Here is a 115,343-nt window from a genome sequence, read left to right on the forward strand (position 1 = left end):
ATTGAAGCTGCCAAAAAAGAAGTACGTGAAGCGATAGAGAAAAGTAAAAAAGGTGAAATTGCTGCAGCTGCAGTTACAAAAACGAAAGAGTATGATCTTATGAAAGTGATTGATCCTGAAAAAATTAAAAAAACATATAGTACCTTTGCCGAAATTAATAAACTAACAGCAGAGCAACGAGCGCATTTAGATGATCTAGAGAAACAAAATCAAAAATTATATGACTTAACAACTAAATTAACAGTAGCAGATTTACAAAAATCAATGATTCTTTTCATGCAAAATGATTTGCATACATTTGCTAATCAAGTAGATGGAGAAATTGAGCTAATGAAACGTTATAAAGAGGATTTGAATCTAATAAATAATAGTATTACAAAATTATTGACTGAAGTTGATACTAATAACACTCAGTCTCAAAAAGATACATTAAGACGACTAAAAAATGTAACAAATCAGCTCGAAGAACAAGTTAATAAATTTTAATATTAAGAAATAAGGTTTAATGAAAAAATTATAACGCAACTGAAAATAAGGAGGAGAATCAAAAAATGAAATTTCCATTTAAGGTCATAACTTTGGCCGCTTTAGCAACGGTTATAACTGCTACGAATGGTAGTACTATTCACGCACTTGCACAAGAACAGACAGCACAAGAACAGAAAATAGAAAATTATACGTTAGGACCTGAAGGATTAAAGAAAGTGTTGGCTGAAACAGGCTCTCATATTCTTGTAATGGATTTGTACGCAAAAACAATGATTAAGCAACCGAATGTAAATTTATCCAACATTGATTTAGGTTCAGGAGGGGGAGAATTAATCAAAAACATTCACCTGAATCAGGAACTGTCACGAATCAATGCAAATTACTGGCTAGATACAGCGAAGCCAAACATTCAAAAGACAGCACGTAATATTGTAAATTATGATGAACAATTTCAAAATTATTACGACACACTAGTAGATACTGTAAAAAAGAAAGATAAGGCGGGCCTCAAAGAAGGAATAGGGGATTTAATCGGTACAATTCATACAAATTCAAATGAAGTTACGGAAGTTATTAAGATGTTAGAAGCTTTCAAAACAAAGTTGTATACAAATACTGTAGATTTTAAAAATAATGTTGGAGGTCCAGATGGACAAGGGGGATTAACGGCTATATTAGCGGGAAAACAAGCACTAGTCCCACAACTTCAGGCCGAAATTGAGAATTTACGTTCTACGCAGAAAGCACATTTTGATAATGTATTAGCCTGGTCAATTGGTGGTGGATTAGGAGCAGCTATTTTAGTTATTGGAACGATTGCAGGAGCGGTAGTAATTGTTGTGACCGGTGGCACAGCGACACCAGCTGTTGTTGGTGGTCTAACAGCTCTAGGGGCAGCTGGTATCGGTTTAGGAACAGCAGCTGGTGTTGCGGCATCTAATCATATGAACTCCTATAACGAAATTTCTAATAAAATTGGAGAATTAAGTATGAAAGCCGATCTTGCTAACCAAGCAGTTATTTCACTTACTAATACAAAAGACACATTGACATATTTGTATCAGACAGTGGATCAAGCAATCATGTCTCTAACGAATATTCAGCAACAATGGAATACGATGGGAGCGAATTATAAAGATTTATATGATAATATCGACCAAATGCAAGAACATAAACTTTCTTTAATACCTGATGATTTAAAAGCTGCTAAACAAAGTTGGAATGATATTCATAAGGATGCAGAATTCATTTCAAAAGACATTGCTTTTAAACAAGAAAAAACAAATTAAAAATCAATATATATGTATAGGAGGAATTAAAATGAATAAAAACTTTCCTTATAAACTACTTGCTGTATCGACGTTTTTAACTCTGACAACAACTACTGTAGTTTCTCCAGTGGCAGCCTTCGCAAGTGAAAGTAAAATGGAACAAACTAGTACCGAAGATATATCTCTTTCTGTAAACAGCGAAAAGATGAAAAAAGCTTTGCAAGATGCTGGGGTATTTGCAAAATCCATGAATGATTACTCTTATTTGTTAATTAAAAACCCAGATGTTAACTTTGAAGGAATTGACATTAAAGGATATACAAATCTACCTAGTCAAATTCTACAAGATCAAAAGAATGCAAGAGAGCATGCTACTAAATGGGATACGCACATAAAAAGACAACTTTTAGATACGTTGACGGGTATTGTGGAGTATGATACCAAGTTTGACAATTATTACGATACACTAGTAGAAGCCATTGATGAAGGAGATGGAGATACATTAAAAGAAGGAATTACAGATTTACAAGAAGAGATTCAACAAAACCAAGCGTATACACAGAATTTAATACAAGAATTAGCTAAGTTAAGAGATAGTATTGGAGAAGATGTCCGAGCATTTGCAGGTCATAAAGATATTTTGCATTCGATTCTGAAAAACCAAGCATCTGGAATTGATGAAGATGAAAAGCGCCTAAATGAAGTTTTAGAGCAAGTAAGACATTTTAAACAAGTAGAATCAGATGGAATAATAACTGTATCAATTCCCTCAATTCCTACGTGGATTGCTGGTGGTGTAATGATAGGGGTAGCAAGAAATAATTTAGGTACGTTAGAGCCGTTGTTAGCACAATTACGTCAGACTATAGATTATAAAGTAACATTAAATCGTGTAGTCGGTGTTGCGTATAATAACATTAATGAAATGCACAATGCAATTGGGTCGGCTATTAATGCTCTTACTTATATGTCTGCACAATGGCATGATTTAGATTCTCAATATTCAGGAGTACTTAGTCATATTGACAAAGCGTCCCAAAAAGCGGATCAAAATAAATTCAAATTCCTAAAACCTAATTTGAATGCAGCGAAAGATAGTTGGAAAACATTGAGCGCGGATGCGTTTACATTAAAAGAAGGGATAAAAACATTAAAAATGGATCCTGTTTCTTCAAAAAAATAGCGGAATACAGTATTTGTTGCAAGGGCATTTATACAGCTATAAAATGATTTTTTGTTCTTTATAAATTGAAAAGACGGAGGTATAATCAGGCCTCTGTCTTTTATTTTATTGAAATATTTTTATAATTCCATCCTATATGTAGAAAGTAGTTATACAAGTTTGAATTTTTAAGGTGAATGATTTTTATGAATTTTTCCGCAAAACCTAATCTATGATTAGTGAGCTTTATATTCTTATTTTCCTAATTGAATACTTTTATACAATTAGATGGAAGTTAACAATACTAAATCAAAACATAATAGGTTGTTATTGATGAGTTTATCGCAAAGTTGTTATTTTATGTGTCATCAAATAACATTTATAAACAATTAGAAATAAAGAAAAGGAGATTGTTATGAGAAAAAATAGAGTATTAGATACAACATAAATAGCGTAAATGATTTTCGGTGTAAAAACATAATAAATAAAATAATAATCCTTACATGCACTAAGGAAAAATGAGGGAGATAATATGGGGAATAATTCAAAATATAAAACTAGAAAAATACTTGCAGCTACTGCTACAGTAACTATGCTTACGACTGGAATGGTTTCTTCATCAGATGTTTTTGCAGAGGAAACAAAGCAGCAAAAAAAAATATCGACATCACTGCAAGGAGAAAAGTCAGTTAAATCAGAAAACAGAATATATACAGTCCCAGGAAAAGGGGATGTTGAGGTACTGAAACAACAGGAAAGAAAAAGTATGGCATTTAGTCCATATGAACCCACTGGTTTATATGCAAAGCCAAATGAACAAATAACGATTAATGTAGAAGGAAATCAAAATATTCAAGCATACATTGGAACGTATTCGTATGATGCTTCTTGGAGAGAAGATTCTAAAATAAAATCATTTACATTAAAACCTGGTATAAACACAATCCAATCTCCAAATGGGGGGATGATTTATTTTTATAATAAACAACAAGGTGGTACCATTCGAACAACAGTCACAACAGGTGGAACGACTACTCCTTTTTTTGAACTAGGAAAGCATACGAAACAAGATTTAATAAACATGCTGGACCAATATCCCAATGCACATGCAGTGGAGTTAAAAGGAGAACGTGTATTAATTACGGCCAGCCCTGCACGTGTTAAGAAATATTTGTTAGGTTCTAATACAGATCCTGTACAACTCTTAAAAAAGATGGATGAAGCTACTCGAATTCAAGACAAAGTAGCTGGTTTATCCGAGGAACAAGTAGATAAACATTATATTCATTACGTAGAAGAAAATCATTCTCCCGATTATTATATGTATGCAACTTCTTATCGAACCGCATATGTAGGAGATGCAATCCAATACGTGTTAGATATTAATAAATTTATAAAAGATGGCTGGGGTCCTTGGCATGAGGCAGGGCATTTGAGACAGCAATCACCTTGGAAGTTTTATAATATGACAGAAGTACAAAATAATATTTACAGCCTTTCTGTAGAAAAAGCATTTACATCTAATCAATCTTTTAGATTGCAACAGGAGGGCGCTTATACTAAGGCATTTCAATACTTAGAACAACCTAATAAAAATTATGACGAAGTTAGTGATGTTTTTGTTAAGCTTGTTATGCTTTGGCAACTACAGTTAGCATATGGAGAGGACTTCTATCCTAAATTGCATCAATTGTATAGAGACATGTCTTCAAGTGAACTTCCACAAACTGATGAAAATAAAAAACAATTATTTATGATTTCGGCATCAAAAGTAGCCAAACAAAATTTGATACCTTTCTTTGAGAAGTGGGGATTGCGTCCAAATAACGATACCATTCAAAAAGTGGCTGCATTAGGATATCCAATTTTAACAGCAGAGATTTGGAAGGGTACGGATTCTAATCCAATTAAACCAGATGTGCCTAATGAAAATAATATTTTAGAAGGAAGCCAATTTGCATGGTCACTAAAAGGGATTAGTGATTTCGAATTTGCTAAAATCAATTTCAATAAGTCGACAGAAGAAATGAAAATTGACTTAAAAGCAGGCATACCACATCATTATTTTAATGAAACGTATGCGAGTATTAAAGTACAAAATGCATCAGGAAAAGTAGTATACAATAAAGACATTTATGGAAACAAGCAACAAAATGCTGAATCGCAAAAAGTTCCAGTTAAAGTAGGAGATTATATTGAGTTAACACATCTAGAAGGTGTGCATAGAGCTACTTTCACAAATGTAGATAACAGTAAACAAGAAAGCTTTGGAAAAAAAGCAATGTACGAAGTTACAAAAGAAGGCTTGAAGAAAGTAGAAAAAATGCCAGAAGCAACAATTTTAGATGGAAATCAATTTGGCTGGTCACTAAAAGGAATTAGTGATTTCGAGTTTGCTAAAATCAATTTCAATAAGTCGGCAGAAGAAATGCAAGTGGACTTAAAAGCAGGTGTACCGCATCATTATTTTAATGAAACATATGCGAGTATTAAAGTACAAAATGCATCAGGAAAAGTAGTATACAATAAAGACATCTATGGAAACAAACAACAAAATGCTGAATCGCAAAAAGTTCCAGTTAAAGTAGGGGATTATATTGAGTTAACACATCTAGAAGGTGTGCATAGAGCTACTTTCACAAATGTAGATAATAGTAAACAAGAAAGCTTTGGAAAAAAAGCAATGTACGAAGTTACAAAAGAAGGTCTGAAGAAAGTAGAAAAAATGCCAGAAACAACGGTTTTAGACGGAAATCAATTTGGTTGGTCTTTAAAAGGATATAGTGATAGAGAAATTGCAAAAGTAAATTATAATAGGGTAACAGAGAAAATACAGGTGAATTTAGAAGCAGGCGTACCACATTCTTATTTTAATAATACGTATGCAAGTATCAAAGTACAGAATTCATCCGGTAGTGTTGTGTACAATAAGGAAATAGTGGGAAATAGACAGCAAACTGCTGAAAGACAAACTGTGCCAGTCAAAGTGGGAGATTATATCGAGTTTACCCATATAGAAGGGGAAGCAGTAAAGGAAAAGACACGGGCTACACTTATTAACCTTGAGAATAGTAAACAGGAATATATAGGTAAGAAAAGAACCTATCAAGTTACTTCAACAGGTTTACACAAAATAGATTAACAAGAAGAACATTCAAATTATTAGTAAGATTCTAAATAGTCGTTCATTATGAACGGCTATTTGGCTTTTATTTATATAAAAGTGAAATATAATCCAATGTTTAATGATTTATCAGAAGTAAAAAGGTAGGTATTATATAAAAGAAAATGAATAATTTATGCAGAGCTTGTAAATGGTGTTATTATTTAACTATTCTAAAATCATTTGATGAAAACGCTGGAATGTTTTTTAGAAAACAACTGACTCCATAGGTGGAATTTGGAAGATTGATTCTATTTTGGAGTTTATTTTTATAAGGAAATTCACATACGTGGATTAGTATTAAGATTCAAAATATAAAATATCTAAAGACCTAAGTACAAGCACACATTTTAAATAAAAAAAGTGAGAAGAATGAATAACATTCTTCTCACTTTTAGCAATTAGGGTCGGCATATACATAAATATGCGTTTGAGTGGAATTTTGGATGAAAAATCCACATGCATAGTATACCAAAATATTTAAGGCCCTTCGTATGCAATATTGCATACGAAGAGTAGGTGGATATAATAGTTAACTTACTTCTATTAAAAGTAAAATGTGTTTATATTAAAAAAGTTAAAATCCAATTGAAGCTGGTTAAGATCTTAATTCTTCATAGCTACCTAATTAATCAATTCTAGCTACTGAGTAGGAAAGAGTTAATTAATTTGAAAATGATTTGAGTAGGTAAATTCTCCGTTATACTTAATTACTGCAATATATGTCCCTTTAGTATATACATTTGTAATTGGTGTTCTCCAAATTTCTAACCCTTTAGGCGTAGTAATAAATTCTGGTTCAATTGTAATAAAGCGTTGTAAAGTACCGTCAGGGTGAACCTTGAAAATCTTCATTTTGGCACCAAAATGCGCTCTACCAAAACGTTGAGTTAAGTAGAAAGTATCTCCTGTTATGAGGTGTTCAATATTCCAGTCGGGTTGGTATGTACTATTTTAAAGGCTACGGGAAATATGGTAATAGCAATTCTCACATTATTGAGGGACTGGAAAAACAACAAAGACGTTCTCAAATGCATGTATAGATATTTATAACAAAGATTCAAAAAAGAATAGGTAATATAGCTATTGGAATAAGATTGTTTTTGTCTATCTCCTGAAAAGGAGGATGGACAAACCATACCAAAGAAACTTGCATTTCATTATCTATAGAAGTGTAATGTCATTAAAGTGAGATAGGATACAGGCTAATATTGAGAAATGTAAAGTTTGTAGAGTTTGAAACAAATTAAAGAAGTAACATAAGGGATTTACGCATATAGTAATGTCGACGGATAAAGTTAACGGAATATTCGTTTTAATAAGATAAAATAATAGTATTTTTATCTTATAATATTGTTACTACGATGAAATAAGGCTAATAATTAGTTAACTTAAAAATTAAATTCAGATAGGAAGAGGATAATGAAGACCAGAGATAATTATAAAATTATTGTGATTGGCGCTGGGACTGCAGGACTATCTTCTACTGCACATTTGTTACGAAATGTATCCCTATTGAAAGAAAGTATAGCTATTATCGATTCATCTAAAAAACATTACTTCCAACCACTATGGAGTTTAGTTGGGGGAGGAATTGTTTCAAAGGAATGTACGATGCGTGATCAAGAATCACTTATTCCAAAAGGAGCAACGTGGATTCCTAAAAGTGTTGTTAAGTTGTTTCCAGATCAAAATAAGATACTTTTAGATGATGGAATGCTACTTGAATATGAGATTCTTATTGTAGCAGCCGGTATACAAATAAATTGGGGTGGTATTAAAGGCTTAAAGGAGTCTATTGGGACTAATGGGGTTTGTAGCAATTATTCTTATAAATATGTTGATTCTACTTGGAGAGAAATTGAAAAATTCAAAGGAGGAAATGCGATTTTTACCCACCCCAATACTCCTATTAAATGTGGTGGCGCCCCACAAAAAATTATGTATTTAGCAGAAGAGTATTTTTGTAATGGCGGTTTGAAAAACAGAAGTGAAGTAATGTTTTATTCTGCGAACGCTAACATATTTCAGGTACCGCGTTATGCTGAAACATTAGAACAAGTACTAGAAAGAAAGCAAATTATAACGAACTATAATAAAAACTTAGTAGAAATTATCGCTGAAAAGAGAGAAGCAATTTTTGAAGATACGCAAACACTGAAGCGAGAAACAGTACCATATAGTATGATACATGTTGTTCCACCAATGGGGCCACCTAACTTTATTAAAGAAAGTGAGATAAGTGATCATCAGGGGTGGGTAGATATAAGTCCTTATACTTTGCAGCATGTAAAATATAAGAATATTTTTGGACTTGGAGATTGTACCAATTTACCTACATCTAAAACTGGAGCGGCAATTCGAAAACAAATACCTGTCTTAAAACAAAATATTTTGGACGTACTTAATGGAAGAGACTTGCAGGCTAATTATGATGGGTATACATCCTGTCCGATTGTTACAGGATATAAAAGTCTTATACTCGCTGAATTTAACTATGAACATGAGCCTCAAGAAACGTTTCCGTTTAATCAAGCGAAAGAACGGTATAGTATGTTTTTACTTAAAAGGTATATGTTGCCCTATATGTATTGGAATTTGATGTTGAAAGGGATTCTATAAGGAAAGATAGAGAGTTGTTGTAACAACCGAGAAGTAATTTGAAATAAGCATTTGGAGGGAATAGCTATGCTTTTAAAATATTTTTATGATGAAAAATTAGCTCATGCTTCCTATTTAGTTGGTTGTCAGAAGGAAGGCGTAGCAATTGTTATTGATCCCAGCCGCTATATAGAACAATATATAGAATTTGCTAAGAAAGAGGGAATGGAAGTAATTGCTGCGGCTGAGACTCATATTCATGCAGATTTTCTATCTGGGTCTAGAGAACTTTCCCTTCTTTTTAATGCAAATTTATATGTATCAGATGAAGGAGATAGTGATTGGAAATATCAAAATCTTAACGAGGGCCGATACAATTTGGTTAGAGAGGGAACAGAGTTTAAGGTTGGTCATATAAAATTCAATGTCATTCATACCCCAGGGCATACGCCTGAAAGTATTTCCTTTTTAGTAACCGATACAAGTCAAAATAATTATATGAATGATAAACCGATAGGAATATTCACAGGTGATTTTATATTTGTAGGAGATATAGGTAGACCCGATTTATTAGAAATTGCTGTTGGTATTAAAGATACCGCAAAAATAGGAGCGAAACAATTATTTGATTCTATACAAAAAATAAAAATACTCCCCGATTATTTGCAAATATGGCCATCACATGGTGCAGGAAGTGCATGTGGAAAAGCATTAGGAGCAATTCCAACTTCCACATTAGGTTATGAAAAGATGTTTAATTGGGCGTTTCAATGTAATGATGAAGATAATTTTATATCGAATTTATTGACGGGACAGCCAGAGCCTCCAAAGTATTTTCCATTAATGAAGCATTTAAATAAGTATGGTCCACCAACTCGTAAGAAGAGAGAGATTACTGCTATTTATATAATAGAAGAACTTCAAGAAGTGATGAGGGGTGTTCAGCAAATAGTTGATATAAGGGATGTAGAGTGTTTTGCTGCTGGCCACATCGAGAAGTCAATTAACATACCTTATAACAATTCTTTCACAACTTGGTGTGGGGAGATATTAGATTATAAAAAAGAAACTTTAATAATTTTAGATGCGGAAAATGTTAAAGTGGAGGAAGTTATTAGAGACTTTGAGTCCATTGGCTTAGATAATATTATTGCTTTTGCACCTTCAAAGGTAATTCAAAGATTCCATAGTTTAGAGATTTATAAGGAAAAAACATCAAATGAATTATATCCGTTAATAAAAGATGGAAGTGTAAAGGTTATCGATGTGCGTAGTAAAAAAGAGTGGGATGAAGGACATCTTCATGATGCAATACATATCACTTTAGGTAATCTACTTGAACGGCTAGATGATGTACCGAAAAATTGTCCAATAGTTTTACAATGTCGAACGGGGTTACGTTCCGCTATAGCAGCTAGCATTTTACAAAAAGCTGATATAAAGAAAGTAGTTAATTTAAAGGGGGGATTTCTTACGTGGAAAAAAGAAGGGCTCCCCTATACAACATGTAATCAAGAAATTTGAAATATATCAAAAGAGTCAAATGGAAAGAAAATAGAATCATTTGAAATAATCTAAGGGGATAAATAATAAAATTCAATTGCTATCAGTATGGGATATATAAACTAAAAATGATTTATTAAAGCCGCATTAAACGATAAAATTAAGCACAAATATGCTGATGTGTATCTATTCTATCAAAGTACATAAAACTAAGACTAAGATATTCGAACGAACTCAAAAAGCTGAAACCCCTTAACTTAGGAATTTCGGCTTTGATAATGGTATCTGGCATGTTTACTGCAATAGAGTTATAAGTTCTTAAATTCCTTAAATTAGAAACTTGTACTTGATTACCGTAGTTAAATTGTTGCCCTTTTAAAAGAACTGGTTAGAGAAAAAAGAAAAATCTATTGGTTAGCATTTAACCGAAAGATTTTTCTTTGAATTAGCGTCTTTTACATCATAATTATTGAGGAAGGGAAATTCGACTGAGAAATGCTGTCAAATAAAAGAATAGGCTAATCTAATTTCTAATGGTCCCAGTATCTTTTATTTTGACGTGTGTTTTTACAGTTATTTTAGCCTCTGCTAACGCTTGCAACCAATCTCCTTTTAGTTTTTTCCACTCGTTATATTGAAAAGCTCTAGCATATAACGATAATCCGATAGGATCAATTTTATTCTTTTGTAATTCATACAACATATTTTGTAATTTCTTATTAATTTCTTTTTGAACCTCATTTTCTAAATTATGTATGTTTTTTTTATTATCATAATGCTCCTTAATTAAATGTGCGTTAGTTTTTTCTATTACAGCTACATTAGCGTTTATATCGAAATTAAATACAAACTTTCCTTTTTGAAAATTAACATCTATTTTCCTAGTCGCATTCTGTATTAATATAGAAGTGTTTGGTTTTTGGCTGGATTTTTTAGGTGGAAGCGCAAGGTGTAGTATCATCCGGCCTTTATTTTTGGGCTTATTTAAAAGATTGAAGAACTTAACATTTTTTTTAGGGATACGGCTTAAATATTTACCTTGTCGATCTAAAAGTGCAATTCCTACCGTGTCGATTTCATTCTTTGTTTTTTTTATAACTGGAACAGCTTGTGTCATTCCTTCTTCATTTTTTTCTCTCATTAATTGTTGAATCGTGGAAGAAACGGATTGATTATTTTGAATGGAGGATTCGATTACACTACTTATGTAAGATGGTAGTGATGGTTTATCGGGCTTATTAATTGTGGAAATTTCTTCTACAGGTCCATCAACAAGTATTACTTTAGCATTAATGGTAGCGTAAGGATCACGGTAAGAAGAATCAAGCTCCTGCATCCAATTTGCTTCTTGGGCCAATTTTTTCCCAATTAAAATAATTTCAGCTTTTGAGGCGGTCATATAGCCCGTTAACTTCGTATCTATTTTACTGAATCCATTATATACAGTGGATGCCCGCGCCCATTGCTCTATAGTACTTCTTTGCTGTTTATGATGAAAGAGTGGTATGCTTGTGCCCACTTTTATGTCTCCATTAGAAGTTCTATCTAAGGCGATTAACAGGATTAATGAAACCTGTTCAAGAGGGATTTTTTGACTACAACCGATTAAACATACACAACAAGTTACAATCCATATCCATTTTCGAATCAAAGTTGTTTCCTCCTAGTTAACCAAGTGAAAAGAATGCTGTATGCGAAAAAAAAGATTGGTAATAGAATAAAAAAAATGATATTTAAGATATCCATAAGAGAATATATAAACAAATATTGATCCACGTCGGGATTTAGAAAAATAAATAAGCCGACTATTAAAAACATAAAACTAACGAGCACCCAATTGCGAGCATTTTTTTGAAGTGAAATGGTCACAGATTCAAAACTGAAAAATAAATACGGATATATTGTAGTAGAAAATACAATCAAATAGTAAGCGATATATATAATTTCTAATCGTTCTATGAATGAAAAACGAACCCCTTTTAACAAATGAAATACTGGCCAAATTACGTCTTTTATCCCCTCCGGACTAAAGTATATATAAGAAAGAATAGTCACATATAGATAGAAAAACATGGTTCCAGTATTCGCTATTAGTATTCCTTTTATGGCTTTTTGTTTTTTTTGTAAGAACGGATAAATAAAATATGCAATTTCTAAGCCAGCATAAGGGGTAATTGTTTCTTTTGTTGCCTTTACAATAGGGGATATGCCATCTTTAAAAATAGGTAGTAGGTGTAAAGGATTGTAGTTACTCTTTAATGAAAAAAGAAGAAATAGTGGCATCCAAGCAGTGAAGAAGAAAACAAGCATAGAATAACTAGTAAGAGCCCTTATCCCACTCAATGATAAAATAATAAAAGGCAATAGTAATAATATGGCGATTTGATAAGCAGGAGTGGAAGGGAATATCCACACTTTTATAATGTCAGTTGCCTTTAATAAAGTATTAAAACCAGCAAAAAATAGATAAAAGGCATATAAAAGAAGAAAAATTGTTCCTAGCCATTTACCAAAGTATGTTTTYAAAATTTGTGAGAAATTTTTGCTAGGACTTTTTTGTAACATTAATACAATAAATACGCCAATTATAGAAGTAACCATCCATCCCAGAATGATAGAAATCCAGCCATCTGTGCCAGCGGTAGTAGCAAGTGGGCTTGGCATAATTAACATACCTGATGCAAGTTGCAGTGAATGGATGAAAACAATAAATTCAAATAAAGTTATGTTTTGAAATTTAAGATTCCCCATGCGAACCACCTTCTTTTTTCTTTTTTTGTTCCGGCTGTCCTGTACTCGAGCGGGTGGTGATCATGGAAATAGGAAATCTTACAAAAGAATCTTTTAACTCTTGGAGACGAAATGGTGCAATTGGCAATCCATATGGTGAACCATAGGAAGTTAATGAAACAAAATGAGCAAATAAGAGCATTAATCCACTAACAATACCTACAATCCCATAAAAATAGGCTAATAACATCATTGGAAAACGAATAAGCCGAATACAACTTGATAAATCATAATTAGAAACAATAAATGATGCAATGGCGGTAATAGATACGATAATAACCATAACGTTACTGACAAGACCAGCTTGAACAGCCGCCTGCCCAATTACAATCCCTCCAACAATTCCAATTGTTTGTCCAATTGGTTGTGGTAAGCGAATACCAGCTTCACGTAGCATTTCTAGTGTGATTTCCATTATAAAAGCTTCCAATAAAGGAGAGAAAGGGACTTTAACTCTTGACGTTGCAATAGAAGTGTATAGATCTAAAGGAATGATTTCAAAGTGAAAAGAGACTATAGCAATATAAATTGCGGGTAAAAAAATAGCTATAATAAATCCTGCAAATCGTAATAAGCGAAAAAATGATGCAATGAGCCAATGTATATTATAATCATCTGGAGTCTGAAAAAATCCAATTAAATTCATTGGGACAATCATCGCACCAGGAGATCTATCAATTAACACTGCTACTTTTCCATCAAGTATATGATTAGAAATGGCATCTGGGCGTTCACTTAAATAAGCCTGTGGAAAAGGAGTCCAATTTTGATCCTTTGTAAAATTAGATAGTTCTCCAATGCTCAATACCGCATCCGTTTTAATTTTACAGATTCTAGTTTCTATTTCTTGGACCACATCTTCGTTTGCTACATCCCCTAAGTAAATTAAATAGACTAAAGAAGTGGCGCGTTCTCCAATTGTCATTTTTTTAATTTTCAATTCAGTAGAAGGAATATATCGACGAATTAAGCCTATGTTTTTTGTGGCATTCTCAATAAACCCATCATGTGAGCCTTTAATAGTAACTTCTGAAATGGGTTCTTGAATCGCTCTTTCTGCCCAGCCTTTTGTATTTATTAGAAGGGACCTCTTTTCTCCTTCCATAAACAGTACACATTGTCCCTCAAGTAATCCTTCTTTAATTTCATTCCACGTATATACTATTTTGGTATGAGTAGCAATAATATTAGAATTAAATATTTGACTGTCTTCATTTACTTCTTGTAATAATGGTGTAACAACATTTCCTTTTAATGCAACACCATCTGTAAGGCCTTCAAAATAATATAGTAAAATATTCGTGTTTGTTTTTAATTGCAAAGGATGTTCAATCAAATCTGCACTAATATCAAAGATGTTATCTAATGTATTTTTAAGTTCTTTTAAGTTACTTGTTTGGATTTTTTCAATGGTTTTATCTGTCTTTGTTTCTAGGGTCTTTTCATTTAAGGACAAAATTGACACCTCTTTAATATATAACGATTAGTTGTAGTTATTATTTTTATATGTTTGAATTTTATTCACTAATTTAAACGGATTGAGATCAAGAATAACTAAAATTGAAGTACTATATTATAAATTCAATAATTGAGAGTAAAAAAGTAGATGTAATTTGTGTAGAAATCTAAGTATCAAGATAGAAGTGAAATTTGAATGATTATAATAAAAAAGAACCCTTGATAGGTTCTTTTTAATAGTTGGTAAATATGTTGTCAACAATAGATGGCGATAAAGGTAGTAATTTAGATGTCTTTATGTTACTCAGCTGAATTTTGTAGGAAGAATTATTTTTTCATACCTCAATGCTCAATAAAAAAGGACATTTCATTTATTTGGGTGTTTTAGTGTATTTGAATTTTGCACGCTAACAAATTTTGTTTAGGGACAAAATGTGAAGTTTTATTCTGAAATAACAGAAAGTTAATGCGGCAAAATTCCTATTGGTAATTTGGATAGGTATCAAATATTTCTTTGGCCTTATTTTCTTGATATGACCGTACGTTTATATGTTTCTAAGGGAAAGAAATATTTTCATTTTTATTACCATCTATTGTTTGATTAAGATGGTAACATGAAAATAAAACGTTTACAACCAGAAAATAAAGAAAAAATATTAAAATACGACTTTTTTCGACAAATATTCCTATAAAACGTTTTGTAGGAATTAGTAATAATAGCTTAATATATTAAAGTGAAATTCAATGAATAAGAGTCCAAAGGCATGAATTTAAATGATAAAGTTATAATTTTCTTTTTTGAACTGTAAGTGTTTTACAAGTATAGTTAAACTTTAATCCAACTAGCATTTCTTCCTTTTGTCACTAGCTTAATATGGCCAAACAATTGCAAGGAATTTAAAGCCTTACTGATTGTACTCTCTGCTATGTCTGGATATGTGTTACGAATACACTCCTTAGTAAAGGGTTGTTTTTGTTTAAGGATAAAATCCTGAATTCTCTCCACTTTAGTATGCTTACATATAGAATCTAGAACTGTATTATGAAGATCTTTGTACGCCTCTAATATAATAGTTAAAAACGTTTTTAACCAAAAGCTACTATTATGTTCCTCGCAGTACCAATTTACCGAAGATTTATAAATCGAATTGTAATATTCAGATTCATTTTTCTTAATGTATTTATCCAGACATACATATTTTACAAATGTATTTCCACTCTTAATTAATAGCAATTGCATTAACATAAGTGCCAATCTGCCGTTACCCTGATTAAAAGGGACTATGCAATAAAAATTAAATATAAAACGAGCTATTAATAAAAGTGAATGATGGCCCTTACTAGAATTTAATGAGTTATATTGATCACATAATTGTTCCATTACTTGTGGAATAAGCTCATGTGGAAGAATGCGGTAACTATTTAAGTGCATTCCGTTTTCAGGAATACCTGGAATAGTAAACGGTTTTTCGCGCCATTTGGCACTGTCAGAGGTAATGTAATGTATTAATTGAAAATGTAATTCCTGTATAGTCTCTGGATTGATTAATAAATCACAGGAATTCTTATGTACAAAAGTAAGTGTTTGATAAAAACAAAAGATAGCATCTTCCGAAATATTTTTAGGTACTATATCATCTAAAATAAGTTCTTTTAATCTTTTATTTGGGACTTTTATATCTTCATAGGTAGTAGTAAAGTTTTTTATGTAATGAAGTGGTATGGTTTTTTCTAAGCTAGTAAATATATCAGGATTTTGTTCCTGATAAGCAGCTAATTTTCCTTTTAATTCACTAATTTCACTGATTATATTTAATAGTCTCCTTTTTAATTCAATATTTTTATACTTGTCATCGAAAAAATTTCTCATTTTTATTCCCCCTGTAACCCCTTAACATGCTGTTACATAAATCTTTCCATTCTAAAGATAGTTTACAACATTATTTTAAAATAACAATATATTTATTTTGATTTTGAACTTATTTTAGAATCAAAATTGTTATTTAAATTTGATTAACGAGTTAGAACTTATGATTAATCATGTTTGAATAAAAAATGAATATACACAGATAGAAAATATAGTTTGACTTAAATTCCCTTTTATGAATTTACGAGATGAAAATATAATTTTAGAATTATTATTAGTGTAGTTTGCTGTATTATTGCTGGGAATTTACTAGAAAGTAACTAATTTTCACAAATAAAATAAAGAAATCTTAAAGAGGAATCAATAGGATCTAATTTGAATAGGCATAATCCTAACATTAAATGTGCAAATGTACAATAATTAAATGAAAAAAATATGAAAATATCGACTTTTTTCGACAAAATAAATTAAATAGAAAAACAATCTAATGTAAGAAAATTGTTGCTTTAGATGGTCTCTGCATTTCATAAATTAATATTGAAGGAATTATCAAATGATTTTTACGAGTAATAAAAGAGTAGATATATAAATTAAATTGTGACAATTATAAAGTTAGTATTCTCCATTTTCATTATTTAATTTAACAAATTTAATAATAGTAAGGTAACTTTTCTATATTTAATATAAGTATTTGATGGGGTATGCTCATGAAAAGTGTCATTTTCTATATATCCATGTAGCATTTAGCACTTGTATTGCGAAATATTTTGACATAAGTTAATTTAAATATTAGGCACAGAAACATTTTAAGGAAAAGAGTCAGTATGAAAGTACCCTGAAAAACGTTTCACCCTAAAAACGTTTTTCCTCAAGAGATTTTCAGGAGCACTAAAGTTTTTTAATTTGTTTCTGTGCCTTATTAGATAAAAATAATATAATAAGTTGTTTAGAAAAGGTGAAAAATTCCCCCATTATAAAATGAATTCATATCACTTAACGTCCGTATGTTCTAGTTAAAGTAGGAATTTAAAGAAAAGGAAAGGGCTAGCTCTAGTTATAATTAGTGCAATAAATAGGGGGTACTCAAATTTTTTTGTTTGATTTGGTAGGGGTAATATTTACGTTTGTTGGACTAGGTGTATTAAAGTGCATACCCTTTTTGATTCAACCGATGAGGCGCTAATCAAGGATTTAATCATCTAGAATTTAAAAAGGTTAAATGTGGAACTGAATTTTCTGCTAAATTAGTAGAGACTAAAACAATCCCCTTAAATTGAACTATTCACTACTTAACGTCCTGATAGATTGTTTGAAGTGTTAGTAGGCAAATCTAAAAATAAAAAAGGATATTCTACTCTTCTATTATGTATATAAAACAAAGTGTAAGGTAAGTTCCAGATCCAAAGTGTTTTATTTAATATTCATTCAATCTCATGCGTACTACTTTTATTTTCTTAAGAGCATGTATTTGCGTGGATGCTCTTAAGAGAATAAAATGCCTAAAAAAATAAGTATAAGCATACATTTTAAAAATTGATATATCGTATATTATAAAAAACTCCTTGTTCTTCAAATAACGAACAATACAATGTGAATGAAACTCTCAGAAGAATTTACATATAGAATTCACCTTAACTCAAAAAAACACATTTTATGCAAAATTATATTTGCTGCTATAGAAGGGTGGGGGTTAACATGACCAAAACTTGGTGTAGGTTCGTATTCCTTGTAAAATAAGTGATTCTTGACTGTTTTCTCTAGTTGTATCTATTAATGATTCATCAGGTTTCCTTCCAGTGGAAGGGACATAAGTTGTTACTACCCTTGGAAATATATTAATAAACACCCATTCAAATTTGTCGATATTTCTATTTCCAAATTCTAATGTTTCAATTGGCTTAATTGTATTTTCTCTATCAAAAAATTTTATTATATAAAACCTTTTTGAGAGGTCACTACTATGTTCAATAGTCCAAATTAAATTTTCCATTTTCTTGATTTGCAACAAGTCCATTTCCGAAAATCCTTTCATACATAAATATAGCGAATGTTCCTATTCTATACTATATATTTTGAAATTTAAATAGTTATCTTATACGATGTGGTAAAAAGAAGTTAATACTCTAAAATTTATCTTAGAAAAGGACACACCTACGCATACATATGCTATAGGTGTGTCCTTTTTTAGTTGTTTATAAGTTTCCTACAGAGTTATTGAAGTAAAGTTTCAACAGTGTCTCCATAGTGAAGTGAGATTCATTTAAACCGTATATTAAGTTCATATGAATCGCATATTGGAATTTTACAATATGTGTGTAAGGCGTTTCTGGAATTATATTATTTTGAAAATATAAACTTCAATATACCAAAAAGTAAGAATATTAAACCGTAATAATTTTAGAATATACTTCTAATTAAAAGACGTGCGGAAATGCACGGATAATAAAGGAGAATTCCTTATGACAATGTATAAAAGTGAAATGAAAAAGAGTGTAATAACTGAAGAGGATGTAGATATGTTAAAAATAATGGCACATCCAATTCGATTGCAAATTATAAACGAGTTAATTCAGTATAAAAAATGTAATGTTACACAATTGACGGAGCTTTTAAAAATTCCACAATCTACTGTTTCCCAACATTTATCGAAAATGAGAGGCAAGGTGCTAAAGGCTGAAAGAAAAGGCTTAGAGATGTACAATTATATTACTAATTTAAAGGCGAGTCAGATTGTAGGGATTTTAGGTTTGTAAATAAACAAAACTTCACACATATCATTATAAGTAAAGCACAGAATAATGCCCCCACAAATAAGTGGGGGATTTCTTTTATGACAAAATATCAGTTTTTTTGAGGAGTGTCACGATAGTCACCATGTTCTAATGTGTTAGTATATGAAAAATTTTGAAAGTGCTAAAATGCTTGATATTATTCACTAGAAGTTATGTCGCAAAAATCTTTTAATTTCATCAAAAGCTAAGTGACGATGACCAGCCTGACAATGTTGTTCACCACCAGTTTTCTTAGTGAAAACTACAGAAGTGATGGAGGCTGCATTACATAGCTCCGATTCGATTTGCGGTAATCGGCTAATTGGAACGTACTGATCGTCTTCACCAGCCAGGAGTAATACTTCTTGATTTATGAACTGACCGATTCCTGCCATCGTATGTTTTTCAAAGTTTTTAAGTAAGTTAAATGGCGTTTTTTCACCTGTATTTTCCATACCTTTTTTAACTTTCCAGTTCAGGTCGATGCTGGTGGCCATCATTTGTTTAAACATGGTATTAATTTTGTCAGCTTCATTAGTAGCCAGAAGCGTGGTCAATTTATTCCAGATATTATCCGGCATGCGCATCTTGAGTGCATCAAGGCCACTATAAAAAATATTAAAGGCGATGACTTTGTCGATTCGTTTTTCAAAAGCGGCGGCACGCATTGCCAAGTAGCCGCCCCAAGAAGCTCCGAGAATACTAACACGGTCAAGTTTGAAATAGTCAATGACTGTGGAAACGGGCTTCTCCCAGTTGTGGATGAATTTTAAGCCGTTTTTCAGTGCTGTTCCTTGTCCAGGTCCATCAAAAACTATAATATTATAATTGATTCCTATGAGGTAGTTCATCATCTTCATCATTTCCTCCATGTAGGAATCGTAGCCTCCAAAGAAAAGTAGTGTATTACATGCGCCTGGTGTCATGAATTTGATTGCAGGAAGATAGGAATCTTCATAAGGAATTTGATAGGTTTCATACTCAAAGTCATGAAAGCCCTTATAAAAAGTTTCACGGTATTTTTGGTACACTTTTTCTTTTTTTGGATCGGATGATTCCATATAAAACTCGGCAGCCTGATAATAAACTGAAGCCAGATCGAAGTCTTTCTGATGCTCCCGCATTGCTGCATATTCTATCCAAGTGTTATACCAGCTGTCCGTGTCTGTAAGTCTTGGGATGATGTCTTGCAAATCCTGATTTGCCCGCTCATCGTCTTGATAGAAATCGTTGAAAAAACGGTTAATTTGCAAATTGAACTGTTCGTTGTTTACATACTGTTTAAACATAAAATCCCTCCTTATATTTGACTACAAGGTAAGGATAAGAGAAATATATTAAAGAAACAACAAGCAGGAAAGGGTAAGAAGTACGAAATCGAACCATAAGGATATAAATGGTTTGATAAGCAACTTTGGGAAGGAGATTGATTATTAATGGGAGAGGATGTTCGCGTTTATAAAACGAAGAAAAATATTTCTAATACACTTATTACCCTCTTGAACGAAAAAGAGTTTGGGCGAATTACAACTAAAGATATTTGCATACATGCTATGGTGAGTAAGTCCACATTTTACAGCCATTTTGCAGATAAATATGATCTTTTGGAAAAATTAGTGCAAAATTATGTCTGCTGGTTCAAGGAAGAAATTGAATTTCGTTTCGCATTAATAGAGAATGGAAATGTGGCTCAAGCTATTAATATGATAACCGATAAGATCTCAGCGCGAAAAAAAGAGATTGCAACTTTACTCCATGTACGTGTTCCCTCAGCGGATTTACGTTTAGAATTAGAATCCATTTTATATAATGCCTGCTATTCCTATTTGAAAGAGCAGCAGGTTGAAGTAAGTGTGCCGATTGACTTTGTAGCTCAGTTGTATACAGCAAACGCAATGGTGTCAATCAATTGGTCGCTGAGCAACGATAAAAATCCAGATGTGGTTGAACTAATCGATAATATGCAGGGATATGTTTTTGATCTGATTTTGTCAGGTGGCGAGAGAATGTAATAAATCATGAAACCTGCTTAATAATGTAGTTATCGTGTGGGGTGTGGTTGTAAAAAATTAAGTAATCGATATTTGGATTTTTTGTGAATCTTTATTGGTTTTTTTATAAACTCTTTACTACATAATGTTACAAAATAGAATTAATTTGCTTAATTTAGCCCCATATCAGGTTAATAAATAAACTAAATGTGTTTATGTTATTGAACTATTAATATATTAGTAGGTGATTTGTTCGTTTATCCCTATATTGCTATTATATTAGCATAAACAATATATTGGGGGGACAAGTATGAATTTGAAATTAACATCTAAGTTAGAAAGATTAAGAAAAACTAAAAAAGGAATTGGTGCTTGTGTTTTAGCTGTAGGGGTGACGGCAATTACAATGATTCCTCAAAGTGCATATGCACATGGGTTTGTTGAAAAGCCGAGTAGTCGTGCTGCTTTATGTAGTCAGAATTATGGAGCATTAAATTTAAATTGTGGAAATGTAATGTACGAACCTCAAAGTCTAGAAGCACCTAAAGGATTCCCCGATGGTGGACCGATTGATGGGAAAATCGCTTCGGCAGGAGGACTGTTTGGAGGGATTCTTGACCAACAAACATCAAATCGCTGGTTCAAAAACACAATAAAGGGGGGAGCAAATAAATTTACATGGAAATACACAGCGGCACATTCTACAAGTAAATGGCATTATTACATTACCAAAAAGGGATGGGATCCTAATAAACCATTAACACGTGCTGAATTAGAACCAATTGGAACTGTGAAACATGACGGTTCGGCAGCATCAAATAATTTAACACATACAATTAATGTACCAACTGATCGCAATGGTTATCATGTTATTTTAGCTGTATGGGATGTAGCAGATACGTCAAATGCGTTTTATAATGTAATTGATGTAAATCTAGTAAATAATGAAGCTCCCGATACAGTAGCTCCAAGTCAACCAACTGGATTAAATGCRTCTAAAGTTTCTGCCAATAGTGTTGAACTAATATGGAAGGCCTCAAATGATAATATAGGCGTAAAAGAATATCAAGTGTTACGTAATGGAGAAGTAATTGGTACGGTACCAGGTACAACTTTTACTGATAAAAAACTAAAAGCAAATACGGAATATACCTATACAATAAAGGCATTAGACGCTGCTGGAAACATATCAAAAGAAAGTGAAAAACTAAAGGTTAAGACAACAAATGAAACTCCAGATAAAGAGGCTCCGACTCAACCAAAAGGATTACATAGTATGGGTACAACAGCGACAACTGTTGATTTGATGTGGAGTGCGTCTGAAGATAATGTAGGTGTTGATCATTATGTTGTATATAGAGAAAGCACTGGGGTTATGAATAAAATTGGGACAGCGGATAATACATCCTTTATGGATAAAGATTTAAAAACTAATACATCGTATAAATATGTAGTGACGGCGGTTGATTTAGCTGGAAATGAGTCTAGTAGAAGTGATGTTTTAACTGTAGCAACAAAACTAGAGGACTCTACTTATGAAAAATGGGATGCAAGAAAAGCATACAATAAAGGTGATAAAGTAGTACATGAGGGAAAAGTGTATGAAGCGATTCAAAGTTATCAAGGGAACGGCGATCCAAATTGGATTTTTGCACTATCGCTTTGGAAGCCAGTTTTAAATAAATGATAAGTGGAAAAGGGTAGTTATCACTTATTCTATGTGCAATACCGGAACAGGGGTGCAATTTTTACTCTTCATCCCAATATATACGAAATGAAATTATTAAAGAACCCCAATGGTATTCCATCAAAAAGGAATTCCATTGGGATTCTTTATTTTTTAATTTGTAATAGCGTATATTTTCACTGTAAATTTGTTAGTGGCACCAAGTGGGCTTGCAATATAATATTTAGTATTCGTATAAGCTTCAGTCCTAGATCCATGTGAAATATTTTTCCAACGAGTAGAATCTGTACCTAGGGAAACGTCAATCATTACATTGAAAGAGATAGAAGAAGGATGATCTTTTTCTGAAGGCTCAATAATCCATTTTAATTCCTTAGTACCTACAGGTAAACTATCAATTTTAAAGTTTTGACTGGATCGATTTTGTTGTCCGGATAAAGGGCGAGATTCGGATGAAATTTGCGAAATTAATATTTCTTTTTCATTCGAATGTATACCATTTAATTTAATGATACTATCAATTAAACCTGGACCAGGAAAATCAGCTGCGATAATACCAGAATGTTTAATTCCACCTTGTTGCAAGAGTTCGGTCCCAAGTGTATTCATTCCACCATAAAATACTTGACCATTTATATCACGAGGGAAATCTTCCCACGCATTAGTTGTAGCTTTTTGAATCATCTTGGGGTTACTATCAGTATTTCTGCTCTCTTTACCACTTGCAACAAACCAAGGATAAACATTATTTAATAATGCAGCAGCACCACCTGTGCCACTAAAATGGTTAAGATAGATTTTATCATTGTTAAAATTATTATTTGCATTTTGAAGGTGGGTTCTCACCGCATTCCATTTTTCATACATTCCGTCTGGTCCGTTTTCAATTTCAAATGTATCTTGTATATTTAAGCTATCGTAATTAATACCATATTGCTGAGAGGCTGTAAAGTTTTGTAAGATTACAATTTTCCCTCGGATGTCTCCTAGAGTAGGGTTATTTCTTTTTGAAGTTGGTACAGAACTCGGATCCCAAAAATAGGAAGAATTAAGGTCTTTGTATTTATTAAGTATTTCCTCGAATGATAGTGAGCCACTTTCAGGAGTAGTTTCTTCTTTTAAGCGCATTAAAATTGTTTCTGTAGGATGATCTTTTAAAAATTGAATTGCCTCTTTTAATACATCTTCAAACATTGCTTTTTGATTTACAATCCCATGGTACATTGCAAAAGAATCTTTTACACGTTTAACACGCATATCTACATATCGAATTCCGGAATTTAATTGTTGTGGTAGACTCATAGTTTGATTTCTTGTCAAATTTTCATCAAGAAAACTTGCTCCATGTAAAGCCATTGTACCGTGAGTCCCTGGAATAGATATTTCACTCAATTTTGTTGAATCTGCTACTTTCGACATCCATGCTGGGTTTTGATAGCCTATATTGGATTCATAGGAATAACCTGGATGACTATCAGCAAAAATAGTAGATGGTGTACTTAAACTTGCTAGTGTGAAACAAGTAAGGATACTAATTTTAAAAAAATTCCTCATTTTTATTTTGTTCATTTTATCTCTCCTGACTTTTAAACAATAGATATAATAAAACAAGATGATTTTTACTACATCTATTGTTTTCATTCTTAAAGTAATGAATTTTTGTGTTTGAAAAAATCAAAATAGGGTAGGAAGTTATTTGAGATTTTAATAGTTTGTTGTAATAAATTGTATCTAATAGTCAAACGGATTTTTAAAGAATTGAAGCATAGATAGGTAAAAAACAAGCTTTCCGCTGTACTGTATACAAACAAAACAGAAGTCTTAAAAAAGACTTCTATTTTGTGACATATAATGAATGATAAGGTGGTTAACAAATCAAGATAATGTGACTGAGTGGTAAAAATCTATTTATAGCTGTTTCAGAATTTTTTATAACAAGGTTACTTATGAAAAATGGGACTCTGTTAGGCTAACAAAAATTAAGAAATTTTACTCATTAAAACTTAAACTAACTACAGTTGCGATAGATTGGGCTGCATGTTCCCAGCTTCCATCTATCACTTTTCCAATCTGTTGACCAAGTGCATTTAAATCATTTGGATTAACTGGAATCCCATTATACGCAGCAAGAATTGATAAAAGTGGAGCAGCAAATGGTGTCCAACCACCTCTATCAATATTAAATACAGGCTTATCTATTACCTTTCCATCTTGCACTGTAAACTCATAATAAAATTGATCATCTGGACGAAAACTTAAATGATGAGAAATTTGTCCCTTAACATATGTTTTACCGCCACCTAAATTTACTACTTCAATTGGTTTTACATTAAATTCATGCTCAAATACTTTAATTTTTTTAACTTCTGGACCATTTAAGGCAGCTTTAACTGCTGTTTCCAAATTATTTTGTGCGAATGGTTGAATACTCATCTGTGTCTCTTCTTGTTGGATAGGAGCCTCTTTTTCAGCAGCAAACACCGATGTACTTGGTAGTGCACCTGTAGCCAATGTAGCTGCAAGTGCTGTCGTCATCATGATTTTTCTTTTCATCTTCATAGTTTTCTTCCTCCCTTAAAGTTATGATATATAATTTTTTAAAGACTGACATGGGGCAATATTTTATTTCATAATGCACGCAAAAAAATAGTTTAAGAATTATGTGAAATTATGTCAGAAAATTAAAGTTAATTATATATGCACTTACAATGATAGCTATCTACACATGTTTTTTCAATTTTCTAACAAATGATACAGTAATACCTTTTCATAAGGCAATTTAGTGTTTCAATTCTCTCTTTGTACGTTTTAAACAAATTAAAATCGTAGTGGTAATAATATATTTGTAATCAAATGTCGTATATACTTCGAGAAAAGTACACAATATTTCTATAAAAAACTATAGGAAATATCATGATATAGTTATCAAACTAAGTAAGATAAATGTTAATATTATGAAGAGATTCCAGTGATCTGCTATAAAATTACTGAAAAATGAGCATGACATCATACACGCATGCGATTGAAAAATTTTATAAGTGGCGTATAAAACTATAACAAATACTACAAATCAATTAAAAAATTTCAGTTATTCTGAATGCGAAGGGCACGTAATATTTATTGTGAACTGTAGTACTGATTAAGATTTTAGGAGGAAGTATGAACAAGAAGACTAAAAGAATCATATTAATTATTGGTATATTAGTAGGCATTAGTATCTTTTTATATTTACAAAACAATTTAATAAGTATAACTGAGGTTAAAATAACCTCTAGTAAAATTCCCTCTTCTTTTAAAGGATATAAAATACTACAAATTTCAGATTTACATAATAAAAAATTTGGTGATAATCAAGATGTTTTAATTCAAAAAGTAAAAAGCATAAATCCAGATATTATTGCTATTACGGGTGATTTAATAGACAGTAAATCGTACGATGCAGAAATGAGTATGCAAGTAATACGAGAACTTGTGAAGGAATATCCAGTATATTTTGTGACAGGAAATCATGAAAAATGGTCAGGAAAATATAACAGTTTAGAAAAAAAATTAAAGAAACAGCATGTCACTGTTTTAAGAAATGAACATGTAATAATACAAAAGGGAGGACACGAAATAAACTTGTTAGGAATTGATGATCCGGAATTTAATACTGGAGATATTGATGAAGGAAGTATTGTAAAAGATGCAATTGTAAAAGCAAAAATTGAAACGCAGCCAGATAGGTATAATGTATTATTATCCCATAGGCCTGAATTTCTAGAAGAGTATGCTGAGGAGAAAGTAGATTTAGTGTTATCGGGTCATGCACATGGGGGACAAGTTCGGTTACCTTTTATCGGGGGATTAGTTGCTCCTAATCAAGGAATACTGCCCAAATATACAGCGGGTTTATATGAACAACAAAATACGTCTATGATAGTTAGTAGAGGATTAGGCAATAGTATCATTCCGCAAAGAGTTTTTAATAGACCTGAGATTGTAGTCGTGCAGTTAAATTAATCTGTATGGCTTTTTTGTTCAGGAGAATAATTTAAAGGTAGTTTTTCTTGAGTACAAGTTTCCATTACAATTTTGTTAAAATTTTTCAACGTTACATAAAGTAACAAAATTTGACCTATTGAGTTTGTTATAGTGTAAATAATCAAAAAACTTAAAAATTAGTCGAGTTAAAATAGTTATTATTAAGCAATATTAAAAATATAAAGGGGTGTACAAATGCATAAAGAATTTGAAATTGAAGAATATACGGCGATTGAGGAGCAAATTCATTATTATAGTACGTCTTTATTAGTAAGTCATCCTGAGCAAATTGTAAAGTATTTAGAAAAACGGTTGGAAAAGTATGCAGAAACGTTACAATATGCACATTTATATCCGGAAACGGTTATATTACCAATACAGCAAATAGTTATCGAATATTCTTTAGATGTTGCTAGAATTAGAAGGTATTTAAATTTAAAAACATAACAAAAATCGAATAATTTACAATGAAACAGAGTCGACTTTAAGAAAAGATATTCTAATGTCGACTCTGTTTCATTGATTTAGTAAATAACAGAAAAAAATATATGTTTGAAAAGTTTGACATATAATAATTCGAGAGTAAAATAAAAGTGATTACTCACTCATTTTAAAGAAAAGGGGGATTTTTAGTGCAGCAACCTTCAATTATTTTACGAGATGTATCAAAAAGTTTTGGGAAAAAAGAAGTTTTGCATAACCTTTCGCTGCAAGTAGAAAAAGCAGAAATTTTTGGCTTGGTTGGACCTTCCGGATCAGGGAAAACAACACTCATTAAAATGATTGCAGGTATTAATGAGTCAACTACAGGGGATGTAATTGTTTTTAATACAAACATGCCTAATCTAAATGAAATGAAAAGAATTGGTTATATGGCTCAGGCTGATGCATTATACGAAGAACTATCGGCATATGAAAATGCAGATTTTATTGCAACGATGTATGGGTTAAAAGGTAAGCGTAAGAAAGAGAGAATCGTAGAAGTTTTTGAACTTGTGCAATTATCAGAGCATATGAAAAAGCAAGTACAGCATTTTTCAGGTGGAATGAAAAAACGTTTATCATTGGCGATAGCACTCCTTCATGAACCAGAAATATTAATTTTAGATGAGCCAACAGTTGGGATAGATCCTCTACTTCGAAAATCGATTTGGGAGAAGTTTTATGACCTTAAAAAGAAAGGAACAACTATTATTGTAACAACGCACATTATGGATGAAGCTGAATTTTGCGAACGTCTAGGGCTAATTAGAGAAGGGAATTTAGTTGCGATTGGCACACCGGAGGAATTGAAAAAACAAACATCTTCTGGACGAATTGAAGATGTCTTTATGTTAGAAGGAGTGATTGAATCATGAGAGTTAATGGTGTAGTCATCCGTATCATTCGTCAATTTTTTCGAGATAAGCGTTCTTTATCAATGATGTTTGGGGCACCAATGTTATTACTTTGGTTATTGTCGCTAGTATTTACACAAAAAGACTATATACCGCATATTGCTGTAGTCGATGTACCTGCTCCTATAGTAAAAGCAATGAAAAATCAAGAAGCATCAATTTATGAATATAGTAAAGACAAAGCAATTTCGGAATTAGAAAAGCAAAAGGTAGATGCAGTAATTCATTTAGAAAATGGAAAAATGAATCTTCTATTAGAAGGCAGTGATTCATCAAAAAACCGTGCGGTACTTCAAGTATTGCAAAAGAGTACAGAGAAGAATGATGTATCAATGATGAAGCCTGAAGTGGATTATTTACATGGCTCTAAAGACATTACGATGTTCGATGGGCTTGGTCCCGTATTAATTGGTTTCTTTACATTTTTCTTTGTATTTATATTGTCCGGAGTATCTTTTGTAAGAGAACGTTTAAGTGGTACATTAGAGAGGTTATTGTCCACACCAGTGAGAAGATGGGAAATAGTTTTAGGATATATTATTGGTTTTGGAATCTTTGCATTTATACAATCTATTATAATTGTAAGTTTTTCAGTTTATATTTTAGATTTATATGTAGCTGGCTCAATATGGCTAACGCTACTTATAACATGTATGCTTTCTTTAACTGCACTAACATTAGGCACATTTTTATCGGCATACGCAAATAATGAATTTCAAATGATTCAATTTATACCGCTTGTTATCGTGCCACAAGTCTTCTTTTCTGGGTTGTTTCCAATGGAATCCATGAATACATGGTTACAAATGTTAGGTAAATTATTTCCACTCACATATGGTGCTGACGCTATGAGACAAGTAATGATTCGGAATCAAGGGTTTACAGAGATTGCATTAGATCTTACTGTATTACTACTTTTTTCACTATTATTTGCAGTAGGAAATGTATTTGCATTAAAGAAACATCGCAAAATATAATGATGATAAAAAGGAGCACAATAAATGAAGAAGGATTGGCTGGAAGAATTAGTTGCCGCAACGAATACTGATAAACGTAATGAACGTCAAATGCGTATATTAGAGGCAGCTGTTGATATGTTTGGAGAAAAAGGGTACGCCTCAACTTCAACGAGTGAAATTGCAAAGCGAGCTGGTGTAGCGGAAGGAACAATCTTCCGCTACTATAAAACGAAAAAAGATTTATTGTTTGCAGTCGTGATGCCGACCTTAACAAAGTTTGCTGCACCATTTTTCGTACAAGCCTTTGCAAAAGAAATATTTAAAACAGAGTATGAATCGTATGAAGTGCTTTTAAGAGTAATAATTCAAAATAGATTTGAATTTGCTAAAAAGCACTTTCCAATGATAAAAATATTAATTCAAGAAGTACCATTTCAGCCGGAACTAAAAAGTGAAATACAACAATTAATAGAAACAGAACTGCTTGTACATTTTAAAAAGCTGATTGCAAAGTTTCAAGAAGAAGGGGAAATTATTGAACTTCCGCCATCTTCCGTATTACGTCTTACTTTATCAGCTGTATTAGGGTTGCTCTTAACGAGGTTTTTATTATTACCGGAAGAGAAATGGGACGATGAAGTGGAAATTGAAAATACGATTCAATTTATATTGTATGGACTAACGCCACGGAGGTAATGTGATGCGACAATTTGCTAAACCGATAATTGTTGTAAGTAAATGTTTAGAATTTGATGCCTGTCGTTATAATGGAGAGATGGTTCCAGATTTAACAATTCGAAACTTGCAGCCATTTGTTACATTTATACCTGTATGTCCTGAAGTAGAAATTGGTTTAGGGACTCCTCGTGAAACGATACGTATTGTAGAAAAAAATGGTGCGAATATGCTTGTACAACCGTCAATACGAGAAGATGTAACTGAAAAAATGAATGAATTTTCAAATGCGTTTTTACAAACATTACCTGAAGTTGACGGTTTTATTTTGAAGAATCGTTCGCCAAGTTGCGGAACTCGTGATGTGAAAATCTATTCTGGTTTTGAAAAAGGGCCAGTAAAAGGAAAAGGAACTGGATTATTTGGCGGAGCAGTAATAAAAAAATTTTCGCATCTTCCAATTGAAGAAGAAGGTAGATTGTCGAATTTTATTATTAGAGAGCATTTCTTTACAAGATTGTTTACAATCGCGCATTACAAAATGATTAAACATACTAAAAACATAAAAGAACTCGTAGCGTTTCAATCAGATTATAAGTATTTATTTATGGCATATAATCAGGTGAAACAAAAAGAATTAGGGCGTATTATTGCAAATCAAAAAAATGAAACAATTGAAGTCGTATTTGATAACTATGAGAAGACTTTATATGAATTATTTATTCGCGCGCCTCGCTATACATCGAATGTAAATGTATGTGAGCACATTTTCGGATATTTTAAAACAAAGCTAAAAAAACAAGAAAAAGATCATTTTCTAGAACTGATACAAAAATATGCAGAAAAGAAAATACCACTTAGTAGTTTGCTTACAATTTTAAAATCATGGGCCATTCGATTTGATGAAAAGTATTTATTAAGACAAACATATTTTGAGCCATACCCTGAAGGGTTAGTAGAAATTTCTGATTCAGGAAAAGGTAGAGATTATTAAACAATAAATTACATAATTCGACACAAAACCTCCTATGTTGTTGTAGAACAATGTAGGAATTTTTTTGTGCATTGGTACAGAATCTGTTTTAAAATTAAGTTATGACAGAATTATAGCAATTATCTAACTAATATTCGTGTCTTTTAAGAAGTAATGTTTGTAGTAGAAACTCGCACGCTGTCGAAACTCAATATTCGATAAGGGGTGTGTAGCGGAATGGAATTTACTCTAACTCGCGAAAAACAAATGATTAAAGAAATGGTACGTGATTTTGCTGAAAAGGAAATCGCACCGAAAGCTGTATATTATGACAAAACTGCGGAATTTCCATATGAAACATTTCAAAAAATGGGCGAACTAGGATTATTAGGTATCCCATTCCCGGAAGAGTATGGAGGTTCAGGTGGCGATACGTTATCGTACGCGTTAGCTGTTGAAGAGATTGGTCGTGCTTGTGGTGGAACAGGTTTAAGCTATGCTGCAACAATTTCATTAGGTGCTTCTCCAATTTATTATTTCGGTACAGAAGAACAAAAACAGAAATTTTTAGTTCCAATGGCGTCAGGTAAAACGTTAGGTGCTTTCGGATTAACGGAGCCAAATGCTGGATCTGATGCAGGGGGCACACAAACGAAAGCGATTTTAGATGGCGATGAATATGTTATTAGTGGTGAAAAGTGCTGGATTACAAACGCAGAGTATGCAAACACAATTATTGTAACCGCTATCAACGGTTTTGAAGACAATGGTAAAAAACGTATTTCTGCATTTATCGTACCGACTACTAGTGAAGGATTAACGATTTCAAGCCCTTACGATAAGATGGGTGTTCGTGCTTCTAATACTTGTGAAATCGTACTTGATGGTGTACGTGTACCGAAAGAAAATATTCTTGGTGATGTAAATAAAGGATTTAAACAATTCTTATATACACTTGATGGAGGACGTATTTCAATTGCAGCATTAGCAGTAGGTATTGCACAATCTGCATTTGAACGTGCATTACAATATGCGAAAGAACGTCAACAATTTGGAAAACCGATTTCTAATTTCCAAGCGATTCAATTTAAATTGGCTGATATGGCGACTGAAGTAGAATTAGCGCGTAATTTAGTACATAAAGCAGCTTGGTTAAAAGATAACGATAAACCTTTCGGTAAAGAAGCGGCTATGGCAAAGTTGTTTGCATCTGAAGCTGCAAGTCGTATAGCAAATCAGGCAGTACAAATTCATGGTGGATATGGCTATATGCGCGAATATGAAGTTGAACGATATATTCGTGATGCAAAACTTTTAGAAATTGGTGAAGGAACTTCTGAAATTCAACGTCTCGTAATTGCAAGACATTTAGGATGTAGATAAAAAGGAGGAGTCACTATGTTTCAAAAAATATTAATTGCTAATCGCGGGGAAATCGCAGTTCGCATTATGAAAACTTGTCAAAAACTTGGCATTCGTACCGTTGCTATTTATTCTGAGGCTGATGAAAATGCCCTTCATGTAAAATTGGCAAATGAAGCTTACTTAGTAGGCGGTCCACGTGTCCAAGAAAGCTATTTAAACCTTGAAAAAATTATTGAAATAGCTAAGAAGACAAATGCTGAAGCAATCCATCCGGGGTACGGATTATTATCAGAGAATCCATCTTTTCCGATTCGCTGTAAAGAAGAAGGAATCGTATTTATCGGTCCTTCAGAAGAAATCATTACTAAGATGGGAAGTAAAATTGAGTCACGTATAGCGATGCAAGCAGCAGATGTGCCAGTAGTTCCAGGCATTACTACAAATATTGAAACTGCTGAAAAAGCAATTGAAATTGCGAAACAAATTGGTTATCCATTAATGCTTAAGGCATCCGCGGGCGGCGGAGGCATTGGAATGCAGTTGATGGAAACTGAGCAAACGCTCACCAAAGCATTTGAAAGTAATAAAACAAGAGCGCAAAATTTCTTTGGTAACGGAGAAATGTATTTAGAGCGCTATATAGCAGATGCACATCATATTGAAATTCAGCTTTTAGCAGATACACATGGTAATACAGTGTATTTATGGGAACGCGAATGTTCAGTGCAGCGCCGAAATCAAAAAGTAATTGAAGAAGCACCTTCACCATTTTTAGATGAGGGTACACGAAAGGCTATGGGAGAAGTTGCTGTACAAGCTGCTAAAGCACTTGGTTATACAAATGCAGGTACAGTTGAGTTTCTTGTAGATGATCAAAAGAACTTTTATTTCTTAGAAATGAATACGAGATTACAAGTAGAACATCCAGTTACAGAAGAAATTACTGGGTTAGACCTAGTTGAACAACAATTACTTATCGCATATGGTGAGAAGCTATCATTTACACAGGATGATGTAAAACGTAGTGGTCATGCCATTGAGGCTCGTATTTATGCAGAAGATCCGAAAACATTCTTCCCATCACCTGGGAAAATTACAGATTTAACGTTACCAACAAATATACGTATTGATCACTTTTTGGAGAATCAAGTAACGATTACACCTTTCTATGATCCAATGATTGCGAAAGTAATCGCTCATGGTGAAACTCGTGAAGAAGCGATTTCAAAATTAAAAATTGCTCTAGAAGAGTTAAAAGTAGAAGGTATTAAAACAAACACACCAATGTTACTGCAAGTACTCGGAGACGATGTGTTCAAAAGTGGTATTTATACAACAGGTTTTGTAACGAAACAACTTGTTAAAAAATAAGAGTTATGAATATTAAGGGGGAAAAAATGATGACGAAAGTATATGCATCGATGGCAGGAAATGTTTGGAAAATTGTTGTAGGAGTAGGAGATACAGTAGAGGAAGAGCAGGATGTCGTCATTTTGGAATCTATGAAAATGGAAATTCCAATCGTTTCAGAAGAAGCCGGAACTGTTATGAAAATTAACGTACAAGAAGGCGATTTTGTAAATGAAGGAGATGTATTACTAGAAATTGAATAGGGAGATATAGGGGGAAGCGAATTGAAACTACCTAATTTTGCTGTCATTAAAGAAGTCGGGCCGCGTGATGGCTTACAGAATGAAAAAAAGATTGTTGGCACAAAAGATAAAGTAAAATGGATTCAACTACTTACAGAAGCGGGATTGTCGTACGTTGAAGTTTCCTCATTCGTTCACCCTAAATGGGTTCCTGCATTAGCAGATGCAAGTGATGTATTTTCTGAGCTAAAAAGGGATCCAAATGTTACATATGCAGCGCTTGTTCCGAATCAAAATGGTTTGGAACGAGCTTTTTTGCAAAATGTAGATGAGGTGAATGTTTTTTTATCAGCAAGTGAATCTCACAATAAAAGTAATATTAATAAATCTATTAAAGAAGCATTAGCTGTAATTGAAGATATAACAAAACAGGCAACGTTCGAAGGTAAAAAGGTAAGAGGCTATGTTTCTACTGTATTTGGATGTCCTTATGAAGGGGATATAAGTGCCACAGCAGTTGACGAAATATGTAATCAACTATTTTCATACGGCATTTATGAAGTTTCTCTCGGTGACACGATTGGTGTAGCGAATCCATTACAAGTAGAACAAGTATTAGAACATCTATTAAAGAAGTATGATGCTTCGCAGTTTGCAATGCATTTTCATAATACGTATGGAATGGCTCTGGCGAATGTAGTTAAGTCTTTAGAATATGGTATTACAACGTTTGATAGTTCTTGTGGTGGACTCGGAGGATGTCCTTATGCACCAGGAGCATCGGGTAATGTTGCTACTGATGACTTAGTGCATATGCTCCATAAGCTGGGAGTCCAAACTAATATTGATGAAGAAAAGTTATTGAGAGCTAGTCAGTTTATTCAAAGTAAGTTAAATATCCAATTACCGAGTCATGTGTATAGAGCGCTCCAACATAAAACGATAAGTAGGTGAGAAGATGCTACAATTACAAAACATTTCAGTTGACTATGTTACACCGCACGTTGTAAAGATTTCGTTAAATCGTGAAAGACAAGCAAACTCATTATCTTTGGCATTATTAGAAGAATTACAAACTATATTAACTCAAATAAACGAAGAATCAAATACGCGCGTTGTTATTTTAACAGGGGATGGCGAAAAAGCATTTTGCGCTGGTGCTGATCTAAAAGAGCGTGCCAACATGAGTGAAGAACAAGTTCGCCATGCTGTGGGTATGATTCGTTCTACTATGGAGATGGTTGAACAATTACCACAACCAGTTATTGCTGCTATTAACGGAATCGCACTTGGTGGAGGTACTGAATTAAGCTTAGCTTGTGATTTTAGAATTGCTTCTGACACTGCAAGTCTAGGTCTCACTGAAACTTCCCTTGCAATTATACCTGGGGCGGGTGGTACTCAGCGCTTGCCTAGATTAATTGGAGTTGGTAGAGCGAAAGAATTAATTTATACAGGAAGACGTATTTCGGCGCAAGAAGCGAAAGAGTATGGTTTAGTAGAATTCGTAGTACCAGCTGATTTACTAGAAGAGAAAGCAATTGAAATTGCAGATCGAATTGCTAATAATGGTCCAATTGCCGTTCGATTAGCAAAAGAAGCAATTTCAAATGGTATTCAAGTAGATTTACATACCGGCTTACAAATGGAAAAACAGGCGTATGAGGGCGTAATCGATACGAAAGATAGATTAGAAGGATTACAGGCATTCAAGGAAAAACGCAAACCAATGTATAAGGGGGAGTAAATATGTTAGATCAAAAACAACAATCTAATTCATTTGAAGAACGGGTTGAAACAATTAARCAAGGCGGGGCACCGAAATATCATGAACAAAACAAAGCAAAAGGGAAACTTTTTGTTCGAGATCGTTTAGCTCTTTTATTCGATAATGGTGAATATGTGGAAGATGCATTATTTGCAAATTGTGAACAAACTGGATTACCAGCTGATGGTGTTGTAACTGCGACTGGTAAAATACATGGTCGTACTGCGTGCGTAATGGCAAATGATTCGACTGTAAAAGCTGGATCATGGGGAGCACGTACAGTTGAAAAGATTTTACGTATTCAAGAAACGGCTGAGAAATTACGTGTACCGTTATTTTATTTAGTTGACTCTGCTGGGGCACGTATTACAGATCAAGTTGAAATGTTCCCTGGACGCCGCGGTGCAGGAAGGATCTTTTATAACCAAGTGAAATTATCTGGTAAAGTGCCACAAATTTGTTTATTATTTGGACCTTCAGCGGCTGGTGGTGCGTATATTCCAGCATTTTGTGACGTTGTTATGATGGTTGAAGGAAATGCTTCTATGTATTTAGGGTCTCCGCGTATGGCTGAAATGGTTATCGGTGAGAAGGTAACTTTAGAAGAAATGGGCGGAGCACGTATGCATTGCTCAGTATCAGGATGCGGAGATGTTTTATGTAAAACAGAAGAAGATGCAATTACGCAAGCAAGACAATATATTTCTTATTTTCCAAGTAACTATTTAGAAAAGACTCCTTTGATTACACCTCAAGAACCGAAACAGTTCGATAAAACGTTAGAAGGAATCATTCCAGAAAATCAAAATGCTCCTTTCAATATGAAAGATCTCATTAACAGAATTATTGATGAAAGTTCTTTCTTTGAAGTGAAAAAATTATTTGCTCAAGAACTAATTACAGGTTTAGCGCGTATTGATGGTAAGCCAATTGGCATTATTGCAAATCAGCCGCGTATGAAGGGCGGCGTTTTATTCCACGATTCAGCTGATAAAGCAGCGAAGTTTATAAATTTATGCGATGCATACCATATCCCATTATTATTCCTTGCAGATGTACCTGGATTTATGATTGGTACAAAAGTAGAACGTGCCGGAATTATTCGTCATGGTGCAAAAATGATCTCTGCAATGAGTGAAGCAACTGTACCGAAAATTTCTATCGTCGTTCGAAAAGCATATGGAGCTGGCTTATATGCAATGGCAGGTCCAGCGTTTGAACCAGATTGCTGCTTAGCATTACCGACAGCTTCTATTGCAGTAATGGGTCCAGAAGCAGCAGTCAATGCTGTATATGCAAATAAAATTGCAGCTTTACCAGAAGAAGAGCGTGCAAGCTTTATTGCTGAAAAACGAGAAGAGTATAAGAAAGATATTGATATTTACCGTTTAGCATCAGAGATGGTGATTGATGGTATTGTTCATCCAAATAATTTACGTGAAGAGTTAAAAGGACGATTCGAAATGTATATGAGTAAATATCAAGTATTCACGGATCGTAAACATCCTGTATATCCAGTTTAAAAGCCCTATTTAGGGCTTTCTTGCTCAAAAAGTCAAGGAGGGGAAAACATTGAAACAAGCAGTTTGGTTTCCAACAGAAGAATATAAAGAAAAAACGCGTTTATTTGGTTGGATGAAATCATTAGGCTATGAAGATTACGAAGCTTTTTATAATAAGTCAATTGAAGAAACAGCTTGGTTTTGGGGAGAAGCTGAGAGAGCAGTTGGCTATCAGTGGATGAAACCATATACAGAAGTGTTAGATTTAGAAAATGGTACACCGTTTGCACAGTGGTATACTGAGGGAACCTGTAACGTTGTAGAATCTGCTTTATCTCGCTGGCTTGCAGACGATAAAACGAAAACACAAGCAGCACTTATGTATGAAGGGGAAAACGGAACTTCGAAATCATTTACATATGAAGAGCTTGATAGCTGGGTAAGCCGTGTTGCCAACGGTTTGAAACATGCTGGTATTGAAAAAGGTGATCGTGTAACAATTTACATGCCAATGATTCCTGAAACAGTTGTTGCTATGTTAGCAGTAATGAAAATTGGAGCGATTATTTCACCAATATTCTCAGGTTTTGCTGCGGATGCAGTAATGACACGTGTACAAGCAGCGGGTTCAAAAATGATTATTACCGCAGATGGCTTTTCACGCCGTGGGAAAATTGTTTCATTAAAAGATGAAGTAGATAAAGCTTGTGAACATTGTCCAACTGTTGAAAAGGTGGTAATTGTTCGTCATGCAGGAAATGATTTTACACCGCATAATTATGATTTTTCATGGAGTACGTTAGAAAAAGAAAAACCATTTATACATGCTGAAGAAATGAACAGTGATGATCCATTAATGCTTATATATACATCAGGAACGACTGGTAAGCCGAAGGGGACAGTACACACACATGCTGGTTTCCCGCTAAAATCTGCATTTGATGCAGGATTTGGAATGAATATAAAACAAGGCGACCGCGTATTATGGGTAACTGATATGGGCTGGATGATGGGACCATTTTTACTATTCGGCTCTTTAATTAATGGCGCAACGATGGTTATGTACGAAGGTGTACCAGACTTCCCAGAAGCAGATCGCTTATGGGAGACAGTTGATAAATATGAAATTACTCATCTCGGTATTTCGCCAACGTTAATCCGTGCATTAATGGCAAAAGGTGATGAGTATGTAAATAAACATTCTTTAAAGAGTTTAGAAGTATTCGCATCAACAGGAGAACCTTGGAATCCAGACCCATGGATGTGGTTATTTAATACAGTTGGTAAAGGTAAAGTACCAATTTGTAACTATTCAGGTGGAACTGAAATTTCAGGTGGGATTTTCGGGAATGTCCTAATTAAGCCGATCGCACCGATTAGTTTTAACGCATCTTTACCAGGAATGGCAGCGGTTGTACTTGATGATCGAGGTAAACCAATTCGAGATGAAGTCGGAGAATTATGTTTAGAAAAACCTTGGGTAGGTATGACGAAAAGTTTCTGGGAAGATGATGAACGTTATGTAAACACATATTGGTCACGCTTTGAAAATAAATGGGTTCATGGTGACTGGGTCATTTATGACGGTGAACAATATATCATTACAGGCCGTTCAGATGATACGTTAAACATTGCTGGAAAACGTATTGGACCTGCTGAATATGAATCTATTCTTGTGAAACATAATAATGTAATAGAAGCAGCTGCAATTGGTGTACCTGACGATGTTAAAGGTGAGGTTTGTCATTGCTTTGTAGTATTACGAGACGGTGTAATATTTACAGCAGAATTAAAGAAAGAATTAATGAGTTTAGTAAATTCTCATATCGGAAAAGCATTATGTCCAAAAGATATTCATGTTGTAGAAGATTTACCAAAAACACGTAATTCTAAAGTAATGCGACGTGTTATTAAAGCAGCTTACTTAGGAAAAGAGTTAGGCGATTTATCGTCACTAGTAAATCCTGAAGTAGTACCCTTTATTCAAGGACTACAGTCTAGCAAACTATAACATTACGAATGAGCTCTATGTAAATAGAGCTCATTTTTAATGTTCACAAAAAGATACGAGAGAAAAAGTAAATTTGAAGTTAAAAAATCTACTATTAGTGGTAAGTATGTCTGTTTGTTTTTAGTTTTTATCAAAATAGGATACTGAGACTGTCTATTCAATGGAGTGATTGAATTTTGTTAAGAATGAAAATTTAGTGAAGAAAAAGTAATGAATAAAAGGAGAAATCCCTGGGGGACAGGGATTCGATAAGGGAGATAATATTGTCGTTCAATGTCGAAATTTGGCGTATCCGACAAATTAATATTATCACGAATTTTCAGGAGATTGTGATAGTGGATGTGTCAAAAATGTGTACGTGTTTCATATAAAAATATTATTTAAATAGGAAAAGGGAAAAGAATTAAGTTCACTCGTTCTTAAGATTTTTCCCTTTTAAATTTACTGTTTGTTCGTTGTTCTATATACATCAGAAATTGGTAAATCTTCGCCATGTAAAGCTTGAGTACTGTCCTTTTTATTTGAATCATGTGCCTCCTGAGATGCTTCTTGCATTTGCTCTTGGGCTTTACTAGGAGTATTCAGCGCATCCGATGACACATAATCAAGTTGTTGACTTAATAGATTTTTCTTATCCATGTTATGTAGCTCCTTTTTGAACTTAGATATAAAAACGATGTTTTTTTAAATAGTTACGTGGGTATTATGTATCTTTGAATGGAATTATATACACAAACTATATTGAGAATTTAACTAATAATAAAAAGTACTTGTGATGACAAGCTTAAGAAATATAAAGATCATTAGTCCTTAATAAAAGCGTTATTTTAGTAGGGTGTTACGAAATTTCATTTGAAAGGAACATCCCAATGATAAAAAAGAGCACTGTAAATCAGTGCTCTTTTTATTAGATATTGCTTAGTCCTTAAAAATAAAACCGTTACGGACAATTCACAATGGTAATAGTGACGCTAGCCATTGTTCCAGGAGAATCAAGAAGTGAAGCAGTAACGGTTACTGTTCCAGGCCCATTAGCGGCTAGAAATACAGCGGTAAAGTTACCTGAAGCATTGGTAATGACCGCAAGAGGAACCATGAAAGCAAGAGAAGGGTTACTAAATGAAAAACTGACCACTACTCCTGGAGTAGGACTACCGTTTACTAATACTTGACCCGAAAAAAATAAAGTATTATTTCCTTGAGTGGATACACATGCTGTGGTTTCGTTAGAAGTCAAGGTAATAGATGCAGGCCCAGCAGGAAGATTAAATCCGGTTGGTCCAGTTGATCCGGTTGGTCCAGTTGGTCCGGTTGGTCCGGTTGATCCAGTAGAACCAGTAGAACCAGTAGGACCGGTAGGGAATTGAAAGGGTGGAACAGGTGGAAGTGTAGGTCCAATAGAACCCGGATTAAGTGCAGCAAAAGATAAAAACTCGTCCATTATATATCACCTCTAAAAATCGTATTACTAATAGTAAATGTAATGATATAGCAAAGTGAAATGGACAAGCGGTTGTATTTTAATAAATTAAACAAAATAGTTATTTGATAGAAAAAGAAATTAGTATGATTACTTTAGAAATTAAATATAAAAAGGCGATTATCTTCATATCGCCTTTTGGATAATACAGTGTAATTTTATTCAGTTATTTGAAATATAGTTTCATTCGGTTTGGAAAATCCATACAGCTTCCTTGCGAATTTTAAAACTTCTTCTTCACTACCTGTTAAAACTTTAACATCATTTTTAAGGGTATGACCATCCTTCTTTAAAGTAGATAATTTTTGTTGCTCCGTATTAACCGTGATTTGTTTTTCTTTAATCATTTCTTGCTGGTTATTAAGAGAATATTGAAGGACAAAAATTATAGGTAATATAAAAACTAAAGTAGTTATAATACGGCGTCTTGTTTTTTTATTATTACCTTGTTTGGTGTTAGCGTTCACTTGCTGTGAGGGTATCTTAGGATTTGATTGTTGTGATGATATTTTTGGGATGTTTCCCATTAAAATGCCTCCATTACTGATTGTAGAATTTAAATCGTTTAAAAGTATTATAAATGTTCAATGGGAATTTTAGAAGATATTTTAATATAGGTGAGTTTTGTAAAGTTTAAACAAAATCCTTATTTAAATAAAAGGAACCCCGATTGTCTGCGGGGCTCCTAAGGGTAATCGTCAAGTAATGACGTACTCGACTAGTTAACGATATCATGAATTTTTTGGTAAATATACTGGTAAATGCGTCCAAATTAATAAGAGCATCATTTGAAACAAAAACGCTATTTTAATAGGGTCGGGAATAATGATGATTCCATGGGACAAACGAGTAAACGTTTTATCAAGGTGATTATTTTATTAAAGAGGGGACAGTTTTAGAGGTTAGTGAAAGGGTGAATAAATCATTAGGTTGGCTTCGGTGCATGTTAGCTCCAAACTATGAAAAAGTGTACGGTGATAGTACATAGCGACTGCGGTCGATTCGGGTAGATGATAATGAAGAATGATATAAAAATTTCATTTCGTAGAGAAATATGTTGATTAAGGATGGGCATTGAATATGCCATGTTTGTATGAATAAAGAGCAGAATTTGGCCTATATAAAGGTGCTGGAATTGTTCTAAAGGGGATCTACATAATTGCATATCCTGAATCCTCCAAGAAAACAGACTTTGAATTAAGGGTTCTATCTACACGTATAGCGCTCGCTATCATTTGTGCCTTGGCTTTATGGATGCTTATAGTAATCTATATAAAATAATTCTTTTCTAATAAGAAATATACTAAAATATGAGAAAATGCTGTAATAATAATTATACATTTAGTCCTACTGGAAGAACCAGTGCACATCAAACTAAAAAGGGCGTTGTTATATTGCTCTGTAGTTTGGTGTCCGTTTTTTTATTTTTTATTAACAAAATAGATTAGTGGTGTTTTTATAAATGACGCAATTTCGTTTTTAGTATATAAAAAGAAGGTTTAGTACAAGTGTTTGTTTTTTTGTTTTTATGCTTTCGTCTCGTACACTTTTAAGCTATTGGACATACTTTACTAATAGAAAGGATTAGGGGGTGAGGTTTTGGGTTCTCGATTTAATAATTGTAAAAAGAAGTGTACATGTAAACAGGATGATTGTTTGGAAATATTCGAAGAGTGTAAAAAAGAAAAGCATGAGAAATGTGATAATTCTTGTGTACAAGGAATTAGAGATGAGCTTAAGAAATTAATTAATCAAACAGTTCAAATTAATACAGAGGGACGTACTTATGTAGGTACTGTTTTGTCTGTAAGTTGTGATGTTGTTAAGCTTGCAGCTATTCCTGGATCTGTTGGAGTAATTATCTCCATTTGCAAAATTGAAGCAATTTTCCCTCCTGTTACAACGGTTACCGCTGAGTTTGATTTTAATGGTGTTGACGTAGCAAACAAAGCATAATTATGCTGTTTTTTTGTAAAGCCATTCTTATGAATGGCTTTATTTTAATTTCGTATAAAAGGAGAATATATTCTTTATATAGAAATAGGTTTGAGGCTATAAAGAGTGATGTACGAAAGGAGAATGAGAGTGATTAAATTAGTGCCCTTTAAAAAATCTGATTTCAAACAATTAATAAATTGGATTAATTCCGAAGAATTTTTAATACAATGGTCGGGAAATGCATTCACATATCCTTTAAATGAACAGCAATTAGAGAAATATACAGAATGTGCAAACACACTGGCATTCAAAATAATGGATGAAGAGACTAAAGTAGTTATTGGTCATATTTCTCTTGGACAAATAGATAATATAAATAAGTCTGCTAGAATTGGAAAAGTGCTAGTTGGTAATACGAAAATGAGAGGACGTTCTATAGGGAAACATATGATGAAAGCCCTACTTCGTATTGCTTTTGAAGAATTAAAACTACATAGAGTCACTCTTGGTGTTTATGACTTTAATAAGTCAGCTATTTCTTGTTACGAAAAAATAGGTTTTGTAAAAGAAGGTTTATTAAGAGAGTCAAAAAAAGTAGGAGAAACGTATTGGAATTTATGGGAAATGAGTATGTTAGAATATGAATGGAAACAATAAAGAGTATAAATATTTTTTAAGATGCCAATCGTTCCTTTTTTTACGATTACAAAATACAGAGAAAAGAAACTGGAGGACTTAGCAGCAAAGTACGATGTATTTATGAAGGTGTATGTAATAGAAGCAATATAAAAAGTACTAACACCTATACGGAATAGATATAAAATATCGCTGATATGCCATTCATAAAAATAGACTTTTTTTAGCAGAAATCACTAATTATAAATACTTATAAAATTAGCTCTGATATAGCAGATATTGAAGCGAAGAAAAATAAAGATGGGAGTGCATATTGGAAATACGAAGATGACCAAACAAAATTATGGAATATACGACTATAGAACTAGAAAATGATGACATAAATCTAAATGATATTGTTTAAATTCATATTTTATAATTTCCATTTATAAAAATGAGCCCATAGTAAAAATAACCTAAAAATAGGCATATGAACAAGGTGCATCATCTAGTGATGGATCATATTTTGTTGGTGTACGTATTGAACTTAGTTTATAGTGCTATTTCTACTTAGATTTAACTAACAGAAATATAGGAAAGTATCGATGGGGTTGTAGTTTATAAACGGAGGTCATGAAGATGAATAAGTTTCAACAAGAACTACAAGCGTTAAGCCTTAATGATTATCAGTATGGAAATATTGTGTATTGGGACCAGCAAAACCAATATCCATATTACTATATTAAAGACGATGCTCGTCGCTGTGGCGGTTGCGGTCGTTGTGGCGGTTGTGGCGGTGGTCGTTGTGGCGGTGGTCGTTGTGGTGGATTTCGTTGTTTTGGTTGCTTCGGTTGCTTTAGTTGTTTTGGTTGTGGTGGTTGCTCTAATTGCTCTAATTGTTTTGATGGTTTTAATGGTACTACTGTAACATTTGAATATTGATAAGAGACAAAAGGAATCCATTTTGAAAAAAGATTGATCAAAACGGATTCCTACTTTGTAAAGCATTATACAGTTTTTATAAAAAAGTGCTAACAAGTTTGCAAACGAACTTGCTAACACCTATACGGAATAGACATAAAATATCGTTGATATGTCATCTTTAAAAATAGCCGTAATCAATTAAATCCAACTAATACGGAATACCTATAAAAATAATTATGATATAGACTATATTCTTGTAGATTATCCGTTTGCTTACTTAAATAGTAGCATGCGGGATTTAATTGATGTATCTATTTATGTTGACACTCCTTTAGATATTGCGATGGCTAGACGGATTATAAGGGATTTTAAAGATAAATCAATTATTGAACTGCATAAAGATTTGAATCATTATATAACACATGCGAGAAAGCTTATGTAGAGGCAAGTAAGAGATGATTGGTTTAAATGTTGTGAACAACTTACAGAGGAAGAATTGCTTCACAAACGTGTTGGAGGTGCTGGGAGTATTTTAGAAACACTTTTCCATATTRTAGACGTTGAGTATAGCTGGATTAGTGCGCTTCAAGAAAAAGAGGATAACGAACCACAGTTTAAAGATTATCAATCAAAAAAGTGAAAGCGTTATCTGATTTATATAGACGAGAATTAGAAAGCTTTTTGCAGTTATGGTCTGGCGACTTCGAATCAAAAATATTGAAAGCTTCATGGACAGATAAAACATATAAATACGGTGAAGTTTTAAGGCATGTAATTGTACATGAAATTCATCATATTGGTCAGATATCTATATGGGCAAGAGAATTAAATCTTCAGCCCGTTTCAGCGAATTTAATTGGAAGAGGATTGTAGATTTAGAAACCGACTTGCAGTGTAAACGCAAGTCGGTTTTTATATATAAGAAGATTTCTTAATTAAAATCCTCGGCTTTTTTTTGACGTATATATAAAAACATTAAGATTGTAATGATGAAAAAGATCATAATCGTTTGTATGATTAAATTTTTAAACTGAAACAATATTGTCCAAGATGTAACAGCATCTTTAAAAGCTTGGAGTGCAGAGTACGAGGAAGGATCAAAACCGTACTGAAGTAACTTTTTTGTTTCAATAAAAGTACTGTTTTCATCACCGGCGTCTAATATTACTGAAATAAGTCTAGTATCTCCTCGTGTGGCTGTACTGACAAAACTATAATTACCATTAGTTGAAAAACTAGTTTGTAAGCCGTCAACACCTTGGAGTTTAATGTTTTTATTAAGGGAATATATCATTTTATTTGTATTGAAAACTTTTGAATCTTTGAAGGTAAATTGGTAAGAGGTTAGTTTCGTAACATTCAATACATCTGGAAAGTCTTTTACTAATTGTGTTGCTAGTTTAGCGACGTCTATCGATGTTGTAGTTGATTGTTTATTCGTATCGTTATTAATTCCAGTAGCATTTAGAAACGGGGATGGTTGTGATAACTTTAGTTGTTTTGCTTTGTCATTCATTAAAAGTGTAAAGTTATCTTCGTTTCCAGCAATATGTTCTGCAAGGGCAAGTGCGGAACGATTATTCCCTGTCAAAAACAATGCATGAAGTAAATCACGAACCGTCGTTTTATCTTTCGAAGTTACTTGTATAGGACTCGTTTCTGCTCGGAAAACTTCGTTACTTATTTTTACTAATTCATCTAACTGTATTTTTCCTTCATTCAGTTGTTCCAGTGCGATATACTCCGTCATTAATTTAGATAAAGTAGCTGATTGTATAGGATTTTCTTCATTTTTTTATAAACAATCTCACCAGAATTAGTATCTATTAAAATAGCTGATTTAGCTTGAATAATTGGACCATTTACATAAAGATAAAAATATAAAACGATAAGTGCAGTAATAAGAAAAGATAATAATAAAATTGTTATTTTTTTCAAGAATTGCATTAGCGATCCTCCTACTATTACATCAATAATAGTATTGTAAAAAGGAATGCTTAATTAGGAAGAAAGAAAAGGTAAAGAATTTCTAAAGAATTTTAAGGAATTCTTTAATTTTGGATATTGATGGAATATAAAAGGTTCAATTTCTTATATAACAAAAAATTGAACCTATAAATATGTGGTATTAAGCTTTATAAGGGAGTAATTTTACAGTGAAAGTTGTTTTTTTATCATCGCTATATACTTCAATTGTTCCTTTATGCAATTCAACAATACTTTTTGCAATTGCTAATCCGAGCCCAGATCCACCAGTGTTTGTTGAACGTGATTTTTCAACACGATAAAAACGTTCAAAAATATGAGGTAAATCAGTACTAGGGATAGGTTGTCCGTAATTTGTTATATCAATTGTAATCATGTTATTGCTTTCGTAAGCGGTAATATCAATATGATCTCCATCATTTCCATAAGTAATAGCGTTTATGATTAGATTTTCAAACACACGTACTAATTTATCCCCATCAGCTAGTACCATTAGCTTTTGAGATGGGAAAGAAGGGCGACATTCAATATTAGCTTCTTGAAGCTGTATCCGAAATTGGACAGTTAATTGTCCAAGCAATTCTACAATATCAATAGGAACAGAATATAAACTTAACTCTTTATTTTGAACGCGTGTATATTCAAACAAGTCATTCATTAATGCATTAAGACGAGTTACTTTATCGTAAATGACTTGAATATAGTATCGTAATTCTACTTCATCTCTATAATTATCATGATGGATTAAATTTACGTATCCAACTATAGATGTAAGAGGGGTTCGTAAGTCATGTGATACATTTGTAATAAGTTCGCTTTTTGCTTGTTCTGCCTGTCTTTCTTCATCAATTGATACTTTTAATTGCTCAATAATTTGATTGACCCCAGTTGCCAGTTCTTCTAAATAATTATGGTGTACGATGGAAACTTTATGATTAAAGTTTCCACTTGCAATATACCGAATCTCTTCAATCATTTTTTTTATACAAGTTTCATAGTAAACCTTTCTTTCATGACGATAAAAAATGTATAAATAGGATGAGAAAATAGAAAATAAAAACAAATAAGATACAATCATCATCCATAAAGACTCTTTTAATCCAATATATTTTTCATGGCCAAAAATTCTAATGAATTCTTTTCCTAGTTCGCTTAGAGTAAGTGAACTCTCAATTACACTCGTTACGAGGCGAAATATAATTAATTCGGTAATTGGTGTAAGAGTGATAGCTAATAAAAGCCAAAAAATAAGCTTCCACTTTGGTATATCTTTTAATATATCAAATGCTTCATTTCTCAATTTTATATCCTACTCCCCAAACCGTATGAATTAGTTTTTCACCATTCATTACGGTTTCAAGTTTATCGCGTAAATTACTAATATGGACCATTACCGTTTTATTAGAACCATAACCGTCTTCATTCCAAACTCGTTCGAATATCTCTTCAGAGCTAAATACTCTTCCAGTATTACTCGCTAGTAAATATAAAATATCAAATTCGATAGAGGTGAGCTTAATATATTCACCATTTACTTTAACCGTATGATTATGTTTATGAATTTCAACTGTACGAATGCGAATAATACCATCTTCATTCTTTGGTGTGGCAGCGTTTTGGAAAGATGATCTACGTAACAATGCTTTCACTCTAGCAACTAATTCTAGTGGATTAAACGGTTTAATCATATAATCATCTGCACCGGTCATAAGTCCTAATATTTTATCCATATCTTCAGCTTTTGCACTAAGCATAAGGATAGGTACAGTATTATTTTCACGCACTTCTTGACAAACTTCTAATCCATTTCGTTTTGGCATCATAATATCCAAAAGCATAAGATCAACTTCATATGTACATATCATTTGTAATGCTTCATCACCATCATAAGCTTTATAAATGTTATAACCTTCATTTCGCAAATAAACAGCGAGTAATTCTACAATATCTTTATCATCATCAATAATTAATATGTTTTTATTCATCATATAGTTCCTTTCCTTGCGAATCATCAATATTACTATAATATCAAACATTTATGTATTTTGTAGTAATGTTTCTACATTAAATTTCACGTAACGTATTAAAAAGGAATTAATACAATTATAACGAATACAAAATAAGAAGGAGATTTAAATTTCACATTATATTGAAAGTTAGTTATAAGGGGGACTTGCTATGTTATATAATGATATATATTCATTTACTCCAACTGGAAAAATAGAAAATGATATTAAAGCTTTTCTATTAAAATACAATAAAGAATTTACATATAAACATTCAATTCGTGTGGCAAATGAGGCAAGAAAAATTGCGGGAATATTTTATGAAGATGAAGAAAAAGCAGCGATTGCAGGATGTTTACATGATATTAGTGCAATCTTTCCGAACGAGGAGCGGATTGCAGTTGCTGAAAAATTTGGAATAGAAATATTACAAGAAGAAAGAGAATTTCCAATGATTATTCATCAAAAATTATCGAGAGTAATTGCAAAAGAGATATTTAAAATAGAGGATGAAGAAGTTTTAAATGCTATCTGTTGCCACACTACTTTGCGTAAACATGCTACAAAGATGGATTTAGTACTATTTGTTGCTGATAAATTAGAATGGGATCAAATAGGGACACCTCCATATTTAATAAATGTAAAAAAAGCTTTAGGAAACTCTTTAGAACATGCTGCTTTTGTATATATTTCATATTTGTGGGAAAGAAAAGATACATTAAAAGTCATACACCCGTGGTTAGAAGAAGCATATTGGTATTTAAAAGAAATTGTAGAGTAGAAAGGGTATAAAAATGCAATTAAAAGAATATATGAATCAAACATTCCCAGGAGTTACATTAGTACCGTCCATATACTTTCAGTGGGAAAATCATCTTCATTTTGATTTTGGGAAAGATAAATATCAATTCAAAGAAGATGGTAACACGTATAATATGGAATATTTCACACAACTATATAGGTATAATAAAAGTCTATTTAAAGATATATTTTCAAAAGAAGATACCGTCTTTTTAGTCACAAATGTTTATCGATTTAAACAGGAAAATATAAAAAATGCGCAGAAAATAAATGTATACAATAGGTTTATTAAAAAGAGGGATTTAAAGTTTCATATAAGACAAGAAACATTCCCTTTTCTATTTGAAGATGAAGAAGCTGACTTATATTGTACATATCAATTTTCTTTACAATGTTTTGCAGAAGATATTAAATATGAACCGCTTATTGAAGCTGTTAATCATGAAGATTTCCCTGACCTACGTACACGTCTAGGGCGAAAAAAAGAAATTTCATATCCAGATGTATTTTTTATAAATGTAACAAAGGATATTATCATGTTTATTTATGAAGATAGAGGATGTGAAGTAATTGCGAAGAATAAAGAAAAGATACGGGATTTATATGAGAAGTATAAAGAGTGGATACCAGAATATGAACGAGAGAGTATAGATGACTTATTTACATGAAAATAGGAGGAAGTGAAGTGTGTAATGAAAAGGATCGCAATTGTATCTGCATGGGAACCAGAGCTTACGTATTTGCATCAACATTATCCAAGTGAGCGTGTAGAAAAAATAGCAGCTTGGGAATTTCATTTTCATTCTATTAATGAATTAGAAGTTATTTCAGTCGTAACTGGTGTCGGTAAAGTAAGTTGTGCTAGTTGTGTACAACTATTAATAAGTGAATTCCAGCCAGACCAGTTATTTATGACAGGGATTTGCGGGAGTTTATCAGATAAGGTGAAAAATGGACACATCGTTGTAGCTCTTAATACTTTACAGCATGATGTTACAGCAGCTGGCTCAGGAGAAGATAGTTTTAATCTATATGATGGTAGAACAGCACCTATTGAAACAACTAAATCACTCGTAAAACGAATGAAGAAATTGCGTTCGTATGACCCGGTCCATTTTGGTACATTTCTATCTGGAGATCAACGTATTCGAAGTTCAGAAATGAGGTATTTACTTCATACTGTATACGGTGCTTTAGCCGTTGATCAAGAAGTGGCAGCATTTGCTTATGTATGTCGTGTAAATAACAAACCATTTCTATGTTTAAAAGCTGCCTCAGATCAAGCGAATGACAAAACGAAAGAAGAACAAAAGGTTTTTAAAATGTTAGCATGTGAACGAGCGTGTGAGCATTTAATTACTTTTTTACGTGTTTATGAGATTGCTGTAGTAAATAATGGATAGTAAGAGGGTTCTAATAATGGAAAATACAAATAAAATAGCGATTCTTGGTGCGAATGAAAAAGTCGGAAAATTCCTAGTAAATCAAGCGTTAGAAAAGGGCTATCAAGTACGAATATTAACGAGAAATTCTAAAAATATGACGATAACCAATAAAAATATAGAGCCTATCAGTGGGGATGCCCGTGATTTGTCAGCCATACAGGAATTACTTCAAGGGTGTAAAGCTGTGATTAATGCGGTAGGTCAGCCGAAAAATGAATCCTATATTTTTAGTACAGTTACGGAGCATATTTTAAAAGTAATGAAGGAATATGAAATGAAGCGCTATATTCTTATTTCTGGAGGATCCTTAAATGTAAAAGGGGATCAGAAGAGAATTACAAATAAAGTAGGGGCTAATTTGTTTCAATTATTTCTTCCAAAGATGATGCAGGATAAATATAAAGAATTGCAAATTATACAAAGTAGTGAAGTAGATTGGACAATTGTTAGATTACCCTTTGTTATAGAAGGAAATGGTACTGGTGATATTAAAGAGAGTTTAGTAGATATGCCAGGAATCAAAATTCAAAATGGGGATATTGCACCGTTTGTTATAAAACAAATAAATAGTGAGACATATGTAGGAAAATGTCCACTCATTTCAAATTAAGAGGTGAATTATAATTGCATACGTATTATGGAGAACTTTGTACAAAGATATATGAAAGTGATAAATCAATTGCGAGTGGAAAAGAATTGGATTTTTATCTTTCTTTTGCAAAAGACAAAAACATGAAAGTGTTAGAACCAATGTGCGGAAATGGTAGAATGTTAATTCCTTTTATGCAAAATGGTATGAATATAGAAGGATTCGATATTTCGAATGATATGCTTAAAGTTTGTAAAGATAAAGCAGAAAAATTAAACTTAAAACCGGTTGTGTCACAAAGGAAAATAGAAGAATACTTTAGTGATAAAAAATATGATCTTATTATGATCCCTATAGGTTCATTTTCACTTTTACCAAATAATTTAGTAGGCATTAGTCTTAAAAATATGAAAAATAACTTAAAGGAAAATGGAAAATTACTTCTTACAGTTGTACAAGGTGGAAGTGAGACAGAACAAATTTTAGATTGGATAGAGACAAATAGAAAAGAAATTAACAATGAATTAATTGTTGAATATAGAAAAGTTTCATACGATAAGGCGCAAAAACTTCTAAATATTATACTGAAATATGAAATCATTCATGATGAGAAAATAAAAGAAACTGAGATTATGGATTTTCCTATAAGACTATATGATTTAAAAGAATTTGAAAATATACTTATTATTAATGGGTTTAGTCAAATTGTTGTTCATGAAATAAAAGATGGATATGGTGAAGGTAATTCATTTCATGTATTTGAATGCAGTTTATAACGAGTCAAAGCGGGGGATTATACTTATATGATTCAATACAAAAAATGTAGTGAAGTAAGTATAGATTTAGTGTATAAAGCTTTTAAGGATGGATTTTCAGATTATATTATTAAAATGGAAGTTTCAAAAGAAGATTTTATTAAAAGATTTTTTGGACCAGAAGGGAATATGCTAGAACACTCCTTTCTTGCTTTAGACGGTGACAAATGTGTTGGTGTAATACTTGGTGGTATTAAGGTATATGAAAGTATAAAAACAATGCGCTGCGGAACATTAGCTGTTCATCCAGAATTTCGAGGCATTGGTGTAAGTCAAAAGTTATTTGAGTTACATAAAGAAGAAGCGACACAAAATAAATGTAAGCAGCTTTTTCTTGAAGTTATTGTAGGAAACGATCGGGCGATTCATTTTTATAACAAATTAGGTTATGAAAAAGTATATGATCTTTCTTATTATAATTTAAATGATTTAACTAAAATAATGAATAAAGGTAATAAAAATATTGAAGTAAAACAATTAGAATTTCCAACATTTAAAGTTGAGATTCAGAAATGGCTAAACTTCCATATAAATTGGCAAAATGATATTGATTATATCGAAAAAACAAATCATACATTTTACGGTGCATATGTTGATAGTGATATAAAAGGTTCTGTATGTGTAAATGAACAAGGAAAAATTAGTTTTATTTTCATAGACAAAGACTATAGAAATATTGGTGTTGGGACGAAATTATTACAGGTAGCAAGTGAAGAATTAAAGTTATCAAGTTTATCAATTGGGTTTCCAAACAACAATTTACTGGAAGGGTTTTTAAAGAAATCTGGATTTGAAAAGAATTCTTTAGCACAATATGAAATGTATGTATTGCTATAAAAGCGGAAGGAATTATTCTTTTCGCTTTTTATTTTGCACTATAAACGTTTTTGCTGTATGTGGGAGGATAAGTAAAAACAACAGAAGTTTTGTCACCTATCTTATTGAGCTAACTGGCACTTTAGTTGAAAAAGGAAAATATATAGTAAACATAGAATATATTAATACATTAAAAGATTTATGGGGTGAAAGTGATGGCAATTAAGCAAGACGAAATTAAAGTAGTAGTCGGAGCTGGAGTGTTTAATAATAATCCAGGTTGGGTTCAAACTCAAGAAGATGAACTTAATTTACTAGACAATACCACTTGGGAAGAAAGATTTGAATACAATTCCATTTCAGCTATTTTAGCTGAGCATGTATGGGAACACCTTACGTTTGAAGAAGGTGTAAAAGCAGCTGAAATTTGTTATAAATTTTTAAAGCCAGCAGGGCATATTCGGTGTGGTGTTCCTGATGCGTTTTTCCGAGATGAAGCATATCAAAATATAGTTCAAATAGGCGGACCTGGTCCGAAAGATCACCCAGCAGCAAGTCATAAAATTGTTCATAATTATAAAACATTAACGAAAATGTTTGAAATTGCTGAATTTGAGGTAGTTTTACTTGAATATTGTGATGAAAATGGTCAATTTTATTACACAGAATGGGATGCGAATGACGGCGTTATTTTCCGTTCAAAAAGGTATGATTCTAGAAATCAAGGAGATAAACTAGGATTTCCATCTTTAATTGTTGATGCAATTAAACGTTAAGTCATTCAACTAAAGCAGGTGATAGTTATATCAGTTCATTAGTCGCAAATGCGGCTTTTTATATTTGTGCTGTAATCCTAAGTTTAACATCGAAGCAAACATACATAATAAGTGATTTTGAACATTACATAACTTGATTTGAATACTATATTAGCTCTTATTAACACCATTTATCTTAAAGGAAATTGCTTTTAAATATTTAATGGAAATATCATATAAAATAAATAAATCAGCGTTTTCTCATGTTGAATTTTTTTGTGGAAATGTTGAGGTACGCCTATTGTAATAAACATATGGAGAGAATATATAATAAATCAATGTTCAAATTACCAATCACACATTAAATTAATATTTCATTGCCATAGAGATTTCTTTTATACATAAATTCGTGTAAAATAAAATAAGAACATACATTCTATATACGAGTAGGAGGCAATAAATATGTTGGCTGAAATAGAGAAACAAACTGACGGCTATATTGTGAAATTTGAACGCCAATTTTCTTATACAATAGAAGAAGTTTGGTCTGTTTTAACTGAAAACAGCAAGCTTAAAAAATGGATGTCTAATTTACAGATTGAAAACCTTAAAACAGGTGGAATTATAAAGTTCGACATGATGGATGGTTCATTTTTAAGTATTGATATTTTGGAGTGCCAACTAAATTCAGTACTTGAATTCACATGGGATAAAGATCGTGTCCGATTTGAAATACATAAAGAGGAAAATGGTTCTCTTTTACTACTTAAAGAATACATTCATGAATTAACTGACCATACACCGAAAGATATAGCTGGTTGGCATATTTGTCTTGACCTTTTTTCTTCAGTTTTAGAAGGAGAAGAGGAGGTGTTTTCAAAAGATGAGTGGGAATATTGGTTTGATAATTATAAGGTTAAGGTTGATGAATTGAAAGATTAGGGATTAAATTCATGGTATTTATTATATAATTATTATATTATAAAAATGATTTTGTGGAAAAATAAGAATAGAGGTCAATATGAAAGTAAATCAATTAATTGCTAATAACATAAATAAACTTGATACTGTTATTCCGTTTAATAAATCACTTGGTATTGCTGGTTTATCTGGATCTGGAAAAACAACTCTTTGTCAAACAATTGGTGAAGAATCAAAGAAGCGTCTAGTTTCCTTATTGCCAAAGGCTGAATATCAATATTTATTTCCTAATATTATGGAAACTAATTTTAGTGCCATTAAGATGGAGGAAATGCCTTTAGTACTTTTTTTAGGAAAATCATCAATTTCTACCAATCCGCGTTCGACGATTGGTACTCATACAGGTGTTTTTAAAGAGATTCGTGAAAAACTAGCGGAAGAATTGAATCTTTCTCCTGAAGTCTTTTCATTTAATAATCAATTAGGTTGGTGTGCTGGCTGTAAAGGGCGTGGTACTACTAAAAATATTGAGTGTAAAAAATGTAAGGGGAAACGTTATAGTGAAGAAGTTGAACAACGTACTATCGAGTTATTTGCTAAATCACATACAATTTCGGATATTAACGATTTAAGTGTTGAATCTATTCTTTCATTAGCAGAAGAATTAAATATTAGTGAAGCAAAACAACATATATTGCAAAATATTATCAATATGAACATTGGTTATTTAACATTAAATCGAATTATGGGTACGTTGTCAGGTGGAGAATTAACACGACTTTACTTAGCTGAGTTCATGGCAGTTAGTGAAAATACTGTAATTATTATTGATGAGATTTCAGTTGGACTTGATAATGAAACATTGTTACAAATATTAGAAGAGATCAAGCAATTAGGGTGTAAAAATCAAATCTGGCTCATTGATCATTCAGATACAGTACTGGATACAACAGATGAGCAATTGTTCTTCGGACCTGGTAGCGGAAAATATGGTGGACAAATCGTGAAAGAATCACCAAGACCAAAACCAATACTATCGGAACGAAATTACAAAATGCCAACAGAATATTATACATTCCATGAATTATATTGCCGAAATATCCAAATGACTGAGTTTCAGATTCCTAAAAATAGACTTGTAACTGTTACAGGAGAGTCTGGATGCGGGAAATCTACACTTGTCAATGAGTGTTTAGCTATAGATTTCTTGAAACGATATCCAAAAGATAAACTAGTTATGGTAGGGCAAGATCGAAACCAATCGATTACAAGTCGATCAACTGTAGCAACTTTCTTAGATATTAAAAAGAAACTGACAAAGTATAGTGAAGAAATTGATGATATTTTTGAGCGCTCAATTGAGGATATTATTGATGAAATTCCAAATGAAGATATTGCGTATAAACGCTTGAGCCTACTAATCAAATTAGGACTGGGATATTTAACATTAGAACGAAAAACACAAACATTATCAACGGGTGAGTTTCAATGTGTTCATTTAGTTTCTGAGTTATTTGCAAAAACAAGAAATCCACATACATTGTTTATTTTTGATGAGCCTTCAAAAGGTTTATCGCAAAATATTTTAAATCAATTTATAGATAGTGTTAGAGGGATATTGCAAGATGAATCAGTCTCTATCATTATGATTGAGCATAACAGTTACATGCTAGAAAGCTCTGATTATATTGTTGATTTTGGAAAAAGACAGGTTGAATCTATAGAGCATCTTGATGTAGTAAGTCATGAGGATTATTATCGTCAAAAAAGCAGTGTGAATAATGCTGAACAAATACACATTTCTTCAACGCTTAAGCGTAAAGAAGGAGTTCACTATTTAAAAGAAAATCATATTAACTATTTTAAAAATGCTGAAAACGTTTATAAGGGCGGTATTTTAAAAAGCTTATCATCAATGGCCCGATTAATTTATGGTGAATATGAATCTGATACAATGGCACCAGTTGTTGCTATTGATCTCGAAAGACATTTGTATAGTCAATATAGTTTCTTATATGAAATTGGTGGATTGATCAATCATATTGTAACTGCTCATCCGACTAATAAAGATACGAGAAGTTTCGATTTCTATTCTCAGGATAATCATTGTCCATCTTGTTCTGGACGTCTTCAAATTGAAGTTTTTGATAAAGAAATTACAATTCAAGATAAAAACGTTCCATTTTGGGATGGTCTATTCGATCCGGAAATCATGAAAGTATTAAAATTTTATCAATATGAAAAAATTGAATTTCTATTTGAAGAAATTAAAAATGAGCTTGGTCATGATTTGACGAAAAGCTATAATGATATGTCTGAGGAAGAGAAACATACATTTTGGCACGGCTATTTTGATAAGTCCTTTTATGATAAGAAAGGAAAGACACGTAGAACATGGGTAGGATTTAATACGATTATTGGCGGGTATATTGTTATTTCAAAAGCAGCTATTAAAGAAGATATTAAGACTTCTAAAGAAATGATGACATGTCCAATTTGTAAGGGGACTTTATTAAATCACCATAAACCACTTAATTTTGGAGATACAGATATTCGTGAAATTATTAATCAGCCGCTTAGCGAAGTATTGAAAATTGTAGGAGATTTGCCTGTACTCGTCAAATTGAAATCTATCGTAGGTGACGATATGATTATGACAGAAGATGTTTCTTTATTACCTAGAAATATACAAGTCGCACTGAAAATGTTTGAATTAGAACAAGCAAGCTTTTCAAATTATGAAATGGTGTTACAAAATGTTTTACCATTCTGGGACGAAATAAAAGGAAATATAGAATCCATTTGCTTCAACAATCAAGTAACTATTTGTGATTTTCCTAATGTTTATGAAACAAGAGAAACAATTATAGATAAGTATTTCACAAATGGTAAATATAAAAAACTAACATATGTATACGAAGCATTTGGTTACAAAAAATTAGTTACCCAAATTAATAAAATTAAAAAAAGCAACCCGTGTCCATTCTGTAACGGAAAGAAAGTTATAACCGAAGATAATCTACATGATGGTGTGTTTAAATTAACAATTCCATGTATAACTTGTAATGCAAGTGGTATTAACGATGAAGGACTTAAAGAAATCGTTGATGGAATAGATGTGCAAACATGGTTAACTGGAAAAGTTAGTGATGTTGTGGATGAAAGCTTACGAACTGAAGATGTTGCAGACATTCTAATATTTAATCGAATTCGTGAGTTGAATAAGCGAGAAATGATGGCAGTTTATGAATGTCTTGAGAAAAATGATTAAATTAAGAAGAATAAAAAATAGTGGTCAGTTAGGGATTAAAAACTCATTTGCAATAATCTGCAAATGAGTTTTTATGTTGAAGAAGAGTTTCTTTAACATAATATAGGGGTACCTAAAACCTCAAAAGCGTCTAATTTTTCCTCCTTCGCTTATTTATAATTTCTAAATCTCGTTTGGAAAAAGCGTAGTAGGTTCATAGCACCCACTCATCTTCAGAAATTTGTATAAAGGCTTGTCGCTGTTCCGGTGTAAGTAATTCGCTACCTCTCGCCATTTTCATACAGTATCATCTCATTTCTGTAATTATTCAGTTAATTAGTTCGATTATGTATCAATAGAGTGTAGAAGACTGATAAAATCATAGTTAAGAGCGTCTCATAAGACTTGTCTCAAAAACGAGGTGATATTTTGCGGAAAATCGGTTATATACGTGTCAGTTCAACTAGCCAGAATCCTTCAAGGCAATTTCAGCAACTGAATGAAATCGGAATGGATATTATTTTTAAAGAAAAAGTTTCCGGAACAACAAAAGATCGTGAGCAACTTCAAAAAATGTTAGAGGATATACAAGAAGGTGACATCATTTATGTTACGGACTTAACTTGGATTACTCGTAGTACACAAGATTTATTTGAATTAATCGATAACATATGGAGTAAAAAGGCAAATTTAAAATCCTTAAAAGATACATGGCTAGATTTATCAGAAGATAATCCCTACAGCCAATTCTTAATTACGGTTATGGCGGGTGTAAACCAATTAGAACGTAATCTTATCCGTATGCGGCAGCGTGAAGGGATTGAACTGGCTAAGAAAGAAGGAAAATTTAAAGGTCGGTTAAAGAAGTACCATAAAAATCATGCAGGAATGAATTATGCAGTAAAGCTTTATAAAGAGGGAGATATGACTGTAAATCACATTTGTGAAATTACAAATGTGTCTAGGGCCTCATTATATAGAAAGCTATCGGAAAGGAACAGCTGATGAGTTATACCAAAAATCAGAAATATATAATAGAAAATAAATTCCATATAGAGGTGGAAGTATATGCCTAAAATTGACAATATGTTAGCAATTCTATGGATGCTTCGCTCAGGTAAAAAAATTACTGCAAAACAAATTTCAGAAAAGTTAGAGATGAATATAAGGACTGTGTATCGTTATATTGATACAATTTCAACAAGTGGCGTACCTATAATTTCAGAACCAGGATATAACGGTGGATACACTTTATTGAACAATTTTATTGAGGCTCCTCTTTTTTTTGATTTTGAGGAGCAAACTTCACTATTTCACGCTGCTGTTTTTGCGGAAGAAGCCGGATATTATGGAGGTGAAGCACTAAATAGGGCCATTTCAAAACTAAGTAAATACTCAAATCAAGAGCAGGAAGCAAAGATAAACCAACATTTAACTAGTCTAGAAGTAATAAGTCGATTAAGTTCACTCTCTATGGAACCTTTTTTGAAGGAGTTGGAGCAGGCCGTAGCTGACGGGTGCTCAGTAAAAATTCTTTACTATAAAAGTGGCGAAAAGCAATTAAATTATAGATTGGTCGATCCGTACAGAATTATCTATTGGAATCATAAGTGGTATGTAATTGGATTTTGTCATCTTAGGAATGATATCCGTAGTTTTAGAGTAGATCGAATTGAAAGTCTAATGCTAACCGAAAATAAGTTTAACCGGCCAGAAAATTTTTCAGCACGTGACTTTTTTATGAAAAATCTTCTTCCAACTATAGAAGATAAGGAAGGGATTATTTCTTTGGTTATTAATGGGGATAAAAGTGTATTGGCTGATATTTGCCAACATTGGTTTTTAGGACATTATTTACAAGAACGGACTTCAAATCAAGCAGTTTTTCTTCTTGAAAAAGATATAATACATACATATGTACCTTATTTACTTTTACAGTACAATAAATCTATTAAAGTTATTGAGCCAATAAGTCTTAAGAAAAGACTTATTGAAATTCTGTCGGAATTAATAAAATTTCATCAAGTAATATAACTTCCCTGACGTTAACTGTCAGGGAAGTTATATTATAATAGCTATATCAATTGTGATTGGAGTGTTATTGGATGCAAACAAAAAAAGTTTTTCTATATGTATTTAATACAATGTCGGACTGGGAATATGGATATTTAATTGCTGAACTAAACTCAGGAAGATATTTCAAAAAAGATTTAGTACCTTTAAAAGTAATTACAGTAGGAGCTAATAAAGAAATGATTACTACTATGGGAGGGCTGAGCATAAAACCAGATATTTCCCTTGATGAATGTACTCTTGAGAGTAAAGATCTTTTAATTTTACCAGGAGGGACTACTTGGAGTGAAGAAATTCATCAACCTATCTTGGAAAGAATTGGCCAAGCTTTAAAGCTTGGCACTATTGTTGCTGCAATTTGTGGTGCAACTGAGGCCCTTGCGAATATGGGATACTTAGATACTAGAAAGCATACAAGTAATAATTTAGAATACACTAAAATGGTATGTCCTAACTATAAAGGAGAAAAGTTCTATGAGTTGAGATCCGCGGTATCTGCTGCGAATTTAGTTACTGCATCAGGAATAGCTCCTCTGGAATTTGCGATGGAAGTACTGAAAAAATTAGATGTATTTGCACCCGATACATTACATTCATGGTATAACCTAAATAAGACTCATAAACCTGAATACTTCTTCCAGTTAATGAATTCAATAAATAGCTGAGCTAAAAAATCAACTTAGCAGTTTTATATTAGTTCAAATAAAAATAATGAAGTAACTGAAAAGCTCACTTTCTCTATTTTGTTTTGCAGAGAAGTTGGGCTTTTTAATTTGGAATTTCCTTAACGTTGTAAATCCGCATTATCCTGACGCTACCCCATATAGCAAGAAAAATCTATTTGTAATACTAATATAAATTATTCTTAAATTTTAAACTGAAAGGTATTACAGGTTGGCATTTATGTTTAAGTTTTGTTAGTCTTTCTAAGATATAAATACATTTATCTGCGAGAGTTATTTTTAAATCGTTAATTATGATCATTTATTATGTAATTATTGACGTATAAAAATGTTCTTTTGGGGATGATAATTTAGGTTATTTGGATAATAACAAAAAGAATATGCTTCTTTTTTAGTGATTGTATAATTATTAGAATTTTTAAATTTAACAGAAATATATACTTGAATGAAGTATATATTTCTGTTAAATTTATCCTATGGACAAAACAAGTTTAATTAAAGGTCATTTAGAAATGTGTGTGTTATCTATTTTGTCGAAAAAGAAAAGTTATGGTTATGAAATTATGAAAGAACTTGAAGTATACAATTTAAAATTGAAAGGAGTAGGAAGTATTTACCCTATTTTAACTAAGTTAAAAAATCAAGAGTGGGTAAATACTTATCAAGAAGTAACAGACAGTGGTAAAGTTAGAATCTATTATGAAATTAATGAAAACGGGAAAATACGTCTTGAGAAGAAAATTAATGAATGGTTAGAATTGCAATCTGATATTCAAATATTATTAAAAAGCGGTTTGAAAGGGGACCTTCTGAAATGAGGAATGAATTAAACGGTAAAGAAAAGCAATTTTTAACTGACGTACTTAAGGAATTAGAGCAATACGATATCAGCTTAGAAGAAAGGGAAAATATTAAGCAACAAATATTAGAGCATGTTCAAGAATGTCGTGAAAATGGGGAGGATAGTATAAATGATCTAGGTACGCCTCAATTATTTGTTCAAGATTTTTTAGAAATAAATGAAATTGACCTACAAGCTAAAATGAGACAACTTCAAAATGAAAAGGGAAATTCGAGCACATTTATCTTAGGTGGCATATTCATCGCAGTTATTACTTACCTCATCTCACAAACTACACTTTCACTATTTTTAACCGAATCATTTAACGGAGCTAATAGCAAAAATACATTTAATTTTAATCTTTTATATCGTATAGCAGAGAATCAATGGTGGAACTATATATTAATAATGTTTAGTTTTACGCTCTCTATATTAGTATTTATTAGCCTAGTAAGTTATAAAAAAAGAAAGCTATCTAAAGTATAATGAAGAAAACTATCTATAAACTATTTCAAATTTGTATTCTTTGTAATGTATTAATATTATGTATCGTACATCCAAAAGTTTATGCTGAGCAAAATATTAAAGTTACTTTAGATAAGTACATTGAAAAATTTATAAAGGAGCAGAAGATTCCAGGAGCTTCTGTTGCAATTGTACATCATAAAGATGTATTCTTCGCAAAATCGTGGGGAATTACTGGAGAGTCTGAAAAAAAGGTAACAAGTAAAACGCCGTTTGCAATCGGTTCAATAAGTAAATCTTTAACAGCTTTAGCTATAGTCAAGTTAATAGAAGATAAAAAAATAAAATTAGAGGATCCAGTTCAACAACATCTTCCTTCGTTTAAACTAAAAGATACACAATCAACTTCAAATATAACAATCCAACATCTACTAACTCATACAAGTGGAATAAATACATATGAAGGCTTAGCATTATCAGATAAACAATTAAAGAGTTCTAAAGCATTAAAAGAAAATGTAACGAAACTTTCAAAAGTAAAATTAAATGCCCCACCAGGGGAAAAGTATCAATATAGTAATGCAAATTATATGATACTTGGTGCCCTTATTGAGGCAGTCACAAATGAAACATATTCTTCATATATAGAAAAGCATGTTTTTCAGCCTTTAAAAATGAATGGCGCAGCGGCAAATAAAGATAGTGCATATGAAAAAGGCTATTTAACAGGTTATCAGTCGTGGTTTGGTATACCAAGAAAAAGTGTAGTGTCTTATGATAATGCTGGAGCACCGTATGGTTATATTACCGCGAATTTGGAAGATATGATTCAATTTATAATGTTTTTGAATCACCAAGAGTACACTCAATTTTTAAAGAAAGAAAGCATGGATCTTTATCTATCACCGCTTTATAAAATAAATTCAGAAAAAAGTTATGGGTTTGGATTAAGAACAACAAATATAAATGATGGCGAAACGATGGTTTGGCATTCAGGATCAACGCCCGATGCTCGTGCAGAAATGTTTATTTTAAATAAAAGCGGCTGGGCTGGTGTGATTTTAACGAATAAAAATCATGTATTAGAAGAAACAGCACTAACGGTATTGAAAAAGGGGATTATTAGTATTTTGAACGGGGAAAAACCTGGTGATATCCCTAAAAACATACCATTCACACAAATTGTTATGTCGATAGTCACACTCTCACTCATTATTACATCAATTATGTTAGTGAAAAAGTATAAACGTAAGAAAACTTGTAAAAAAATAACTAGGCTGTTCGTTGGGAGTATATTTCTACTATTATCTATTATTTTGATCCCACTTCTTATTTATTGCACAAATTCACCGTGGCATACGACTAAATTGTTTGCAGCGGATGTAGCTTTACTCGCTAGTATTACAGTAATTTTATTAGCTGTGAACGGACTGATATCAATATTTATAGCCTTGAGGAGTAAGAAAGTATAAGGGTAAATAATTGAAGAAATATAATTTAAGTTGTTAAAAATAGTTGACTCTCACATAATGTCATTGTTTAAGCTAAAGTTGAGCTTCAAAGTAGATAGAATTTTTAGGAGGAAGCCATGTTTAAAATTGGAGATTTTTCAAAACTATCTTCCATTAGTATACGTATGTTGAGACATTACGATAAAGTGGAGCTATTACAGCCAGTAAAAGTTGATGAGCAAAGTGGTTATCGATATTATTCAGCAGCTCAATTAAAGAAAGTAAATCGAATCCAAACGTTAAAAGATATGGGGTTTAATATCGCTACCATTAAAGAAATAATAGAATGCGATAATATAGATAGTATAAAGGAGCAATTTCTAAATCGTAGTACTCAAATTAAAGAAGACATGAATAACCTCCAAAAACAATTACGTCTCCTCGAAGACTCAATGAAAACGATGAGAGAGGATGTTGTTGAGATGAACTATCATATTTCAATAAAGGAAATTCCAGAAAGAAATGTAGCTAGTGTTAGAAAGGTTATTCCATCTTATAATCACGAAGGGGATTTATGGGGTATATTAATGCAAGAAATACAAATGAAAAATATTAATATTGCCCATCCGAGTTATAGTATTGCGGTTTTCCATGATCGTGAATACAAAGAAAATGATGTAGATGTAGAAATACAGCTAAGTATTTTAGGTAAGCATGAAAATACAAAAGATGTTACATTTAAAAATATAGAATCAACTCATGTAGCTTCTATAACGGTTAATGGAAGTTATGAACAAATGACAGCTGTAAATGAGGCTGCAGCAAAATGGATTGAGACAGAAGGTTACGAATTAGCAGGCCCGATGTTTAATATTTATCATGTGAGCCCAGCGATGGAATCGGATCCTAATAAGTGGGTTACAGAGGTTTGTTATCCAATTAACAAATAAGTAAAAAAAGGCATATTTTATGCCTTTTTTTATTTTATTGTGCTCAAAAATGTATAGCTAAAGGGCTTGTCGGTTTGATTCATCAACTAAATTACAAAAATATGTGGAGGAAGTTAAAAAATTTTATACCTACTGGAAATTGTGTTTAAATAAAAACCTTCAAGATAATTTACAGTTGAATCTTAAATTAATGATATGTGTATCCTCCATCAGGAAACAATACATTGCCTGTAGTAAAGCCATTTTGCATTAAATACAGGACAGTATGTGCAATTTCATCATTATGCCCAGGTCTCTGTACAAGAGAAAGAGATTTATAAGCTTCATAAGCAGCTAGTCTATTTTCGTTTTGTTCATTTTTCCTTTGTATCGTTCCAGGAGAAACAACATTAACTCTAATTGGAGCTAGTTCAACAGCTAAAGCTTTTCCTAAACTTTCAATAGCGCCATTACAAGCTCCGTAAGCAGGCGCTCCTTTAAGTGGCCTTTGACTAAATGCACCGGACATTAATACGATAGATCCAGAGTTTGAGAGAAAAGGAATTGCATATTTTACGGCATAATATTGTGGCCAAAACTTTCCGATAAAACTGCTTTCGGCGATATCGTCCGTAGCAGTTATTGGTCCAAGTGTGTAAGAGGCCCCTGGTGTGAATAAATGATCAAAATTCCCAACTTTCTTGAAAAAATCTTGTAATTGGTTTTTATCTTGGTTATCCAATACATAGGTTTGAAGATGGTTGTTATTTATTACTTCTCGAGCAATCATTAATTTTTCTTCTGAACGGCCTGTAATAATAACATGTGCGCCTTGTTCAATTGCTTGTTTTGCTGTTGCTAATCCAATACCAGAACTCCCGCCAATGATAACGATATGTTTATCTTTTAACACAGTAATAGACATGATTAAACATCTCCCTTAATATAAGATTTAAAATAAGTTGTGTTAATTTTATTATTCGTTAAAAAATGACTACTGAAAAGTACGCGCTTTATATGTACTTAGTCGCGAATTTCGTACTAATCGCTTGTTGTATGGATACATAATATAAAAAATTACTGGGGGGAGTGGTGAGGAAAATGAATTTAGAGGATCCGAAATTAAAAGGGGTAATAGCAACATTACAAATAATCGGAGGTAAATGGAAACCACTCATTTTATTTATATTATTAACAGATGGAACGAAACGGTTTGGTGAATTAAAGCGATTAATACCAGACATTTCTCAAGGAACATTAGCGAAGCAGCTTCGTGAATTAGAGCACGATCAACTAATAAAACGCGAAATTTATCAAGAAATACCACCTAAAGTGGAATATAGCTTAACTGAGCATGGAAAAACAGTTAGTACTGTTTTGGATAGTATGTGTGGTTGGGGAAGAGGACATTTAGAATATATCGATAAAAACAAACTATAATATTATTATGTAAACTAAATGTGATGTGTCGAAACATATCGTTTTAATAATTTATATTTTATAATATACAATTAAATAGTGTTATAGGTTATTATATATGGAGTCTTCCAGATGAGGTGATATAGATGAAATGCTGTATCGTTCGAAGTAACTAGTTGTTCGGGGCTGAAAAAATGCGTACCAGATATAAAAGGAGATTTACGAAAATATCAACTTTGAGTCTATTTCGGGGATCATCATAAACATTTAATACATTTTTGCAAAGGGGAAATAATAAAATGAATGAATTAGAGTACAAAAACTTTTATGATAAAGTGGGAAGTGAAAACGGCTGGGATTTTAGTAAGCTAAAATGTGAGACTGTAGGAGACACCTGGGACTTTTATAGTGAAGTGAAAGTAAGATGTAAACCATCACATATTTTACTTGATGTTGGTACAGGTGGAGGAGAAAATGTACTTAACATAGCATCTTCAGCTGCATCACTGATTGGAATAGATAATTCTAATGGAATGATCAAAACAGCACATTTTAATTTGAATAAAGCAGGTGTACAAAACGTTGAATTTCTCCAAATGGATTCTGAAGTTTTAACGTTTCCGCATGCTCATTTTGATATTGCTTCAAGTTGTCATGCGCCGTTTGTAGCATCTGAATTGGCAAAAGTAATGAAAAAAGGTGCTTTTTTCTTAACACAACAAGTTAGCGAATATGATAAATTAAATCTTAAAGAAGCATTTGGTAGAGGGCAATGCTTAGGTGAAAGAGATGGTACGTTAAAAGATAAGTATATGGGTGAACTTATTAGTGCAGGATTTGAACTCGTGCAAGTACGTGAATATGATGTAACCGATTATTACAGTACTCCTGAGGATCTCATTTTTTTATTAAAACATACGCCTATTATTCCTAGATTTGGAGAAAAAGAAGAGGACTTTAATATTTTACAAAAGTTCATTGACGCTAATAGTTCCGAAAAAGGTATTCGTACGAATTCAAAAAGGTTTATGATTATTGCTGTTAAATCATAGTGTATTTTAACGTAAAAGCTGATTTTCTTTAAAAGAAAATCAGCTTTTTTTGTGGAAAAGAATGCAGGGAAAACTTAAAAATCATAGAAATAGGTAAAGTGGTAATCTGAAAATTGAAATATAGGGGATAATTATTTTGAAACTTTACTATATTAACAACGAAAAAATAAACGCACATATTACTGAGTGGGGAAACAATGAAAAGCCCGTTATCTTTTGTTTACATGGGTTAGGTAGTACGAGTTTAAGTTTTATAGAAATTGCAGAAGAATTAAAGGAAGAGTATAGATTTATCTCCATTGATGCACCTGGGCATGGTAAAACACCGCCCTTTGAAAGAACGGAAGATTATGAGATGCTGAATTTAGCAAACTGGTTAAATGAAGTAATAAATGAACTGAGAATTGAACATTTCTATTTTTTATCACATTCGTGGGGAAGTTTTGTAGCACTATTTTATTTATTAAATAATCCAGAAAAAGTACTAGGAAGCATTCTTATTGATGGAGGATATCAAACAAAAAGGCTTCAAGAAGAAACGCTTGAAGAGGAAATCGCGTATTACGAAAAGGATTTTGAAGAATATATTTTTAATAATTGGGATGGATTTTTCAAAAGTGAAAAAGAAGCCTATACTAGGTGGTCTCCATTATTAGAAATTGCTGTAAAAGACCTAGGGATTGAAATGGATAATGAAGTATGTTGGCATGCGAGAGGTACAACAGCTGGTAATATAATAAGAGGTATGCATAAAGATGAAACGATAGATATTTACGAGAAGTTACCATCTAATATTATATTGCTTCGAGCTACACTACCGCAGATATGGGATGAATATAGAGATAAAACAGTGGAAATTTTCAAGTTAAAAACTGGCGCGAAAGTAAAATTAATCTCTGATACTACACATTTATTACACTGGGATAAACCAGAAGTTGTTATAGAGGAAATAAAAAGTAATTGGAGCTAACATATTCATACTAAAGTTGTAGTTTTTACACGAAAAATCCACCCTTCGGTTTGATTTTATCTATTTATAAGTGTAATACAATAAGAATAGATAATAAGAAACAAGGGGGAATGTAAAGTGATTACACATATATCAGATATAAAACTACAAACGGTTTCTATAGAAGGGGTAAAACAAGTTTATAAAGACATATTATCTTTTCCAATAAAAAAAGAAACCGCATCATATATTCAATTTGAAGTAACACCGTATACAACAATTAGTTTTCAAGAAGTATATGAACCAATTGCACCTGCGCATTTCGCTTTTGAGATCCCATATTCAAAATTTCATGAAACAGTAAGATGGCTTGAAGGTTCTGGATTACTCATTGTGAAATGGAAAGATGGTCATACAATTGATGAGGAAAACGGTCGATTCAATTTATGCTTTAAAGATGGTGATGGAAATCTTCTCGAAATTATCGCACATAGTTATGTTAAAGAAGAGGTATTAGTCCCGCATTCACCGTTAAACATTTTATACGTAAGGGAAATTGGTCTTCCGGTTAAAAGTGTACCTGTATTTACGGAATGGTTGAAATCAAATCTAGACATGAAAACGAAGGAAGATGGGGATATTTTCAACTTTGTTATAGGTGGCACTGCATATATCATCGCAACCTGGTGGCAGCGACCTTGGATTCCCATTACGATGAAAGCTTTACCACCGAAAGTACATGTTTCATTCGGAACACCGGATCATGCGTTTTTACAACAAATCCAAAATAACTTTAAGAAAAATGGTGTTCCATTTGAAAGTAAACATATTGAAGTATTGTTTATTCAACAAGGGTATTCATTTTCTGTTTTGCATACACCGGAGTTTCATTCCGATATTCCTAGAAAATTAAACTTACCACTTTCTATATAATTATAGGGAGGGGTAAGTTTTTTTCATTTTCATGAAGAAGGGTTTCAATATAATTACACTGAATTTATAGAGGACTATAAAGCGTTATTCTAATTTACTGTAAGGAGAGAAATGAATTGAATCTAGGAAATCCGATAGCCAAAGGAAATACGGCTGAAATTTATCTTTGTGATAATAAAGTTGTGAAATTGTTTAAAGAATACCTCCCTAATACAGAATCTCTATCCGAAGCACGAAAACAAAAGTATGCATATTCATGTGGTTTATACGTTCCTAAAGTATTTGAAGTTACAGAGATACAAGGTAGACAAGCTATTATTATGGAATATGTAGAAGGGGAAAGTGTTGGTGAGTTTTTGCTTAATAATTTGAGTAAAGCGGAGCATTTCATAAGTATTTGTGTAAGTATACAACAAAAAATTCATGCTATATCTGTGAGCTCGGATGAAATAGAACCGATGGAAGAAAGGCTTTATCGTCAAATTAACTCCGTACATGATCTGGATGAAAAACAAAAGGGAAATATATTAAAAAAGTTAGATTCAATCACATTTGAACCTAGATTATGTCATGGTGATTTACATCCGTTTAATTTAATTATGAGTAATGGTGATGTGAAAATTATAGATTGGGTTGATGCTAGTTCAGGTGATATTCGTGCAGATGTGTTTCGGACATACTTATTGTATTCACAGAATTCAGTGGAATTAGCTGAAATGTATTTACATATATATTGCAAAAAAACAGGTTTATTAAGAGATGAAATTTTCCAGTGGGCTCCTATAATTAGTGCAGCTAGACTGGCAGAGACTAAACCTCTGTAAATAAAAGATGTTTTTCATGTATTTATTCTGATTCTTGTAAGGATGGTGTATCATTTGTTTTTTTACTCATTGATATTCCCTGTTATTTTTTTCTTGCTAATTCTTTTCGGTTTGTCATATACTTAAAAGAGACCAAACGTTTTCTTTTAGGAGGACACAATGCGTAAAGGTGAATTAACAAAAAGAATGATTCTTGATCGTTCCTCTGCTCTGTTTAATGTAAAGGGCTATAGTGGTTCTTCAATTTCTGATATTATGCGAGAGACTGGGCTGGAGAAGGGTGGTATTTATCGTCACTTTAAAAATAAAGATGACTTGGCTGTTCAAGCCTTTCAGCACGCAACTTCACAAATGGGAGTGCGTTATGTTGAAGAGATAAAAAAAGCATCCAATACGTTGGATAAGTTAAAAACTTTTATTTCAGTTTTTACATCTCTCATTAATAATGATCCTCTTCCTGGAGGGTGTCCAATCATGAACGTAATGTTAGAAGCAGATGATTCCCATCCTCTCATGGCAGTACAAGCACAGATAGCGATGAATCAATTACTTGGAATAATTGAAAAGATTATTACGTATGGAATTGAGCAAGGAGAGTTAAAACCAGATACTCAAGCAAAGCAGATTGCTATCATCTGGATTTCTTCTCTTGAAGGAGCACTTGCCTTGTCACGCTTATACCAAGATACAGTCTATATTGATACAGTATCGTCACGACTTTTAGATGAATTGGAAAAACAAATTACGGCCAAGTAAGCCGTAATTTTTATCGCTAAAAAGAGACTATTCGGTTTCTTTTTTGAGGGGGTGATCACTTAATAGAAATTCCATAATGGAACTATGAAAAAACGGATGAGAGAAGAATGGTACTAATACAAAATAGTAAATTGAAAAATGTGTAGAGTATGAACAATTTCGGCCTACCTGTTTCTAATTTTTGGAGGAGTGTGAAAAAGGATATGAGAGAAATAGAAACAATCGTAATTGGCTCTGGACCTGGAGGATATGTTGCTGCAATAAGAGCTTCACAATTAGGGAAACAAGTGGCAATTATTGAAAGAGAGAATCTTGGTGGCGTATGTGCTAACGTCGGCTGCATTCCATCTAAGGCACTTATTTCTGTAGGTCATCGTTTTGAGGAAACAAAGCATTCAGAAAATATGGGTATTTTTTCTTCTGGTGTAAATGTTGATTTTGCAAAAGTACAAGAATTTAAAAACAACGTTGTAAAGAAATTAGTAGGTGGTGTAGAAGGGTTATTAAAAAGCAATAAAGTAGAAGTGATAAAAGGTGAAGCTTATTTCATGGATGCTAATACTCTACGAGTAACCAATAAAGATGCAGCTCAAACATATACATTTAAAAATGCAATTATAGCTACTGGATCACGCCCAGTTGAAATTCCAGCATTTAAATTTACAAAACGTGTGATTAACTCTACAGGTGCACTTAGTTTAACTGAAGTTCCAAGTAAATTGGTTGTAATCGGTGGTGGTTACATTGGTACTGAATTGGGCTCTGCTTACGCTTCCCTCGGTTCTATAGTAACAATTATTGAAGGAGGTAAAGATATTTTAACTGGCTTCGATAAACAAATGACTCAAATTGTGAAAGAAGACCTTATAAACAAAGGTGTTACAGTAATAGTAGATGCATCCGCTAAAGGTGTTGAAGAAGTTGAAAATGGTGTAATTGTTACCTACGAAATTGGTGGTGAAAAAAAGAAAGTTGACGCTGATTACGTATTAGTAACGGTTGGCCGTCGTCCTAATACTGAAAATATGGGTTTTGAAAAAATCGGTATTGAGTTTTCTGACCGCGGTTTATTAAAAGTTGATCAACAATGTCGTACTAACCTTCCGAACATTTTTGCTATAGGAGATATCATTGCTGGTCCACAGCTTGCACATAAAGCATTTTACGAAGGAAAAGTAGCTGCTGAAGCTATCCTCTGGTGAACTATCATTTGTTGATTACTTGGCAATTCCAGCAGTTTGTTTCACAAATCCTGAATTAGCTACAGTTGGTTATACTGAAGAGCGAGCAAAGGCAGAAGGCATGGAAGTAAAAGTGATTCAATCCCGATTTTCAGCAAACGGTCGTGCACTTGTATCAAATGAAGGTAAAGGGTTCTTGAGGCTATTGGTGCGTAAAGAAGATGGTGTATTAGTAGGTGCTCAAATCGTGGGTAATGGTGCATCAGAAATAATTGCCGAAATGGGTTTAGCAATTGAATCAGGCATGACAGTTGAAGATATTGCATTAACACCACATGCTCAACTAACTTTAAGTGAGATTGTGATGGAAGCGGCTGAGGCCTTAATTTACAATTTTAAATAAATATTAATTAATAAAAATTGGATTTCTTCGTTTTTTAGAAATTCTAAATAAAATAAATGTAGAGATAAATAAATATGTAAAAAACAATCTTTACTAATAAACTTCTTAATAACATATTATGGCTAATTGAGCCGTTTTTTTACCGTAAAAAAGAGACTATTCGTTTTCTTTTTGTGAGAGGATTTATTCATTTATTAGAGAATAAAAAGTGAAATTATGGAAAATAAATATGAGAGGAGAATATAAATGAGTCAATTTGTTAATTCAACAATGGAAGGTAAAAATTTTAGTGCTGTTCAAGTAGGAAAGTGGGAGAATCTGCTTCAATATAAAAATGGAAATCCATTTAAAGCTCCTGGAAAGGTATTTCTTAAAGATGACTTACAATGTACAGGAATGGAAGTTTCACTAAATGTTTTCCCTCCAGGCATTTCGATGCCCTTTTATCATAAGCATAGAGAAAATGAAGAGCTGTATATCTTCGTCAAAGGACAAGGGGAATTCAAGATTGATGATGAAATCCTTGAAATCAAAGAGGGTACTGTCATAAGGGTGGCACAAAAGGGGGAAAGAATTTGGCGTAACAATTCAAGTGAACCTCTCTATTTTATTTGTATTCAAGCTAGGGCAAATACTTTGGAAGAAAGTAATATCGAGGATGGTATTAAGCTAGATAAATCCGTTGAATGGATTGAAAAATAGGTGCCACTGTACGATTAAATATCGTTTCGCTCCTTGTATTTTGTCTTTTGAAGAAAACTTATCTATAGAAAAGTACACCCAATTGTTAAACTGAATGTAACAATTGGGTGTACTTCATAGGAAACCAACTGTGTTTAAAGAATGGCTTTTTTCAATCTTTATTCTATAAAGGTTCATTATCCGTACTTGTTCCTCAGTTAACTCTTCTTTATTCCAATACATATGCATTAAACTATATTCGAATATCTCCTTTAATTTAATAAACAATGGAAGCTGCTCTATCATTTCTTTAGGTAGATCATTTTCCTCCTGGTATCCGTCGATTATTGCTTTTGTAATAGAATTCTCATAGTCGACTATGTTGCCATTCCCAACGAAAGAATATTCTATCGCACTATAGACTGGAACAGCTAAATCGAATATGTAAAAATGTTTTTCACAGTCTTGAAAATCAATCATTGTTAAATTTAAATCATTGTCCACTAATATGTTTTCTAACCATAAATCTCCATGAATTAAGCCGTAATTTGAAGTGGACTTTGGCAGATCCTTTATAGAAGTTAAAACGTCAGATGCAATTTCTCTTATAGTAGTCTCTTCTTTTGGGATATAGTTAAGAAAATTATACTCTTCATTTTCATACCAGTCGTTTATATGTTTTACTGGTTCAATACTTTCAAAATTTTTAGATGCACGATGTAATTTACCAATTTGTTGACCAAGCTTTTTAAATACATTAGAATTCCATTCGTTTCTTGGTAAATGTATACCAGGAGCAGCTTTATATAATACAGCAAAAACTTCTTTATCTAATGTTATTTTCTCTACTAAATTCCCCTTTAAAGAAGGTATTATGGGAGGGACTCCTAAGCCCTTTTGATATAAAAAGTTCGTATATGTAACTTCTTCTAATTGCTCTTCATATGTTTTATAGTTTGTAATTCTAACGAAGTAAGTACCTTGTGCTGTGAGACATTGATACATTTCATTTGTTATTGGTTTCATTTCAATAAAATCCAATGGATATAGTTTATTAATTAGTTTAAGTATCTCTTTTTCTATATTACTCATTTTAACTTCCTTTCCAAACATAAATTTACCACTTACAAAACTACTAGTTCCTTAACTTACAAATTTCGTGTTTTATTTGGTAGAATCCTTTAAAAAAGATTTATCCCGTAAAAGTCCGATTAGTATGGGATAATAATCAGTGGGGAGGAACAAACTTCCCACTGATTAAAGTTTCACTTTATTAGAAAGTTAAGTAAATGTATGGAAAAATAAGATAGCTGAAAAAATATGAAATGAGTAATTACATATGATATTTAAAGGTTCTAGAGGGTGGTTAATGTTATAAACCACAAGAAATATCAAAAGAGAGAAGTGGATACTTCTTATAATATTTAGTGAGGAGGGGGATAAATGAATGAACATATACAGCTAATGATTGAATGGATTGAGGGCAATTTAAAAAAGAAGTTTTCATTAGATAAATTATCTAATTATATGGGATATTCTCCTTACTTCTGTTCGTTTAAATTTCATCAAGTAACAGGGATAAGTATTAGACGATATATTCTTCTTAGAAGATTGTATTTATCAACGGAAGATTTGACGAATGATAGAAAGATAATTGATATCGCATTTGATTACGATTACTCTTCGCAAGAGGCTTATAGTAGAGCATTTAAAACTGTTTTTGGTATAACCCCAGGAAAATTCCAACTTAACAAAATACCGGTTCAATCATTTATTAAACTCTCAATCAATGATGGCAAGGAGTGGGATAGAATGAATTTTTCTAGAAAAATTGAAGTTGATCAGTTACGAAATGCGAAGAGTGAGCTGTTTGATAAAGATGTACTAAATATATTAAATGGTCAATTTATGTATGAAGAATTTAAAAGTGAAAAACTAATGGGGGAGTCTGATTACGCTCCATTTAATGAAGCTATGTGTGTAAATACGACTACTGCACAGATTTTTGATGATGAGTTTATTAAAACAAGGGCAGAAGGACATCAAGGTACTGTAGAAAATTATATGAAAAAGGTTATTCATCCTTTAGAGAATCTTTTTAAGAAAGAGTATAAATGTATCGTTTTATGGTTTGGTGAGGATATGTTTTGCCAAATGAATCTACTTACCGTACTTTCTTACCTTGAACAGTCTGATTATAAGGGAGAAGTATACTTAAATAGCTTCAGAGAGGATGAATTTAAAGTAAGTCAAATTGAACTTGAATTAGGGAACTATTTTTCTGTTTACAATGAAGTTCTAGTAAATCATAAAAAGCCATCTCATGAGGTACTACCTGTAATGTATCAGGCGATAGATTTATACTTAGAAATGCTAAAAGAAAATAATGTAGTAGTAAATTATAGCTCCAAAAATAAAGATTTACCAACACAAGAGTTATTAAAAAGGTTATTTAATCTTTTTCCAGCAATAGGATATGGGGACCTACAATATATAGAGCTTATTAATAAAGCGAGATAAAAATTGAAACTAATTAGATGAGAATACAGTACAAAAGATGCACCTAAAAGGATAGGTGCATCTTTTGTACTTATATTTGTTCAAGTAAATTTAATTCTTCTTCTACAAATGCCATTAATTCTTTTATTGTCTCACTAGAAAAATCAAAACGAATTCCAGCTGCTTCATATACCTCTGGTAAGGATTCAGAGCTACCTAGGGATAATGCTTGTTTGTAATTTTGTAGTGCTTGTTTAGGATTCTCTTTATATTGTTTATACATTTGCAATGCACCAAGTTGCGCGATTGCATATTCGATATAATAGAATGGTATTTCGAATATGTGTAGTACAGGTAACCAGCCAGTTGCTATCCAGTTTTCATAACCTTCAATATTTACCACATTCGATTGGTAAGTGTTATGTAATTCTAAATATTTTTCATTTCTTTCTTTAGCAGTATGATTTGGATTTTCATACATCCAATGTTGGAATTGATCAACGATAAGCATTTGTGGTAAATACTTAACAATATCTTTAAAGAAATCTAATTTTGCTTTTATAAATTCTTCTGTATTCTCATAAAATGTATCCCAATACTCCATCGAAAACAATTCCATTGTCATGCTGGCTAGCTCAGCTGATTCTGAAGGGATTTCTAAATATTTTTGTAGCTTTAGCTGCTTCATACATTCATTATGAATACTATGGCCCATTTCATGGAGGAAAGTAGTAACATCATAATGTGTATGATTGAGATTCATAAAAATAAAAGATAATTGAGAAGCAGGTAAGTGTTCGCAAAATCCTCCAGGTGCTTTTCCTTTACGACTTTCTAAATCTAAGCAATTATTTTTATGCATACGGCTCAATAATGCAGAAAATTCTGGGTCTAGTTTTTGTAAAATATGAGAACTTTTTTCGATTAAATCACTCTCGTCTTCAATGGGTTTTAACACTTTTTGATTTGGTGCGGCTGCTTTTAGATCCCACGGACGAAGTGTATCTACTTGAAGTTCAGCTTTTTTCTCATTAAATATATTATCAATAAGTGGCACAACGTATTTACGAACGGATTCTGCAAGTTCATAGCAATCATCAGCCGTATAATCAAAACGTTCATATTTTTTAAACATATAATCACGATAATTATCTAATTGAATGTTTTTTGCCTTTTGGTGACGGATTGCAATTAATTCATTTAAAATATGTTGTAAATTATTTTCAACAGATAAAAATTTTTCGGAAATGAGCGTTTTTGCTTTTTTTCGTATATCACGATTCGGATTTTGTAAGTAAGACTGTAGTTCAGTAATTGTTTTTTCTTCGCCATCCCATAGTGCAGTCAAACTGCCTGTAATTTCGAAGTACTCGGTTACTAATTTGTCTTCTTTTACTTCTAAATCGATGTTCTTTTCACAAAATAATGTTTGCGCATTTTTTATTTTTTTATCTAGTAAGCTATAAGTTTTTGGATCAAGTTGCATTCGAAATGGTGACTCTAAATATTTATTATCAAAGGAATTTTGATAACGTTTCAAAAGAGGCCTTACATATTGTTGATCATATTCAAACGTATCTTTTATTTCTTTGTTATCTGTATTACATTGAAAGTCAATATAGTGTGATCTTAATTGTTCTTCGATTTCCCATATTAATTTCGACTGTATTTTCAGCCAATTTTCTAAATCTTCTCCTGAAGAAATGGGTTTACTTAATAAAGTAGACAATTCGTTTTCTAGCTCATGTATATTACGGATATCGATCGTATTAGAGTTCTGCATTATTTACCCCTCACTTTTTATTTACTCAAGGAGGTCTTCTTCTTTTTCGCTATGATTCCTTGTTTGCCTAGAAAATTTGTGCCTATTACTCCAAGAACAATCATAAGTGTACCGACAATATGATAGTAGGAAATTTGCTCCTGTAAGAATACAACGCCTGCGATAATGGTAATAAGTGTAGATAAGTTGCTAAAAACACTTATTTTCGCTGCTTCAATATAAGATAATGAATAGTTTAATAACAATGCTGTTAGTAAGGAAGATAATAATCCTAAATATAAAATGGAGATAAGGAATGTTCCATTCGTAAATGGCTTAAAGTATACAGTTATTGTACCTTTGTTCATATGGTCAATGATTGCGATGAAATTAAAACTAATAAAACCGATTGCTGTCATTGTGTATGTTAAATCCATTAGCTTGAATTTCTTTGTCATTTTCCGAGCTAACACATTATAGCAAGCAGATGATAATGCCGATAATAAAATGAGAATAACACCGATGAAGCTCGTTTCATGAGCCCCTATACCATTCATAACAAATATATAAATGACACCTATGACAGAAATACATACTGATGTTTTTTGCCATGTATTCGTATATTCTTTTAAAAAATAGGAAGCTAGTATCATCGTAAATATAGGGATCGCTGCTTGTATAATTCCAGCTTCAGATGAACTTGTATATACTAAGCCAAATGCTTGGAAAGCAAAGAACAATGCTGGATAAAATATTGCGAGTGGTAAAAGTGTAAGTATGTTTTTAAATGATATATTTAACTTTACAAAACCCAAAATAACCGGAATGGTTGCTGCTATGAAGGCAACTGTAAAACGGTGAGCCAGAGTATCAAGAGGACTCGTAATGGTTAGTGCTAGTTTCACAAACATAAATGAAAACCCAATAATAAATGTATAGAGTAATGCTGATATATATGCTTTTGTTGTATTTGTCATAATTCCACCTCATAGTAGTTGATTTCTTACTGGCCAGTATACGTACATAGTAATCCTTCTGATCTAGTGCTACAATGTGAACAAATACAAACTGTACCGGTACAAAAAAATAGGAGGTGTAATGATGTATAAATATTTACATGTTTTGAACGACTTAGAAAGTATGATTCAAAATGGTGAGATAAAAGAAGGAAAGAAATTACCGTCTATACGGTCGCTTGTTACACAATATGAATGTAATAAGGCGACTGTAATACGAGCGCTGCATGAATTGGAAAAGCGTCATATTATTTATTCTGTACCTCAAAGTGGATACTATGTTGTTAAGAAATCTGGGAGTTACATAGAAAATAACGAGATGATTGATTTTGCTTCTTCAGCACCAGATCCCGATGTTTTTCCATACTTAGATTTTCAGCATTGCATTAATAAAGCGATTGATACATATAAGAATGATTTGTTTATATACGGAACACCGAAAGGGTTACCATCTTTAATTTCGGTTGTGCAAAAACAATTAGCAAACTATCAAGTTTTCACTAATGAAGAAAACATATTTATAACGTCAGGTGTCCAGCAAGCACTTGCTATATTAACTTCTATACCATTTCCAAATGGACATAGCACAATACTAATTGAACAACCAAGTTACCATTTATATATTGAATATGTAGAAATAAATAACATTCCTGTAATCGGAATTAAGCGTACGCATGAAGGGATAGATTTAAATGAACTAGAGAGGGTATTCAAAACAGAAAAAATTAAATTTTTTTATACAACTCCAAGGTTTCACCATCCACTTGGAACGTCGTATTCTAAAAAAGAGAGAGAAAAGATTATTAAACTTGCGAAGAAATATAATTTATTTATAGTGGAAGATGATTATTTAGCAGATTTAGAGACTGATTCAAAAGTAGATCCTTTTTACAGTCAAGATAATTGTAACCATGTTATATATTTGAAAAGTTACTCAAAGATTATTTTTCCAGGTTTACGAGTTGGAGTTGCAGTCATTCCGCCATCCATCGCAAATGATTTCCATAAATATAAAAAGATATTAGATATTGATAGTCCGATGATTTCTCAAGCTGCTTTAGAAATTTATATAAAGAGCGGAATGTTTGATCGGCATAAACATAAAATTAAAGCTTCGTACTACAATAGATCAATAAAACTAGCAGAAACATTAGAAAAAGTGCAAAATGAAAACCCATCTTTGTTTACATATAATAAGCAAAATACATTGGGAATACACACTTGTTTAGAAATGCAGAAAAACATAGTGACGGAAATACTTATAAAAAAATTAAGTGAAAATCAAATAAGTATTGATTCTATTGATAGAAATTATTTAAATGATTTTCATAAAGAAAGGTTGTTGAAGTTAAACGTATCGAATGTAAAGGAAGATAAGATTGAAGAAGGTATTCGCAAAGTAATTGAGGAAGTAAAACAATTGGGACGTCTAGATTTTCAATTTAAAAAAGAATAATACGTATAAGGAGGTTTGTTATGAAACGAAAAATAATAGCCTTGTTTGTATGTATTACTATAGTTATTGGAGCACTTGTAATTATTATCAATAGTAAAGAAAGTGACAAATGTATAGCAGTTGCTATGTATTCGAGAGGTGTTATAGTGGATCATAACAACGAACCTATATCTAATGTGAAAATTTATGAAGATTCCATTAAAAGTAAAGAGCGTGCTATTTCAAATCTACAAGGTGAATTTGAAATTATTAATGGCGTGTGTGGTAAAATTACGTTACAATTTGTTACTCCTGATGGAGAAATCTATACGAAAGAATATGATAGTGAGCATATACCAAAAATAATTAAACTTAGTGATAAAAATGAAGGAGAATGATATGAAACCATTACAGGGTAAAGTTGCGGTTGTGGCCGGAGCAACAAGAGGTGCTGGAAGAGGCATTGCGATGATGCTTGGTGAAGCGGGTGCAACTGTATATGTAACAGGAAGAAGTACTAAAGGGAATTTATCCTGTATGGGAAGAACTGAAACGATTGAAGAAACGGCAGAGCTTGTTACAAAGCAAGGCGGAAAAGGAATCGCAGTTCGTGTTGACCATACAGTAGAAGAAGATATTAAAGCTTTATTTACAAAGATTCAAGAAGAACAAAATGGACAGCTTGATATTTTAGTAAACGATGTTTGGGGTGGTGATCCTTTAACTGAATGGGGGAAACCTTTCTGGGAACACAATCTACATAACGGATTATTAATGCAACAAAGAGCGGTTCATTCTCATATGATGACGAGCTACTACGGTGTACCATTAATGGTGAAAAATAAGAAGGGGCTTGTTATTGAAATTACAGATGGTGTCGATTATCAATATCGAGGTAATTTGTACTATAGTTTAGCAAAAGTCTCAACAATTCATTTAGCAGAAGCTATGGCGAAAGATTTAGAACAACAAAATATTACAGCTGTCGCAGTTAGTCCAGGATTCCTTCGTTCAGAAGCGATGTTAGATATATTTGGTGTAACAGAGGAGAATTGGCGAGAAGGAGCTAAACAAGACCCTCATTTTATCGCTTCAGAAACTCCTTTCTTTGTTGGAAGAGCAGTAGCAGCGTTAGCAAGTGATCCAAATGTTCATGAAAAAACGGGACGAGCGTTAAGTTCATGGGAATTAGGAAGAGAGTATGGATTTACAGATATGGATGGAAGACGACCAGACTGGGGAAAATACTTCGAAGAGAATATTTTAAATCAAAATTAATATTTTTTAAGAGCACTCATTTGTAGGAGTGCTCTTTTTTATTTAAGAATAAGTATTATAGATTTTCCACAAAAAAGATGGTAAATAATTCCTGATTGATGGTATCCTTTAAGTATAGTTTATATATTTTATATGGGGGGGAAGTGTATGGCAGTTCTTGTAGTAGAAAATTTATATCAAATGTCTTTATTACTAATGCTCTTATGCTCATTTTTCTTTTATAGATATTTAAAGAATATAAAACGTGAGAGAAAGCTGACTGTTTTTGAATTTACGATGTATATTATTACTCTATTTACGATTTATACTTGGGTATTCACTTCTATTATTAAATTTTTGTCTAAATCATAATTTGCATTGAAACTCTCTATTATAAAATAGTTACTTTTACCTTCTAGGAATATAAACATAGTCTGTGTCTAAATCAACTACAATATCACTTAAAATATCTTTTGAATAAATTTTTGAAATACGTTGATAATTATTTCTAACACAAAATAAGGAAACAATTTCGTTATAAGATAGATCATTGTGTTTTATGTTTTTATACTTTTTCTTTAAATCAGCAATGGAACAGTTACTTCCAATAACATACTCATTAATTTCATATCCATCAAATTCAATTATCATGTGATCACTGTTGAGTGCTAGCCAACGTTATAGCTTTAATTTTGGATGAATCTATTATACATTGTTTGAATTTTGGTGAGAATATATTTTGTAAAGTGGGAGGGTAGTAATGGAACAATATAAGTTAGTTTTAGAAGGACATAAACAATTAAATTGGCAAACTTGTGAAATTAAGTCTATACAGGATGATGAAATTATCGTTAAAACAATCGCAGGTGCAATTAGTATTGGAGCAGAGTTACCACAGTATAAAGAATCGGATGTTACAGATACTAATCCTTTTTATCCAAGAAAAACTGGATATGAAAGTTATGGTGAAGTTATTCAAGTTGGAAATAAAGTAACACATTTAAAAGTAGGTGATAAAGTAGTTTCTTTTTATGGGCATCAAACGATAGGAATAGTTAAGGGACATAAAGTAATTCGAGTACCTAGTTATATAAAACCTAAAGTTGCCTTATTATCCATTCTTTCATGTGATGCTGCTAAAGGAGTATTAAAACTAAACCCACGACAGGATAGAAAGGTACTTATTACTGGAATGGGAGTTATGGGTTTACTCACATGTTATTTCTTAAAATACTATGCAGGTGTGGATCATGTGGATGTTGTTGAACCTAATAGAAATGGAGGAGAATTGGCAAATAAATTTGGTGCAAAAAACATATATGATTCAGAAGAGCAAATAATAGAAACATATAATTACGGTTTTGAATGTTCAGCTACAAATAGCGGATTTCGTACATTGCAAAAGGCCCTTAATAATAATGGTGTAATATGTATACTTTCTGATGGTAATAAAGAAGAACTAGCATTAACCGCCGACTTTTATCGGAAAGAATTGCAAATCATTGGGTCAAGTGACGGATATGATTATCAAAAGCATGCAGATTGGTTTTTTAGAAAAATAGAACAAACACCATTTATAGAAGAAATTTTTGAACATGACATAGATTATACTGCACTCGTACAATGTTTTGAGGAATTGAGTCAAGGGATGATTAATCCTTTAAAAGTATACGTTTCATATGAATAATGAAAAAACTAACCAAATATTTGTCACATACTTTATATATGTTTTGTCTCAATTATGATATTCAAAATAAGAAGGAACACATATGCAAATTTTTGTAGCAGGTGCAACTGGTGTAATAGGATGTTCTTTATTGCTAATGTTAATAAGAGAAGGTCATATTGTGTTTGCAATGATTAGTAATGAGTCGCAAGTAGAAGCAATAAAGAAAGTTGGTGCTATACCAGTAATAGCCGGGAGAGAAGCTTCAAATAATAAAGCACATAAACAGTATGGATGGATACCTTTATATCCTTCATGGTCTGATGAGTGTGTGAAATATCATAAAAATCCTTTAATGGGAATACTAGTAACATTCACAATTAAAGGATTGGACTGTAATGAATATACTTTTTGAAAGCTTTATTTTAATCCTCACTGGAATTATTTTTTTGAAATTGACAGGTAGTAAATCTGTTAGCCAAATGACGAGAGCTGAAATTATTATTGTTGTTTCTATAGGTCGTATTATTGTAGAACCTATATTAAGTAGGAAAGTAGTCCCATCTATTTTTACTGCGTTTATTTTTGCGAGTGTTTTACTTATCATTCATTTTTTTGAATTGAAATCACGAAAAATAGAAAAGTTTCTAAATGGAACTAGCATTATTGTTATAGAAAACGGGGAGATTTTAAAAAAGAATTTATTACGTGCAAAAATGTCAGAACAACAATTATTTATGCATCTGAGAGAAAAAGGTATACATGAAATCAAGAATTTACAACAAGCAACTGTAGAAACGAATGGACGGATTGGGTATCAACTAACTACCAAGGCACAACCAGTTACTTTGGAAATGCTAGAAAAGCTTCTAGAGCAATGTAATCTAAAAAAATAGTTTTAGACTGAAAAGCGCTTCTTGTACATAAAGGAACTTTTCACAAACGTGTAAAAGTCCCTTCAGTAATCCTGAAGGGACTTTCGTGTTATCTAATTTAGCGAGGGTGATGACGATCAATATTACGATTAACAACAACATTAAAGTTCATAAAAATAAACAGAATGAATAATTGACAAAAAATGAGAATAGTAGTAACTTAACGTAAAACATACGCTACCGTATTTTATTGGAGAGATGATATGCAATTAACGAGGGAAGACTGGATAAAAGTAGGATTACAACAATTAGCTAATGAAGGTATACATAAAGTTCGCATTGAAGCACTTGCTCGATTGCTAAAAATAAGCAAAGGAAGCTTCTATCACTATTTTCGTGACCATCAAGAGCTTTTAGATTCTATGCTCGACTTTTGGGAAGTACATGCAACAAAGCGGATTGTTCAAAGTATGGAGCAACAGGATGCCTCTTTAGAACAGCTATTACAGATTAGTTTTAATCGAGATAAAAAAATTGAGAATGGTATTTATGCTTGGGCTAAATATGATCCTGTTGTGGCAACACGTTTAGTAGATATAGAAGAACAAAGAATTTCTTGTGTTGCAAAATTGTATCAAAAAATGGGCGTAGACGAAACTGAATCAATTGATCGAGCGAGACTTGCCTATTTAACGTATGTAGGATGGATGACAAGGTTTGAAGCAAATCCTAATTTTGATATTGATAAAATGGTTGAGCTTTTAACTTCTTTCAGCGGGTGTCCAAACATCCACTGAAAGAAGTGAAAGCCTCCGGCGGATGTCACCGAATTATGCTGAGGCATAATTGATTATTCGATAATAAATGTCCCTAATATGGTTATAAAACCTGAAGGGACAAAATTTTCACTATAACATACGGTAGTGTATGTTATCTTTAAAGTTACGAAATTGGGGGCGAATAAGTGAAATTACTATTAATAGTAGTAGCTGTGGGGCTTCTGTGGTTTATCAGTTTTTTGCATATTTATTGGGCTTTTGGAGGTCGATGGGGTTCTGCTGCTGTTATCCCAGTAAAAGAGGGAGAACATAAGCCTGCTTTTACTCCGAGAATATGGGGAACATTATTCGTAGCCATTCTTATTCTATTAGCTAGTGTCATTATTGTTGTTCAAGTAGGTTATTTACAGGGGTTCGAAGCAAATAGTTTATCTAAAATCGGAAGTATTGTCTGTGCTTTAGTTTTCATTATTAGGGCAATTGGTGATTTTAAGTTTGTTGGATTTTTTAAAAAAATTAAACATTCTCAGTTTGCTAGATATGACACTTGGTTCTATAGTCCATTATGTTTATTCTTTGGTTTTGTCTATATCATGTTGTTGTTTTAATAAGTATAATGAATTCCCTATAAAATAAATTTTATGCAGGAAGAAAACACCTCTTATTGAACAAGTAGTAATAAAAAGAAGTTTGAGCATAGCAATAGAGCAATACGGGTTCTGGTGACAGCGAAGTCCGCTATGATTAGTCATTTGTATTTAAAAAGAGGATAGATAGGGCGAATTTATTCAAGCTCTTCTATCCTTTTAATTTTTATAAATCTAATGTATGACATTAGATAAGAATTCACTATTAATAATAGGTTCAGCTTATATCTTGACTTTTAATAAAATTTTAAAGTGTTGGTTTTTTATTGTATGAATAAGAGGTTAGTTGTTGTTTTGGAGTTTAAATCATTGATTTAAACTTAGCAATTGTATCATGTAATCTTTCTAATCCAATCAACATATCTTTATCATTTAACATTGAATAACTAATTCGTAAATGATTATATTGAGTTTCATGGCTTAACAGACAAGCTGTTCCAGGTAAAAAAGAAACATCTACTTCATTCGCTTTTTGTAATAATGTAAAAGGATCGATTGACTGCGGGAGTGTAACCCATAAGTTAAATCCACCATTAGGTATTTCAAATTCTAATTCTTTTAATGGAGATAATATATCAATTGTTAAATTGCGTCTAATTTGTAAAGCAGTACGTAATTTTTCTAAATGATTTTTCATTCGTTCGGCTCGTAAAAAAGGAAGTAGTGCTTTTTGTGTCAATAAGGGACTACCAATATCCATCGAAGCCTTCACGGCGTATAACCATTCAAAGATAGGACCTTCAGCTATAAGTGCCGCGATGCGAAGACCTGGTGCTAACGTTTTACTAAATCCTTTTAAATATATAACATGACCATTTGTATCAAAGCTTTTTATTGGAGGAGGAATTTTAAAATCCTCAAAATATATCTCTCCGAAAGAATCATCCTCTAAAATGAAAAATTGATAAAGCTCTGCTAGTTCTACAAGTTCCATTCTTCTTTCTTTACTCATTACTGTACCCGTTGGATTCTGAAAAGTAGGATTCACATATAACAAAACAGGATTCTTTCTTTGACAAATATCATCGATTAAATCTGAGCGAATGCCGTTGTTATCAAGACTAACAGGGATAATTTGAACTCCTTTATTAACAAATACATCAAGCGCCGCCCCATAACACGGACTTTCTACTAACACTATGTCTCCAGGCTTTAATAATGTTTGGGCGATTAAATCGATTCCTTGCTGGGCACCACTTGTAATTAATAATTGAGATGGATCTGTAACTAATTGTTGGTGTTCTTTTAAGTAGTTTGTTATTTCCACTCTAAGTTCTTTATCGCCTTGAACAGGTCCGTAAGTTGCTAGTATCATTTGATCTTTATTAAGTAATTTGTGCATTTCATCTGAAAGAAACGGATTTGGTAATAAACGCGGATAAAGGACCGCCTGTGAAAAATCGAAATATTTACGGTGTTGGTTCATCACATATTGAGAACGCATAACATTAATGGATTTCGTTTGTTGCCATTGATATGGAATTGGTTTGAACTCTTTATTCACACGTTTATGTATATAGGCACCTTTTCCTTGTTCAATTCGTATATAACCTTTCGTTTCTAACTGTTTATAAGCTTTACGAACAGTTAATAAACTAATTTGCAAATCATCGGCCATAGAACGTAAAGAAGGGAGGTAATCGCCATGTGAAAGCATCCCGCTTTGAATTCTCTCAACAATTTGCATATATATTTGTTGGTAATATGGTATGTTGGATTCTTTACGTAGTACTATCTTCATAGAATCACCTGTTTTTCTTTTTAATTTAATTAAAGCGAAAAACATCCTGACAATCAACTATATTTTTATTCAACTGTTATATGCGTGGATACACTGTTATACACCATATCCTCTATACTCATTTCAAGAGTAAAAAGGAGGAAGGAAAATGGTCATTTTAAATTATATTTTAGTATGTATTATTTTTGGAACGACATTTTTAACGATAAAAATTGGAATAGAAGCGGGGGCACCACCATTATTTTCAGCTGGAATTCGTTTCTTTTTGGCGGGCCTTATTCTCATTATTATTTTTAAATTAAAGCGAAAGGATATTATGCCTTACTTATTATCGAAACGTATTATATATGCTGGTTTTTGTTTAACATTTATGACATTCGCGACCCTTTACTGGGCTGAACAATATATTTCTTCTGGATTAGCTGCAGTTCTATCTGCAACAGCCCCAATGATGATTTTGCTATTACAATCAAAGAGGAATAAAACAAAATTGCAAAAAGAACAACTTGTTGCTTTAGTTATAGCACTTACAGGAGTTTTGTTTATATCTTTACCTGGCATGCATCAAGAACTTACTTTCATATGGAGTATTGCATGCCTTGTTATATTAGTAGGAGAGTTGTTTTATGGAATAGGTTCTATTCGTTCTAAAGAGATACTTTCAGATTTACCTAACGTATCACCATTTCTTATTAACGGCATTCAAATGTTTTATGGAGGAGTTTTGCTATTAATTGTATCTGTTGTAATGGAACAGCCGAATTTAGCTGTATTAACATCTTGGAATGTACAATGGCCAATTTTATATCTTATATTTGTAGGATCTATCGGTGGACACGGTTTATATTACTGGCTTTTATCAAAAACAAATCCAGTATTTCCATCGACTTGGTTGTATGTATCTCCGTTAATTGCTGTTATTGTAGGTTATTTTGTATTAGGAGAACCATTAAATCCTGCAATGGGAATTGGTGCTTGTTTAATCTTGATTGGTGTATTTTTAGCAAATCGTTCTACGCTGGGCGTTTATTTTAAGCAAGGGAAGTTATTGAAGAAAGAAATGTAAATAATACAAATGGAATCATGGGACTATTAAGTTAATAAAAGTTTATTACTTTATCAACTTAAAAAGCATGTTACTACTGACTTGTAACATGCTTTTTATTTTTACACATTAAGTTTAACATAATTTGCTTAGCAATTAACGAACGATGTACTTTACGAACAGTGTACGTTGTGTTATAAATAAAACAAGTAATTCAATAAAATATAAGGTGTGATAAATGATGGAAAGAAAAAATAAAGGAGAAAAACGTATTGCAATTATAGGTGCTGGACCAGGAGGTTTAACATTAGCTCGTATATTACAGAAACATGGTTTAAAATGTGTCGTATATGAAAGAGAAACATCACCATGGATTCGGCAACAAGGAGGTTCATTAGATATTCATCATGATTCCGGACAAGAGGCGCTTAAAGAAGCAGGATTGTTAGAACAATTTAATGAACTTGCTAGATATGAGGGAGAAGATTTTCGTTTATTTGATAAGAACGGGAAAATATATTTAGATGAAGTAGCGGATCCTAATTGCGGAGATCGTCCAGAAATTGATCGAGGCACTTTACGTGAGTTACTTTTAAATGCTGTTGATCCGCAATGTATACATTGGGGCTATAACTTAACAAAAGCCATTCCTGTAGAAAATGGTATACATGAACTTCATTTTGAAAATGGACATGTAGACACTGTTGATTTAGTGGTAGCAGCAGATGGTGCCTTCTCTCGAATTCGTCCACTTGTCACAAATTCTATACCGCAATATACTGGTATTAGCATGGTAGAATTGAATTTGAAAAATGTAACGAAAAATCATCCTCAGATGGCGAAATTTAATCGACGTGGCAAAGCATTTGCACTTGCGGAGCATAAAGGAATTCTTGCGCAATTAAATGGAGATGACAGTATTCGCGTGTATTTAAGTTTTAGAACAGATAAAAAATGGCTTGATAATTGTGGAATTCCATTTAAAAATTTAGAAGAAGCAAAACATCAACTTCTACAATATTTCAAAGACTGGGATGAAACACTTAAAAATTATATTAGATGTGCAGATGGTGCGATTTTTCCTAGACGAATTTACATGTTACCTGTTGGACTAACTTGGAAAAGTAAGCCTGGTGTTACTTTAATTGGTGATGCTGCACATTTAATGTCTCCATTTGCTGGAGAAGGTGTGAATCTAGCGATGCGTGATGCGGCAGAACTTGCATTATCTATTGTAAAACATGATAATTTGAACGAGGCAATTGAAAATTACGAAGAAAAAATGTACGATTATTCTTCTCAATCCGCTGAAGTGTCAAATGATAATCTTGAGATTTGTTTCTCGGAGGATGCTACTATGAAAATGTATAATCTTATGAATCAACTTCATGAGCAACAATAAAAATATATTTACTAAAGGAGAACTATGGAAGAGCAAACGAATACAATTACTAGTCGTCGTTCACGACCAGCAAAAGAACCGTTAAGTAAGGAAATCATTGTTAAGACTGCTTATGACCTATTAGAGTCTGAAGGTATTTCTGGCCTTAGTATGCGTAAAATTGCAAAAGTATTAGATACAGGCCCGTCTTCTTTATATGTATACGTAAAAAATGCTGATGAATTAAGAGCGTATGTATTAGATTATGGCCTAGGGAAAATTGAAATAACAGATGAGAAAAATGAACCATGGAAAAAAGAACTATTTACACTTGTACATTCATATTTTCGAATTTTATTCGACTCTTCTGGAATGGCAGAATTAGCTTTAATGACAATTCCAATTGGGCCAAATTCTTTAGCCCTTACTGAACAGATTTTGCGTCAATTACATGAAGGTGGAGTTAATGCAAGAGCATCAGCATGGGGAGTAGATATTTTACTGTTATATGCTGCTTCGGTCGCATATGAACAAACAGCTCGCAAAGAAAAAGGTACCACTCTTGACCCAATTCGTGCTTCGTATGAGGCTTTAGATACAGCAAGGTATCCAATGATTGTAAGTCTAAAAGAAGATATGTTATCTGGTGGAGAAGAACGATTCCGCTGGGGATTAGAAGTTGTTTTGCAAGGTATTTTACATACGTAATAATATAATTAGTTTAAAACAGAGAGCTAGTTGAGCGGCACTCTGTTTTTTTTGAAAGAAAAATATGATACCTGTGTCTACAAACTACATTGTTAATGAATTTCAATATCTCTTTTTATACGATAGTAATAGACAACTTACACAATATAACCAGAAGTTAAAGAATTGGTTGGAATCCCTATATATCAAAGGATAGATTTATTTTTAGGTGAAATTGATTATTTAGAAGCTAAAGTTTTTGGAATAAAAGGTGACAAAAGAATTGTTAGAAAGCAAGTAATAACATTAAAAGATTTTGTACCAGACTATTTAATTATAGATAAATTCATGCTGAGACTTTTTATAACCACCGAGGGATATATTGAAGGTGAGAGAAAGGAGCTACTTTTATGGTAATAAAATAAAGATAAAAATATGAAGCGAGAAAATGAGGGTTTTATTTTTATAGAATAAAAAACACACTAGGTCTTTATATCCTAGTGTGTTTTTGTAATTAATTCACTTTTTTTATAAAACCTTTATAATGACGCTTCACAAGTTGACTTTCTAACGTCTTCATCGTTTCTAATGCAACACCTACGATGATTAGTAAACTTGTACCACCGATTTGAGCAGATGGTGGTAATGTAGCGATTTTTGTAAATACAAGTGGTAATATTGAAATTGCTCCTAAGAAAATCGCACCGATAAATGTTAAACGGTATAAAATTTTTGTTACATACTGTTCTGTAGATTTACCTGGGCGAATACCCGGGACATATCCGTTTTGCTTTTTCAAATTCTCAGCCATTTGTTCAGGATTTACTTGAATAAACGCGTAGAAATATGTGAAGGCAACGATAAGACCCACATATAGTGTCATTCCAAATGGATGTGCAAAATCAAGATTCGCAATTATCCATTTAGATACGCTTGAATCAGGGAAGAGCTGCGCAATTGTACGCGGCGTCATTAAAAAGGCTGAAGCAAAGATAACAGGAATTACACCTGCACTATTTACTTTAAGAGGTAAATGAGTATTTTTTGCCCCTTGATATTGATTGTTTCCTGAAACAGCTTTTGCATATTGAATCGGTATTTTTCGAACAGCTTGTTGAATGTAAATAACACCAACAACTATCGCTAAAATTACGAGTCCAATTAAAACCATTTTTATTATGTGCATAAATAACTGATCGCCTGCGTTTTGGAATTGTTGCAAATAAATTTGATTAGCGACATTCGGAATCGCCGCAACAAGTCCTGCGAAGATAATCATTGAGATTCCATTACCAACGCCATTAGCGGTAATTTGTTCACCTAACCAAAGTAAAAATGCAGTACCAGCAGTTAAAACTGTCGCAATAAATAAGTATGTAGTCCAGCTTTGATCTGTAATTAATTGTCCACCTGCTATATTATTAAAACCATAAGACATCCCAATGGATTGTATAAATGCGAGAATGATTGTAAAGTATCGAGTAAATTGAGCTGATTTCTTACGGCCCATTTCTCCTTGCTTTGCCCATTCTGTAAATTTAGGTACAACGTCCATTTGTAGTAATTGTACAATGATAGAAGCTGTAATATATGGTGTGATACCTACAGCAAAGATTGAGAAGTGTTGCAGTGCTCCTCCGCCAAATACGTTTAGCATACCTAAAACGTTGGCTTGATCTTGTACTTTTAATACCTCTGCGTTAGTATGAGGAACTGGAATAAACGTGCCAATTCGAAAAACAATTAGCATCGCTAGTGTAAAAAGAATTTTGTTTCTTATCTCAGCTACTCTCATGAAATTTGAAATCGTACGAAACATTATGTCGCCTCCTATATTTTTATCAGTTCAAAACTGATTATTATATCCCGATGAAGTAACCACAAACCTCCTTCCGCATTAAATTCATTTGACAAATGGAATTTTATACATTTTGTAGTTTTCACGGATATAAAAATATAAGGTGTTATACAAGCGATTTATTAACTTTTCGTAATCATTCAATACCCATAATATAACTAATAAATTAACAAATGTACATACATAAGCATTAAAAATGAATGAATAGAGTGATTTTTTACATATATTTAATGCTAGATTGATAATTAGGAACGTTTTATGTAGTTATATTGAAAGGATTCCGTTGAAAGTATTATGATGTAGCTGTAGCGCATAATAACCTCAAGGAAATCTTCAAGGATGTTGAGAGAACTCATACATTTCAGCATGAATTAGAGAACCTACTAAAGAAAGAAAAGATTGGATTGGAATAATAGTGAAGGAAAATCTTTTTTCCATAGAGAATATTTCTAGCGTAGGAATTTAAGTATGTAGGTTCTAGCGAAAGGAGAATTCACATGAATACATTTGTAAATGACAAGTTTTATGAAACTAGAAATCAATTATTTGAGGAAATTACTTTGTTAAGTGATGCTCAATTTAATAAGAAACCAGATAAGGATAAATGGAGTATAGCACAAGTTTGTCATCACTTAGTTTTATTAGATGAGAGAGTTATAACAGTTATTTCATCGGGATTAAAAAAGATGGATAGTATCTTAAATGAGCGTAAAGAAATTCAGACTATTTTATTAGATAGATCGATAAAATTTATAGCCCCAGAAATGATTGAACCAAGTATAGAACCATTTGAAGTGCAGCAAATGGTTGATTTGTTAAACGACTCTAGAAAAGAATTGATGAGTTTCCTGAGTACAATAGAAGATGAATCTATATTAGCGAAAAAATCAGTGACGCATCCAGCTCTTGGAGAATTACTTCTTGATCAGTGGATAGAACTGATCTATTTGCATGAACAGCGTCATATAGAACAAATTAAAGAGATAAAATTGTTTTGTGGAGTTGAAAAGTAAAAATCATTATCTATTTATTGAGCGATTTGGGATAGCATCAAGATTTCGAGTGATAAAATAGAAATCCTGATTAAAATTATGATGAATTTAGTTGAAAGCAACCAAAAAGCTGAAGAAATTACGAAACTAGCAGATCTTACCCCTGAAGAGGAAATGAACATTCGAAAAAAATCTGAATCCGATTTGCTGTATAAGTGTAACCCCGTCTTAAATGAAGAGCGGGGTTATTATTTTTGGAAGTGATCTCAGCATTTTCATTTAGAAGGAAATAAATTGGCAATGAAATCCGGAAATGAGTTAGATGTCCAAAATTTTGAAAGTACATATACATCTACCGTGGGTTTAGCGCTCTTCACACGTTGGAGGAAGAAGTATTTTATTAGAAAACGATAAAATACTATTCTGTTAGGGGATATATGCATTTTATTCTCTATATTTTCACAGCAAAACCACCTCCAAAATTATCTTTTGTAGTTGAATTTCTTTGAATAATAAGTTACATTTTTAAAGTTCAAGCAACTTTATGACAGTACAAAAAGGGGAGAAATATTGTTATTATGCAAAAAATGAAATGGAAGAACTATGTATGCAATTTTATTATTCTTATGCTTCTTGTAACAGCAGTAACAGTCAAACCAGCTATTTCTAAGGCTGAGGAATCTAATGTTAATATTACATTGTTAGGTACTGCAGATATTCATGGTAGATTTATGCCTTGGGATTATGCGCTTGATGGAGCAAATATGAGTGGAAGTTTGACGCAGCTTTATACGGTTATAAAGAAGGTACGTCAAGAAAATCCAAATACCATATTAGTGGATGCCGGGGATACAATTCAAGGAAACTCAGTAGAATTATTCAACGATAAGCCACAATCACCAATGATGGTAGCAATGAATACAATGGGATATGACGCCTGGGCATTTGGAAATCATGAATTCAACTTTGGATTAGATACATTGAAAAAAGTTAGTGAGCAATACAAGGGAAAGACGTTAGCAGGAAATATTTATAAGGAAAATGGAGAGCGTTTTCTTCCTGCATATACGATTGTTGAAAAAGGTGGAATTAAAGTCGGGATTATTGGTATGAATACACCAATGATTAGTGATTTTGAAAAAGGGACAGATCATTTGGATGGTTTAGTAGTGAAAAATCCAGTAGAAGAGACAAAAAAGGCTATTAAAGAATTAGAAGATAAAGTAGATGTAATGGTAGGGGTTATGCATATGGGACTAGAAAATGAGAATGGAATCCCAGGTACTGGTGTTCAAGATATTGCGAATGCTTGTCCGGAACTAAGCGCTATTTTTGCGGCTCATATGCATAAACTTGTAAAAAAAGAAATTGTAAATGGCGTAATTATTACAGAACCAGATAAATACGGAACGCATATTTCACGTATTGACCTTACTTTTACAAAGCAAGATGGGAAGCTTGTTTTAAAAGATAAAACAGCTACCGCTATACCTGTAAAAAATGCTGATGGAACTACAGTATTATCTGATTCTACACTTGAAGAAACACTAACACCTTTTCATGAGTATGTGAGAGGAGATGCAAATGTTGTAGTCGCTCAATTAAAGGGTAGAAACCTTGTTCCTGAAAATGAAATAAAGGGTATTCCAAGTGTGCAGATTCAAGAGACACCTTTATCAGATTTCTTTCATGAAGTCATGCTCCATTACAGCAAGGCGGATGTAGTAGCCCATCAAATTGATAATGATTATGCCCGTTTGGATATAGGTCCTATAAAGAAGAAAGATATTGCTTATAATTATCAATATGCTTTGGGAGAAATTACAGTATATAAGATAACTGGAAAAGATTTAAAAGACTATATGGAATGGGCAGCAGGATATTTTAACTCATCTCGTGCCGGAGATGTAACAGTTAGCTTTGATAAAAACCGTCGTGCGTCTAAATACAGTACGAACGATTTCTTTGGAGGCGTAAAATACGAAATTGACTTAACAAAACCATATGGTAGTAGAATTACAAATTTACGCTCTATTCGTACAAATAAACCAATCAAAATGAGCGATGTTATGACGCTAGGAATGAATGCGTATAGAATGGAGGCTCTTCAGGCAAAAGGGGGAGTTTTAGAGGGACGTAAATTTGAACAAACTTGGTCATCTAAACAAGAGAATGCATTCGGAGAAACAGGTGGAACCATTCGTAACCTTGCTATTACATATTTAAAAGAGGTAAAGAACGGTGTATACACGCCAAAAGTTATGCATAATTGGAAAATTACTGGTGTAGATACACATTCTTCAGAGCATAAGGCTGTAGTTGATCTTATAAATAAAGGGATTTTAGAAATCCCAAAAACAGAAGATGGAAAATATACAAATATAGCATCTATAAATACTAAAGATTCAATTACAAAAGAAGAGATTGTAGCACTCTCACAAAAAGCTAATATTAATCCAAATCAGTTTAATCATGTAAAAAGAAAAGGTGAATTTTACAAAAAACTTAGTAGGATAATTAAATAAATATAAAAAAGATGGCTCTCGTGCAAAAAACTATTAAACTTGGACATACCATTAACCTAAAAAAGTTTGTGATCGGTATGGAAATATAGAGAATCATCGGTAAAAAATCCCCTGAATCGTTTTGAAAATTTAGGGGATTTTTCATTTGAATAATTATTGTTTCATTTCTCACTATGTATATTTATAATATGCTTTAAAAGAACATACCTTAAGTTAATAACATGCAATAGATATGTCCTTTTCTATATTTAAATGGGGAGACAAATTTATCTTTGAAAGATATTTTTGACAAGATGAAACTCATATAAGACTTCAGCAGTCTCAAAACGTTACAATCCATGCAGCTATAGACATAAATAACAAAATTATATTGAAAAATCTAACTTGTATATGCGTTGCCTCACTAAAGTATTTATCTACTATTCTTAAAATAGTAAAGAGTGGTTTTTTATGTTGTTAATAAGATATAAGTGTACTTTGATTAGAATGAATATAGATAATTAACGACTAACCAATTGGATGAGCACCTAAAAGGGCTCATTTTTTATTTTATCGACCACATATATGTAATTTTGCATAATATTACATAAATTTTGTATTTTCTCTTTTTTTCGACATAAATAGACAGTGTACTTTGTACAAGCTTTCTATTTCAAAAATTATACGAGGTGAAAAAATGAAAAACACAAAGACATTAACTAAGGTAGCATTAACAACAGGATTAGCTTTAACAGCTGTGGCACCATACGGAATAGGTCATGCAGAGGAAACAGATCAACTTCAAGTTCAAATACAGGAGGACTCATTCCGTTCAGGTGAACTTACACAACCGTCACAAAAAACACCAGAGAATGTAGTAAAAGATGCTCTTAAGGAGAAAGCTGAACAAGCTCTTTCTCCAAATCAAGTCAATGGAGAAACAGGAGTAGATTATAAAGTTCTTCAAAAACGTGGTTCGTATGATGGAACAACACTTGTGCGTATGCAGCAAACATACGAAGGAAAAGAAGTATATGGCCATCAATTAACTGCACACGTAGATAATAAGGGTGTTATTAAAAGTGTTTCAGGCGATAGCGCGCAAAATTTAAAACAAGAAGAATTGAAAAAGCCTATTAATCTATCAAAAGATGGAGCGAAACAATATATTTATACGAAGTACGGGAACGATATCAAGTTTATTTCTGAGCCAGAAGTTAAGGAAGTTATTTTTGTTGATGAAAATAATGGACAAGCTAGCAATGCATACCAAGTTACCTTTGAAGCGGCAACACCAAACTATGTTTCCGGAACTTATTTAGTAAATGCACAAAATGGTGATATGTTAAAAAATATGGTACAAGAATCTAACTTAAAAGCAAGTGAAAAACTAGTTGGAGCTTTAAAGGAAAGTAAAAAAAGTAGTCTTACATCATTAACTGGAACAGGAAAAGATGATTTAGGTATATCTCGTTCATTTGGTATTTCTAAACAAAGTAATGGCAAATATGCACTTGCTGATTATACAAGAGGGCAAGGAATTGAAACATATGATGTGAATTACAGAGATATTACTAAAGAAGAAAGCTATTATCCTGGTACACTAGCAACCAGCACTTCAACAACATTTAACGATCCAAAAGCAGTAAGTGCTCATTACTTAGCAACAAAGGTATTTGATTTTTATAAAGATAAATATAAGCGTAATAGTTTTGATAATAAGGGACAAAAGGTAGTTTCAGTTGTACATGCTTGGGATTCTGAAGATACGAACGATCCGAAAAATTGGCAAAATGCATTAAGTGCTAATAATGGAAGTATGCTTGTATATGGCGATTCTATTGTCAAGGCATATGACGTAGCTGGACATGAATTTACACATGCTGTTACTTCTAGCGAATCTAATCTTGAATATTACGGTGAATCTGGTGCGATTAATGAGGCGCTATCTGATATTATGGGAACATCTATTGAGAAATACGTAAATAATGGAAGCTTTAACTGGACAATGGGGGAACAAACTGGATCTGTTTTCCGTGATATGGAAAACCCAGCTTCTGTTCCATCTTCACTTGGAGTACCGTATCCAGATGATTACAGTGAATTTAACGATTTTAATGAATGGGATCAAGGTGGCGTTCATTTTAATTCAAGTATTATTAATAAAGTTGCGTATCTCATTGCAAAAGGCGGAACTCATAACGGAGTAACTGTTAAAGGAATTGGTGAAGATAAAATGTTTGATATTTTCTATTATGCAAATACAGATGAGTTAAACATGACATCTAATTTCAAAGAATTGAAATCAGCATGTATTCGAGTGGCAACTAATAAATATGGGGCGAATACAGCTGAAGTTCAAGCAGTGCAAAAAGCATTTGATGCAGCAAAAATTAAGTAAGTTAGAAATATAGTTTCCATTCGTATATTAATACATTATGAAAATCAGCTAATGTCATTTTAAGGATATTAGCTGATTTTTTACGTAGCAATGTATTAGTGAAAATAAAATTACTAAGCAATAATCAGGCATCTATCTTCAATAAGTTACGACAAATATATAAGATTTTAAGGATATAAAAACAGAAAATTAATAATATATTGACCTCTTAATAGTAAGTGCTATAAAATGAAAGCGATAACAAACGATTGCTTTAAAATGATTTCCCTGATCTTTTATTATTTACAACTATATGAAGGCGAAAAAAATCTATTTTTTTAAGCATTAATGCAAACGTTTTCGTATTAAAAGATCATTGAAATACATACGTGAAAATAGTCAATATGGGGGTGAAGTAAAAGGGATTTCTACATTAATTTAAGCAGTGTAATTTAGTATGAGCATAATAAATAGCTCGTACTATATAAAGAAAGGGTGTATGTGGTGCAAATGACAAAAAGATTAATTAACAAATCATTTTTATTACTTGCCATAATCGTTATGTTATCATCTGTTTTCTCTTTTCAGAGTGTGAAGGCAGTTTCAAATTCGAAAACAACTGAAGTTATCATTCATTACAAAGAGAAATCTGGAAATACAAAAGACTGGAATCTTTGGGTATGGGGAGAAAATGCAAACGGTAAATCTTATGAATTTACTGGTGAAGATGAATTTGGAAAATACGCTAAGATAAAAATAGATGGTGACTATAATCGTGTAGGATTTATAGTTCGTACCAATGAATGGGAAAAAGATGGAGGTGATCACTGGGTTGAAAATATAAGGGATGGTCGTGCTGAAGTATGGATCCTTTCGGGTGATGAAAAAGTATATAATTCTAAGCCTTCTTCGGATCTCTCAATTCAAAAAGCTACTATTGATAGTTTTAATGAAATTACTGTAACGACTAATGTTCCGTTTAATAGTAAGGAACAGAAAATTGAAATTGAAGGCGTTAAAATTAAGGGAATTAGTCCTTATGATAAAAATAGTGGAGATATTACTAATAAGGTTAAAATAATTACGGAACAGAAAATTGATTTAAAACAAACATACAAAGTTAAAATAGCAAACTTAGCTGATGCGAATACTGAAATCGGTAAAGTCATTCGTAGCGAGGAATTTGATAATTTATTTTATTATGGTGGTAATGATTTAGGGAATATATATACTCCGCAACATACAAAGTTCCGTTTATGGGCTCCTACTGCGAGTGAAGCGAAGTTAGTTACATATAAAAAATGGAGCGATAAAATAGGTACTGAAATAAACATGCAACAAGGTGAAAAGGGAACTTGGAAAGCAGAACTTAAAGGGAACCAAAAAGGTCTCTTTTATACGTATAAGGTGAAAATTGGGGATAAGTGGACTGAAGCGGTTGATCCGTATGTGCGTGCTGCTTCTGTAAATGGAGATAAAGGTGCAGTTGTTGATTTAGAAGAAACAAATCCGAAAAAATGGAAAGCAAACAAAAAGCCAAAATTTAAAAATCCGGAAGATGCTATTATATATGAATTGCATGTACGCGATCTTTCCATCCAACCTGAAAGTGGTATTAAGCAAAAAGGGAAATATTTAGGTGTAACAGAAAAAGGAACAAAAGGGCCTGAAGGTGTAAAAACAGGACTTGATCATATGAAAGATCTTGGTGTTACTCACGTTCAGTTTTTACCGATATTTGATTACGCTTCAGTAAATGAAGAAACTTTAAATGAACCACAATATAACTGGGGATATGATCCGAAAAATTTCAACGTCCCAGAGGGCTCCTATTCTACAAATCCTTATGAGCCGACTGTTCGAATAACTGAATTAAAGCAAATGATTCAAGTTCTGCATGATAATAATCTTCGTGTAGTGATGGACGTAGTATATAACCATATGTATAATGCCGCTGAATCTAATTTTCATAAGTTAGTTCCTGGTTATTATTATCGTTACAATGAAGATGGAACATTTGCAAATGGAACTGGTGTAGGAAATGATACCGCTTCGGAACGAAAAATGATGAGGAAGTTTATGGTAGATTCCGTCACATACTGGGCAAAAGAATATAATTTAGATGGGTTCCGTTTTGATTTAATGGGTATTCATGATTATGAAACGATGAATGAGATACGTAAAGCTGTTAATCAAATTGATCCTTCTATTATTCTGCATGGAGAAGGATGGGATTTAAATACACCTCTTGCTGCTGAATTGAAAGCAAATCAAAAAAATGCGGAGAAAATGAAAGGGATTGCTCATTTTAACGATAATATACGTGATGGATTGAAAGGTAGTGTATTTGAGGAGAAAGAAAATGGTTTTGTAAATGGGAAACAAAACATGGAAGACCGTATTAAAAAAGGCATTACAGCCGGTATTGACTATGATACAAATTCGTCTACTTATCAAGATCCGGAGCAGGTGCTAACTTATGTGGAAGCACATGACAATCATACATTATGGGATAAACTTGAGTTGACTAATTCAGGTGACAGTGAAGAAATGCGAAAACAAATGCATAAATTATCTTCTTCTATTTTATTAACATCACAAGGTATTCCATTTTTACATGCAGGACAAGAGTTTATGCGCACAAAATATGGTGATCATAATAGTTACAAATCTCCTGATTCAATTAACCAGATGGACTGGTTACGCCGTGCAGCATTTAATAATGAAGTAGAGTACATGAAGGGCTTAATAGATTTACGCAAAAAATACCCAGCTTTTCGAATGACATCTGCAGAGCAAATTAAAAAGTATGTAGCTTTTATCGATGTTCCAAAAAATGTTGTAGCTTATACAATAGATGGAAAGGGAAGTGGGAATAAAAGCGAATACTTTATGGTGGCTCACAATGCAAATAGGGAAGCCGTTGACATAACACTTCCATCGAAAGGTCCATGGAAAGTGCTAGTAAACGGGAATCAGGCGGGAAGTAAAACACTTTACGTTGTCCATGACAATAAAATTAAAGTTCCTGCATTAAGTTCACTAGTTTTAAAAACAGAGAAACCGATTAAATAAATGCAAAAAGCGAAGTGACGGTTGTTTTCACTTTGCTTTAAAAGTTAACTTAATATAATTTCACATACCGTAATTATATTACAATTTAATAAACAAAAAGAGAAGAACTCACCAAGGTTCTTCTCTTTTTTATGTGTAATTAGGGTTTCCATAACTGTAGATATGGATGGTGTAAATTAATGGATGAATAATTTACTCTTAAAATTATAACAGAACAATTAAAGATTTTTATATGTAATATTGCATATAAAGGGTAAACAACAATAATTTCTTTTCATAAAAATAAGCCCTTGGTGAACATGATGAGTAACCCTTTTCCATATGAAATGAACTTGGTATAGAATGAAAGATTACAAGTATAAGATTCTATACTTAGTAATCTCTAAAGAGAACATTAACTTGCTTTTTTTCGTATCAAAAGGTACACCTTTTGAAGTGACGTAATTTATATGAAAGACAATGTGTTAATTTGTATATTTAATACAGTGATAGTTACCATAATTTTCGAAGCCTATAGTTAATTAACCTTACAATATACGTCTTTTTGGTATATAAATAGCTATATTCATTAGAGAAAGAGTTTTAATCCTTCATGAGAATCTTTAAAACCTAATTTCTTATAAAAGTGTAAAGCTTCTTGTCGTTCTTTATCTGTTGTTAACTGTACTAAATGACATCCCCGTAATTTAGCACGTTGAATAGCCCATTTAATAAGTTTACTTCCTATACCTTTACCACGTTTTGATGAGGCTGTCCGTACACCTTCAATTGTAGCTCTCCAACCCCCTTGACGTACAATGTAAGGCGTAAATGTAATTTGTTGAATACCGACAATCTCCGTCCCATCACACGCTACAATCAACTCGTTATTTGGATCACAATCAATAGCATGAAATGCTCTTATATAACTATCAGGGAGTGGTGTTTCATAGCGCTCTCTTTTATTTCCTAAAACATCATCAGCAAGCATTTTTACAATTTCATCTAAATCATCTGCCGTTGCAATCCTAAATGTTATAGTTTCTGTCACTATCAAAAAACCTCCTTAATGTATGCACTTGTTACTTTTATTTTACTTGTTTAAATACAAAAGGTTAAATTATAAAATATTATGAGTCTCTATAACTTTTTCTTATAGATAGCATAAAAGCCTAACTTATAAAATTATAAGTTAGGCTTTTTAACACAATATTATTATTAGAAAATCCGACCAACTTCAATAAACCTCCATATTCTTTAATGAATTTTCATATTTAGCAAGTACACATATAACCATCTAAATAGGGTGGTTTTTATTTGTTGTATAGAAATTACGTAATAAGCATGGATTTGTATGCTCTCATTCAATGCTATCTAAAGCCATATACCTCCTTGCCAATATTCAAAATACATTACGTTTTTGAATATGTGCTCCGGTTTTTCTTGTCCAGGTCAATGAATAACTACACATAAACTCCTTATATCTCTAGATAAACTACTGATTAGCTCCATATAGACTCTAGATAACCTATATAGAATACAAGTTATCAAGGAGGTAAGAAAAAATGAACTTTATGAAACGAGCAATTCTCAGTATGAAAAAAAGAGTAGGAACATCATTAATTTTGATGGCGGTTTTCCTAATTGTTACAAATTTAGTGTTGGCAGGATTCGCAATCCAAAATGCATCAAAAAAAGCTGCTGATGCAGCAAGAAAAAAACTCGGTGCAGATGTTACTTTAAGTCTTGATTTTGACAAATTAGGTCAACAAGCTAGGGAAACTGGAGAGATGCCTAATCCACCGAAGCTTAATACAAAAGAAGCAGATCAATTAGCGAAGTCAAAGTATGTAAAAGACTATAATTACATAACTAGCACTCTCGGAATTTCTGACGGACTTAAACTAGTAGGAGCTTCAGAAGGAGAAGAAGAAGGAAAAGGTAAGGCGGGAATGGCGGCTGTACGAGGCGGTTCAGGCTCCGGTACAGAAATAGATATGAATTCTTCTTTTATGATTGAGGGAGTTCGCAAAACTGCATTACAAGAAAGCTTTAAGAATGGAAAAAGTAAAATCATTGATGGGAAACCAATTACAGAACAGATGAAAGATCAGAATGTAGCTTTAATGGAAAAACGATTAGCGGAATTAAACAACTTGAAAGTAGGAGACAAAGTTAAAGTGCAATCAGGGGATAAGAAGGAAACCCTGGAGGTTGAAATTATCGGTATTTACGAAACGAATGAGCAAGCAATGGGGCAACAAGCTCCTCCTATAATGGATCCAGCTAATAAACTATATATGCCGCATTCAACTATGAAAAAATTAGAAATAGATCAAGGTATAAGTAGCATTCAAGTCGTGTATTTCTTGAAAGATCCACAAAACATTGAAGCATTTAAAGAAGAAGCAAAAAAATCTGATATTGATTTTAATTATTATAAATTAGATGCACATGATTCGTTGTACAAACAAATGATTGGGCCTATCGAAAATATCTCATCTACTTCTCAAATAATTATTTATATTGTATCAATTGCAGGTGCGATTATTTTAGGGTTAATCATTATGTTATCGATTAAAGCACGTCGTAAGGAAATGGGGATTCTATTGTCCATTGGAGAGAAAAAGTGGAAACTGATGGCGCAGTTCGTAGTAGAAGTAGTATGTATCGCTATTTTAGCATTTGGATTATCCATAACAACAGGAGCAAAAATTTCTCAATTCATAGGGAATAATTTACTTTCGAGTGAAATTGCTACAGCAGGAGAAGAAACAAACACACCACAAAATGGAACTGTAATGGTAGCTGGAACTGGTGGAACTGTACAAAATCAAAAAAAGGATCCAATTGATAAAATTAATGTAAGTGTAACTGGAGAAGATGTAGGGAAAATGGGGGGGATTGGACTAGCTATTGCTATATTAGCAACGCTTCTTCCAGCATTATCTATTCTACGCCTGAATCCAAAACAAATTCTTTTAAAAGATGAATAAGGAGGCTCGATATGGAGACGATTTTACAATTTAAAAACTTAGATTATTATTATGAAAGTAACGGAAAAAAAGTAGCGATACTAGAAAATGTTAACTTTTCTTTTCAAAAAGGACATTTTTACACGATTCTAGGACCATCCGGATCTGGTAAAACCACTACGCTTAGCTTAGGTTGTGGGCTAGATATACCTAAAAATGGTTATGTACTATTTAATGGAAAGGATATTCGGAAAATTGGTTTGGATCGGTACCGTAATCAAAATGTATCGGTAATTTTCCAATCTTATAATTTGATTACCTATATGACTGCTCTTCAAAATGTCTTAACAGCAATGGAAATTACAGGTGTTAAAGTGCAAAATAAAACGGCAAGGGCGTTAGAATTATTAGAGAAAGTAGGACTTACAGAAGTAGAAGCGAAACGAAATGTTCTGCAACTAAGTGGCGGGCAACAGCAGCGTGTAGCAATCGCTCGAGCGTTATCTTGTAATGTTGATTTACTGATTGCGGATGAGCCGACAGGAAACCTCGACGAAGAAACGGCAATGGATATAATAGAACTGTTTCAAGAACTTGCACATAAAGAAAATAAATGTATTATTGTTGTGACGCACTCACAGGAAGTTGCTAAAAAATCAGACCGTGCAGTCTATTTATGTAAGAAGAAGTTGGTAGTAAACGAAATTTAATATCACCCTAGTTTTTTAATTCACATAATTTTCGAAATCAGTTTCTTCAAATATTTATATTTGATATACAATATAACCAAGCCATAATTAAAATGGTCTCCCTGTATTGAATGTTAAGATAGTTTGTTATTCCCTTTTTAACAATTTTTAGAAAAGAACTTGTAGTATATTCTACAGGTTCTTTTTGTTATGATCGGTTTACTATATCATTGAAGAATTGCATATAAAATACTGTCCCGTTTAATTATTTATTTGAAAAAATGAACTAGCTTACATCTCATGTGATAGATTTTATAAATAAGAGCGTTTAATTGTCCATGGCTCTAAGCACTAACCATTTGGAATAAAGATGCAATGTATCAGTTATACTATGTAATATTTATTCATTACAAAATATGGTGGTATGTATGACTAAGCAAACAATTACTTTATTTCAAGTTTCTATGATACTCATTGGTAGTATTGGGATAATTAATCATGTCATTATGATTCCTATGTTATTAGATACCTCAGGTAGAGATTCGTGGATCTCTATCATATTAGTAAGCATTATATACTTGATTTGGATTTCATTAATATTCATCATATATAGAAACGTAAAAAATGAACACTTGTTTTCGTGGTTAAAAAATAATTTCGGGAAACTCAGTGTATATCCAATCATATTCATAGTTGTGATTTATTTAATAACAATTGGTGTCGTTGCACTAAAAGAAACATTAACCTTTTTCTCTTTTTATTTACCAGAAACACCTCACTTTGTATTAGGAATACTTTTTTCAATGATTTGTCTCTATAATGCTACAAGAGGAATTCAATCTATTGCACTTACAACAGGTGTTTTGTTACCTATTGTATTCCTACTTGGTTTTTTTGTAATGTTTGCAAATGTTCCGCATAAAGATTATTCTTTACTTCAGCCAATGATGGAAAATGGAATGAAGCCAGTATTTAAGGGGATGGTTTATCCTGCAGCAGGATTTCTAGAGTTAATTTTTATTCTTTTTTTACAACATCACATTTGTTCAAAAGTCAAATTATATCAATTGATCGCTTTGGGAATGGTTATTATCGGTATCACAATAGGCCCAGTTATGGCAGCTATTATAGAATTTGGACCTTTCGTAGCAGCAAACCAACGATATCCAGCATTTGAAGAATGGAGACTTGTGTCAATAGGAAGGTACATTGAAAATTTAGACTTTCTCTCCGTGTATCAGTGGCTTGTAGGGATATTTATTCGTCTATCACTTGTTGTTTTTCTTATACCAGATTTGTTATCAATTACAAATCAAAAAACGAGAAATGGGATTATGTTTGCAATACTTTCATGTATTTTATTAATAAGTATACTACCCATCAGTGACTCTAATTTCTATTGGTTTGTATCTCAAATTATTTTACCAGTTTCAGCTTTAGGGCTATTTTTGTTTTCTATCTTACTAATAGTGTTTGTATGGATTGCTAAATTTAAGAAAAGCTCTTGAAAGAGTATGAGGATGTATTTTATATAAGGTTGCTGAGTTTGAAGGAGACAACGTAGATGAACAAACGAGTAGAAATAAATGAGAAGATAATACTAGAGTGGTTTGAAGGATGCAACGATGTAAAAGTAATAAAGCGTGAATTGGATGAGAAAGAAAAAAGGAATTCAGTATTGTTTATGTATTGTCAAAACTTAATTGACAATACAAAATTAAAACAAGCCACATCATCCCATGTTTGCAAAGAGCTTTCAAGTAATTCAATAAAAGAGTTTAACCTCTCAACATTAATTCCCCAGTTATCAGTAAAGAAATTAGATATGGTAAATTCGAATGAAACTACCTCTCAGATTATATTTGAAGGTAACCTCCTTATTATTTTTGAAGAATCTAAACATGGATATATAGTTGATATTGCCCAAATACCTACCAGATCGGTTGAACAAACAAATACAGAGATGACCATTCGTGGTGGACGTGATGGATTTGTTGAAGAGTTAAACACAAATATAGGATTAATTAGAAAAAGACTAAAAACGAGTTCTCTTAGTTATGAAGAATTTATTATTGGAGAAAGAACACAAACTAAAGTAGCACTCCTGTATTTAAAAGATGTCGCATCCCAAGATATCATTAATCAAGTTCGATTAAAATTAAGACAAATTAAAATAGACGGGGTTGTTTCAAGTGCACAAATTGAAGAGTTAATTACAAACAATCAATTTAGTGTATTTCCTTTAGTTGAATATACAGGGCGCCCTGATTATGCTGTGAATTGTTTGCTATATGGGCGTTTTATTTTACTGGTTGAAGGGTCACCAACAGCGACAATTGCACCAGTTACATTTCCTTTTTTTGTGAATACATCTGAAGATCAAGATCTTTTCTACATATTCGGTAGCTTTGTACGACTTGTAAGTCTTTTGGGGATAGCAATTTCTATATTTCTTCCAGGAATTTGGATAGCACTAATTACATATCATCCAGATCAGATTCCCTATACGTTGCTAGCTACATTAAGCTTATCAAGAGAAGGGATTCCTTTTCCAGCTCCTTTAGAGGGGCTAATTATGATGACCTTATTTGAAATTTTGAGACAAGCAGGATTGCGTGTTCCTGCCGTATTCGGTCAAACATTATCTGTTGTAGGGGGATTAATTATTGGACAAGCTGCTATTAGTGCAGGCATTGTTTCAGCATCTATGGTCATTATAATAGCAATCTCGGTTGTTTCGACATTTGCTTTAACTAATCAGTCAGTAACAGGAATAATAAGTATATTGCGGTATGTAGTATTCTTAGTATCTTCTTTATTAGGCATAGTAGGATTTATCTTTTGTGTCCTTGTGATGGTGATACATGTAGTAAATTTACGCTCTTTTGGAGTTCCATTCTTTACACCATATTCACCCCCTGTGTTTAAAAGTATGCTAGCAGCCACATTTAGACTTCCTTTCACGTATATGAAAAAAAGACCTGAAGAATTGCATACGCAAGATAATACAAGGAAAAGAGAGAGTACCGATGAAGAAAAATAAAAGAATAGTTATATTTCTTTTTATGATGTGTACGTTTCTAACAGGGTGTTGGGATCAAAGAGAGTTGCATCACGTTTTGTATATAAATAGTCTAGGTATCGATTTTAAAGATAATAACTATATCATCCGTCCGCAATTTATTAATTTTTCTAACATAGCTAAACAAGAAGGGAGCACTACCCGTAATTATAGCCAGGCCTATATCGGAAAGGGAAAAGGCCCCATTTTAGATGAGGCAGCATTTGATTTTTATAAGGGTGCTCAACAAGAAATCTCATGGGAGCATCTCAAAACAATTGTTGTAACAGAGAGATTTCTAAAACATGGTGACTTAAATCAATTTAATGATTTTTTTCTCGTTTTTTTCAATTTCGAGATACTATGTGGATATTTGGAACTAAGGAGCCTTTAGAAAATATATTAGCGAACAATAATATATTAAATATTTCTCAATTATATACAATCATTAATTTACCAAAAGAGATAACCAAGCAATATACAATAATAGATCCTTTACCTTTATATAAATTCCAAAGAAATTATTATGAACCTGGGATGACAACTCGCATTCCATTCTTATCTACGACTAAAACATATTGGAAAAAAGGACATACATCATTTCCAATGTTAAAATTTAGTGGTTATGGTTTTATAAACGATAAATCCTATATAAATCATTTAAACAGCCATGATATTGCTGGGGTTCGATGGACGGATGAAAATACCAAACGAGCTCCATTACTATTAAAATTTAACAAGAAAATCATTGGACATATAGTATTAAAAAATCCAAAGATAGATACAAAGCATGTTATTAAAAATGGAAAATTACGTATACTTATGAACATCCATTTCGATGCTGATATTTTTCAATTAATAAATTCTATGCCTGTGAATGATATTAAAAAAATTGCAGAGGACCAAGTTGAAAAAGAAATTAAAAAAACGTACCGAAAAGGAATCGAAAGAGGGATTGACACGTATCAGTTATCACATTCCTTATATCGGCAGAATTCTAAATTGTGGAAACAGTATAAAAAAGAGGGGGGGATATCCCTTCAAAATAAAGAATTAGATTTAAATGTCTCGATTAATATAGCTACAAATGGAAAATCTAAAAATATGCGTAATATGATTGAGCATTAGAATGGTTGAAGATGAAAGGAAACGTAAAATTATTAACTCTAAATAGGAGATTCGAACTTGAAAGACCACTACGATGTGGCGTCGTCTTCTTTAGGAATGGGATGAGAGTTCGATTAGGAGCAGAAGGAGGCTTTTGCCTCCTTCTTTGCCTGAAAACACGCTTACATTTCTTAGCGTTTAGATAAGTACAAGTATTTAAAACTATATGTGCCGTAAAGTAGGAGCAGCTTAAATTCATTACTATGATTTATTCGTTACTTTTAAAGCGTCTAACACTATTTTAGTTGCATTTGCAATAAGTTTATCATCGTATTTCGCATCTTCTTTCGCATGATTAGAAAGTATCGCAAGAATAATTGGCTTTTTATTTGGTGGCCAAATGATTGCAATATCATTCCTTGTTCCATAAGACCCAGAGCCGGTCTTATCGGCTACTTCCCATTCTCCTGGAACTCCAGCACGAATTAAGTTGTCCCCCGTAGTATTTCTTTTCATCAAATCTATTAAAAAGTTCCGTTTCTCAATGGAAAGTATATCGCCTAGCGCGTATGCTTGAAGACTAGTAGCTAATGCCTTTGGGGTACTAGTATCACGAGTGTCTCCTGGCTGCACTTCGTTTAATTCTGGTTCAAAACGTTCAGGATTTGTGACAGTATCTCCTATTTCTCTCAGTGATTTTTTGAATTCATTTGGCCCACCTAATTGCTTAAGAATAAGATTTTGTGCAGTATTATCGCTATATCGAATGGAAGCATCCGCAAGCTCTTTAAGAGTCATACCTGTATCTACATATTTTTCAGTAATTGGATTGTAATTCACAAGATCTTTGCTAGTATACTTAATTCTTTGATCTAAATCTTCTATTGATTTCTTTTGTAACAGTGCTCCAACAGCAAGGGCTTTGTGGGTAGATGCGTATGCAAACCGTTCATCTGAACGATAAGTAACAGTTTGATTGGTACCTGTGTCCAATGCATAAATACCAAGTTTAGCATCATATTCTTTTTCAAGCTTTACAAAAGAATGATTACCTGTATTTTCTTGTTTGGTTTGTTTCGGTGGTTCGGATTGAATATTACTATTGGAACAGCCTATAAGCGTTGCACATGAAAGTAATACTACAGGGAGCATCTTTTTATAATGTGCGATGTGAAAAAACTTCTTTGAAACTAGCATACATTTTCAACCTCTTTCAAGAATATATGGATTTTGTTTAGGTATTTTACATACCGATACAATTAACAAATGTACCAGATAGCACTCATCTTGTGTTTCTTGCATTACAAAATGAGAGAACTACCAAAAGCACCTTTTTTATACGTAATAGACAATCTAAGTAACACATTTGTTCCATTTATGATTAAGGTTTTGAATATGTCCATTAATTTTATTTATAAGAATCACAAAATCCACCTTTTTTGCACGCCACTTAATTTAATGTGGATTTCGATTGAGTTTACCTCGTAATGGGAATTTCAATTGGATTGCGCATATATAACAACCTCGTTCCGGACAGAATAAGTAATAACAACTACTGATTTCATTTTAAGTGAGGTGTTATACGATACATACGACAAAGCAAAAAAGACTTGTGGTGCAAAGTATAACTACATTTAGTCTACTAATAACGACTATCTTTACACCCATGCTTATTTACATTGTTTATGGATTACAGATTTCGAAAGGCTTTGAGGGATACTGGCCATCAATCTTGTTTTATACAACTTATATGACGGGTGTGTTTATCTGGATACCTATTGTGAATAAGGCTGGGATTCACCGCTCCTTATATTGGACTGTTTCTATTCTGATAGTATCATTACTTAGTGTTACTTTCTTTGGATGGAGTTCGAGATGGCTCGAAATAAGTGCGTTATTTTCTGGTTTTGCAGTTAGTACAATTTCTACCATGACGAGTACTTTATTGTTTCTACATGTGGAAGGCGGGGGAAAGGTTTATAATAAAAATCAACAAGCGATTATTATTGGTATCGTTTTTCTTTTACTAATAATCGTTTTGTTAGCGATTAGTTTTTTATCGCCGCCGCTGATAACATGCATATATGGGATTTGTTTAATCAGTATCCTTTTTGCTATAAAAAAAATGCCGAGAACAGAGTTAGCCAAAGGGCTTTTACCTATCTCCATCGTATCGGTTGTAGGAAAGTTTCTTTTTGTCTCAATGCTTATTCTTTTGATTCGAACAAGTCGTAACATAAATAATGAACAATATATTTTTTATTTTTTTCTACTTTCTATAGCGCTTATTTGTTTCATGTTTTTGAGTTTGTTGAAAGGAAAGTTCTTTCATAAACTTTCATCTTCTTTACCAATCCGCTTAAAGGCAGAATCATTTTTACTTGGATTAGGAAATGGATATTTATTTTTGATGGGTATTTTTTATAGTTTTACTTTCTATAACATGTTAACCTGTATTTTCATTGTAGTTGGACCATACCTATTAGGGATTTTGATGTCCATATTTTTAGATATCAAAGCTGCTAAGAAAGTTAATCTAATCCATTTATTTTTAGTAAGTACTTTAATCATGATATTCGGGTTTTATTCTCCAATATTTATAGTCCTTAGCGTTACATTTGGGAGCTATGCCATTAATAGTATTTCTTCTCAAAATAATATGAAAGTATATATGGTGAATGCTACACATAGAGAGCTTTCTTTACTCATTTACACAACATGGAGAAATATGGGGAATATATTTTTACAATTTTTTATATTGATTGTGATTGTGGGAGTAGGGGTGTTTTACGATGTCGAATGGTCGCAACTTTTCCAAACAATTGTTGGGAAGGGTCAAATGCAGATTGAAGGGTTATCCGTACAACGATTGATGTTTATGTTAGCAATTTGCTGTTGGCTTGGCATGGTGGGCTTAGGTATGTGGATTGGTAAAAAAGCTAATCCCAATATTGCTTAAAAAGTAACTCGAAAAATATCAATACTAAAACTACAAAAAACAAACAAACTCGTCCTACTAAGAGGGGAGTTTGTTTGTTTTTTGTTTAGATAATGGAATGTTCATGCAAAATTGTACACTATGTTCCATATTTTTTATAGAATATTTTATATCTAGCGTTTCAAGAATTTGTTTAACAATATATAGCCCCAAACCACTTCCTCCAGTATTTCGATTCCTTGATTTTTCAATTCGATAAAATGGTTTGAAAATTTGTTGTATATCCTCTTCTTTAATATTGACACCTGTATTCATAATTTGCATTTTGATTTGACCTTGTTTAGAATCCTCACTTAACTTTATATAGACTTTTTCATTATGTGGTGAATACATAACCGCATTATGGATAATATTTTTACATGCTTTTTCAAAAAGAACACGATCTGTATAAACAGAAAGATCAGAATCAATTTCTTTTATTATTTGGATGCTTTTTTGAGAAGCAAAAAATTCGAGATCTTTTGTGATTGTATCTATTAACTTCGAAAGATTAACTTCTTCTACTTTTAGTTTAAAGGTGTGTTGTTCTAATTTCGACATGCTTAAAATTTCACGAACTAATTGTTCCATACTTTCAATAATTTGATGATTTTTCTTTAAATATTGATCACGATTTTGATAAGGGCCAATATTGTATATCATCCCTTCTAAGTATCCTTTCATTACAGTAAGAGGGGTCTTTAATTCATGTGCTACAATCGCAAAAAACTCTCTGCGTTTTGTTTCTATTTCTCGTTCTTTTTCAATATCATTTTTTAATTGTTGATTTGCTTTTTTTAAATCAAACATAGCTTGTTGTAAGTTAATAGACATGTCATTCAAACTATTAGATAATTCTCCTAACTCATCTGTAGAGCGAACCTCAATTTTTTCGGAGAAATCTAAATTTGCCATCTTTTGTGCACCCTCATTAATATAAATAAGTGGTTTTGTAATAAACCTGGAATAGAAATAAGCACTCCCTACACCGATTATGAGTACAATGATACTAATATAGGGGAGAAAGCGTACTAAAACCTGTGAAGCTTCATCAATTGGTTGAAATGTAGCAAAGACTATAAGCGTTAAACTACCATCTTGGAATTGAATTGGTTGCGTAACGTTATATGAATTGCTAAGGGTACCTGCATTCTCGAACCGTGTGGCTCTAGTAACTACTGTTGTTTGCGAACCATTTTGAGTAAAAGAAAATGAAGGAGAGTATTTAATTATTCCCTCATTATTTTGAAGATAAAGCATCGCATTATTTTTTTTTGCATATTCATCAAAAAGTGGTATCGCATCTTGAAACGTAAGATCTTTAGATTTATCAATGATTTCTTTTATCCCTGTTTGAAGTTGATCTGTTTTGTATTGCTCATAAAACGTAGGGAGAAAGAAGTATAAAGTTAAATAAATCAATACTGCAAAGGATAACAAAATGAGAGAGGTAGTCATAAAGAGTTTATAAGTAATTTGCTTCATCTTCATGATTTTCACAATACTATTCATCAATTTTATAACCAATACCCTTTATTGTTTTAATATAAGGGATAGCTAACTTTTTACGTAGGTTTTTAATATGTGTATCAATTATTCGTGTTTCTCCAAAATAATCGTACCCCCAAACTTTTTCTACGATATTTTCTCTTGTGAGTACTTTTCTCTCATTTTGAAATAGTAGTTGTAGAATTTCAAACTCTTTTGTCGTTAATAAAATTTCAACGTCATTTACATATACTCTATATGCATCAACATCGATACGCACTTCTTTAAATACCAAATGATTATTTACATTTTTATCATAACTTCTTCTAAGTACAGCTTCGACTCGTCTAATCAAAACATGAAACGAAAAGGGTTTTGTTATATAATCATCGATTCCAAGATCGAACCCTTTCATTTGATCTTCCTCTTCTTCCAATGCAGTTAGCATAATAATTGGTACGTTTGACTGACTTCGAATCATCTTGGATACTTCAAATCCATTAAGATTGGGCATCATTACATCTAGAAGAATTAAATCAAAGGATTGCTTATTAAATTGTGTCATACCCTCTAATCCATCTGATGCGACTACCACTGTATACTGTTGTGTCATTAAAAATTGTTTAATTAATTCCTGAATTTCTTGATCGTCTTCTACCACGAGAATATGATAGTTTTTCATAATATCACCTCTGGTAGTCATTATAGCCTTACTATCTGGAGTTTATGTGGAGATACAATAGGAAACTTAATAGGACGTTTAACGTATTAACTCCATTTTCAAGATTGTGTATTCTCCGTAAAAAAGGATTATTACCCATATTCCTTTTTTATGGAGAAATATTTGTGTGCTTGAAAAAACTTATCATATAAAAAGATGAACGATTAATATTTACAAAAAACTAATGTATAATAATGTAAAATGTATGTGGTTTTTTTAACTGTTTGAAAATATACTTTCGATACTTTACTAGAAGGGGAAAGGGAGATAAATTTAAATATAAAAGAAGCCAGCGAAATTCTAGAGCGTACGCCACAAACTTTGTAGTTTTTTTGCTAATTTAGTAAAGGCCTAAGGTGCGAACAAGGGATTATTTAAATCATGTGAGAAAGGTTGTGAAATTATTTGAGGAGTTATAAAGCTATGCTGTTTGATTTAGATGATACGTTACTCGATAGGGATAAGGCAGTAGATAACTTATTTTTATTAGTTTTAGAGAAGTGTTATGAGGATGTTAGTGATACAGTCAAAAACAATATGTTACAGAAATTCAAAGAATATGATAAAAGAGAATATGGCATTAGTGATAAAACAATAGTTTTAGAATCATTATTTGATGAATTCGCGCCGAAATATAGATTGCCACGCAATTATATCCAAGATTTTTGGAATGAAAACTTTCCTAAATGTTTTTCAATTGACCAAAATACTATTCTTTTCTTAAATCATATAAAGAGGCACTTTAAAGTTGGAATTATTACAAATGGCTCAACTCAGAGGCAAAAAGCTAAAATAATAAATACGGGTTTAAATGAGTATTTTGATACGATTATTATTTCTGAAGAAGTGGGATTTAGTAAACCTGATAAACGTATATTCGAACTAGCATTAAATAAGCTAAATGTACAATCAGAAGATGTACTATTTGTTGGAGATGACTTAGAAAAGGATATTGCTGGTTGTCAAAATGCAAATATAAAGGGCATATGGTTCAATCCTAATATGATTAAGAATAATACCGACACTAAACCATATGCCGAGATTACTTCTTTTGATAATTTATTAATTTATTGTGGAGAGATAAATCTTCAAAAATAGTAAAAAGATAGATTACCCTTAATTTCATTGACCGTATGAGAAGTTTTAAAACAATATTTATTTACGAGGATATAAAGGATATTGGGCCAGGGGCAAATCATTTATGTGTGTTAATGAAGAGCTACACAGCATGTTTAATATATACTTTATAAATTATAGAGGAGTGAGACTATGGAAATAAAGAAAGTAGTAATTGGCGGAATAAATATTGCCGTCGTCAGAAACGATACAGTATTAATATCTGATGTTCAATCTGCATTAGATCTCATGGCAACAGTTCAATATGAAGCGGATTCAAAGCGGATTGCTATCAATAAATCATTAATAAGTGAAAGTTTCTTTGACTTAAAAACACGTCTTGCGGGTGATATTCTTCAAAAGTTTATTAATTACAGCGTGAAAATTGCTATCATCGGGGATTTTTCTATGTACACTAGTAAAAGCCTAAAAGATTTCATTTATGAATGTAATAAAGGTAAGGATATTTTTTTCTTAGCAACTGAGCAACAAGCAATTGAAAAATTAAGCTCATTGAAATAAAGATATAAAATGTAATTCGAAAGAGGCATCCGTGATGGTGCCTCTTATTTGTATTTTTATATAAAAATGTTTTTCAAATTCAAATTTAAATTTTGTACCGGTACAGTAACTGCAAATATACATTGTTACAATATCCCTTCAAATTTACAATCAGCATATATTATTTTAACTTATTAAGGGGTGCTGAATATGACAAAGTTACAAGATCAACTCTTTACAAGATTAAACCTTGAAAAACGTACTGAAATAAAATTTGAAGAATTAAGTACAATACTCTCTGCATTTGCCCACACAATCCCGTTTGAGAATTTAAATGTAATAGCAAGTAATGCGAATACAATTTCTATGAAAAACTTACAAGAGAAAATTTTAACTAGTTCTCGAGGTGGGCTTTGTTATGAATTAAATACTCTTTTTTACTATTTTTTAAAAGATAGTGGTTATGATGTACAACTCGCACTAGGTACCGTATATAAAAATGATATAAACGATTGGGCACTTGAAGATGGGCATATAACAATTATTTTAAATTACGAAAACGTAAGGTACTTAATTGATGTAGGTATTGCTTCATTAGTACCTCTTGTGCCAGTACCATTTACTGGCGAACTTGTTTCTTCTAAAAACGGTTCGTATCGAGTAAGACAAAAAGATACGAGTAAAGGAAACTATGTTCTAGAAAGAATAGATGTTGATGGAGAATGGAAAGTTTGTCATGCTTTTTATAAACATATTATTGATGAGACAGTAGTAAACGATGTTCAAAAAAGAGTGATAGAAGATGAGAAATCTATTTTCAATAAAGGACCCATTGCAGTAAAATTGACGAACTTTGGCCATATCTCATTAACGAATACTAGTTTAACTAAAATTATTTATGGAGAAAAAACGAAGCGTGAAATTACAGAAAATCAATATAAAGAGCTTTTATATACTTTATTTGCTATTGAGTTGTGAATATAAAAATAGCCGGTTCTTATTCAGAATCGGCTATTTTTATTATTTTTGGTTTAAATGGTTTTCGTCTAATATGTTTCGGAAACTGCGGTATAGTTAACGTTTTTAACGTTTCCTCAGCTTCTTCATATGTATGAAAAACTGGCTCTTTTT

At 32.4% G+C, this 115,343-nt stretch carries 99 protein-coding genes and 7 pseudogenes (1 of these 106 running past the window's edge); 79 read left to right on the forward strand and 27 right to left on the reverse strand.

Annotation, left to right across the window (positions count from 1 at the left end; genetic code table 11):
• From AC1DKZ_RS10490 to AC1DKZ_RS10505, 4 genes and pseudogenes are all read left to right on the forward strand, one after another.
• Nucleotides 1-486 (forward strand): annotated as a pseudogene (locus AC1DKZ_RS10490) (hemolysin BL lytic component L2); the annotation flags it as partial.
• A gap of 65 nt (nucleotides 487-551) precedes the next feature.
• Nucleotides 552-1,778, forward strand: coding sequence for a hemolysin BL lytic component L1 (hblD, locus tag AC1DKZ_RS10495; protein WP_002136363.1), 1,227 nt, complete (start codon nucleotides 552-554; stop codon nucleotides 1,776-1,778).
• A 31-nt stretch (nucleotides 1,779-1,809) separates the two neighbouring features.
• The gene (gene hblA, locus AC1DKZ_RS10500) at nucleotides 1,810-2,943 is read left to right on the forward strand and encodes a hemolysin BL binding component B (RefSeq protein ID WP_113936483.1); all 1,134 of its coding nucleotides are present in this window, start codon (nucleotides 1,810-1,812) and stop codon (nucleotides 2,941-2,943) included.
• Nucleotides 2,944-3,454: 511 nt separating this feature from the next.
• Entirely contained in the window at nucleotides 3,455-6,064 is a 2,610-nt protein-coding gene (locus AC1DKZ_RS10505) for a putative mucin/carbohydrate-binding domain-containing protein (RefSeq protein ID WP_476996169.1), read from the forward strand.
• Between the two features lie 681 nt (nucleotides 6,065-6,745).
• Here AC1DKZ_RS10505 and AC1DKZ_RS10510 read toward each other — a convergent pair.
• Nucleotides 6,746-7,012 carry a DUF5065 family protein gene (locus AC1DKZ_RS10510; protein ID WP_087944691.1) on the reverse strand — a complete coding sequence of 89 codons (267 nt, stop codon included), beginning with the start codon at nucleotides 7,010-7,012 and terminating at the stop codon, nucleotides 6,746-6,748.
• A 495-nt stretch (nucleotides 7,013-7,507) separates the two neighbouring features.
• Here AC1DKZ_RS10510 and AC1DKZ_RS10515 point away from each other — a divergent pair, with 495 nt between their 5' ends.
• Nucleotides 7,508-8,707: an NAD(P)/FAD-dependent oxidoreductase gene (locus AC1DKZ_RS10515; RefSeq protein ID WP_016120229.1), complete on the forward strand. Its 1,200-nt coding sequence runs from the start codon at nucleotides 7,508-7,510 to the stop codon at nucleotides 8,705-8,707.
• A 66-nt stretch (nucleotides 8,708-8,773) separates the two neighbouring features.
• Nucleotides 8,774-10,210, forward strand: coding sequence for an MBL fold metallo-hydrolase (locus AC1DKZ_RS10520; RefSeq protein WP_215560422.1), 1,437 nt, complete (start codon nucleotides 8,774-8,776; stop codon nucleotides 10,208-10,210).
• 502 nt (nucleotides 10,211-10,712) lie between these two features.
• Here the strand turns inward: AC1DKZ_RS10520 and AC1DKZ_RS10525 are convergent.
• The 5 genes from AC1DKZ_RS10525 to AC1DKZ_RS10545 all read right to left on the reverse strand — a co-directional run bounded on the left by AC1DKZ_RS10525 (nucleotide 10,713) and on the right by AC1DKZ_RS10545 (nucleotide 18,318).
• Nucleotides 10,713-11,840: a Ger(x)C family spore germination protein gene (locus AC1DKZ_RS10525; RefSeq protein ID WP_476996170.1), complete on the reverse strand. Its 1,128-nt coding sequence runs from the start codon at nucleotides 11,838-11,840 to the stop codon at nucleotides 10,713-10,715.
• Nucleotides 11,837-12,940 (reverse strand): GerAB/ArcD/ProY family transporter, encoded by a 1,104-nt coding sequence (locus AC1DKZ_RS10530; RefSeq protein WP_002085467.1) that lies wholly within the window; start codon nucleotides 12,938-12,940, stop codon nucleotides 11,837-11,839. The genes AC1DKZ_RS10525 and AC1DKZ_RS10530 overlap by 4 nt, the downstream gene beginning before the upstream one ends.
• On the reverse strand, nucleotides 12,927-14,435 hold the full coding sequence (locus tag AC1DKZ_RS10535; RefSeq protein WP_002085466.1) for a spore germination protein: 1,509 nt from the start codon (nucleotides 14,433-14,435) through the stop codon (nucleotides 12,927-12,929). The genes AC1DKZ_RS10530 and AC1DKZ_RS10535 overlap by 14 nt, the downstream gene beginning before the upstream one ends.
• A gap of 828 nt (nucleotides 14,436-15,263) precedes the next feature.
• Nucleotides 15,264-16,307 (reverse strand): Fic family protein, encoded by a 1,044-nt coding sequence (locus tag AC1DKZ_RS10540; protein ID WP_002032211.1) that lies wholly within the window; start codon nucleotides 16,305-16,307, stop codon nucleotides 15,264-15,266.
• Nucleotides 16,308-17,994: 1,687 nt separating this feature from the next.
• On the reverse strand, nucleotides 17,995-18,318 hold the full coding sequence (locus AC1DKZ_RS10545; RefSeq protein WP_476996171.1) for a hypothetical protein: 324 nt from the start codon (nucleotides 18,316-18,318) through the stop codon (nucleotides 17,995-17,997).
• A 445-nt stretch (nucleotides 18,319-18,763) separates the two neighbouring features.
• Between AC1DKZ_RS10545 and AC1DKZ_RS10550 the strand changes: the two genes are divergently transcribed.
• Complete coding sequence (locus AC1DKZ_RS10550) at nucleotides 18,764-19,057, forward strand: ArsR/SmtB family transcription factor (RefSeq protein WP_002141834.1); 294 nt, start codon at nucleotides 18,764-18,766, stop codon at nucleotides 19,055-19,057.
• A 182-nt stretch (nucleotides 19,058-19,239) separates the two neighbouring features.
• Here AC1DKZ_RS10550 and AC1DKZ_RS10555 read toward each other — a convergent pair whose 3' ends face one another.
• Entirely contained in the window at nucleotides 19,240-20,364 is a 1,125-nt protein-coding gene (locus AC1DKZ_RS10555; RefSeq protein ID WP_476996172.1) for an alpha/beta fold hydrolase, read from the reverse strand.
• Nucleotides 20,365-20,511: 147 nt separating this feature from the next.
• Here AC1DKZ_RS10555 and AC1DKZ_RS10560 point away from each other — a divergent pair, with 147 nt between their 5' ends.
• On the forward strand, nucleotides 20,512-21,087 hold the full coding sequence (locus tag AC1DKZ_RS10560; protein WP_002016995.1) for a TetR/AcrR family transcriptional regulator: 576 nt from the start codon (nucleotides 20,512-20,514) through the stop codon (nucleotides 21,085-21,087).
• 289 nt (nucleotides 21,088-21,376) lie between these two features.
• Entirely contained in the window at nucleotides 21,377-22,753 is a 1,377-nt protein-coding gene (locus AC1DKZ_RS10565; RefSeq protein WP_476996173.1) for a lytic polysaccharide monooxygenase, read from the forward strand.
• 153 nt (nucleotides 22,754-22,906) lie between these two features.
• Here AC1DKZ_RS10565 and AC1DKZ_RS10570 read toward each other — a convergent pair whose 3' ends face one another.
• Nucleotides 22,907-24,322, reverse strand: a complete 1,416-nt coding sequence (locus AC1DKZ_RS10570) for a phosphatidylinositol-specific phospholipase C (protein WP_476996174.1) — start codon at nucleotides 24,320-24,322, stop codon at nucleotides 22,907-22,909.
• A gap of 420 nt (nucleotides 24,323-24,742) precedes the next feature.
• Nucleotides 24,743-25,312, reverse strand: coding sequence for a hypothetical protein (locus AC1DKZ_RS10575; RefSeq protein WP_002016999.1), 570 nt, complete (start codon nucleotides 25,310-25,312; stop codon nucleotides 24,743-24,745).
• A gap of 600 nt (nucleotides 25,313-25,912) precedes the next feature.
• Here AC1DKZ_RS10575 and AC1DKZ_RS10580 point away from each other — a divergent pair.
• The 13 genes from AC1DKZ_RS10580 to AC1DKZ_RS10640 all read left to right on the forward strand — a co-directional run bounded on the left by AC1DKZ_RS10580 (nucleotide 25,913) and on the right by AC1DKZ_RS10640 (nucleotide 39,018).
• Nucleotides 25,913-26,755, forward strand: coding sequence for a metallophosphoesterase (locus AC1DKZ_RS10580; protein ID WP_219302304.1), 843 nt, complete (start codon nucleotides 25,913-25,915; stop codon nucleotides 26,753-26,755).
• A gap of 216 nt (nucleotides 26,756-26,971) precedes the next feature.
• On the forward strand, nucleotides 26,972-27,223 hold the full coding sequence (locus tag AC1DKZ_RS10585; protein ID WP_002017002.1) for a hypothetical protein: 252 nt from the start codon (nucleotides 26,972-26,974) through the stop codon (nucleotides 27,221-27,223).
• A 185-nt stretch (nucleotides 27,224-27,408) separates the two neighbouring features.
• Nucleotides 27,409-28,134 carry an ABC transporter ATP-binding protein gene (locus AC1DKZ_RS10590; protein ID WP_002032219.1) on the forward strand — a complete coding sequence of 242 codons (726 nt, stop codon included), beginning with the start codon at nucleotides 27,409-27,411 and terminating at the stop codon, nucleotides 28,132-28,134.
• Nucleotides 28,131-29,150 carry an ABC transporter permease gene (locus tag AC1DKZ_RS10595; protein WP_476996175.1) on the forward strand — a complete coding sequence of 340 codons (1,020 nt, stop codon included), beginning with the start codon at nucleotides 28,131-28,133 and terminating at the stop codon, nucleotides 29,148-29,150. Before AC1DKZ_RS10590 ends, AC1DKZ_RS10595 begins: the two co-directional genes overlap by 4 nt.
• A gap of 24 nt (nucleotides 29,151-29,174) precedes the next feature.
• The gene (locus tag AC1DKZ_RS10600) at nucleotides 29,175-29,828 is read left to right on the forward strand and encodes a TetR/AcrR family transcriptional regulator (protein ID WP_002065518.1); all 654 of its coding nucleotides are present in this window, start codon (nucleotides 29,175-29,177) and stop codon (nucleotides 29,826-29,828) included.
• A 4-nt stretch (nucleotides 29,829-29,832) separates the two neighbouring features.
• Entirely contained in the window at nucleotides 29,833-30,801 is a 969-nt protein-coding gene (locus AC1DKZ_RS10605; protein ID WP_476996176.1) for a YbgA family protein, read from the forward strand.
• Nucleotides 30,802-31,017: 216 nt separating this feature from the next.
• On the forward strand, nucleotides 31,018-32,163 hold the full coding sequence (locus AC1DKZ_RS10610; RefSeq protein ID WP_476996177.1) for an acyl-CoA dehydrogenase: 1,146 nt from the start codon (nucleotides 31,018-31,020) through the stop codon (nucleotides 32,161-32,163).
• A 15-nt stretch (nucleotides 32,164-32,178) separates the two neighbouring features.
• A complete protein-coding gene (locus AC1DKZ_RS10615; RefSeq protein WP_476996178.1) occupies nucleotides 32,179-33,516 on the forward strand; it encodes an acetyl-CoA carboxylase biotin carboxylase subunit in 1,338 nt (445 codons plus the stop codon).
• A 26-nt stretch (nucleotides 33,517-33,542) separates the two neighbouring features.
• On the forward strand, nucleotides 33,543-33,758 hold the full coding sequence (locus tag AC1DKZ_RS10620) for an acetyl-CoA carboxylase biotin carboxyl carrier protein subunit (protein ID WP_001985297.1): 216 nt from the start codon (nucleotides 33,543-33,545) through the stop codon (nucleotides 33,756-33,758).
• 21 nt (nucleotides 33,759-33,779) lie between these two features.
• A complete protein-coding gene (mvaB, locus tag AC1DKZ_RS10625; protein ID WP_002017011.1) occupies nucleotides 33,780-34,691 on the forward strand; it encodes a hydroxymethylglutaryl-CoA lyase in 912 nt (303 codons plus the stop codon).
• Between the two features lie 4 nt (nucleotides 34,692-34,695).
• Nucleotides 34,696-35,484, forward strand: a complete 789-nt coding sequence (locus AC1DKZ_RS10630; protein WP_113936467.1) for an enoyl-CoA hydratase — start codon at nucleotides 34,696-34,698, stop codon at nucleotides 35,482-35,484.
• Nucleotides 35,485-35,486: 2 nt separating this feature from the next.
• Nucleotides 35,487-37,028 (forward strand): acyl-CoA carboxylase subunit beta, encoded by a 1,542-nt coding sequence (locus AC1DKZ_RS10635; protein WP_476996179.1) that lies wholly within the window; start codon nucleotides 35,487-35,489, stop codon nucleotides 37,026-37,028.
• Between the two features lie 49 nt (nucleotides 37,029-37,077).
• Complete coding sequence (locus tag AC1DKZ_RS10640) at nucleotides 37,078-39,018, forward strand: AMP-binding protein (RefSeq protein WP_404448927.1); 1,941 nt, start codon at nucleotides 37,078-37,080, stop codon at nucleotides 39,016-39,018.
• Nucleotides 39,019-39,459: 441 nt separating this feature from the next.
• Here AC1DKZ_RS10640 and AC1DKZ_RS10645 read toward each other — a convergent pair whose 3' ends face one another.
• From AC1DKZ_RS10645 to AC1DKZ_RS10655, 3 genes are all read right to left on the reverse strand, one after another.
• On the reverse strand, nucleotides 39,460-39,657 hold the full coding sequence (locus AC1DKZ_RS10645) for a hypothetical protein (RefSeq protein WP_061690213.1): 198 nt from the start codon (nucleotides 39,655-39,657) through the stop codon (nucleotides 39,460-39,462).
• Nucleotides 39,658-39,958: 301 nt separating this feature from the next.
• The gene (locus tag AC1DKZ_RS10650) at nucleotides 39,959-40,459 is read right to left on the reverse strand and encodes an exosporium leader peptide-containing protein (protein ID WP_476996180.1); all 501 of its coding nucleotides are present in this window, start codon (nucleotides 40,457-40,459) and stop codon (nucleotides 39,959-39,961) included.
• 197 nt (nucleotides 40,460-40,656) lie between these two features.
• A complete protein-coding gene (locus tag AC1DKZ_RS10655) occupies nucleotides 40,657-41,025 on the reverse strand; it encodes an FtsB family cell division protein (protein ID WP_476996181.1) in 369 nt (122 codons plus the stop codon).
• Nucleotides 41,026-42,097: 1,072 nt separating this feature from the next.
• On the opposite strand from AC1DKZ_RS10655, the gene AC1DKZ_RS10660 reads away from it, so the two are divergent.
• The 6 genes and pseudogenes from AC1DKZ_RS10660 to AC1DKZ_RS10685 form a co-directional block, all read left to right on the forward strand.
• The gene (locus AC1DKZ_RS10660; RefSeq protein ID WP_088009004.1) at nucleotides 42,098-42,454 is read left to right on the forward strand and encodes a hypothetical protein; all 357 of its coding nucleotides are present in this window, start codon (nucleotides 42,098-42,100) and stop codon (nucleotides 42,452-42,454) included.
• A 123-nt stretch (nucleotides 42,455-42,577) separates the two neighbouring features.
• Nucleotides 42,578-43,093 (forward strand): GNAT family N-acetyltransferase, encoded by a 516-nt coding sequence (locus tag AC1DKZ_RS10665; RefSeq protein WP_404449816.1) that lies wholly within the window; start codon nucleotides 42,578-42,580, stop codon nucleotides 43,091-43,093.
• Between the two features lie 18 nt (nucleotides 43,094-43,111).
• Nucleotides 43,112-43,225 (forward strand): annotated as a pseudogene (locus tag AC1DKZ_RS10670) (replication-relaxation family protein); the annotation flags it as partial.
• A gap of 465 nt (nucleotides 43,226-43,690) precedes the next feature.
• Entirely contained in the window at nucleotides 43,691-43,993 is a 303-nt protein-coding gene (locus AC1DKZ_RS10675; protein ID WP_476996182.1) for a heterocycloanthracin/sonorensin family bacteriocin, read from the forward strand.
• Nucleotides 43,994-44,207: 214 nt separating this feature from the next.
• Nucleotides 44,208-44,408 (forward strand): annotated as a pseudogene (locus tag AC1DKZ_RS10680) (nucleoside/nucleotide kinase family protein); the annotation flags it as partial.
• A gap of 12 nt (nucleotides 44,409-44,420) precedes the next feature.
• Nucleotides 44,421-44,848: pseudogene (locus tag AC1DKZ_RS10685) on the forward strand (DinB family protein); the annotation flags it as partial.
• Between the two features lie 58 nt (nucleotides 44,849-44,906).
• Here the strand turns inward: AC1DKZ_RS10685 and AC1DKZ_RS10690 are convergent.
• The 3 genes and pseudogenes from AC1DKZ_RS10690 to AC1DKZ_RS10700 form a co-directional block, all read right to left on the reverse strand.
• Nucleotides 44,907-45,922, reverse strand: a pseudogene (locus AC1DKZ_RS10690) (D-alanyl-D-alanine carboxypeptidase family protein).
• A 181-nt stretch (nucleotides 45,923-46,103) separates the two neighbouring features.
• Complete coding sequence (locus tag AC1DKZ_RS10695) at nucleotides 46,104-47,261, reverse strand: sensor histidine kinase (protein ID WP_201031041.1); 1,158 nt, start codon at nucleotides 47,259-47,261, stop codon at nucleotides 46,104-46,106.
• Nucleotides 47,251-47,946, reverse strand: a complete 696-nt coding sequence (locus tag AC1DKZ_RS10700) for a response regulator transcription factor (protein WP_033713793.1) — start codon at nucleotides 47,944-47,946, stop codon at nucleotides 47,251-47,253. The genes AC1DKZ_RS10695 and AC1DKZ_RS10700 overlap by 11 nt, the downstream gene beginning before the upstream one ends.
• 193 nt (nucleotides 47,947-48,139) lie before the next feature.
• Between AC1DKZ_RS10700 and yqeK the strand changes: the two genes are divergently transcribed.
• The 16 genes from yqeK (at nucleotide 48,140) to AC1DKZ_RS10780 (ending at nucleotide 63,822) form a co-directional block, all read left to right on the forward strand.
• On the forward strand, nucleotides 48,140-48,748 hold the full coding sequence (gene yqeK, locus AC1DKZ_RS10705) for a bis(5'-nucleosyl)-tetraphosphatase (symmetrical) YqeK (RefSeq protein ID WP_476996183.1): 609 nt from the start codon (nucleotides 48,140-48,142) through the stop codon (nucleotides 48,746-48,748).
• A gap of 13 nt (nucleotides 48,749-48,761) precedes the next feature.
• Nucleotides 48,762-49,436, forward strand: a complete 675-nt coding sequence (locus AC1DKZ_RS10710) for a DUF3885 domain-containing protein (RefSeq protein WP_476996184.1) — start codon at nucleotides 48,762-48,764, stop codon at nucleotides 49,434-49,436.
• A 24-nt stretch (nucleotides 49,437-49,460) separates the two neighbouring features.
• The gene (gene mtnN, locus AC1DKZ_RS10715; protein WP_476996185.1) at nucleotides 49,461-50,171 is read left to right on the forward strand and encodes a 5'-methylthioadenosine/S-adenosylhomocysteine nucleosidase; all 711 of its coding nucleotides are present in this window, start codon (nucleotides 49,461-49,463) and stop codon (nucleotides 50,169-50,171) included.
• 16 nt (nucleotides 50,172-50,187) lie between these two features.
• Complete coding sequence (locus AC1DKZ_RS10720) at nucleotides 50,188-50,823, forward strand: SDR family oxidoreductase (protein WP_476996186.1); 636 nt, start codon at nucleotides 50,188-50,190, stop codon at nucleotides 50,821-50,823.
• Between the two features lie 14 nt (nucleotides 50,824-50,837).
• Complete coding sequence (locus tag AC1DKZ_RS10725) at nucleotides 50,838-51,578, forward strand: class I SAM-dependent methyltransferase (RefSeq protein ID WP_476996187.1); 741 nt, start codon at nucleotides 50,838-50,840, stop codon at nucleotides 51,576-51,578.
• Nucleotides 51,579-51,605: 27 nt separating this feature from the next.
• Nucleotides 51,606-52,454, forward strand: a complete 849-nt coding sequence (locus tag AC1DKZ_RS10730) for a GNAT family N-acetyltransferase (protein WP_476996188.1) — start codon at nucleotides 51,606-51,608, stop codon at nucleotides 52,452-52,454.
• Nucleotides 52,455-52,645: 191 nt separating this feature from the next.
• Nucleotides 52,646-53,209 carry a class I SAM-dependent methyltransferase gene (locus AC1DKZ_RS10735; protein WP_305927555.1) on the forward strand — a complete coding sequence of 188 codons (564 nt, stop codon included), beginning with the start codon at nucleotides 52,646-52,648 and terminating at the stop codon, nucleotides 53,207-53,209.
• Between the two features lie 441 nt (nucleotides 53,210-53,650).
• Nucleotides 53,651-54,130: an SRPBCC family protein gene (locus AC1DKZ_RS10740; protein ID WP_476996189.1), complete on the forward strand. Its 480-nt coding sequence runs from the start codon at nucleotides 53,651-53,653 to the stop codon at nucleotides 54,128-54,130.
• Between the two features lie 79 nt (nucleotides 54,131-54,209).
• A complete protein-coding gene (locus AC1DKZ_RS10745) occupies nucleotides 54,210-57,380 on the forward strand; it encodes an ATP-binding cassette domain-containing protein (protein ID WP_476996190.1) in 3,171 nt (1,056 codons plus the stop codon).
• Nucleotides 57,381-57,788: 408 nt separating this feature from the next.
• On the forward strand, nucleotides 57,789-58,364 hold the full coding sequence (locus AC1DKZ_RS10750) for a recombinase family protein (RefSeq protein ID WP_476996191.1): 576 nt from the start codon (nucleotides 57,789-57,791) through the stop codon (nucleotides 58,362-58,364).
• Between the two features lie 63 nt (nucleotides 58,365-58,427).
• Complete coding sequence (locus AC1DKZ_RS10755) at nucleotides 58,428-59,393, forward strand: helix-turn-helix transcriptional regulator (RefSeq protein ID WP_476996192.1); 966 nt, start codon at nucleotides 58,428-58,430, stop codon at nucleotides 59,391-59,393.
• A gap of 71 nt (nucleotides 59,394-59,464) precedes the next feature.
• Nucleotides 59,465-60,097 carry a type 1 glutamine amidotransferase family protein gene (locus AC1DKZ_RS10760; protein WP_002136474.1) on the forward strand — a complete coding sequence of 211 codons (633 nt, stop codon included), beginning with the start codon at nucleotides 59,465-59,467 and terminating at the stop codon, nucleotides 60,095-60,097.
• 494 nt (nucleotides 60,098-60,591) lie between these two features.
• Nucleotides 60,592-60,933 carry a PadR family transcriptional regulator gene (locus AC1DKZ_RS10765; RefSeq protein WP_000361911.1) on the forward strand — a complete coding sequence of 114 codons (342 nt, stop codon included), beginning with the start codon at nucleotides 60,592-60,594 and terminating at the stop codon, nucleotides 60,931-60,933.
• A complete protein-coding gene (locus AC1DKZ_RS10770) occupies nucleotides 60,930-61,442 on the forward strand; it encodes a DUF1129 domain-containing protein (protein WP_001243389.1) in 513 nt (170 codons plus the stop codon). The genes AC1DKZ_RS10765 and AC1DKZ_RS10770 overlap by 4 nt, the downstream gene beginning before the upstream one ends.
• A complete protein-coding gene (locus tag AC1DKZ_RS10775) occupies nucleotides 61,442-62,893 on the forward strand; it encodes a serine hydrolase domain-containing protein (protein ID WP_476996193.1) in 1,452 nt (483 codons plus the stop codon). Before AC1DKZ_RS10770 ends, AC1DKZ_RS10775 begins: the two co-directional genes overlap by 1 nt.
• Nucleotides 62,894-63,009: 116 nt before the next feature.
• Entirely contained in the window at nucleotides 63,010-63,822 is an 813-nt protein-coding gene (locus tag AC1DKZ_RS10780; protein WP_427282809.1) for a MerR family transcriptional regulator, read from the forward strand.
• Between the two features lie 187 nt (nucleotides 63,823-64,009).
• Here AC1DKZ_RS10780 and AC1DKZ_RS10785 read toward each other — a convergent pair whose 3' ends face one another.
• Complete coding sequence (locus tag AC1DKZ_RS10785; RefSeq protein WP_476996194.1) at nucleotides 64,010-64,726, reverse strand: SDR family oxidoreductase; 717 nt, start codon at nucleotides 64,724-64,726, stop codon at nucleotides 64,010-64,012.
• A gap of 176 nt (nucleotides 64,727-64,902) precedes the next feature.
• Between AC1DKZ_RS10785 and AC1DKZ_RS10790 the strand changes: the two genes are divergently transcribed.
• The 8 genes and pseudogenes from AC1DKZ_RS10790 (at nucleotide 64,903) to AC1DKZ_RS10825 (ending at nucleotide 72,020) form a co-directional block, all read left to right on the forward strand.
• A complete protein-coding gene (locus tag AC1DKZ_RS10790; protein ID WP_242246086.1) occupies nucleotides 64,903-65,241 on the forward strand; it encodes a winged helix-turn-helix transcriptional regulator in 339 nt (112 codons plus the stop codon).
• Nucleotides 65,242-65,519: 278 nt separating this feature from the next.
• Nucleotides 65,520-66,272 carry a class I SAM-dependent methyltransferase gene (locus tag AC1DKZ_RS10795; protein ID WP_476996195.1) on the forward strand — a complete coding sequence of 251 codons (753 nt, stop codon included), beginning with the start codon at nucleotides 65,520-65,522 and terminating at the stop codon, nucleotides 66,270-66,272.
• A gap of 136 nt (nucleotides 66,273-66,408) precedes the next feature.
• Nucleotides 66,409-67,242 carry an alpha/beta hydrolase gene (locus AC1DKZ_RS10800; RefSeq protein WP_476996196.1) on the forward strand — a complete coding sequence of 278 codons (834 nt, stop codon included), beginning with the start codon at nucleotides 66,409-66,411 and terminating at the stop codon, nucleotides 67,240-67,242.
• Nucleotides 67,243-67,359: 117 nt separating this feature from the next.
• A complete protein-coding gene (locus tag AC1DKZ_RS10805) occupies nucleotides 67,360-68,154 on the forward strand; it encodes a VOC family protein (protein WP_476996197.1) in 795 nt (264 codons plus the stop codon).
• A 116-nt stretch (nucleotides 68,155-68,270) separates the two neighbouring features.
• Nucleotides 68,271-68,978 carry a phosphotransferase family protein gene (locus AC1DKZ_RS10810; RefSeq protein ID WP_476996198.1) on the forward strand — a complete coding sequence of 236 codons (708 nt, stop codon included), beginning with the start codon at nucleotides 68,271-68,273 and terminating at the stop codon, nucleotides 68,976-68,978.
• 159 nt (nucleotides 68,979-69,137) lie between these two features.
• Nucleotides 69,138-69,734, forward strand: a complete 597-nt coding sequence (locus AC1DKZ_RS10815) for a TetR/AcrR family transcriptional regulator (RefSeq protein WP_476996199.1) — start codon at nucleotides 69,138-69,140, stop codon at nucleotides 69,732-69,734.
• A gap of 203 nt (nucleotides 69,735-69,937) precedes the next feature.
• A pseudogene (lpdA, locus tag AC1DKZ_RS10820) lies at nucleotides 69,938-71,318 on the forward strand (dihydrolipoyl dehydrogenase).
• Nucleotides 71,319-71,564: 246 nt separating this feature from the next.
• Entirely contained in the window at nucleotides 71,565-72,020 is a 456-nt protein-coding gene (locus AC1DKZ_RS10825) for a cupin domain-containing protein (protein WP_033715802.1), read from the forward strand.
• Between the two features lie 114 nt (nucleotides 72,021-72,134).
• Here the strand turns inward: AC1DKZ_RS10825 and AC1DKZ_RS10830 are convergent, their stop codons facing one another.
• Nucleotides 72,135-73,112: a phosphotransferase enzyme family protein gene (locus AC1DKZ_RS10830; protein WP_476996200.1), complete on the reverse strand. Its 978-nt coding sequence runs from the start codon at nucleotides 73,110-73,112 to the stop codon at nucleotides 72,135-72,137.
• 330 nt (nucleotides 73,113-73,442) lie between these two features.
• Here AC1DKZ_RS10830 and AC1DKZ_RS10835 point away from each other — a divergent pair, with 330 nt between their 5' ends.
• Entirely contained in the window at nucleotides 73,443-74,519 is a 1,077-nt protein-coding gene (locus AC1DKZ_RS10835) for a helix-turn-helix domain-containing protein (protein WP_476996201.1), read from the forward strand.
• Nucleotides 74,520-74,589: 70 nt separating this feature from the next.
• Here AC1DKZ_RS10835 and AC1DKZ_RS10840 read toward each other — a convergent pair whose 3' ends face one another.
• Together AC1DKZ_RS10840 and AC1DKZ_RS10845 are read right to left on the reverse strand one after the other, a co-directional pair.
• Entirely contained in the window at nucleotides 74,590-76,281 is a 1,692-nt protein-coding gene (locus tag AC1DKZ_RS10840) for a M3 family oligoendopeptidase (protein ID WP_476996202.1), read from the reverse strand.
• Between the two features lie 17 nt (nucleotides 76,282-76,298).
• Nucleotides 76,299-77,237 carry a DMT family transporter gene (locus tag AC1DKZ_RS10845; RefSeq protein ID WP_476996203.1) on the reverse strand — a complete coding sequence of 313 codons (939 nt, stop codon included), beginning with the start codon at nucleotides 77,235-77,237 and terminating at the stop codon, nucleotides 76,299-76,301.
• Nucleotides 77,238-77,361: 124 nt separating this feature from the next.
• On the opposite strand from AC1DKZ_RS10845, the gene AC1DKZ_RS10850 reads away from it, so the two are divergent.
• The 4 genes from AC1DKZ_RS10850 (at nucleotide 77,362) to AC1DKZ_RS10865 (ending at nucleotide 80,340) form a co-directional block, all read left to right on the forward strand.
• Nucleotides 77,362-78,732, forward strand: a complete 1,371-nt coding sequence (locus AC1DKZ_RS10850; protein ID WP_476996204.1) for an aminotransferase-like domain-containing protein — start codon at nucleotides 77,362-77,364, stop codon at nucleotides 78,730-78,732.
• A 20-nt stretch (nucleotides 78,733-78,752) separates the two neighbouring features.
• Entirely contained in the window at nucleotides 78,753-79,109 is a 357-nt protein-coding gene (locus AC1DKZ_RS10855; RefSeq protein ID WP_002147709.1) for a serine/threonine protein kinase, read from the forward strand.
• Nucleotide 79,110: 1 nt separating this feature from the next.
• Nucleotides 79,111-79,989, forward strand: a complete 879-nt coding sequence (locus tag AC1DKZ_RS10860) for an SDR family oxidoreductase (protein ID WP_476996205.1) — start codon at nucleotides 79,111-79,113, stop codon at nucleotides 79,987-79,989.
• 147 nt (nucleotides 79,990-80,136) lie between these two features.
• Complete coding sequence (locus AC1DKZ_RS10865; protein WP_000279913.1) at nucleotides 80,137-80,340, forward strand: hypothetical protein; 204 nt, start codon at nucleotides 80,137-80,139, stop codon at nucleotides 80,338-80,340.
• A 36-nt stretch (nucleotides 80,341-80,376) separates the two neighbouring features.
• Here the strand turns inward: AC1DKZ_RS10865 and AC1DKZ_RS10870 are convergent, their stop codons facing one another.
• Nucleotides 80,377-80,619 (reverse strand): hypothetical protein, encoded by a 243-nt coding sequence (locus tag AC1DKZ_RS10870; RefSeq protein ID WP_016091405.1) that lies wholly within the window; start codon nucleotides 80,617-80,619, stop codon nucleotides 80,377-80,379.
• A 109-nt stretch (nucleotides 80,620-80,728) separates the two neighbouring features.
• Here AC1DKZ_RS10870 and AC1DKZ_RS10875 point away from each other — a divergent pair, with 109 nt between their 5' ends.
• The 5 genes from AC1DKZ_RS10875 (at nucleotide 80,729) to AC1DKZ_RS10895 (ending at nucleotide 83,896) form a co-directional block, all read left to right on the forward strand.
• Complete coding sequence (locus AC1DKZ_RS10875) at nucleotides 80,729-81,655, forward strand: zinc-dependent alcohol dehydrogenase (RefSeq protein WP_476996206.1); 927 nt, start codon at nucleotides 80,729-80,731, stop codon at nucleotides 81,653-81,655.
• 82 nt (nucleotides 81,656-81,737) lie between these two features.
• Complete coding sequence (locus tag AC1DKZ_RS10880; RefSeq protein ID WP_476996207.1) at nucleotides 81,738-82,049, forward strand: hypothetical protein; 312 nt, start codon at nucleotides 81,738-81,740, stop codon at nucleotides 82,047-82,049.
• Nucleotides 82,033-82,530 carry a DUF421 domain-containing protein gene (locus AC1DKZ_RS10885; protein WP_113936431.1) on the forward strand — a complete coding sequence of 166 codons (498 nt, stop codon included), beginning with the start codon at nucleotides 82,033-82,035 and terminating at the stop codon, nucleotides 82,528-82,530. Before AC1DKZ_RS10880 ends, AC1DKZ_RS10885 begins: the two co-directional genes overlap by 17 nt.
• Before the next feature lie 242 nt (nucleotides 82,531-82,772).
• Nucleotides 82,773-83,306, forward strand: coding sequence for a TetR/AcrR family transcriptional regulator (locus tag AC1DKZ_RS10890; RefSeq protein WP_476996208.1), 534 nt, complete (start codon nucleotides 82,773-82,775; stop codon nucleotides 83,304-83,306).
• Between the two features lie 167 nt (nucleotides 83,307-83,473).
• Nucleotides 83,474-83,896: a DUF3995 domain-containing protein gene (locus AC1DKZ_RS10895; protein WP_002085376.1), complete on the forward strand. Its 423-nt coding sequence runs from the start codon at nucleotides 83,474-83,476 to the stop codon at nucleotides 83,894-83,896.
• Nucleotides 83,897-84,236: 340 nt separating this feature from the next.
• Here the strand turns inward: AC1DKZ_RS10895 and pdxR are convergent, their stop codons facing one another.
• Nucleotides 84,237-85,676 (reverse strand): MocR-like pyridoxine biosynthesis transcription factor PdxR, encoded by a 1,440-nt coding sequence (gene pdxR / locus AC1DKZ_RS10900; RefSeq protein WP_431182521.1) that lies wholly within the window; start codon nucleotides 85,674-85,676, stop codon nucleotides 84,237-84,239.
• Between the two features lie 148 nt (nucleotides 85,677-85,824).
• Between pdxR and AC1DKZ_RS10905 the strand changes: the two genes are divergently transcribed.
• The 4 genes from AC1DKZ_RS10905 to AC1DKZ_RS10920 all read left to right on the forward strand — a co-directional run bounded on the left by AC1DKZ_RS10905 (nucleotide 85,825) and on the right by AC1DKZ_RS10920 (nucleotide 89,206).
• On the forward strand, nucleotides 85,825-86,742 hold the full coding sequence (locus AC1DKZ_RS10905; RefSeq protein ID WP_404447838.1) for a DMT family transporter: 918 nt from the start codon (nucleotides 85,825-85,827) through the stop codon (nucleotides 86,740-86,742).
• A gap of 217 nt (nucleotides 86,743-86,959) precedes the next feature.
• Nucleotides 86,960-88,123, forward strand: coding sequence for an FAD-dependent oxidoreductase (locus AC1DKZ_RS10910; RefSeq protein WP_476996209.1), 1,164 nt, complete (start codon nucleotides 86,960-86,962; stop codon nucleotides 88,121-88,123).
• Between the two features lie 24 nt (nucleotides 88,124-88,147).
• Entirely contained in the window at nucleotides 88,148-88,810 is a 663-nt protein-coding gene (locus tag AC1DKZ_RS10915; RefSeq protein WP_476996210.1) for a TetR/AcrR family transcriptional regulator, read from the forward strand.
• 165 nt (nucleotides 88,811-88,975) lie between these two features.
• Entirely contained in the window at nucleotides 88,976-89,206 is a 231-nt protein-coding gene (locus AC1DKZ_RS10920) for a hypothetical protein (RefSeq protein ID WP_016101932.1), read from the forward strand.
• Between the two features lie 97 nt (nucleotides 89,207-89,303).
• Here the strand turns inward: AC1DKZ_RS10920 and secY are convergent, their stop codons facing one another.
• On the reverse strand, nucleotides 89,304-90,608 hold the full coding sequence (gene secY / locus AC1DKZ_RS10925; protein WP_002069884.1) for a preprotein translocase subunit SecY: 1,305 nt from the start codon (nucleotides 90,606-90,608) through the stop codon (nucleotides 89,304-89,306).
• 536 nt (nucleotides 90,609-91,144) lie between these two features.
• Here secY and AC1DKZ_RS10930 point away from each other — a divergent pair.
• From AC1DKZ_RS10930 to pulA, 4 genes are all read left to right on the forward strand, one after another.
• A complete protein-coding gene (locus AC1DKZ_RS10930) occupies nucleotides 91,145-91,660 on the forward strand; it encodes a DinB family protein (protein WP_476996211.1) in 516 nt (171 codons plus the stop codon).
• 557 nt (nucleotides 91,661-92,217) lie between these two features.
• Entirely contained in the window at nucleotides 92,218-94,164 is a 1,947-nt protein-coding gene (locus tag AC1DKZ_RS10935) for a bifunctional metallophosphatase/5'-nucleotidase (RefSeq protein ID WP_476996212.1), read from the forward strand.
• 676 nt (nucleotides 94,165-94,840) lie between these two features.
• The gene (locus tag AC1DKZ_RS10940) at nucleotides 94,841-96,544 is read left to right on the forward strand and encodes a M4 family metallopeptidase (RefSeq protein ID WP_476996213.1); all 1,704 of its coding nucleotides are present in this window, start codon (nucleotides 94,841-94,843) and stop codon (nucleotides 96,542-96,544) included.
• Between the two features lie 483 nt (nucleotides 96,545-97,027).
• Nucleotides 97,028-99,598, forward strand: a complete 2,571-nt coding sequence (gene pulA, locus AC1DKZ_RS10945; protein ID WP_476996214.1) for a type I pullulanase — start codon at nucleotides 97,028-97,030, stop codon at nucleotides 99,596-99,598.
• Between the two features lie 568 nt (nucleotides 99,599-100,166).
• Here pulA and AC1DKZ_RS10950 read toward each other — a convergent pair.
• The gene (locus tag AC1DKZ_RS10950) at nucleotides 100,167-100,628 is read right to left on the reverse strand and encodes a GNAT family N-acetyltransferase (RefSeq protein ID WP_002032325.1); all 462 of its coding nucleotides are present in this window, start codon (nucleotides 100,626-100,628) and stop codon (nucleotides 100,167-100,169) included.
• Nucleotides 100,629-101,142: 514 nt separating this feature from the next.
• Between AC1DKZ_RS10950 and AC1DKZ_RS10955 the strand changes: the two genes are divergently transcribed.
• From AC1DKZ_RS10955 to gerXC, 5 genes and pseudogenes are all read left to right on the forward strand, one after another.
• Nucleotides 101,143-102,573 (forward strand): ABC transporter permease, encoded by a 1,431-nt coding sequence (locus AC1DKZ_RS10955; RefSeq protein ID WP_476996215.1) that lies wholly within the window; start codon nucleotides 101,143-101,145, stop codon nucleotides 102,571-102,573.
• Between the two features lie 11 nt (nucleotides 102,574-102,584).
• Entirely contained in the window at nucleotides 102,585-103,262 is a 678-nt protein-coding gene (locus tag AC1DKZ_RS10960; protein WP_404447814.1) for an ABC transporter ATP-binding protein, read from the forward strand.
• Between the two features lie 407 nt (nucleotides 103,263-103,669).
• A complete protein-coding gene (gene gerXB, locus AC1DKZ_RS10965) occupies nucleotides 103,670-104,749 on the forward strand; it encodes a spore germination protein GerXB (protein ID WP_476996216.1) in 1,080 nt (359 codons plus the stop codon).
• A 56-nt stretch (nucleotides 104,750-104,805) separates the two neighbouring features.
• Nucleotides 104,806-106,284: a spore germination protein GerXA gene (gerXA, locus tag AC1DKZ_RS10970; RefSeq protein WP_476996217.1), complete on the forward strand. Its 1,479-nt coding sequence runs from the start codon at nucleotides 104,806-104,808 to the stop codon at nucleotides 106,282-106,284.
• Nucleotides 106,271-107,430, forward strand: a pseudogene (gerXC, locus tag AC1DKZ_RS10975) (spore germination protein GerXC). The gene gerXA and the pseudogene gerXC overlap by 14 nt, the downstream one beginning before the upstream one ends.
• 240 nt (nucleotides 107,431-107,670) lie before the next feature.
• On the opposite strand, the gene bla reads toward gerXC, so the two are convergent.
• Nucleotides 107,671-108,606, reverse strand: a complete 936-nt coding sequence (gene bla, locus AC1DKZ_RS10980; protein WP_476996218.1) for a class A beta-lactamase — start codon at nucleotides 108,604-108,606, stop codon at nucleotides 107,671-107,673.
• Nucleotides 108,607-109,075: 469 nt separating this feature from the next.
• On the opposite strand from bla, the gene AC1DKZ_RS10985 reads away from it, so the two are divergent.
• Complete coding sequence (locus AC1DKZ_RS10985) at nucleotides 109,076-110,368, forward strand: hypothetical protein (RefSeq protein WP_002189715.1); 1,293 nt, start codon at nucleotides 109,076-109,078, stop codon at nucleotides 110,366-110,368.
• 57 nt (nucleotides 110,369-110,425) lie between these two features.
• On the opposite strand, the gene AC1DKZ_RS10990 is transcribed toward AC1DKZ_RS10985, so the two are convergent.
• Both AC1DKZ_RS10990 and AC1DKZ_RS10995 read right to left on the reverse strand, forming a co-directional pair.
• Nucleotides 110,426-111,898: a sensor histidine kinase gene (locus AC1DKZ_RS10990; protein ID WP_088039449.1), complete on the reverse strand. Its 1,473-nt coding sequence runs from the start codon at nucleotides 111,896-111,898 to the stop codon at nucleotides 110,426-110,428.
• Nucleotides 111,891-112,556 (reverse strand): response regulator transcription factor, encoded by a 666-nt coding sequence (locus AC1DKZ_RS10995; protein ID WP_000800741.1) that lies wholly within the window; start codon nucleotides 112,554-112,556, stop codon nucleotides 111,891-111,893. The genes AC1DKZ_RS10990 and AC1DKZ_RS10995 overlap by 8 nt, the downstream gene beginning before the upstream one ends.
• A 462-nt stretch (nucleotides 112,557-113,018) precedes the next feature.
• Between AC1DKZ_RS10995 and AC1DKZ_RS11000 the strand changes: the two genes are divergently transcribed.
• The 3 genes from AC1DKZ_RS11000 (at nucleotide 113,019) to AC1DKZ_RS11010 (ending at nucleotide 115,190) form a co-directional block, all read left to right on the forward strand.
• Nucleotides 113,019-113,693 carry an HAD family hydrolase gene (locus AC1DKZ_RS11000; RefSeq protein ID WP_476996219.1) on the forward strand — a complete coding sequence of 225 codons (675 nt, stop codon included), beginning with the start codon at nucleotides 113,019-113,021 and terminating at the stop codon, nucleotides 113,691-113,693.
• Nucleotides 113,694-113,864: 171 nt separating this feature from the next.
• Nucleotides 113,865-114,233, forward strand: a complete 369-nt coding sequence (locus AC1DKZ_RS11005; RefSeq protein WP_002127579.1) for a DUF4180 domain-containing protein — start codon at nucleotides 113,865-113,867, stop codon at nucleotides 114,231-114,233.
• Nucleotides 114,234-114,422: 189 nt separating this feature from the next.
• On the forward strand, nucleotides 114,423-115,190 hold the full coding sequence (locus AC1DKZ_RS11010; protein ID WP_476996220.1) for an arylamine N-acetyltransferase family protein: 768 nt from the start codon (nucleotides 114,423-114,425) through the stop codon (nucleotides 115,188-115,190).
• Nucleotides 115,191-115,209: 19 nt separating this feature from the next.
• On the opposite strand, the gene AC1DKZ_RS11015 is transcribed toward AC1DKZ_RS11010, so the two are convergent.
• Nucleotides 115,210-115,343: the 3' portion of a hypothetical protein gene (locus AC1DKZ_RS11015; protein ID WP_476996221.1), read on the reverse strand. Its footprint extends 49 nt past the window's final position; only the last 134 of its 183 coding nucleotides appear in the window; the start codon falls outside the window, past its right edge; the stop codon is at nucleotides 115,210-115,212.

This window comes from Bacillus sp. 05T21, from assembly GCF_056396785.1.

What these genes read in the sequence shown, in the direction of transcription:
- AC1DKZ_RS10830 (WP_476996200.1), bottom strand. Translation starts at nt 73,112, where the DNA reads ATGTTTGGAAAGGAAGTTAAAATGAGTAATATAGAAAAAGAGATACTT.
- gerXA (WP_476996217.1), top strand. Translation starts at nt 104,806, where the DNA reads ATGAACAAACGAGTAGAAATAAATGAGAAGATAATACTAGAGTGGTTT.
- AC1DKZ_RS10855 (WP_002147709.1), top strand. Translation starts at nt 78,753, where the DNA reads ATGAAACGAAAAATAATAGCCTTGTTTGTATGTATTACTATAGTTATT.
- AC1DKZ_RS10995 (WP_000800741.1), bottom strand. Translation starts at nt 112,556, where the DNA reads ATGAAAAACTATCATATTCTCGTGGTAGAAGACGATCAAGAAATTCAG.
- AC1DKZ_RS10755 (WP_476996192.1), top strand. Translation starts at nt 58,428, where the DNA reads ATGCCTAAAATTGACAATATGTTAGCAATTCTATGGATGCTTCGCTCA.
- AC1DKZ_RS10655 (WP_476996181.1), bottom strand. Translation starts at nt 41,025, where the DNA reads ATGGGAAACATCCCAAAAATATCATCACAACAATCAAATCCTAAGATA.
- mtnN (WP_476996185.1), top strand. Translation starts at nt 49,461, where the DNA reads ATGAAAAGGATCGCAATTGTATCTGCATGGGAACCAGAGCTTACGTAT.
- yqeK (WP_476996183.1), top strand. Translation starts at nt 48,140, where the DNA reads ATGTTATATAATGATATATATTCATTTACTCCAACTGGAAAAATAGAA.
- AC1DKZ_RS10905 (WP_404447838.1), top strand. Translation starts at nt 85,825, where the DNA reads ATGGTCATTTTAAATTATATTTTAGTATGTATTATTTTTGGAACGACA.
- AC1DKZ_RS10560 (WP_002016995.1), top strand. Translation starts at nt 20,512, where the DNA reads ATGGGAGAGGATGTTCGCGTTTATAAAACGAAGAAAAATATTTCTAAT.
- AC1DKZ_RS10875 (WP_476996206.1), top strand. Translation starts at nt 80,729, where the DNA reads ATGGAACAATATAAGTTAGTTTTAGAAGGACATAAACAATTAAATTGG.
- AC1DKZ_RS10985 (WP_002189715.1), top strand. Translation starts at nt 109,076, where the DNA reads ATGCTTATTTACATTGTTTATGGATTACAGATTTCGAAAGGCTTTGAG.
- AC1DKZ_RS10825 (WP_033715802.1), top strand. Translation starts at nt 71,565, where the DNA reads ATGAGTCAATTTGTTAATTCAACAATGGAAGGTAAAAATTTTAGTGCT.
- AC1DKZ_RS10850 (WP_476996204.1), top strand. Translation starts at nt 77,362, where the DNA reads ATGTATAAATATTTACATGTTTTGAACGACTTAGAAAGTATGATTCAA.
- AC1DKZ_RS10935 (WP_476996212.1), top strand. Translation starts at nt 92,218, where the DNA reads ATGCAAAAAATGAAATGGAAGAACTATGTATGCAATTTTATTATTCTT.
- AC1DKZ_RS10940 (WP_476996213.1), top strand. Translation starts at nt 94,841, where the DNA reads ATGAAAAACACAAAGACATTAACTAAGGTAGCATTAACAACAGGATTA.
- AC1DKZ_RS11010 (WP_476996220.1), top strand. Translation starts at nt 114,423, where the DNA reads ATGACAAAGTTACAAGATCAACTCTTTACAAGATTAAACCTTGAAAAA.
- AC1DKZ_RS10605 (WP_476996176.1), top strand. Translation starts at nt 29,833, where the DNA reads ATGCGACAATTTGCTAAACCGATAATTGTTGTAAGTAAATGTTTAGAA.
- AC1DKZ_RS10745 (WP_476996190.1), top strand. Translation starts at nt 54,210, where the DNA reads ATGAAAGTAAATCAATTAATTGCTAATAACATAAATAAACTTGATACT.
- AC1DKZ_RS10740 (WP_476996189.1), top strand. Translation starts at nt 53,651, where the DNA reads ATGTTGGCTGAAATAGAGAAACAAACTGACGGCTATATTGTGAAATTT.
- AC1DKZ_RS11000 (WP_476996219.1), top strand. Translation starts at nt 113,019, where the DNA reads ATGCTGTTTGATTTAGATGATACGTTACTCGATAGGGATAAGGCAGTA.
- AC1DKZ_RS10885 (WP_113936431.1), top strand. Translation starts at nt 82,033, where the DNA reads ATGAATATACTTTTTGAAAGCTTTATTTTAATCCTCACTGGAATTATT.
- AC1DKZ_RS10930 (WP_476996211.1), top strand. Translation starts at nt 91,145, where the DNA reads ATGAATACATTTGTAAATGACAAGTTTTATGAAACTAGAAATCAATTA.
- AC1DKZ_RS10545 (WP_476996171.1), bottom strand. Translation starts at nt 18,318, where the DNA reads ATGGACTTGTTGCAAATCAAGAAAATGGAAAATTTAATTTGGACTATT.
- AC1DKZ_RS10505 (WP_476996169.1), top strand. Translation starts at nt 3,455, where the DNA reads ATGGGGAATAATTCAAAATATAAAACTAGAAAAATACTTGCAGCTACT.
- AC1DKZ_RS10960 (WP_404447814.1), top strand. Translation starts at nt 102,585, where the DNA reads ATGGAGACGATTTTACAATTTAAAAACTTAGATTATTATTATGAAAGT.
- AC1DKZ_RS10785 (WP_476996194.1), bottom strand. Translation starts at nt 64,726, where the DNA reads ATGTCTATTACTGTGTTAAAAGATAAACATATCGTTATCATTGGCGGG.
- bla (WP_476996218.1), bottom strand. Translation starts at nt 108,606, where the DNA reads ATGCTAGTTTCAAAGAAGTTTTTTCACATCGCACATTATAAAAAGATG.
- AC1DKZ_RS10770 (WP_001243389.1), top strand. Translation starts at nt 60,930, where the DNA reads ATGAGGAATGAATTAAACGGTAAAGAAAAGCAATTTTTAACTGACGTA.
- AC1DKZ_RS10775 (WP_476996193.1), top strand. Translation starts at nt 61,442, where the DNA reads ATGAAGAAAACTATCTATAAACTATTTCAAATTTGTATTCTTTGTAAT.
- AC1DKZ_RS10665 (WP_404449816.1), top strand. Translation starts at nt 42,578, where the DNA reads ATGAGAGTGATTAAATTAGTGCCCTTTAAAAAATCTGATTTCAAACAA.
- AC1DKZ_RS10955 (WP_476996215.1), top strand. Translation starts at nt 101,143, where the DNA reads ATGAACTTTATGAAACGAGCAATTCTCAGTATGAAAAAAAGAGTAGGA.
- AC1DKZ_RS10555 (WP_476996172.1), bottom strand. Translation starts at nt 20,364, where the DNA reads ATGTTTAAACAGTATGTAAACAACGAACAGTTCAATTTGCAAATTAAC.
- AC1DKZ_RS10620 (WP_001985297.1), top strand. Translation starts at nt 33,543, where the DNA reads ATGATGACGAAAGTATATGCATCGATGGCAGGAAATGTTTGGAAAATT.
- AC1DKZ_RS10710 (WP_476996184.1), top strand. Translation starts at nt 48,762, where the DNA reads ATGCAATTAAAAGAATATATGAATCAAACATTCCCAGGAGTTACATTA.
- gerXB (WP_476996216.1), top strand. Translation starts at nt 103,670, where the DNA reads ATGACTAAGCAAACAATTACTTTATTTCAAGTTTCTATGATACTCATT.
- pdxR (WP_431182521.1), bottom strand. Translation starts at nt 85,676, where the DNA reads ATGAAGATAGTACTACGTAAAGAATCCAACATACCATATTACCAACAA.
- AC1DKZ_RS10870 (WP_016091405.1), bottom strand. Translation starts at nt 80,619, where the DNA reads ATGATAATTGAATTTGATGGATATGAAATTAATGAGTATGTTATTGGA.
- hblA (WP_113936483.1), top strand. Translation starts at nt 1,810, where the DNA reads ATGAATAAAAACTTTCCTTATAAACTACTTGCTGTATCGACGTTTTTA.
- AC1DKZ_RS10780 (WP_427282809.1), top strand. Translation starts at nt 63,010, where the DNA reads ATGTTTAAAATTGGAGATTTTTCAAAACTATCTTCCATTAGTATACGT.
- AC1DKZ_RS10580 (WP_219302304.1), top strand. Translation starts at nt 25,913, where the DNA reads ATGAACAAGAAGACTAAAAGAATCATATTAATTATTGGTATATTAGTA.
- AC1DKZ_RS10760 (WP_002136474.1), top strand. Translation starts at nt 59,465, where the DNA reads ATGCAAACAAAAAAAGTTTTTCTATATGTATTTAATACAATGTCGGAC.
- AC1DKZ_RS10890 (WP_476996208.1), top strand. Translation starts at nt 82,773, where the DNA reads ATGCAATTAACGAGGGAAGACTGGATAAAAGTAGGATTACAACAATTA.
- AC1DKZ_RS10765 (WP_000361911.1), top strand. Translation starts at nt 60,592, where the DNA reads ATGGACAAAACAAGTTTAATTAAAGGTCATTTAGAAATGTGTGTGTTA.
- AC1DKZ_RS10610 (WP_476996177.1), top strand. Translation starts at nt 31,018, where the DNA reads ATGGAATTTACTCTAACTCGCGAAAAACAAATGATTAAAGAAATGGTA.
- secY (WP_002069884.1), bottom strand. Translation starts at nt 90,608, where the DNA reads ATGTTTCGTACGATTTCAAATTTCATGAGAGTAGCTGAGATAAGAAAC.
- AC1DKZ_RS10790 (WP_242246086.1), top strand. Translation starts at nt 64,903, where the DNA reads ATGAATTTAGAGGATCCGAAATTAAAAGGGGTAATAGCAACATTACAA.
- AC1DKZ_RS10700 (WP_033713793.1), bottom strand. Translation starts at nt 47,946, where the DNA reads ATGAATAAAAACATATTAATTATTGATGATGATAAAGATATTGTAGAA.
- AC1DKZ_RS10650 (WP_476996180.1), bottom strand. Translation starts at nt 40,459, where the DNA reads ATGGACGAGTTTTTATCTTTTGCTGCACTTAATCCGGGTTCTATTGGA.
- AC1DKZ_RS10835 (WP_476996201.1), top strand. Translation starts at nt 73,443, where the DNA reads ATGAATGAACATATACAGCTAATGATTGAATGGATTGAGGGCAATTTA.
- AC1DKZ_RS10570 (WP_476996174.1), bottom strand. Translation starts at nt 24,322, where the DNA reads ATGAACAAAATAAAAATGAGGAATTTTTTTAAAATTAGTATCCTTACT.
- AC1DKZ_RS10990 (WP_088039449.1), bottom strand. Translation starts at nt 111,898, where the DNA reads ATGAATAGTATTGTGAAAATCATGAAGATGAAGCAAATTACTTATAAA.
- AC1DKZ_RS10600 (WP_002065518.1), top strand. Translation starts at nt 29,175, where the DNA reads ATGAAGAAGGATTGGCTGGAAGAATTAGTTGCCGCAACGAATACTGAT.
- AC1DKZ_RS10540 (WP_002032211.1), bottom strand. Translation starts at nt 16,307, where the DNA reads ATGAGAAATTTTTTCGATGACAAGTATAAAAATATTGAATTAAAAAGG.
- AC1DKZ_RS10595 (WP_476996175.1), top strand. Translation starts at nt 28,131, where the DNA reads ATGAGAGTTAATGGTGTAGTCATCCGTATCATTCGTCAATTTTTTCGA.
- AC1DKZ_RS10865 (WP_000279913.1), top strand. Translation starts at nt 80,137, where the DNA reads ATGGCAGTTCTTGTAGTAGAAAATTTATATCAAATGTCTTTATTACTA.
- AC1DKZ_RS10815 (WP_476996199.1), top strand. Translation starts at nt 69,138, where the DNA reads ATGCGTAAAGGTGAATTAACAAAAAGAATGATTCTTGATCGTTCCTCT.
- AC1DKZ_RS10550 (WP_002141834.1), top strand. Translation starts at nt 18,764, where the DNA reads ATGACAATGTATAAAAGTGAAATGAAAAAGAGTGTAATAACTGAAGAG.
- AC1DKZ_RS10575 (WP_002016999.1), bottom strand. Translation starts at nt 25,312, where the DNA reads ATGAAGATGAAAAGAAAAATCATGATGACGACAGCACTTGCAGCTACA.
- AC1DKZ_RS10520 (WP_215560422.1), top strand. Translation starts at nt 8,774, where the DNA reads ATGCTTTTAAAATATTTTTATGATGAAAAATTAGCTCATGCTTCCTAT.
- AC1DKZ_RS10840 (WP_476996202.1), bottom strand. Translation starts at nt 76,281, where the DNA reads ATGCAGAACTCTAATACGATCGATATCCGTAATATACATGAGCTAGAA.
- AC1DKZ_RS10880 (WP_476996207.1), top strand. Translation starts at nt 81,738, where the DNA reads ATGCAAATTTTTGTAGCAGGTGCAACTGGTGTAATAGGATGTTCTTTA.
- AC1DKZ_RS10645 (WP_061690213.1), bottom strand. Translation starts at nt 39,657, where the DNA reads ATGGATAAGAAAAATCTATTAAGTCAACAACTTGATTATGTGTCATCG.
- AC1DKZ_RS10615 (WP_476996178.1), top strand. Translation starts at nt 32,179, where the DNA reads ATGTTTCAAAAAATATTAATTGCTAATCGCGGGGAAATCGCAGTTCGC.
- AC1DKZ_RS10675 (WP_476996182.1), top strand. Translation starts at nt 43,691, where the DNA reads ATGAATAAGTTTCAACAAGAACTACAAGCGTTAAGCCTTAATGATTAT.
- hblD (WP_002136363.1), top strand. Translation starts at nt 552, where the DNA reads ATGAAATTTCCATTTAAGGTCATAACTTTGGCCGCTTTAGCAACGGTT.
- AC1DKZ_RS10845 (WP_476996203.1), bottom strand. Translation starts at nt 77,237, where the DNA reads ATGACAAATACAACAAAAGCATATATATCAGCATTACTCTATACATTT.
- AC1DKZ_RS10630 (WP_113936467.1), top strand. Translation starts at nt 34,696, where the DNA reads ATGCTACAATTACAAAACATTTCAGTTGACTATGTTACACCGCACGTT.
- AC1DKZ_RS10860 (WP_476996205.1), top strand. Translation starts at nt 79,111, where the DNA reads ATGAAACCATTACAGGGTAAAGTTGCGGTTGTGGCCGGAGCAACAAGA.
- AC1DKZ_RS10515 (WP_016120229.1), top strand. Translation starts at nt 7,508, where the DNA reads ATGAAGACCAGAGATAATTATAAAATTATTGTGATTGGCGCTGGGACT.
- AC1DKZ_RS10910 (WP_476996209.1), top strand. Translation starts at nt 86,960, where the DNA reads ATGATGGAAAGAAAAAATAAAGGAGAAAAACGTATTGCAATTATAGGT.
- AC1DKZ_RS10795 (WP_476996195.1), top strand. Translation starts at nt 65,520, where the DNA reads ATGAATGAATTAGAGTACAAAAACTTTTATGATAAAGTGGGAAGTGAA.
- AC1DKZ_RS10730 (WP_476996188.1), top strand. Translation starts at nt 51,606, where the DNA reads ATGATTCAATACAAAAAATGTAGTGAAGTAAGTATAGATTTAGTGTAT.
- AC1DKZ_RS10915 (WP_476996210.1), top strand. Translation starts at nt 88,148, where the DNA reads ATGGAAGAGCAAACGAATACAATTACTAGTCGTCGTTCACGACCAGCA.
- AC1DKZ_RS10720 (WP_476996186.1), top strand. Translation starts at nt 50,188, where the DNA reads ATGGAAAATACAAATAAAATAGCGATTCTTGGTGCGAATGAAAAAGTC.
- AC1DKZ_RS11005 (WP_002127579.1), top strand. Translation starts at nt 113,865, where the DNA reads ATGGAAATAAAGAAAGTAGTAATTGGCGGAATAAATATTGCCGTCGTC.
- AC1DKZ_RS10585 (WP_002017002.1), top strand. Translation starts at nt 26,972, where the DNA reads ATGCATAAAGAATTTGAAATTGAAGAATATACGGCGATTGAGGAGCAA.